Origin of the sequence: Serratia sp. KG1D (assembly GCF_037150675.1) — a bacterium.
GTDB classification, from domain to species: Bacteria; Pseudomonadota; Gammaproteobacteria; order Enterobacterales; family Enterobacteriaceae; genus Serratia; species Serratia nematodiphila.
Map to the genome: position 1 here is coordinate 1 of NZ_JBAGIH010000001.1, position 109,694 is coordinate 109,694.

Below are 109,694 nucleotides of genomic sequence, written 5' to 3' on the forward strand. Positions count from 1 at the left end.
ATTGATAAGCCCTGAGTTTCGACTCAGGGCTTTTTCATATCTGCATTTTGCGCTTTTCAGACTGGAATTGTTCCTCTTTACCGCCTCGCCTTTCTCCATATTATTGCCTTTAGATCAAAAGTCTTATGCCGAACCAGGCGTTTTTGATCAATAAAAAAGTTGCCATAATCTTCCTCATACCACATCTACCTGTTAATGAGAGAAAACATTATGAGCATCCCTGCATTTGGTTTAGGTACTTTCCGCCTTCAGGATCAGGTTGTTATCGATTCTGTCAGCACTGCACTTGAGCTGGGCTATCGCACTATCGACACCGCGCAGATCTATGAAAATGAAGCGGCTGTTGGCCAGGCTATCGCTGCCAGCGGCGTGAAACGTGAAGACCTGTTCATCACCACCAAGATTTGGATCGCGAATCTGGCGAAAGGCACACTGATCCCAAGCCTGCAAGAAAGCTTGAAAAAACTGCAAACCTCCTACGTTGATCTGACGCTGATCCACTGGCCGTCACCCAACGACGAAGTGCCAGTTGCCGAATTTATGGCTGAGTTGCTGGAAGCGAAAAAGCTGGGGCTGACTCGCCAAATTGGCGTATCTAACTTCACTATCGACTTGATGCAGCAAGCGATTGACGCGATTGGCGCCGATGAAATCGCCACCAACCAAATCGAGCTGTCACCGTTCTTGCAGAACCGCAAGGTGGTAGAATTCGCGCAGCAGCACGGCATCGCCATCACCTCTTACATGACGTTGGCCTATGGCAAAGCACTGCAGGATGAAACGATTAAAAGCATCGCCGCTCGTCACAATGCAACTCCTGCACAGGTTGTCCTGGCTTGGGCATTGAAGCTGGGTTATGCAGTTATTCCTTCCTCGACCAAACGTGAAAACCTGGCGAGCAACCTGTTGGCACAGCAACTGACGCTGACCGACGAAGATATGGCGCAGATCGCCGCACTGGAGTGCAACGGCCGTCTGGTTAGCCCGGAAGGCCTGGCGCCAAACTGGGATTAATCTTTCCTCGCAGTGGTTAGCATAAGGCGTCCATCAGGGCGCCTTTTTTATCGTTTCAGGTATTCACTCACAAAATCAATAAAGCTGCGCAGACGGTTGCTAACGGCGCTGTCGCTGTAATAAACCGCGTTGATCGGCATGGCGACCGGCAGTGTCGCTTCCACCAGAATCGGAACCAAATCTCCACGTTTGATATCTTCGTCGCTCATAAAGTCCGACAGGCAGGCGATACCGTTGCCATGCAGACAGAGATGGCGCTGGGTTTCTCCACTATTAGTGGTCAAGCCGGGAGCGATTTCCAACTGGCTGCCATCTGAACAAGCCAGTGGCCAGCGGTTCAAACTGGGCAGGTCGTTGAAGCCGATGCAGCAGTGATGTGCAAGATCTTCTACCGTTAGCGGCGTGCCGTGCTGCGCCAGATAGGCGGGGGAGGCGAGCACATGCCGGTAGCTGGTCATCAGTTTGCGCGCTTTCAGCGTGGAATCGGTCAGTTCGCCTACGCGGATCGCAATATCCACTTTTCGCTCGATCAAATTGATAAAGTTTTCCGAAGACACCAGCGATAACGACATTTCAGGATAACGTTCGCGGAACTCCGCCACTAAAGGCGTCAGCATGTGCAGCACCACCGGCGTTGCCGCGTCGACGCGCAGCAGGCCTTGCGGGCGTTGACGGCTTTCCATCAGCGCATTTTCTGCCGCGGCCATATCGTTCAGTACCTTCTGCACCTGGCGAAAGTAATTCTCTCCTTCCTGAGTCAGGCTGATTTGGCGCGTGGTGCGGTTGAGCAGCGTAACGCCCAGTTTGCTTTCCAGTTTTTTCACCGTTCGGCTAACCACGGAATTCGCTTGTTCCAGGCGTTCAGCCGCCCGACTGAAACTGCCGCTTTCCACGACGGTGACAAAGGTGATCAGCTCGTCTGAGTTTGCTTTCATTTTTGCTCCAATGGCAAAGTTAATTTGAAATTTTGAGCATTTTTATCATTTAAGCATAGGCCGATAATAGCCGTCATCAACTTGAATGCTATTTCGGAGTAAAAAATGCCACTCGCATTACTTGCCTTAACCATCAGCGCTTTTGCTATCGGCACGACCGAGTTCGTGATTGTCGGGTTGATTCCGACTATCGCGGAGCAGTTGGGAGTGACTGTACCGTCCGCTGGGTTGCTGGTGACTATCTATGCCCTCGGCGTAGCCATTGGCGCGCCGGTGCTGACGGCCCTGACCAGCCGTATACCGCGCAAACTGCTGCTGGTTGGCCTGATGGTGCTGTTCACTCTCGGCAACCTGCTAGCCTGGCAGTCACCCAGTTATGAATCGCTGGTAGTGGCTCGGTTGTTGACCGGCCTGGCGCACGGCGTGTTCTTCTCTATCGGTTCCACTATCGCCACTAGCCTGGTGGCGAAAGAGAAGGCGGCCTCCGCCATCGCCATCATGTTTGGTGGCCTGACGGTGGCGCTGGTGACCGGCGTACCGCTGGGGACGTTCATCGGCCAGCAGTTTGGCTGGCGTGAGACCTTCCTGGCCGTTTCTCTGATTGGCGCTGTCGCCACGCTGGCCAGCATTATTCTGGTGCCGAGCAATATCAAGAACCAGGGCAGCGCCGGCGTGCGGGAACAGCTGAAAGTGCTGACTCATCCTCGTCTGCTGCTGATTTACGCGATTACCGCATTGGGATACGGCGGGGTCTTCACGACCTTTACCTTCCTTGCGCCGATGATGCAGGAACTGGCCGGCTTCTCTGCTCCGACCGTGAGCTGGATACTGTTGGCTTATGGCGTCGCGGTGGCGGTGGGTAACATCTGGGGAGGCAAGCTGGCCGATCGTCATGGGGCCGTGCGTGCGTTGAGCTTTATCTTTGCCGCGCTGGCCGTTTTGTTGCTGGTGTTCCAGTTTACCGCCAGCCACAGTATTGCCGCTTTGCTGACGGTGATTGTGATGGGCGTGTTCGCTTTCGGCAACGTGCCGGGGCTGCAGGTGTATGTGGTGCAGAAAGCCGCGCAATACACGCCAAATGCGGTGGATGTGGCGTCCGGTCTCAACATCGCGGCGTTCAACATCGGCATTGCGCTCGGCTCGGTGATTGGCGGCCAGACTGTTGCCTCACTGGGGCTGGCGCAGACCCCCTGGATTGGCGCGCTGATCGTGGTGGTTGCATTGTTGCTGGTTAGCCTCAGTGGCCGCCTGGATAAAAAGTCTCAGCTGCAAACGGCTTAATTCGTAAAACCCTTGCTGCCTGGCCCGCATTTTGCGGGCCTTTTCGCATTTTTCACCTATTACCCCTCACCTTTACACAGCTATACCGTCAGAAGATTGAAATCGCTGCAGGCGGCCCCTATAACTGAAAAGGTGATGCCCGCAAAAGCCATGCCCTCTATGCAGGGTAGGCGTATAATCAATTCATCGTTGGCGAGTGTTCATCGCCAGTTTTCATGTTAATGGGTAATAGGCGAATCGCGTGCCGAAACGAACTTATGCAATGAGGTATGTTGCAGGTCAGCCAGTTGAGCGAATCTTTCCTGGCGCCGTTAACCAGCCGTTGCCGCCAGGGGCGGCGCTGCCGACGACCGGCGCCTTGCGCGTTATGGTGTGGAATATTTTCAAACAGCAGCGAGCCGACTGGCTTTCGGTGCTGAAGAACCATGGCAAAGACGCGCAGCTGGTATTGTTGCAAGAGGCGCAAACCACGCCAGAGTTGGTGAGCTATGCTACCGCCAACTATCTGGCGGCCGATCAGGTGCCGGCCTTTGTGCTACCGCAGCACCCTTCCGGCGTGATGACGCTGGCGGCCGCTCATCCTGTTTACTGTTGCCCGCTGCGCGAGCGAGAGCCGCTGCTGCGGCTGTCCAAGTCGGCCCTGATCACCGTTTATCCGCTGTACAACGGCGAGCTGTTGATGGTGGTGAACATCCATGCGGTGAACTTTAGCCTGGGCGTCGACGTCTACAGCAAGCAGTTGGGGCCGATAGGCGAACAGATCGCCAGTCACCGGGGGCCGGTGATCATGGCCGGGGACTTCAACGCCTGGAGCCGCAAGCGCATCAATGCGCTGTATGACTTCGCCGGAGAGATGGCGCTGCGCGAGGTGAGTTTCACCGACGACCATCGCCGCAAGGCCTTCGGTCGTCCACTGGATTTCGTATTTTACCGCAATCTGGGGGTGGTGGAGGCGTCGGTGCTGGTGACCAGCGCGTCGGATCACAACCCGCTGTTGGTGGAGTTTCATCCGGAGAAAGACTCGCCGGTATGGTGAATCGCAGCTAATAAAAAAGCACCCCGAAGGGTGCTTTTTTTGTGCCGAACATTTAAGTATCCGGCGTTAGCTTGTTGCCGACAAACAGGGTCAGCTTCAGACCTGGCTGCAGGTTGCCTTTGGCGAGCGTTGAATTCCAACGCATCACGTCGTTAATATCGACGCCGTGACGACGTGCGATACTGGCGAGCGAATCACCTTTACGAACCTGGTAGGTGATACTGCTGTTACTGCCAGTATTGCTGGCCACTTGCAGGGTTTGCCCAACTTTTATGGCGCTCTTGGCGCGTAAGTTGTTCCAACTCTGCAAATCGCTGGTCTTAACGTTCAGCCGTTTGGCAATGCCCGATAAGGTGTCGCCGGAGCGCACTTTATACGAACTGCCACCGGTCAAACCGCTGTTCTTCGCCAACTGCGTCGTTGGCTGAGTCACGGCGATCTGGCCATCGGCCAGCGAGTCTTTCAGTTGCTCGGCATGTCCTTTGGGAACCATGATGTAATGGGGCCCGTTGGGTGCCGTAACGCCTTTTTTGTAGCCTGGGTTATACGCTTTCATCTTGGTGACTGAAAGCCCAGCCATCTCAGCCGCCTGAGTCAGCTGGATCTGCTGTCCGACATCGATACGCGCCAGCGCACGGGTTTCATCCGTTTTCGGGAGTTTCACGCCGTACTTCTTGCTGTTCTTGATGATGTCGCTCAGCGCCAGCATTTTCGGGACATAGATTGACGTTTCACGCGGAAGCGACAATGCCCAGAAATTGGTTGGCTTACCCTGGCGTTTGTTTGCCTTCACCGCTTGCATCACGCGGCCTTCACCACTGTTATAGGCGGCTACGGTCAGTAACCAGTCGCCGTTAAACATGCGGTTCAAGCGCTGCATCATGTTAAGCGCAGCGGTTGTCGAGGCGACGACATCGCGTCGGCCGTCATACCACTGATTGTTTTTCAAACCATAATTGCGACCCGTTTGCGGCACGATTTGCCATAGCCCTGCGGCGTTGGCACTTGACGTGGCGTGTGGGTCAAAAGCGCTCTCCACTATGGGTAGCAGTACCAGTTCCATCGGCATATTACGTTTCTTAATCTGCCCGACTATCCAGTACATGTACGGCTCTGCCCGTAATGTTACATCGTGGAGATAGCTCTTACTTTTTAAGTACTTTCTTTTCTGATCACGGATCCGGGAATTTTCCGGAACCTCCATCTTCAGCTCGTCGCTAATGAAGTTCCACAGGTCCTGTTGCGCGGCGGGACTGTTGTTATCCAACCACCGCGCCGAGCTCGCTCGGCCATTTGCTGTGTACTCTCCTGCTTCACCATCTTGACCAGCCGAAGACAAACTCTGTGCATGCTGTTCTGGCGCCGGTGCGTCCTGCCTGGACGACTGGCAACCCACTAGCAAGACCGAGGCGAGAAATATCGCTTTAGCCTTCATGTGTGTGTCAATGTAGTTGCTTAAAAGACGAGCAATAATACTTTGCTTCGCCAAATAACACAACTAAAAGCTTAGAAGTTATCTTTCCGCAGGCGTAATTCGGAAAAAACTGAATGAAGGCTTTTTGGTGGTGAATTAAAGCCTAATTTCTTTTGTAAATCAGTGTCATGGCAACGTAAAAATAGGTTAATTTTGCGCTCTAATTGCAATGTGGTCGGCACGCTGGCTTGGCCTTTTGCCCTTAACGCTTCAACATGTTGTTGATATGTTTCAATCTCTCGATCTTCCGGCAAAATAGCCCGCGCAAACTTAAGATTTGAAAGAGTATATTCATGCGCGCAGCAAATTAAGGTGTTATCGGGAAGTTGCGCGAGTTGTTGAAATGAGTCGTACATTTGTTTGGCGGTGCCTTCAAACAGCCTGCCGCAGCCGGCGGAGAAAATGGTGTCGCCGCAGAACAGATAAGGGGCACTATAGAATGCCACATGGCCCAGCGTATGGCCGGGAACGGCGATAGTCCTGTATTGGCGGCCATCGATATCAAAGGTGTCGCCGTCATGGACGATGTGGTTGGCGCCTTTGTCCGCGGTTTCCTGCGGCCCATAGACGGCCAGGCCAGGGTACTGTGCGACAATCTGCGCCACGCCACCGACGTGATCGTGGTGGTGGTGGGTCAGCAGGATCGCCGACGGCGCCAGTTGCAGGCGCTGCAGCGCCTCGAGCACCGGCCGCGCTTCACCCGGATCGACGATAATGCAGCGCCCCTGCCGGTCATCCAATAACCAAATGTAATTGTCCTGGAAGGCGGGAATGCTGATAAGATTCATGGTGTACCTCTCGTTGGCAACGGCTTGAAAGAAGATAATAAATCATGAAACCAGCCCATACTCTACAAAAGCTCACCGGCCCGCAGTCCTGGGCTGAGCTGCCGTGGGGGGAGTATTATCGTGAAGCGCTCGAGCGGCAGTTGCAACCCTGGTGGCCCAAGCTGTTCGGTTTCCATCTGTTGAAGATGGGCATGCTCAGCGCCGAGCTAGCCACGGATAAATGCGCAATCTCCCATCAGGTTAACGTAGGGCTGGAGGGGGAGGGGCTGCAGGTGGTCGCCGACGCTTATCAACTGCCGTTTGCCGCCAAGTCGGTAGATGCCTGCCTGTTGGCGCATACGCTGTCCTATGCGGACGATCCGCACCGCATGCTGCGTGAGGTGGACAGGGTGTTGATCGACGACGGCTGGTTGGTCATCAGCAGTTTCAATCCGTTCAGCCTGCTGGGGTTGGGCAAGCTGGCGCCCGGGTTGCGTCGTCGCCAGCCCTATGTCAGCCGCATGTTTACCCAGATGCGGCTGCTGGATTGGCTCAGCCTGCTGAATTACGAGGTGTTGCACCAGGCGCGTTTTCACGTACTGCCGTGGCACCGCAAGGGCGGCAAATTTTTATGCACCCATTTGCCGGCGCTGGGCTGCATGAGCGTGATTGTGGCGCGTAAGCGCACCTTGCCGCTGACGCCTACGCCGATGAAACTGGGGGCGAGAAAGCCGTCTCTCAGCCGCGCGGTGGGCGCGACCAAGAGCTATCGCAAGCTGCCTTAGGCTTCCGGTTGGTAACCGACGTCTTCCTGCGTCGGTTTACCGGCCGCTTCGCGCGCCAGCACGTCACAACGTTCGTTCTCCGGATGGCCGGCGTGGCCCTTGACCCATTCCCATTTCACCTCGTGGCGCTGAATGGCCTGATCCAGCCGCTGCCACAGATCGACATTTTTGACCGGTTTTTTGTCGGCGGTTTTCCAACCGCGTTTCTTCCAGTTATGGATCCAACTGGTGATGCCCTGGCGCACGTACTGGCTGTCGGTGCTGAGCGTCACGGCGCAGGGCAAGGTCAGCGCTTCCAGCGCCACGATCGCCGCCATCATTTCCATGCGGTTATTGGTGGTCAGACGGAATCCTTCGCTGAAGGTTTTTTCCGTCTGCTTATAGCGCAGTATCGCGCCGTAGCCACCGGGGCCGGGGTTGCCAAGGCAGGAGCCGTCGGTGAAAATTTCTACCTGTTTGAGCATCTCTGGTAGACTCTTCCTATCAGTTTTATAAAAGCCAAGTCTGACATAAACGAGCGCTGTGAGCACTGCAATATGATCTCTACAACCACCAGACAGATTGTCCTCGATACCGAAACTACCGGTATGAACAAGCTTGGGGTGCACTACGAAGGGCACCGCATCATCGAAATCGGTGCGGTGGAGGTGATTAACCGCCGCCTGACCGGGCGCAACTTCCACGTATACATCAAGCCGGATCGGCTGGTGGATCCGGAAGCCTACGGCGTACACGGCATCAGCGACGACTTCCTGGCCGACAAGCCGACCTTCGATCAGGTTGCCGAGGAATTCCTCGACTTTATCCGCGGCGGCGAGCTGGTGATCCATAACGCGGCGTTCGATATCGGCTTTATGGATCACGAATTCCGCATGTTGCAGCAGGGCATCCCGAAGACCGAGACCTTCTGCACCATCACCGACAGCCTGTTGATGGCGCGTCGCCTGTTCCCGGGCAAGCGCAACAACCTCGATGCCTTGTGCAGCCGTTATGAGATAGACAACAGCAAGCGTACGCTGCACGGCGCATTGCTCGATGCCGAGATCCTGGCGGAAGTTTATCTGGCGATGACCGGCGGTCAGACCTCGATAGCGTTCCAGATGGAGGGGGATACCCAGCAAAATGACGCCGCGCAAGAAATACAGCGCATTGTCCGCCCGGCGACGGCGATGAAAGTGGTCTACGCCAGCGACGAAGAAGTGAAGGCGCATGAGGCGCGTCTGGATCTGGTGGCGAAGAAGGGCGGTAGCTGCCTGTGGCGCGGAGCGCCGGCGGAATAACGGCGTTTTTGCGTGAAAAAACCTCACCGGATGAATCTTCGTTGAAAAACTGTGCAAACGGTTCATTTGCGGAGAAAAAGGCGTTGACGGAACCGAGAGGCGTCCGTAATATGCGCCTCGTTCCCCCGCAAGAGGGAATGGCGCGGAGCGGTAGTTCAGTTGGTTAGAATACCTGCCTGTCACGCAGGGGGTCGCGGGTTCGAGCCCCGTCCGTTCCGCCACTATTCAGAAGCCCTGAGTTAGCGATAACTCAGGGCTTCGTCGTTTCCGTTCTCTGAAAAACGGCGCGGCCCAATGAACGGGGCCGGCAGACCGGCCCCTTATTCTCAGAATAACACCGAATAGTTCAAGCCGAAGGTGCGTCCGCGGCCTTTATAGCTGTACAGCTCAGGCGATCCGTAGGTCGGGCTGTACAGGATCGGCGCGCGTTGGCCCCAAACGGTGGTGTATTCCTTGTCCAGCAAGTTTTCCACGCTGAAGCTGATTTTCCCTACCGGCAGGGTATAGCTGCCGAGGAAATCGAGGGTGTTGTAGCCATCGATTTTGCGGCCCTGGGTGGAATTGGCCTTGGTGTAATCGCCATCGTCCGACACGTCGAAGGTTTGCTGCGACTGTAAACGCAGATTCCAGTCGCCCGGCGCCCAGCCGACATAAGCGGTGACTTTCGATGGGCTGGCGGTATCGACCACCAGCTTCTTCCATTCGCCGTTGACCTTGGTTTCGGAGCGGATAACGTTGAAGTTGGTGCCGGCGCTCCAGTCGCTGTCTTCAAAGAAGTAGTCCACCGCCCCTTCCAGTCCATAGATGCGCCGCTTATCCGCATTGACGTTAATGGTCATGTCGGTTTTGTTGATGGCGATGCTCTTGTCGGACAGCGAGTAGTAGGCGGCGATTTGCGTGCGCAGGTTATCGCCGGTATAGCGCCAGCCCAGCTCGTAGGCATTGACCTTGATGCCTTCCAGCTTGGAGTCGCCGACGTTGACACTCTTCAGCAACTGGTAATGTCCGCCGTTCAACGCGTAGGTGCCGTTACCGTAATATTTGCCCGGATCCGGGATCTCAAAGCCCTGAGAGAAGTTGAACCAGGTTTGCTGGCGCTCGGTCAGGTGCGCCAGCAGGCCGGCATTGAACAGCGCGTTGTTGTAGTCGGTTTTCCCGCCCGGTATAGCGTCGGCGGACGTCGCGGCGCCGGTGGCGATTGCCTGCTGCTGGTTATAACCGACGAAGTCATCAATCTTGTTTTCGGTGTACTGATAACGCACGCCGCCGCTCAGGGTGAAGATCGGGTTGATGTCGTAGCTGGCCTGCAGGAACGACGCCAGGTTGCTGGTGGTATAGCTCGGGTAGCGGCCGGTGCTGTAAGCGTTCTCCAGCGTCATGCCGCCCGACTGCTGAGCCTTCGCCAGGTTGAAGAACTGCTGGTTGGCGTTGAAGCTTTCATGCTCGGCGTCAATGCCGTAAGTCAGCGTCAGTGCGTCGACAGGTTTGCTGTTTAACGTCAGCTTGCCACCGTAGAAATCGGTTTTTTGCTGCGAAGCGCCAATGCTGCTGACGTAATAGTTCGGCGCTTTGCCCGCCAGCGTCGGGAACGGGTAGAAGGTCAACGTTTCGTCGCGGTAGTAGACCTGCGCCACCAAATCCTGGCCGAGGAAATCAGTGTTGGAATACTGCAGGTTGATGAGATGTCGTTCGGTGCCGGGGACGCGATCGGAGTTTAAGTTACCGCTGTTATATGCCTTGGCATTGCCGGTCACCGCCGCAAAGTTCTCTCCCAGGAACAGGCCGTGATCGCCGTCGGATTGGCTTTTGTAGTATTGGGTGGTCAGCTGCAGCTGTTGATGATCGTCGATGTTGAGGGTGCCGGTGCCCATCACGTCGAGGCGATCGGAATACTGCAGGCCGGTTTGGGTATTGTCGATCAATACCTCATTGCCTTTGCCGTCATACCAGCCGCCATAGCGCTGGTAAGAAACGGACAGGCGCCCAGAGGCATTGTCGTTGCCGCCGCTGACCGCCGCCGCCACGTTCTCGTCGTGATCGTTATGGCCGCCAAAGCCGGTTTTACCGCCGACCTGCAACTCGACCTGCTGTTCCTGTTGTCCTTTTTTGGTGACGATATTGATCAGGCCGCCGGTGCTGCCGCCGCCGTACAGCGAGGTCGCGCCGGAAATCACCTCGATATGATCGATATTGAACGGATCGATCGAATCCAACTGGCGGCTGTCGCTGCGCGATGAATTCAGGCGCACGCCGTCAATCATCACCATCATCGAGCGGCCGCGCATATTCATGCCATAGTTGGTGCGGCCCTGGCCGCTGACGTCCATGCCGGGGATCAGCTGCGCCAACATGTCCTTGATCTCTTTGCCGCCCTGAACCTGCTGTTCGATCTCCTGGCTTTCGATCACCCAGGTGGTCTGCGCCATTTCCGCCGTGCTGCGGTGTGAACGGCTGGCGGAGACCACCATCTGCTCTTCGGCGCCGGCTTTCTGATCTTCTGCCCAAGCCGTTGGCGCAAGCATCGCCAGCAGACAAGGATTCAAAACCCAAAGGTGTTTGCGTTTCATCGTTATTTATTTCCCAGGTGATATTGTTATTGCGTTATTTTTTGAGAATGATTCTTTTATCAATAACGTTTCTTGTTATCAATAAAATCATGATATGATTTTTTGCGATACATTAACGTAATTAATTAGTTTTATTAACATTTTACCCGCTGCGCGATCGAGCAACCCACGCCGTCAACACGGCAGCCGATCGGCCATACGTTCAAGCGACAGCCGTTGCCGGAGAATCGAGAACATGTCCGCCAGCTACAGAATTTTTGATATCACCTTGAAAAGCAAAACGCTGATTTCACCTTCGCTGGTGCGCTGCGTGTTTGAAGGTGCGGATATTCATCGGATGAAGTTGGAAGCGCCGGATCAGCGCATCAAACTGCTGTTCCCGGCGGCGGACGGCCAGATCCCGCAGTTGGCCAATAGCCCGGACTGGTATGGCGATTACATGGCGATCCCCAAAGAGCGACGCCCGGTGATGCGCACTTATACGCTGCGTGCGCTGCGCCGTGAGCAGAATCAGATGGACGTCGAGTTCGTGCTGCATGGCGTGAACGGCCCGGCCTCCGCCTGGGCGACTCACGCCGAGCCGGGTGATGCCATCCAGACCGTCGCCCCCAACGCTGACTTCGACGGCGACAGCGGCGGCTACGAATGGGCGCCGCCGGCGCAGTTGCAGCAGGCGCTGTTGATCGCCGATGAAACGGCCGTGCCGGCGGCGATGGGCATTCTGGAGCAATTGGCGCAGCAGACCAATCCGCCGCGCGTGCAGGCGTTCTTCGAAGTGCCGCAGGCGGGGGATTGCCTGGATTTGACCCGCTTCCCGTTCGCCGAGGTTTACTGGCTGCCGCGCGATGTGGGCCGCCAGTTGGCGCACGGCACGTTGCTGGTGGAAGCGGTGCGCCAGCGGGTGGATATTCCCGCTTCGGCGTGCGCGCAAGCGCAGTCTCTGGCGGAAAGCAGCCTGAGCGATGAGGTGTTGTGGGAGCGGGCGGCGGGCGGCAACGCTTTCTATGCCTGGGTGGCGGCCGAGTCTTCGGCGGTGAAAACCCTGCGCCGTTATCTGATCGGCGAACGCGATCTGGACCGCGCTACCGTTAACTTTATGGCCTACTGGTGCTGAGTCGGCCGCTGTCGCCGCGCGACTGCATCATGGGTTCTACCGCCTGGAGCCCTGTGAAGGCTAAGGCGCGTCGAGCAGGCTGACGTGCGCCGCTACGATGCGCCAGCCACAGGGCAGTTTGACCCAGGTTTGCATTTGCCGCCCCCTGCGATTGCTGCCCGGCCGATGAAATTCCGTGCTGGCCACCGCCATATCTTCACCAAAAGTCGTGATTTGGGTGTTTTCCAACAGCCGCTCCAGTCCGTTGGCCGGGCGCCGTTGACGAAAATCGCGGATCTCGTCGATACCGTAGAGGCTTTCGGTGGCGCCATAGCGCACCGTGCGCGCGTCGTGCCAGAACAACTCGTCCAGCACATCGATGTCATTGCTGATTAACGCCTGCTCATAGCGGTAAAAGGCGGCGTTGACCTCCGCCAGCACCGCCGGCCGATCGATATGTTCATTGTTCATTGATTACTCCTGTTTGCAGACGCAAGTGGCGATGCCGGCGCATTCCAGCGCATAGGCGGCGCGCAGCGCCAAATCTTCGCGCCACGGCGGGGCGATCAGTTGCAGGCCGATCGGCAGACCGGATGCGCTTTTCAAAGGAACCGTCACGACCGGCAGGCCAAGGAAGGAAATCGGCTGCGTCAGCAGGCCCATACTGGCGCGGATCGGCAGATCGACGCCGTTGATGCGCATCGTTTCCTGGCCGATCGGCGTGGCGCTGCATGGCGTCGCCGGGGCGATCAAAATGTCCCAGTGCTTGAACAGCGGCGCGGCTTGCCGGCGAAACGCGTGACGAAAGCGCTGTGCCTGCAAATACCAGGTGGCGGGGAGCATGGCGCCGGCCAGCAGTCGTTCTCGCGACAGTGGCTCGAAGCGTTCGGGTTGGCTGCGCAACTGCGGCAGATAGCGATGGCCGCCCTCTGAGGCGCTGAGGATAAAGGCCGCCGATCGAGCCAGCTCGGCCTGCGGCAGCTCGACTTCGGCGCTGGCTGCCAGCGCTTGCGCCACCTGGTTGACTGCGGCTTTGGCGTCATCATTGCACCATTGCAGGAAATAGCCGCCTAACACGGCGCAGCGCAGGTTCTGGCTGCCCTGCGTCAGCAACGTTTCGGTGCGGGTAATCGGCCGATCGCTCTGGAACGGATCTCCGGCGTCGATGCCCTGCATCGCGTCATACACCGTCGCGAGATCGTGCACCCGGCGGGCGAACGGGCCGATGTGATCCAGGCTGTCGACAAACGGCTGGCTGCCGCTGCGCGAAAGACGGCCGAAGGTCGGTTTCAGACCATAAATGCCGCACAGCGAGGCGGGCACGCGTATTGAGCCATTGGTGTCGCTGCCGAGCGAAAAGGTCACCAGGCCGGCAGCCACCGCTGCGGCCGAGCCGCCCGAAGAGCCGCCGGCGATGCGTCCGAGGTCATGCGGGTTTCGGGTGGCGCCGTAATGGCTGTTCTCGGTGGTGAAACCGTAGGCGTAAGCGTCCATGTTCAACATGCCGCAAAGCAACGCGCCTTGATCCGCCAGCCGGGAGACGCCCCAGGCGTCGCGGCCGGCCGGTGGCCGCTCGCTGAACAAGCGGGCGCCGGCCAGCGTGGTTTCACCGGCGACGTCGAACAGGTTTTTTACCGCATAGGGAATGCCGGCCAAAGCGGGCAGCGTTTGCCCAAGCGCGCGCGAACGGTCGAGGCGATCGGCTTCTTTTTGCATGCGTTCCCGGGTGATGTGCGTAAAGGCGTTCAGCGCGGGATTCTGACGGTCGATGTGATCGAGCGTATGCCGGACGATCTCGCGCGCCGAGAGCGCGCCGCGTTCAAGGGCCGTACGGATCTCGGCGAGCGACAGGGCGCTTAAGGGGTTCATGGGCGATATACCCCTGCGATTTCCTGGCGCGGATCCAGCGGTAAGGCCATCAGCGGTTCGGCCAGCGCGGCGATGCGTTCGATCTGTTTCAACAGTTCCCGGCGGCGGACATCGTCCAGTTCAACGGCCAGCACGGTTTCCATCTGGTGGATATAGGCCGCCCAATCGACGGCGTGTTGATTGTTCATAAGCGATCCCGATAAACAAGAGAGTCAGAAGCCGGCGGCGCTGCCGTTGCTTCGTGGATCGAAAGCGCCTTCGAACATGCCGTTGGTGTGGCGTACGATGGCGCCGGCATGGCCGACCGTTTCGCTGAACGCCGGCAGCAGTTCAACGGCGTGGCCGCGCTGTCGCAGATAGTCGAGGGTCGCCGCGTTAAAGCGCCCCTCAAGCTTCAACGAGTCCGAACTTTCTCCCCAGGTTCGCCCCAGCAGCCAGCGCGGCGCGCTGATCGCCTGCTGCAGCGGCAGCCCTTGCACCACATGCCGCACGAATAACGCCGCTTGAGTCTGTGGCTGGCCGTCACCGCCCATCGAGCCGTAGATCAGCGTGCGTCCGTCATACAGCCGGGCGGCGGCCGGGTTCAGCGTATGAAACGGCTGCTTGCCCGGCGCCAGCGCCAGCAGATGATCGGCGTCCAGGCTGAAAGAGGCGCCGCGGTTTTGCCACAGGACGCCGCTGTTCGGCAGAACCACGCCGCTGCCGAATTCGTGGTAGATGCTCTGAATGAAGGAGACCGCCAGCCCGCTGCTGTCCATCACCCCCATCCAGACCGTATCGCCGGGGCCTTTGCCCTGGCCCCAGTCGGCCGCTTTTTGGCCGTCGATGCGTCCGGCCAGCCTATCCAAATGGTCGGCCGCCAGCAGCGCCTGCGGATCCTGCGTCATGTGGCGCGGATCGGTGATGAAACGGTCGCGCAGATCGAACGCCAGCTTGGTGGCCTCGACCACGGCGTGCACCACGGCGCCTTCGCTCTGTCCGACCAGCGGCAGGCGGTCGGTCAGCCCGAGGATGGCAAGCGACACCAGCCCTTGGGTCGGGGGAGCCAGATTGAATATTTCACCTTTTTGGTGTTCCAGGCGCAGCGGAGGACGGCGGCATGGCCGATAACTCGCCAGATCCTGAGCGGTAAGCGGCATGCCCAACATCGCCATGTCCGCCGCCATGCTTTCAGCCAGCGGGCCGCGATAAAAACTGTCGAGCCCGTCCTCACTCAGTGCGATCAGCGTATCGGCCAGCTGCGGTTGGCAGAATCGTTGGCCGGCAAGCGGGATCTTTCCCTGCGGCAGGTAAATGCGGGCGAAGGGGGCGAACTCCTCCAGCTCGTGGCGTTTGCTGCGCGTCGCCGCCTCTTGGGAGGCGGTGACCGGAATGCCGTCGGCGGCGTAGCGTATGGCGTCGGCGAGCAGCCGCGACAGCGGCAGCGGCGTTTCGCCCAGTTCGGCCGAATAGGCCAACGCCTCCTGCCAGCCGCCGACGGTGCCGGCCACGGTCAACGCCGCTTTTGGGCCGCGCTGCGGGATGCGGCTTTCTCCGGCGTACAGCGCCGGCGTCGCCAGCGAGCCGGCGGCGCCGCTGGCGTCGATGGTCAGCGGCTCGCCCTGCGGCGGCACGATCAGCCAGAAACCGTCACCGCCGATGCCGTTCATGTGCGGATAGACCACGGCGATGGTCGCGGCGGCGGCCACCATCGCCTCAATGGCGTTGCCGCCTTCGCGCAGCACCGCCAGCGCGCTTTCGCTGGCGAGATGGTGTGGCGTGACCGCCATGCCCTGTGGCGCGGTATTGCTGTTAATCATGTTTCTGCCCTTGTCTGAGGTGAGCGTTTGGATAACAGAAGCAAGAGGCGTTCCACTTTTAATCAGGACGATTAATTGCTTGTCAGTGAGGGGCCGGGGCGTGCTATGTTCCGGTGAAACAAAAGTTACAGCGAGAGTGATGATGCAGCCCTTCGATGAACGCCTGCGCAACGAATATCCGCAATTGGCGCCGCAGGAACAGCGCGTCGCCGACTTTATCCTCGATCATTTCGATGACCTGATCAGTTACAACAGCGCCGAGCTGGCGCGCTTGAGCGGGGTTTCTAAAGCCACGGTCAGCAGGCTGTTCAAGCGGTTGGGGTATCGCAGCTACAAGGACATGCGCGCTGAGCTGCGCACCCTGCGCCAGAGCGGCATGCCGGTGACCGACGAGAGGCATGCGGTGCAGGGCAATACGCTGCTGGCGCGGCATTACAAGCAGGAAATGGCTAACCTCTCGCACTGGGTGAGCCATCTCGATGTGGAGCAATTCGGCGCGGTGATCGCCGCGCTGGCGCGGGCGCGGCGGGTCGCGCTGCTGGGATTTCGCAACAGCTATCCGATAGCCATGCATCTGCGTCAGCAGCTGATGCAGGTGCGGGAGCGGGTGCTGCTGATGCCGCAGCCCGGCCAGACGCTGGCGGAGGAGCTGGTCGATCTCGCGCCGCAGGATATGGCGGTGGTGGTGGCGTTTCGGCGCCGGCCGCGTCAGCTCAAGGCGATACTGACGCAGCTGCAAACTCGCCGGGTGCCGACGCTGTTGATCTGCGAACCGCAGGCGCAGGCGCTGATCCCGCTGGCGGACTGGCATTTGGCCGCCTCGCTGGACAGCGTCTCCGCCTTCGACAGCTATTCAGCCGCCATGAGCTTATGTAACCTGCTCAGCAACGCCCTGCTGCATGAGATGTTGGAGCAGGGGCGATCGCGTATTCATCATATTGCCGGTCTGTATCAGGATTTGGACGAACTGGAACCGCGCTAACCGGCGCTTTTTTGGTGCTGATGCACATTTTTGGTGCAGCTCTGGCCTGCCTGCCTTCCCTTTCTCCGTCGCCGGCCCGCTGAGGCCGGCAGGTTTTTTCTCGTTAATCAGCGCCAGTTAAGGCATGGGTTCGACGTATTTTCGATTGGCACATTAGTTGCAGAGGTTGTGGTGTAAGAATCTTTTGTTTCATCTTTTCACCATCGGGGATACGCTATGAACATCAAAAAAACGCTGTGGACGGTTTTCACCGGGATCGCCTTGCTGGCGCAGGCCGCGCCGACCAAGGCGGATCAATTGCAGGAGATCCGGCAGCGCGGCGTCCTGCGCGTGGCGGTGCCGCAGGATTTCCCGCCATTCGGCTCGGTGGGCACCGATCTGCAGCCCCAGGGTTATGACATCGATATGGCGCGTTATCTGGCCGATAAGATGAAACTTAAGTTGCAGTTGGTGCCGGTCACCAGCGCCAACCGGGTGCCTTATCTGCAGACCAATAAAGTGGATCTGGTGATCTCCAGCCTGGGCAAAAATCCGGAGCGTGAAAAGACCATCGCCTTCAGCCGCGCCTATGCGCCGTTCTTCCTGGGGGTCTTTGGTCCGAAAGACGGCGCGTTGGCGAACATGGCGCAGCTCGATGGCAAGACCGTCGGCGTCACGCGCGGCGCGGTGGAGGATATGGTGCTGAGCGACGGCGCGCCTAAAGGGGCGCAGATCAAGCGTTATGAGGATAACAACACGACGCTGTCGGCCTATCTCTCCGGGCAGGTGCAGTACATCGCCACCGGTAACATGGTGGTGAGCGCCCTTGCGCGCCAGAATCCGGGCAAGGCGCCGGCCGCCCAGTTCATGTTGAAAGATTCGCCGTGCTTCGTGGGGTTGCGCCAGGGAGAACCGGCCTTGAAAGCCACAGTGGATGCGCTGATTGGACAGGCGCTGGCGGACAAGACGCTGAATGGCCTGTCGGAGAAATGGTTGAAGGCGCCGCTGCCCGATGGTTTTGGCGCATAACGGGAGCGGCGGATGACCTATCAGCTGAATTTCTCCGCGCTCTGGCCCTACATGCCTGAGCTGTTGGCGGGGTTACTGACGACGATGGCGCTGACGGCGCTGGCGACGTTGATGGGGGTTGCGTTGGGCATTTGCGGCGCGGCGATCCGCAGCGGCCGGGCCGGCGCGCTGAGCCGCCTCTGGGGCGTTTACGTCGAAGTGGTGCGCAACACGCCGTTCGTCGTGCAGTTGTTCTTCATCGTGTTCGGCCTGCCGAGCCTGGGCTGGAAACTGACGGCCGGGCAGGCGGCGCTGCTGGCGATGGTGATCAACCTTGGCGCCTACAGCACCGAAATTATTCGCGCCGGCATTCAGGTCACGCCGAAGGGGCAGTGGGAAGCGGGACGCGTGTTGGGGCTCAGCCGCAGCCAGACCTTTTTACGCATCGTACTGCCGCCGTCGCTGCAGCGTATTTATCCGGCGTTGGTGAGCCAGTGCATCATCGTGATGCTGGGATCCTCGGTGGTGTCGCAGGTCTCGTTCGAAGAGCTGACCTTCGCCGCCAACCTGATCCAGTCGCGCACCTTCCTCAGCTTTGAAGTCTATCTGGTGACGGCGCTGCTTTATCTGTTGTTGTCGCTGTTGATGCGTCAACTGTTGCTGGCCGCCGGGCGGCGTTTTTTAGGGAGCCGAAACTGATGCTGACGTTTACCGATTGGGACATCGTGCGCAATCTGCTGTTGGCGGCTCGCTGGACGCTGCTGCTGTCGTTGACGGCGTTCTTCGGCGGCACGCTGGTGGCGCTGCCGCTGGTGTTGATGCGCCTGAGCAAGCGCCGCTGGGCAATGCGTTTTGTCCGCGTTTACGCGGAACTGTTTCAGGGCACGCCGCTGCTGATGCAGCTGTTTTTAGCGTTTTTCGGTCTGGCGCTGTTCGGCGTCGACGTCAGCCCATGGACCGCGGCCGCGCTGGCGCTGACGCTATTCACCAGCGCTTTTCTGGTGGATATCTGGTCCGGCAGCATCGCCGCCTTGCCGAAAGGTCAGTGGGAGGCAGCCCGTTGTCTCGGGCTGAGTTTCGCGCAGACGCTGATGCGCGTCATCACGCCGCAGGCGGTGCGTATCGCCATTGCGCCGACCGTCGGTTTCTCGGTTCAGGTGATCAAGGGCACCGCCTTGGCGTCGATCATTGGCTTCGTCGAGCTGACCAAGGCCGGCACCATGCTGAACAATGTGACTTATCAGCCCTTCAAGGTGTTTGGTCTGGTCGCGTTGGGCTATTTCCTGATGTGCTATCCCTTGTCGCGTTACAGCCATTATCTGGAGAAGAAATGCCATGCCGATCATCACCATTAATCAGGTTCAAAAATATTACGGTCAGAATCATGTGTTGAAGGGCGTGGATCTGGATATCGACATGGGACAGGTGGTCTCGATCATCGGCCGCAGCGGGTCTGGTAAAAGCACGCTATTGCGCTGTATCAACGGGCTGGAAGGGTATCAGGAAGGGAGCATCAAACTGGGCGGCATGACCATCACCGAACGCGATTCGCAGGCGCGTGAAATCAGCCGCTCGATTGGCATGGTGTTTCAGAACTTTAACCTGTTCCCGCATATGACGGCGCTGGAAAACGTGATGCTGGCGCCGCGCCGGGTGCTGAAAAAAAGCGCTGCCGAGTGCCGCGAGTTGGCCGAACAGATGCTGAACAAGGTGGGATTGGGTGAGCGCATGCATTACGCGCCGGCCAACCTTTCCGGCGGGCAACAGCAGCGGGTGGCGATCGCTCGGGCGCTGGCGATGAAACCGAAGGTGTTGCTGTGCGATGAGATCACCTCGGCGCTGGATCCCGAGCTGGTGGGTGAAGTCCTGAAGGTGCTGGAACAGTTGGCGCGAGAGGGCATGACGCTGATTCTGGTCACTCATGAAATGAGCTTCGCCCGCGAGGTGGGCGACCGGGTGGTATTCATGCACCAGGGCAAGGTGTGGGAGCAGGGAAATAGCCGCACGCTGTTCGCCAATCCGCAAACGCAGGAATTGAAACAGTTTATCGCTTCTGTGCGCGGGTTGTCAGAAGCCTGATCTCGGCAAATAAAATGACAAGTTATTAAGCTGGTAAGGAAATAACATGCTAACTACTCCGCAGTTCGAACAGATTAACCCGCCGGCGCGCCTGTTGATGGGGCCGGGGCCGATCAACGCCGATCCGCGCGTGCTGCGCGCCATGTCGAGCCAACTGATCGGCCAGTACGATCCGGCAATGACCGGTTACATGAATCAGGTCATGGCGCTGTATCGCGCGCTGTTCCGCACCGAAAACCGCTGGACGATGCTGGTGGACGGCACCTCGCGCGCCGGCATCGAGGCGCTGCTGGTTTCTGCCATTCGTCCGGGCGATAAGGTGCTGGTGCCGGTATTCGGCCGCTTCGGACATCTGCTGTGCGAAATTGCCCGCCGTTGTCGCGCCGAGGTACACACGATCGACGCGCCGTGGGGCGAGGTGTTCAGCGCCGATCGCATCGAAGACGCGATTAAGCGGGTGCGCCCGCGTCTGCTGCTGACGGTGCAGGGCGACACGTCCACCACCATGCTGCAGCCGCTGCATGAGCTGGGCGATATCTGTCGCCGCCACGGCGTGCTGTTCTATACCGATGCGACGGCGTCCTTTGGCGGCAACCCGCTGGAGACCGACGCCTGGGGGCTGGATGCGGTCTCCGCCGGGCTGCAGAAGTGCCTGGGCGGCCCTTCCGGCAGTTCGCCGGTCACCCTCAGCCCGCAGTTTGAAGAGATCGTGCGTCGTCGCAAATGCGTGGAGGAGGGGATCCGCACCGCCGAACATGCCGACGGCGACGACGAGATGATCTACTCCAACTATTTCGACCTCGGCATGATCATGGATTATTGGGGGCCGGAACGCCTGAATCACCATACCGAAGCCACCAGCATGTTGTTCGCGGCGCGAGAATGCGCGCGGGTGATCCTCGAGGAAGGGCTGGATCAGGCCATTGCCCGCCACCGGCTGCATGGCGCGGCGATGCTGGCGGGCATCCAAGGCATGGGGCTGGCGGTGTTCGGCGATCTCGAGCACCGCATGAATAACGTGCTCGGCGTGATGATCCCGCCGCAGGTGCACGGCGAGCAGGTGCGGCAGATGATGCTGAACGATTTCGCCATCGAAATCGGCACCTCGTTCGGCCCGCTGCAGGGCAAGATCTGGCGCATCGGCACCATGGGCTACAACGCGCGCAAAGATTGCGTGCTGCAAACGCTGGCGGCGCTGGAGGCGGTGTTGAACCGGTTGGGCTTCGCCACGCAACAGGGGGAGGCCCTCCAGGCGGCCTGGAAGCTGTACGATGCAGGACGGCCAGAATGACGCCGCAGGAGGCGCAGCAGGCCGCCGCGCGGGTGATGGCGCGCTGTGACGAGCTGGCGGCGATCAGCGCGGAGCCCGGTAAACTGACGCGTCTTTATTTGTCTGCGGAACATCGGCGCGCCAACGTTCTGGTGGGCGAATGGATGCGCGAGAGCGGCATGCGGGTGTGGCAAGACAGCGTCGGCAATATCTGTGGCCGTTATGAAGGGCTAACGCCCGGCGCCCCCGCGCTGCTGCTCGGTTCGCATCTGGACACGGTGCGCAACGCCGGGCGTTATGACGGCATGCTCGGCGTGCTCACGGCGCTGGAAACGGTGGCGCAATACCACCGCCAGGGGCGCCGTTTGCCGCTGGCGCTGGAGGTGATCGGCTTTGCCGACGAAGAGGGCGCTCGCTTTGGCGTGACGTTGCTGGGCAGCCGCGGCTTGACCGGCCAATGGCCGCAGGAATGGCTGGCGCAGACTGACGCGGATGGGGTGAGCATCGCGCAGGCCATGCGCGACTTTGGGCTGGAGCCGACGGCGATCGCGCAGGCGCGCCGCGCGCCGCAGGAAATCCGCGCTTATCTGGAATTGCATATCGAACAAGGCCCATGTCTGGAGGCGGCCGACCTGGCGCTGGGCGTGGTGACGGCGATCAACGGCGCACGTCGGCTTAACTGTGTCTTTAGCGGGGATGCGGGGCATGCCGGTACGGTGCCGATGGGGCAGCGCAAAGACGCGCTGGCGGCCGCGGCGGAATGGATAACGGCGGTTGAAACGTTGACCCGCGACGCCGATCCGCATCTGGTGGCCACCGTCGGCTGCATCGAGAGCCTGCCGGGCGCGGCCAATGTGATCCCGGGCGAAGTGCGATTGACGCTCGACGTGCGCGGCCCGCAGGATGCGCCGCTGGCGGCGCTGTTGGAGATGTTGCTGGCGCAGGCGCAGACGATCTGCGCACGCCGCGGAGCGCGCTTCGCCAGCGAGGAGTTTTACCGCATTGACGCCACCGCCTGCGATAGCGATCTGCAGCGCCGCTGGCAGGCGGCCGTCGAGCAGGTACAGGGGCAGAGTCTGGCGCTGCCGAGCGGCGCCGGTCATGACGCCATCGCCGTGGCGGCGCAATGGCCGGTCGGCATGCTGTTCGTGCGTTGCGCCGGCGGCGTCAGCCATCATCCGGCTGAAGCGGTGCGGCAGGCGGACGTAGCGCTGGCGATCCAGGCCTATTGCCTGACGATCGCCGGCTGGGACCGCGTTTAATCAGTCAAGACGCAGAAAACTGTCGGCATCGCGCCAGGCCGGGAAGGCGCTGCGGTAACTTTGCAGGTTTTCCAGCGAGAGTTCGGCGTCCAGCCGCGCGGCCGCGCCGGGCTCGGCATCCGCCAGGATCTCGCCCTGCGGGCTGATGATCAGGCTGTCTCCGCTGTAGTTCAGGCCGTTAGGGTCTTCGCCCACCCGGTTGCAGCCCGCCACATACACCTGATTTTCAATCGCCCGCGCCGCCAGCAGCGTTTGCCAATGGCGGCTGCGCGGCGCCGGCCAGTTGGCGACGTACAGCGCCAGATCGTAATCCTGCTGATAGCGCGCCCAGACCGGGAAGCGCAGGTCGTAGCAGATCTGCGGCAGGATGCGCCAGCCGCGCCACTCGAAGATTTCACGCCGGTTGCCGGCCTGGTAGTGCAGGTGTTCGCCGGCCATGCGGAACAGATGGCGTTTGTCATAGGCATGCACCTGGCCGCCCGGCTCCACCAGCAGGAAGCGATTGACCGCGCCTTCGGCGGTTTTCAGCGCCACGCTGCCGCCGATCAACGCGTGGCTTTTCACCGCCCAGCCGTGCAGCCAGTCGATCACCTGCTGTTCGGGCAGGGCGCTCTCGCCGGCATCCATGGCAAAACCGGTGGTGAACATTTCCGGCAAGACGATGAGATCGCGCCCGACGATCGGCGCCAGCAACGCGTCGAAGGCGGCCAGGTTAGCGAGGCCGTCGCGCCAGACCAGCGGTTGCTGCAACAGGGTAATTTTTAAAGTCGACATAACCGCTCCGCAGCTGCATCCAGCGTGGCGTCCTGTTTAGCGAAGCACAGCCGGATCAATTTATGAGGGAAAGGATCGGCACAGAAGACCGACAGCGGAATGGCCGCCACGCCCACGTGCTCAGTTAACCAATGGCAGAACGCCACATCGTCCAGATCGGAGATGGCGCTGTAGTCCGCCAGCAAGAAGTATGTACCGGCGCAGGGTAAAATTTCCAGTCGGCTGCTCGCCAGCGCCTGCACAAAGCGATCGCGCTTGGCGCGATAGAACGCCGGCAGCTGTCGCCAGTGCTCCGGTTCGGTGCGCAGGCTATCCGCCAGCGCCAACTGCGCCGGAGTATTGACCGAAAAGGTCAGGTATTGATGCACCTTGCGCACCTCGGCGCTCAGCGCGGCGGGCGCCACGCAGTAACCCACTTTCCAGCCGGTCATGTGGAAGGTTTTGCCGAAAGAGGAGACCGCGATCGCGCGTTGGCGCAGCTGCGGGTGGGCCAACACGCTGGCGTGGCCGCCTTTGGCGAAGCAGATATGTTCGTAAACCTCGTCGCTGAGTACGTAGATTTCGCGTTCGGCGATGGCGTGCCACAGCTGCTGCATGTCTTCCGCCTGCCAGGCGGTGGCGGACGGGTTGTGCGGCGTGTTGACGATCACCAGGCGGGTGCGCGGCGACAGCGCGGCGGCGAACCGTTGCCAATCCACGGCAAACGCGGGCGGCTGCAGGGCGAGGCGTTTGAGTACGCCGCCGGCCAGCGTCACCGCCGGCGCGTAGCTGTCGTAGCTCGGATCGAAACAGACCACCTCATCGCCGGGGCGCACCAGTGCCGTGATGGCGGCGAACAGCGCTTCGGTAGCGCCGGCGGTGACGGTCACTTCGGCGGTGGCGTCCGGCTGCCAGCCATACAGCTCGGCAGTTTTGTCGGCGATGGCTTCGCGCAGCGCCGCCACGCCGGTCATCGGTGCATACTGGTTGGCGCCCTGGGCGACATGCCAGGCCAGGCGTGCTTTCAGGTAGTCCGGCCCGTCGAAATCGGGGAAGCCCTGCGACAGGTTGATCGCCTGATGCTGCTGCGCCAGCGCGCTCATCTGGGTGAAGATGGTGGTGCCCAGGGCAGGCAGTTTACTTTCGGGAATCAATGCGGAAGTGCTCATAGCAGGTGAATACTCCAGGCGCTTATATTGCCGTCAATATAACACGATGCTAGTATTTGGCAATCAAGACGCTTAGATGGCTAAATGAGAAAAAGTGCTTAGCCTGTCGCGCAGCCGGCTAAGCCTCACCTGCTGACCGCTATACCGAACGGGAAACGATAACAATGACGGAGAATCCGCAACTTACCGCATTACTGGCGGTCTGCCACTGGATTGGCGACAAAGGCTGGTGTCCGGCGACCGGCGGCAACATGTCGTTGCGCCTCGACGAACGCCAGTGCCTGGTCACCGAATCCGGCAAAGACAAAGGCAGCCTGAGCGCCGCCGATTTTCTGCGGGTGGATATTGCTGACAATCACGTGCCGAGCGGCCGTACGCCATCGGCGGAAACCGGGCTGCATACGCTGCTCTATCGCTTGTACCCGCACCTTGGCGCGGTGCTGCATACCCATTCCGTCAACGCCACCGTGTTGTCGCGGGTGGAACGCGGCGATGCGTTGGTGCTGCAGGGGTACGAAATGCAAAAGTCGCTCGCTGGCCAGCGCAGCCACCTGGACAGCGTGGCGATTCCCATTTTCGATAACGATCAGGACATCCCCCGGCTGGCGGCGCGCGTGGCGGCCTATGCCGAGGTCACGCCGCTGCAGTACGGTTTTCTGGTGCGCGGCCACGGTCTCTATTGCTGGGGAAGCCAGGTGGCGGAAGCCCGCCGCCATCTCGAAGGGCTGGAATTCCTGTTCCAGTGTGAACTGCAACGTCGTTTGCTGGAGGCGAAATGATCCGCGCTATCGTGACCGATATTGAAGGCACCACCAGCGATATTCGCTTCGTGCATCAGGTGCTGTTTCCCTATGCCCGTGAACGGCTGGCGGATTTTGTTCGCCGTCACGCCACGGAGAGCGAAGTCGCCGCGCCGCTGGCGGCGCTGCGCGCTGAAATTGACCAGCCACAGGCGGATCTCGACGCGCTGATCGCCGCGCTGTACCGCTTTATGGATGAAGACCGCAAATCCACCGCGCTCAAGGCGTTGCAGGGCATCATCTGGCGTAGCGGCTATCGCGAAGGGGATTTCCGCGGGCATCTGTACCCGGAGGTCGCGGGGCAGCTGGCCGCCTGGCAGCGTCAGGGGCTGCAGCTTTACGTCTATTCCTCCGGTTCGGTGGAGGCGCAGAAGCTGCTGTTCGGCCACAGCGACGCCGGCGATCTGCAGCCGCTGTTTAGCGGCTATTTCGACACGCACGTCGGCGCCAAGCGTGAAACCGCGTCGTACCGCAACATTGCGCAGGCTATCGGCATCGCGCCCGACGAACTGCTGTTCCTGTCCGATATCCACCAGGAGCTGGACGCGGCGCAGGCCGCCGGCTGGCATACCTGCCAGCTGATCCGCGATGAGGCGGACGCACAAAGCCGGCATCCACAGGTCAGCCGTTTTGATCACATCGATTTAGGGGAGTTTGTCTCATGAGTGGATTGACCATTTTCAGTGATACAGCGCCGCCGCAGCCGCTGTGGCAGAGCCGCGACGCGCAGGAAATCCAGCGCCAGCTGGCGCAGATCGGCGTGCGCTTTGAGCGTTGGCAGGCGGATCGCGAGCTGGGCGACAATCCGCAGCCGGAGGCGGTGATCGCCGCCTACCAGCATGAGATCGACCGGCTGGTGGCGGAAAAGGGCTACCAGAGCTGGGACGTGATCAGCATGCGACCGGACCACGAACAGCGCCAGGCGCTGCGTGAAAAATTCCTGTCCGAACATACGCACGGCGAAGATGAAGTGCGCTTTTTCGTTGAAGGGGCGGGGCTGTTTTGCCTGCATCTGGACGGCAAGATCTTCCAGATCCTGTGCGAAAAGAACGATCTGATCTCAGTGCCGGCCAACACCCGCCACTGGTTCGATATGGGCTCGGCGCCGCACTTTACCGCGATCCGGGTGTTCGACAACCCGGAAGGCTGGGTGGCGCATTTCACCGGCGACAAGATCGCCGATGCCTATCCGCGTCTGGACTGATCGTTAACCGGCGGGCGTTAACCCAGCGTCCGCCGGAAAATCCCCGCTTCAACCTGTTGCGGCGTGATCACGCCGCTGTCGAACACCCACCCGCTGATGAGTTTTGCCGGCGTGACGTCGAACGCCGGATTGTAGACCGGCGCCTCGGCCGGCGCCCACTGGCAGGCGCCGAAGCTGCCTGAAACGCCGGTGACTTCGGCTGCTGCTCGCTGCTCGATCGGGATGGCGGCGCCGTCCGGACAGTGCGGATCGTGGGTGGTGTGCGGGGCGGCCACGTAGAATGGAATGCCATGGTAGTGCGCCAGCACCGCCAGGCTGTAAGTGCCAATCTTGTTGGCGACGTCGCCGTTGGCGGCGATGCGATCCGCGCCGACCCACACCGCATCGACCTGGCCCTGCGCCATCAGGCTGGCGGCCATCGAATCGCAGATCAGGCGATAGGGAATGCCCAGCTCGCCCAGTTCCCAGGCGGTCAGACGGCCGCCCTGCAGCAGCGGCCGGGTTTCATCGACCCATACCTGTTGCACCTTGCCCTGCTGGTGGGCGCGCAGCAGCACGCCGATGGCGGTGCCGACGCCGGCGGTGGCCAACCCGCCGGTATTGCAGTGGGTCAGCAGGCGGCTGCCGGGCTTGACCAGACCAGCGCCGCGATCGGCGATGCGATCGCACAGCAGGCGATCTTCCTCCACCAACCGCAGCGCTTCGTTCACCATCGCCGGCGCCCAGTCAGGCTCCGCCAGCGCCAGCTTCATGCGATCCAGATTGTTCATCAGGTTAACCGCCGTCGGGCGGGCGGCGCGCAGCGTGTGCAGCGCCTGCTCCAGCTCGGCGCGCGTCAGACCGCGTTCCGCCAGCAGCGCCAACAACAGGCTGGCGGACAGCCCGAGCAGCGGTGCGCCGCGCACCCGCAGGCTGTGAATGTGCCCGACCAACTCCTCCACGCTGTCGCAAGCGCGCCACCGCTTTTCCTGCGGCAGGGCTTGCTGATCGAGGATCCAAAGGCGGTTGTCCTGCAGGGTCAAACTGGTGGTGTTAAGCGCTTGCATCGGCGGTTAATTCCTTGTTGCGAGGTTATTGCATCTGAAACGCTATTCTGCCAACATGACTTCCAGATGTATAGACGTCCAAATGCTTTTACGTCTAAATAAACAGAATCGCTGGGGGCAGCGAGAGAGAACAGAGGGGTTGGGGAATGTCGCTTTATCGTACGTTTACGGCTGCCGATGCCGTTGAATACGCCCGCCAATACGGGCAGGTGGCCGATCCGCAGGCGCTGGTCAGCGCCGACGAGATCGGCGACGGCAACCTGAACCTGGTGTTCAAGATCCGCGATCGCGAAGGCGTGAGCCGGGTGATCGTCAAACAGGCGCTGCCCTACGTGCGCTGCGTGGGCGAATCCTGGCCGCTGACGTTGGATCGGGCGCGCATCGAAGCGGAAACGCTGTTGATCCACGGCGGTTTCTGCCCGCGGCATACGGTAAAAGTCTTGCATCACGATCCCGAGTTGGCGGTGATGGTGCAGGAAGATCTCTCCGATCATCGCATCTGGCGCAGTGAACTGGTGCAGGGGAACTATCATCCGCTGGCGGCCGGGCAGTTGGCGGAATACCTGGCGCAGACGTTGTTTCACACCTCCGATTTTTATCAGCCGGCGCAGCAGAAAAAGGCGGAAGTCAGCCGCTTCACCAACCCCGAGCTGTGCCAGATCACCGAAGATCTGTTCTTTACCGATCCCTATATCGACCATGAGCGCAATCAGTTCGAGGCGGCGCTGTTGCCGCAGGTGCAGGCGCTGCGTGAGGATGCGCCGCTGAAGCTGGCGGTCGCCGGCCTGAAACACCGCTTCCTCAGCAAGGCGGAGGCGTTGTTGCATGGGGATATCCACAGCGGTTCGATCTTCGTGGCGGAAGGGCGATTGAAAGCGATCGACGCTGAATTCGGTTTCTACGGCCCGATCGGTTTTGATGTCGGCACTGCGTTAGGCAACCTGCTGCTCAACTATTGCGGCCAGCCTGGGCTGTTCGGGCCGCGCGACGCCGCCGCCGGGCGCGAGCAGCGTCTGCAGGATGTGCGCGAGCTGTGGCTGATCTTTGCCGATCGTTTCCTGGCGCTGTGCCATCAGCAAAGCCGCGATGCGGCGCTGGCGACGCCGGGTTACGCCGAGCAGTTCCTGCTGCAGGTCTGGACTGATGCGATAGGGTACTGCGGTACCGAGCTGATTCGGCGTACTATCGGCCTGGCGCACGTCGCCGATCTGGACAGCATCGCCGACGCCGACATGCGCCTCGGCTGTCAGCGTCATGCGCTGGGCTTGGGGCGCACGCTGATCGTCAATGCGCCGCAGATCGAGCATATCGATGCGCTGTTGGCGCGTATTCGTCAGCAAGGCTGAAAAGGCGGGTGCTCGTGGATCCTGCCTGACATCATCAGCCAACGGGCGGGGCGAACCCCGCCGTTGGGTTGCCTTACCGTTCGGATTCGTAAGCCAAAGTGGCCGCAACCTCCGAGTCTCCCAACCTGATGCGCAGTTCGCACAGCGAACCGCGGGTGAGCCAGATGAACGCGATCAGCGTCATACAGACGATCACCAGTTTAAGCACGACCCGTTTTTGCTGCATTTTTGACCTCCCTATCCTTGCCTTGCGGCGGGTAAGAGGCTAACCTGATGTTGCTAGGCATCAGAGTGGCCTCGGGTTGATAATATCGACTCGGGGCCTTTCTCTTTCTCTCCTTTGCCAAGGCGCCGGACAGAAAGATCCAGAGCACCCGCGGCGCAGTCTACCCGAACTTCCTTCCCGTTAAATCCGCCGTTGCGCCAACCTGCGGCGCGGTGCGCAGTTTGTCATGAAAGCAAAAGAAAAAGGGGCGATGATGATCGCCCCTTGGATACGTGAAGTGAACCTTAAGCCGCTTCGGTCTGCTGCTGGCGCTTAGACTGCGCCGCCGGCTTTTCCGGCTTGGCGGCCGCCAGCGCATCCGGCGCAAAGTCGTCCACGTTGATGGAGCGCAGGCGGCTCTCTTCGGCTTTCACCAGGATCTTCGCCTCGTCGGCGCTGATCTTGCCTTCTTCCAGCGCGCGTTCCGCCAAACGATCCAGACGGGTGAACGGCAGGTTTTTGCCGACCGCCTTGCACAGGCGTTCGTGAATCGGCTCGGCGGCCATCACGTCGGCCAGCGCCGCTTCCAGCAGGCCGATTGGGTTATGCTCGCTCGGCGTCAGGTACTGGCCGCGCCCCAGACGGCTGCGGGTGGCGGAAGGCACCTGCAGGATCTTGGCCAACTGATGATCCAGGCGATCGGACGGTGCGGTATGCACGCGGCCGAACGGGAAGACCACGAAGCGCAGCGCGCCGGCGATAAAGCGGTTCGGGAAGTTGCGCAGCAGATCATCCAGCGCCTGTTCGGCTTTATGCAGGCTGTCTTGCACGCCCCAATGCACCAGCGGCAGATCTTCTTTCTGACGGCCTTCGTCGTCAAAGCGTTTCAGCACGGCGGAAGCCAGGTACATCTGGCTGAGGATATCCCCCAGGCGAGCGGAGATGCGCTCGCGGCGCTTCAGGCTGCCGCCCAGCACGCCCATGGAAACGTCCGACAGCAACGCCAGGTTGGCGCTCAGGCGGTTCAACTGCTGATAGTAACGACGGGTCGCGTCCTTGGTCGGCGTGGCGCTGGTGCGGCCGTTGGTCAGGCCCAGCCAGAAGCTGCGTACCTTGTTGCTGCCGACGTGGCCCAGGTGGCCGAACAGCGATTTATCGAAGGCGTTCAGATCGTTGTTCTGCGCCGCCGCCATTTCATCCAGCACATAAGGATGGCAGCGGATCGCGCCCTGGCCGAAGATCATCATGGTGCGGGTCAGGATGTTCGCGCCTTCCACCGTGATGGCGATCGGTGCGCCCTGATAAGCACGAGCCAGGAAGTTGGATTCGCCCAGCATGATGCCTTTACCGCCGGCGATGTCCATGGCGTCAACGATCGACTGCTGGCCGCGGTGCGTACAGTGGTATTTGACGATGGCCGACAGCACGGCCGGTTTCTCGCCCTGCACCAGTGCATAGGTGATCAGCGAAGCGGCGGCGTCCATCACATAGGTGTTGCCGGCGATGCGCGCCAACGGCTCTTCGATCCCCTCCATCTTGCCGATGGAGATTTTGAACTGACGGCGAATGTGCGCGTAGGCGCCGGTCGCCAGGGCGATGGATTTCAGGCTGCCGGTGGAGTTGGACGGCAGGGTGATGCCGCGACCGACCGACAGGCATTCAACCAGCATGCGCCAGCCCTGGCCGGCCATTTTCGGGCCGCCGATGATGTAATCGATCGGCACGAACACGTCGGTGCCGCGGGTCGGGCCGTTCTGGAACGGCACGTTCAGCGGGAAGTGGCGGTTGCCGATTTCCACGCCCGGCGTGCTGGTTGGGATCAGCGCACAGGTGATGCCCGGGGATTCGTTGTCGCTCAGCAGGCGGTTCGGGTCATGCAGTTTGAATGCCAAACCCAGCACGGTGGCGACCGGCGCCAGCGTGATGTAGCGCTTGTTCCAGGTCAGGCGCATGCCCAGCACCTGCTTGCCTTGCCATTCGCCCATGCACACGGTGCCCACGTCCGGGATCGCGCCGGCATCGGAACCCGCTTCCGGGCTGGTCAGCGCGAAGCAAGGGATTTCGTCGCCGCGCGCCAGGCCCGGCAGGTAGTGGTTTTTCTGTTCTTCGGTACCGTAGTGCTGCAGCAGTTCGCCCGGGCCGAGGGAGTTTGGCACGCCGACGGTGATCGCCAGGATGCCGGAAACGCCGGCCAGTTTTTGCAGCACCATCGCCTGAGCGTAAGGGGAGAATTCCAGGCCGCCGTACTCTTTCTTGATGATCATCGCGAAGAAACGGTGTTCTTTCAGGTACGCCCAGAGTTCAGGCGGCAGATCGGCCAGTTCATGGGTGATCTGGAAGTCGTTGGCCATGCGGCAGGCTTCTTCCACCGGGCCGTCGATAAACGCCTGCTCTTCTTCCGTCAGGCGCGGTTTCGGGTAGCTGTGCAGCTTGTTCCAGTCCGGCGCACCGCGGAACAGATCGCCTTCCCACCAGGTGGTGCCCGCGTCGATCGCTTCCTTCTCGGTGGTGGACATCGGCGGCATCACCTTGCGGAAGGCGCGCAGCGCCGGCGCGGAGAGCAGAGAGCGACGCACAGAGGAAAGGTTCAGCGGCAGCAGCACGATCGCCAGCGGCAGCAACAGCCAGAAGCTCCACAGGCCGATCGCGCCCATGGCGGCGGTGTACGCCACCAGGATCAGGCTGCTGAGGGTAAGGTTCACTCGGTGGTAGAACACCACGCCGAGGAGCGCCAGTAAAACGACAATACTAAGAACCATCATAAGAAGCTCCGAAGTAGTAAGAGGTCTGACCTGTTGTGTGTATGTAATAGGTTTTAGTACAAGGCAGAATTTTTATCAATGCGTTTACAGTTTAATTACAACTCAGGTCACAAACTGACAGCACCAATCATCAAAAACCTCTCCGCTTCCTTAACCGGCGCGCTGTTTGGCTGAGAATGCTTCTCGCTGTTTCCGCGATCCGGTACACTGCGGAGCGGAAGATTTGACGATAACAAGAGGTTCCTCATGTACCACGACCTTATTCGCAGTGAACTGAACGAAGCGGCTGATACCCTGGCGAAATTTATCAATGACGACGCCAACATCGACGCCATCCAACGCGCGGCGGTGCTGCTGGCGGATTCCTTCAAAGCCGGCGGTAAAGTGATTTCCTGCGGCAACGGCGGTTCCCATTGCGACGCGATGCATTTCGCCGAAGAGCTGACCGGCCGCTACCGCGAAAACCGCCCGGGCTACCCGGCGATTGCCATCTCGGACGTGAGCCACCTGTCCTGCGTCAGCAACGACTTCGGCTATGAGTATGTGTTCTCGCGCTATGTGGAAGCGGTGGGCCGCGAAGGCGACGTGCTGCTGGGCATTTCCACCTCCGGCAACTCCGGCAACATCATCAAGGCTATCGACGCGGCGCGTGCCAAGGGGATGAAAGTGATCACCCTGACCGGCAAGGACGGCGGCAAGATGGCGGGTTCCGCCGATGTGGAAATTCGCGTGCCGCACTTCGGTTACGCCGATCGCATTCAGGAAATCCATATTAAAGCGATTCACATCTTGATTCAGCTGATCGAAAAAGAGATGGTTAAGGCGTAATAGCCTTCGGGGGGCTGCGGCTCCCCATGAATAAGACTGCGGGCGCCGCATGTATGCCGTGCCCGCACAGCCTGTGTCAGTGTGGTTAAGGAGTGCTGGCGATGTGTGAACTGCTCGGGATGAGCGCAAACGTACCGACCGATATCTGCTTCAGCTTTACCGGCCTGGTACAGCGCGGCGGCCGCACCGGGCCGCATAAGGATGGCTGGGGCATTACCTTCTATGAAGGGAACGGCTGCCGTACATTCAAGGATCCGCAGCCGAGCTTCAACTCGCCGATCGCCCGCCTGGTGCAGGACTACCCGATCAAGTCTTGCGCGGTGGTGTCCCATATTCGCCAGGCCAACCGCGGCGAAGTGGCGTTGGAAAACACCCATCCGTTCACCCGTGAACTGTGGGGCCGCAACTGGACCTATGCGCACAACGGCCAATTGAAAGGCTATCGCCAGCTGGATACCGGCACGTTCCGCCCGGTCGGCCAGACCGACAGCGAATACGCGTTCTGCTGGCTGCTGCACCAGCTGGCGCTGAAATATCCGCGCACCCCGAGCCAGTGGCCGGCGGTATTCCGCTACATTGGCCTGTTGGCGAGCCAGCTGCGCAAGAAAGGGGTATTCAATATGCTGTTGTCGGACGGGCGCTTCGTGATGGCGTATTGTTCCACCAACCTGTATTGGATCACGCGCCGCGCGCCGTTCGGCAAGGCGACGTTGCTTGATCAGGACGTGGAGATTGATTTTCAGCAACAGACCACACCGAACGATGTGGTCACGGTGATTGCCACCCAACCGCTGACCGCCAACGAAACCTGGCACAAGATTGAGCCAGGCGAGTTCGCGTTATTTCACTTCGGTGAGCGGCTTGTTCTGAGCGAAGGGGTTGGTGTTGGGCGTCGGGCTGGCTGACGCGTACTGCGTCATCATGCCGCCGCTGCTCATCAGCGGTTGGCCCAAGACGTACTGGCCATTGACCACGCCCATTGTCGGCGGTTGGCGGTTCTTCGCGAAGTAATCGTAGCCCGGCTTCAGCTGGCGCCAGAAGGCGATATAGCTGGATGACGCATGGCGTTTCAGGTTCTGTTCGGTCATGCGGAACGGGTAGATGCTGATGTCGACGCGGCTTTGGCCATAGGCGAAGGCGGCTTCGACGTAGCGATAGATCTCATCCATATAGGTGTTGGTCATCGCGTAACAGCCGATCGATTTACATTCGCCGTGGATCATCAGATAAGCGCCGGAATAGCCCTGCGACTTATCGTAATCGTTAGGGAAACCGATATTGATCGCCCGATAATACTTGCTGTCGGGTTTCAGATGGCGCGCGTCAACGCTATAAAAGCCTTCAGGACTTTTAAAGTCGCCTTCACGACGTTTAGGACCCAGCCCGCCGGAGAAATTACAGATCGGGAACGTGTTGACCAGGCGGAATTCATTGCCCATTCTGGCATACAATTCCAGCTTGCGTTCCTCTTTGAAGATCTGAATATAGACCGGCGAACCCAATAATTGCTGTTTAACTACCGGCGCTTCGGGTACCTGCTCGCTGGCGCTGCAGGCCGTGATCATCGGCATAGAAACAAGCATCGCAAACAACAGCGCGATTTTGCTCATTATAATTCCTGCTTATATTTATCTGCCGGCGCAATCAACCTGGCCAGCATGCCACTGATTATTGTTTTTACTGCTGCAAAACACCGCCAGATTACCAGCGCGTTTATTTTTAGCAATACGTGATATGTATAAAAAAACGACAAAGCTCGATAAAAGTGAAATGACCGGCAGATTTTAACGATAAGTAGTGAAAAACAGGCGAAATTTAATTGCGTTTGCTTGACCCAAGTCACGACGGAACGCAGAACAATGTTGCGAACAATGTTAATATTCTCTCTTCAATTTAACGCGCGGTAGCGATTGAAGCGGCGGGGGTTATGGCATATAACCCGGCCGTTTCGGTGGTTATTTGGCTACAGGCCGTTAACACATCGATTGTCACGCAAATAACGGAGAGGGGGGAATCAAGGGAATGCGCGTTACCCCATATATTCACTGCGAGAAAGTTCATGTTGGGCGTGCCGTCGTGCGCACTGCCCGGCAATCCTGGCATCGTCCGCACCCGCCTCTGGGGCCGGGCAGACGTGTAAACCAAACTACATCGTATAAATCCTATGATTAAGATCAGAAAAGGGTTAGATCTGCCGATAGCCGGGGTTCCGGTTCAGGCGATCCAAGATGGCCCGAACATTCAGCATGTCGCCCTGCTTGGGGAAGAGTATGTCGGAATGCGCCCCTCCATGCTGGTGCAGGAAGGCGATACCGTTAAGAAAGGCCAGGCGTTGTTCGAAGACAAGAAAAACCCCGGGGTTTTCTTCACGGCACCCGCCAGCGGCCGCATCGCCGCGATTAACCGCGGCGAGCGGCGCGTATTGCAATCGGTGGTGATTGCGCTGGAAAACGGCGGTGACGATCAGCTCGAGTTCGCGCACTACCCGCTGGGTGAACTGAGCCAGCTGCCGCGCGAACAGGTCGAAAGCGAACTGATCGCCAGCGGCCTGTGGACCGCGCTGCGCACCCGCCCGTTCAGCAAAACGCCGAGCCCCGGCAGCGAGCCGCGCGCCATTTTCGTCACCGCGATGGATACCCAACCGTTGGCCGCCGATCCGCAGGTGATCATCGCCGAACAGCAGGCGGCGTTCAACGCCGGGCTGGTGGTGCTGGCGCGCCTGACGGCGGGCAAGGTGCACGTGTGCCATGCCGCCGGCGCCTCGGTTGGCCAGCAGAGCGGCCCGCAGATCGCCTACAGCGAATTTGCCGGCCCGCATCCCGCCGGGCTGGCGGGCACCCACATTCACTTCCTTGAACCGGTCAGCCTGAAGAAAACCGTTTGGCACATCGGTTACCAGGACGTGATCGCCATCGGCACGCTGTTCACCACCGGCAAGCTCGATACCCGCCGTGTGGTGGCGCTGGCCGGGCCGCAGGTGGCGCAGCCGGCGCTGCTGCGCACCCGCCTGGGGGCCAGCCTCGATGAGCTGACCGCCGGCCGCCTGAAAGGCGGCGAGAATCGGGTGATCTCCGGTTCGGTGCTGAACGGCATGCACGCCGCCGGGCCGAACGCCTGGCTCGGCCGCTTCCACTCGCAGGTGTCGGTGCTGGAAGAAGGGCGCGACAAAGAGCTGTTCGGTTGGATCGTGCCCTCGCCGAACAAGTTTTCCATTACCCGCACCACGCTGGGCCACTTCCTGAAGAACAAACTGTTCGCCTTCTCAACCACCACCAACGGCGGCGAGCGCGCCATGGTGCCGATCGGCAACTACGAGCGGGTGATGCCGCTGGATATTTTGCCGACGCTGCTGCTGCGCGATCTGCTGGCGGGCGACAGCGACAGCGCGCAGGCGCTGGGTTGTCTGGAGCTGGACGAGGAAGATCTGGCGCTGTGCACCTTCGTTTGCCCCGGCAAGTATGAGTACGCGCCGGTGCTGCGCGAGGTGCTGACCAAGATTGAGCAGGAAGGATAACCGATGGGCCTGAAGAATTATTTCGAGAAGATAGAGCATCACTTCACGCCGGGCGGCAAACTGGAAAAGTGGTACCCGCTGTATGAAGCGACCACCACGGTGTTTTACACCCCCGGCACGGTGACGCGCGGCGCTTCGCACGTGCGCGACGCCATCGATTTGAAACGCATGATGATCCTGGTGTGGCTGGCGGTGTTCCCGGCGATGTTCTGGGGCATGTACAACGTCGGCCAGCAGGCGATCCCGGCGCTGCACCATCTGTACAGCGGCGACGCGCTGCAACAGGTGTTGGCGGGCGACTGGCATTATCGCCTGGCGCAGTGGCTCGGCGCCTCGCTGGCGGCCGACGCCGGCTGGGTCAGCAAAATGGTGCTGGGCGCCTGTTACTTCCTGCCGATCTACGCCGTGGTGTTCGTCGTCGGCGGCTTCTGGGAAGTGCTGTTCGCCATTATCCGCAAGCATGAGGTCAACGAAGGTTTCTTTGTCACCTCTATCCTGTTCGCGCTGATCGTGCCGCCGACCCTGCCGCTGTGGCAGGCCGCGCTGGGCATCACCTTCGGCGTGGTGGTGGCCAAAGAGATCTTCGGCGGCACCGGGCGCAACTTCCTCAACCCGGCGCTGGCCGGCCGCGCCTTCCTGTTCTTCGCCTATCCGGCGCAGATCTCCGGCGATCTGGTGTGGACTTCCGCGGACGGTTTCTCCGGCGCGACGCCGCTGGCGCAGTGGAGCGCGGGCGGGGCGCACAGTCTGAGCAACGTAGCCACCGGCCAGTCCATCAGCTGGATGGACGCTTTCCTCGGCAACATTCCCGGCTCGATCGGTGAGGTGTCCACGCTGATGATCCTGATCGGCGGGGCGATTATCCTGTTCGGCCGCGTGGCCTCCTGGCGCATCGTCGCCGGGGTAATGCTCGGCATGGTGGCTTCCGCCATGCTGTTCAACGCCATCGGTTCCGATACCAACCCGATGTTCGCCATGCCGTGGTACTGGCATCTGGTGCTGGGCGGCTTCGCCTTCGGCATGATCTTTATGGCGACCGACCCGGTTTCCGCCTCCTTCACCAATAAGGGGAAATGGTGGTACGGCATTCTGATTGGCGTGATGTGCGTGCTGATTAGGGTGGTCAACCCCGCCTATCCGGAAGGCATGATGCTGGCGATCCTGTTCGCCAACCTGTTCGCGCCGCTGTTCGATTACCTGGTGGTGCAGGCCAACATCAAGCGGAGAAAAGCCCGTGGCGAATGAAGCGAAAAATGACGGCATCGGTAAAACGCTGCTGGTAGTGCTGCTGCTGTGTCTGGTGTGTTCAGTGGTGGTGGCGGGCTCCGCCGTCGGCCTGAAGTCCAAACAGCAGGAGCAAAAGCTGCTCGACAAGCAGCGTAATATTCTCGACGTAGCCGGCCTGTTGCAGCCGAAAATGGAGAGCGAGCAGGTCAAGCGCCTGTACAGCGAGCGCATCGAACCGCGCCTGGTGGATCTGAACAGCGGCGAGTTTGTCGCCGGCAAAGCGGCGGCGTTCGATCTGGGCGCCGCGCTGCGCGACGACGCCAAAAGCGTGGCGCTGGCGGCGGGCGACGATCCGGCCGGCATCAAGCGCCGCAGCAACCAGGCGGAAATCTATCTGGTGCGCGATGAAAGCGGCCAGGTGAACAAGATTGTACTGCCGGTATACGGCACCGGCCTGTGGTCGATGATGTACGCCTTCGTGGCGCTGGATAACGATGGCAATACGGTCAAGGGCATCACCTACTACGACCAGGGGGAAACCCCGGGGCTGGGCGGTGAGGTCGAGAACCCGTCCTGGCGCCAGCAGTGGGTCGGCAAGCAGCTGTTCGACGACAACGGCCAGCCGGCGCTCCGCGTGGTGAAAGGCGGTGCGCGTCAGGGGGACGTACACGGGGTGGATGGCCTGTCCGGCGCCACGCTGACCTCCAACGGCGTGCAGCATACGTTTGATTTCTGGTTGGGCGAGCACGGCTTCGGCCCGTTCCTGAAAAAAGTTCGTGAAGGAGCGCTGAAAAATGGCTGATTCCAAAGAAATAAAGCGGGTCCTGCTGGGGCCGCTGTTCGACAATAACCCGATCGCCCTGCAGGTGCTGGGCGTCTGTTCGGCGCTGGCGGTGACCACCAAGCTGGAGACGGCGGTGGTGATGACCATTGCGGTGACGCTGGTGACCGCGTTCTCCAGCTTCTTCATCTCGCTGATCCGTCACCATATTCCCAACAGCGTGCGCATCATCGTGCAGATGGCGATCATCGCCTCGCTGGTGATCGTGGTCGATCAGTTGCTGCGCGCCTATGCGTTCGAGATCTCCAAGCAGCTGTCGGTGTTCGTCGGCCTTATCATCACCAACTGCATCGTGATGGGGCGCGCCGAGGCCTACGCCATGAAGTCGCCGCCGATCGAGAGCTTTATGGATGGTATCGGCAACGGGCTGGGCTACGGGGTGATCCTGGTGCTGGTCGGTTTCCTGCGCGAGCTGATCGGCTCCGGTAAGCTGTTTGGCGTACCGGTGTTGGAAACGGTGCAGAACGGCGGCTGGTATCAGCCGAACGGCCTGTTCCTGCTGGCGCCGAGCGCGTTCTTCATCATCGGCCTGCTGATCTGGGTGCTGCGCACTCTGAAGCCGGCGCAGATCGAAAAGGAGTAAAGGCCGATGGAACACTATATCAGCCTGTTTGTGCGCGCGGTGTTCGTCGAGAACATGGCGCTGGCGTTCTTCCTCGGGATGTGTACCTTCCTGGCGGTGTCGAAGAAGGTCTCGACCGCCTTTGGCTTGGGCATCGCGGTGACCATCGTGCTCGGCATTTCGGTGCCGGTGAACAACCTGGTCTACAACCTGATCCTGCGCGACGGTGCGCTGGTGGAAGGCGTCGATCTGAGCTTCCTCAACTTCATCACCTTCATCGGCGTGATCGCGGCGCTGGTGCAGATTCTGGAGATGATCCTCGATCGCTTCTTCCCGTCGCTGTATAACGCGCTCGGCATCTTCCTGCCGCTCATCACCGTGAACTGCGCCATCTTCGGCGGCGTGTCCTTCATGGTGCAGCGCGACTACAACTTCGCCGAATCGGTGGTGTACGGCATCGGTTCCGGCACCGGCTGGATGCTGGCGATCGTCGCCATGGCGGGGATCCGCGAAAAACTCAAGTATGCCAACGTGCCGGCAGGGCTGCGCGGCCTGGGCATTACCTTTATCACCACCGGACTGATGGCGCTGGGCTTCATGTCCTTCTCCGGTGTTCAGTTGTAAAGGCGGGAAGAATTTATGGAAATTATTTTAGGCGTAGCGATGTTCACCGCCATCGTGATGGTGCTGGTGTTGCTGATCCTGTTCGCTAAATCGAAGCTGGTGAACACCGGCGACATCGCGGTGGAAATCAACGGCGATCTGGATAAGAGCTTCCATGCGCCGGCGGGCGACAAGCTGCTCAACGTGCTCTCCAGCCAAGGGATCTTCGTCTCCTCGGCCTGTGGCGGCGGCGGCTCCTGCGGCCAGTGCCGGGTGGTGATCAAAGAGGGCGGCGGCGATATCCTGCCGACCGAGCTCTCGCACATCAACAAGCGCGAAGCGAAAGAGGGTTGCCGCCTGGCGTGCCAGGTGAACGTGAAGCAGAACCTGAAGATCGAGCTGCCGGAAGAGATCTTCGGCGTGAAGAAATGGGAATGCGAAGTTATCTCCAACGATAACAAAGCCACCTTTATCAAAGAGCTGAAGCTGAAGATCCCCGATGGCGAAGACGTGCCGTTCCGCGCGGGCGGTTTCATCCAGATCGAAGCGCCGGCGCACGACATCAGCTACGCCGACTTCGACGTGCCGCAGGAGTATCGCGGCGACTGGGACAAGTTCAACCTGTTCCGCTACCGTTCGACGGTGAACGACACCACGGTGCGCGCCTACTCGATGGCCAACTACCCGGAAGAGAAGGGCATCATCATGCTCAACGTGCGTATCGCCACGCCGCCGCCGAACAATCCGGACGTGCCGCCGGGCATCATGTCTTCCTATATCTGGTCGCTGAAGCCGGGCGATAAGGTAACCATCTCCGGGCCGTTCGGCGAGTTCTTCGCCAAGGACACCGACGCCGAAATGATCTTTATCGGCGGCGGCGCGGGCATGGCGCCGATGCGCTCACACATTTTCGATCAGCTCAAGCGTCTGAACTCGAAGCGCAAGATCACTTTCTGGTACGGCGCGCGTTCGCTGCGTGAGATGTTCTATGAAGACGACTTCAACCAGCTGCAGGCGGAGAACGAAAACTTCACCTGGCACGTGGCGCTGTCGGATCCGCAACCGGAAGATAACTGGACCGGCTACACCGGCTTTATCCATAATGTTCTGCTGGAGAACTACCTGAAGAACCACCCGGCGCCGGAAGACTGCGAGTTTTACATGTGCGGGCCGCCGATGATGAACGCCGCGGTGATCAAGATGCTCAAAGATCTGGGCGTCGAAGACGAAAATATCATGCTGGATGACTTTGGTGGCTAAATTGCGCGCATTGGCGATGAAGAACTGGCTGACGGGCGTGGCGCTGAGCGCCACCCTGCTGCTGACCGGTTGCGGGCCGGAACAGGTGGATCTGACGGGTAAAACCATGGGCACCTCGTATTCGATCCGTTACGTGACCGGCGACGATACGCCGTCGGCGCGCGAGATGCAGGCGGAGATCGACAAACGGCTGGAACAGGTGAACGATCAGATGTCCACCTACCGGCCGGATTCCGAGCTAAGCCGCTTCAACGCCAGCCGCGACATTGACCGGCCGTTCCCGGTTTCGCCGGCCACCGCCGAAGTGGTGCGCGAAGCGCTGCGCATCAACCGCGTCACCGATGGCGCGCTGGACGTGACCGTCGGGCCGCTGGTCAACCTATGGGGTTTCGGCCCGGAAGGGCGGCCGGACAAAGTGCCGAGCGAGGCGGAACTGGAGCACCGCCGCGCCTGGACCGGCGCCGATAAACTGGCGGTGCAGGGCAGCGCGCTGGTGAAAAGCATCCCCGAGCTGTATGTCGACCTGTCTTCGATTGCCAAAGGATACGGCGTGGACGTGGTGGCGGAGTATCTGCAATCGCAACACGTGAAAGACTACATGGTGGATATCGGCGGTGAAGTTCGTACCCGCGGGCGCAACGGCGAGCAAAAGCCGTGGCGCATCGCCATCGAGCGCCCGACCGCCGGCGCGCAGCAGCAGGCGCAGCTGGTGATCCAGCCGGGGGAGATGTCGATCGCCACCTCGGGTGACTATCGCAACTACTTCGAGCAGGACGGGGTGCGCTATTCGCACACCATCGATCCGGTCACCGGGCGGCCGATCCATCATCGGCTGGTGTCGATCACCGTGCTGAGCCCGACCTGCATGACCGCCGACGGCCTGTCCACCGGCCTGAACGTGATGGGGCCGGAGCGCGGCATGGCGCTGGCCAACCTGCTCGGTATCCCGGTGTTCATGATCGTGAAAACCGCCGACGGGTTTGAGGAGCGTTATTCGGACGCGTTCAAACCCTATCTGAAAAAGCGTTCGTGAGGTTGCTATGTTGACGGTATTCGCCGCTACCTTCGTGTTGTTCCTGCTGATCGTCGGCGGGATGTCGCTGGGTTACGTGTTCAAACGCAAAAGCCTGCAGGGCAGCTGCGGCGGCATCACCGCGCTGGGCATGGAGAAAGTCTGCGACTGCCCGGAGCCGTGCGATGCGCGCAAAAAGCGCGAAGCCAAAGCGGCGCAGCGGCGCGAGCAGTTGGACAAGCACCGCATTCTGTAGCGAAGCGAAAACCCGGCCTTGGCCGGGTTTTTTTATTTGGGGCCTTGCCGAAAGACGCATGAACGTTTGGCTGGGCGCGATTAACAATGGTGTGAATTTTCAGGGCGTAACGGATAAAACGATCGCCAGAAAATACGAATATACGCTTTCTCAGTTTCTTAAGCAGAGGTAACAGGATGAACCGCATTATTTTGGTTGGAACTCTGGCTTTGCTGCTCGCCGGCTGTATGCACATGAACGATCCGAGGCCAAAAAACTACTTGGCCAACGCCACTGTCGTTGATAACCACGTTTGTGTGCGGGTTCAACCTGAAGGGGACGAGCGGTTGGCCGGCGTTATTATCGAAGAAATCGGCAACGCCAACGCTATCTTCGGCAAGCACTTCACGGATAACGAGATGCCTGCGGTCACCGCAGCTACGTGTATTCCCGACGATAATTATAAATTCGAAGACGGAAAGTCTTATGGGGTATCGGTGACGCTGTTGTCGCCGGATAAACGAAATAAAGGTCTTGAGCCTGCCGCCCGGCTATTCGGCGCTGGGTTTAGTGTTCGCAATGAAAATGGCATCATCCAGGTAGTTTCTGCTCACTAACGGATGTTGAAAGCCATAAGGGCATAAGGTGGGATGTCGAACCGCCTTATGCCGTAGCCGGTTATTTATTTCGCCTTGCGGAAGCTTTTCGCCTCGGCCGGCGAGTTGACCATCACGCCGTCGGCGCCCAGCGCCAGCGCCTGCTGATACTCCTGCGGCGTGTTGACGCCGAACAGAATGATGTGCGCCGGGCCCTGCGAGCGGAAACAATCCATCGACTCTTTATCCCAGGTCAGAAACGCCTTCGAGCGCCCTTCGCCGAGGGTGTACTTCTCTACCACTTCCACCTCGCGCTTCAGCTCCAGCCCATACCAGCGCGGCTGTCGGTTGTCCGGTTTGACATCGCACTGGTGCGCCATGGTGACGTTGGCCAGCAGCGTGCGGGTCTCGTCGCGGCTTTCGAAGCGCGGGATGGCCGGCGGCAGCGCCTGCAGGTATTTGGCATCGGTAGAGTAAACGCGGGTGCGGTTCAGGCTGTCGGTGCTTTCCAGCGTCGCCAGCAGCGCCTGGCCAAATTGCGCCGGATCGGCGTCCGGGGATTTGATGTCCAGATAGAAGGTGACGTGCGGAAACGCCTTTAGCACCTCGTCCAGCCGCGGAATGCCGATGCCCTGGCCGCGGAACGGATGCGTATCGCCTTTGGCGAACGCCCAGCCGGCATCGGTCTCGGCCAATTGCGCGGCGGTATACGCAGAGACCGGGCCCTGCCGGTTGGTCAGCGCCTTCAGATCCGAGGGGCGATACAGCACGATGACGCCGTCTTTGGATGCTTGCAGGGTGATCCAAATGGCGTCGGCACCGTTTTTCAGCGCGGTTTCGATGGCGATGCGGGTGTTTTCCGGCGCATCGGCGGTGCCGCCGCGATGGGCGACGATCGCCGGCGCGTGACCGGTGGCGGCGCTGGCCGCCAACGCGCTCAGCGACAGCGCGGAAGCCAGCAGCAAATAAGAAAATCTGATCATGTAGGGTACCTTGTCGTTATCGTTGTGGTGAGCTGCACGGGATGGCGGAAATCATACTATTGAAAAATTAAGCTTTTTTAACAACGCGGAAATATCTGGCGGAAACGGCGCTTTCATCGAAGCCTGCGGCCTTGAGCTTTCGGTATCTGACTGTATACTTATACAGTGTTACTGGAGGGTGCGATGCGTAAAATCATTCATGTCGATATGGACTGCTTCTTCGCGGCGGTGGAAATGCGCGACGATCCCAGCCTGCGCGATATCCCGCTGGCGATTGGCGGCAGCGCCGATCGGCGCGGGGTGATCAGCACCGCCAACTACCCGGCGCGGCGCTACGGCGTACACAGCGCCATGTCCACGGCGATGGCGCTCAAGCTGTGTCCGCATCTCACCCTGCTGCCGGGGCGCATGGCGGCCTATAAAGAGGCTTCGCTGCACATCCGTGAAATATTCGCCCGCTATACTCCGTTGATCGAGCCGCTGTCGCTCGATGAAGCCTATCTCGACGTGACCGACAGCCCGCAATGCAACGGCTCGGCGACGCTGATCGCTCAGGAGATCCGTCAGGCGATCGCCGATGAGCTGAATCTCACCGCGTCGGCCGGCGTGGCGCCGATCAAGTTTCTCGCCAAAATCGCTTCCGAGATGAACAAGCCGAATGGGCAATACGTGATCACCCCGGCGCAGGTGCCGGCGTTTTTGCAGCAGCTGCCGCTCAGCAAAATCCCCGGCGTCGGCAAGGTGACCGCCAAACGGCTGGAGGAAGTGGGGCTTATCACCTGCGCCGACGTGCAGCAATACGATTTGGCGCAGCTGCTCAAGCGCTTCGGCAAGTTCGGCCGGGTGCTGTGGGAGCGGTGTCAGGGCATCGATCGGCGCGAAATCTCGGCGGAGCGGCTGCGTAAATCGGTGGGCGTGGAGCGCACGCTGGCGGAGGACATTCACGACTGGGAAGACTGCGAAACGCTGATTATCGACAAACTCTACCCCGAGCTGGAGATGCGGCTGCGTAAGGTGAAGCCGGATCTGCATATCGCCCGACAGGGCGTGAAGCTGAAGTTTCAGGATTTTCAGCAAACCACCCAGGAGCACGTGTTCCCGGTGCTGAATCAGCAGGATTTGCTGGCGGTGGCGCGGCAGGCGTGGCGCGAACGGCGTGAAGGGCGCGGCGTGCGGCTGGTGGGGCTACATGTGACGCTGCTCGATCCGCAGCTGGAGCGGCAGCTGGCGCTGCCTTGGGAATAAAAAAGCCGGCGATTAGCCGGCTTTTTGCGTTAAGCGCGCAGATTACGCGCGCTCAGGGATCGCTTTCAGCAGCGAGGTCAGCAGCTTCCAGTACAGACCGACGCTTTCGATATGCACCTGCTCATCCGGCGAGTGCGGGCCGGTGATGGTTGGCCCGATCGATACCATATCCATGTTTGGATACGGCTTTTTGAACAGACCGCATTCCAGGCCGGCGTGGATCACCATGATGTTTGGCGTCTTGTTGAACAGCTCCTGATACAGCTCGCGCACCAGGTGCATCACCGGCGAGTCGGCGTCCGGCTGCCAGCCCGGGTAGCCACCCTTCGGCGCCACGTTGGCGCCGGCCAGCTGGCCCAGCGCGGTCAGCATCTCGACCACGTAATCTTTGCCGCTGTCGATCAGGGAGCGGATCAGGCAGATGATTTCCGCTTCGTTTTCGCTGGTGGTGACTACGCCGACGTTCAGCGAGGTTTCCACTACGCCTTTGACCGCGTCGCTCATGCGGATCACGCCGTTCGGCGTGCCGTTCAGCAGCGCCAGGAAGCGTTGCTGGCTGTCGGCGCTCAGCGCCTGCGAAGCGCTGGTGACCGGCTCCAGCAGCACGGTGATGTTCTTCTCTTTAGCGGAGAGTTCGTTCTGCAGCACCGCCAGGAACTCCTGGCTCAGCGCTTTCAGCGCGTCGGCTTTTTCCGCCGGCACCGCAACCACCGCGGAGGCTTCACGCGGGATGGCGTTGCGCAGGGTGCCCCCATTCAGATCCAGCACGCGCAGGTTCAGCGCCGCCGCATGGGCGAACAGGAAGCGCGCCAGCAGTTTGTTGGCGTTGCCCAGCCCGACGTGGATCTCGGCGCCGGAGTGGCCGCCTTTCAGGCCCTTGAGGGTCAGCTTCAGGGTTTGGTAGCCGGCCGGCACCGCTTCGCGCTGCAGCGGCAGGGTGGTGATGAAGTCGATACCGCCGGCGCAACCCATGTAGATTTCGCCTTCTTCTTCGGAGTCGGTATTGATCAGGATGTCTGCCTGCAGCCAGTTTGGCTGCAGCCCGAAGGCGCCGTCCATGCCGGCTTCTTCGGTCATGGTCAGCAGCACTTCCAGCGGGCCGTGCTCAACGCTGTCGTCGGCCAGCACCGCCAGGGCGGAGGCCATGCCGATGCCGTTGTCGGCGCCCAGCGTGGTGCCGCGCGCTTTCACCCACTCGCCGGCGATATAAGGCTGGATCGGATCCTTGGCGAAGTCGTGCACGGTGTCGTTATTCTTTTGCGGCACCATGTCCAGGTGCGCCTGCAGCGCCACCGGCTTGCGGTTTTCCATGCCTTTGGTGGCCGGTTTGCGCAGCAGGATATTGCCGACCTGATCGCGCTCGGCGTGCAGGTTCTTCTCTTTGGCCCAGGTGAGGATGTGCTGCGCCAGCGCTTCTTCATGATAAGAAGGGTGCGGGATAGAACAGATCTTGGCGAAAATATCCCACAGCGGCTGTGGCGAAAGCTGAGACAATTCAGACACTATAAGTCTCCTGTGACGGCAGGCTCCGACAGGACGGGCGTGCCGCGCGGTTGAGGTGAGCGGGTATCTGTGCGTCGTGGCACGATCGTTAGAGAATATCACTTTATTTCCGGCGGCGCGCGCCCCGTATTGTGCGGTTTAAGCGCTTGATCACACGGCTTCGCGGCGGGAACGTTCGCTTTTTCAGCATCAATCACCGAAAAGCCGCGCGGCGGAAATCGCGAGGTTTTCCTCGGTACAGCTGGAATTCAACGCGGCCAGTCTCTATAATCTCGCGCAACCTTTTTTCCCCTGAACTATAAAGTAAGCCGCTTCACCAGCCGGCTGGGACACGATTCTATGAGCGAAAAATACGTTGTTACCTGGGATATGCTGCAAATACATGCACGCAAGCTGGCGCACCGCCTGCTGCCTGCCGACAAATGGACCGGCATCATTGCCGTCAGCCGCGGCGGCCTGGTGCCGGCGGGCCTGCTGGCGCGTGAACTGGGCATTCGCTATGTGGATACCGTCTGCATTTCCAGCTACGACCATGACAACCAGCGCGAAATGAAAGTGCTCAAGCGCGCCGAAGGCGACGGTGAAGGCTTCATCGTGGTGGACGATCTGGTGGATACCGGCGGCACCGCAAAAGCGATCCGCGACATGTACCCGAAAGCGCATTTCGTCACCATCTTCGCCAAGCCGGCGGGCCGTCCGCTGGTGGACGACTATGTGATCGACATCCCGCAGGACACCTGGATCGAACAGCCGTGGGACATGGGCGTCAGCTTCGTTCCCCCTATCGGCGGTCGCTAAGCCCAGCCAGTTCCAAGTCAACGCCCGGTTATGCCGGGCGTTTGTTTAAGGATAAACGTGATGGCGTTGTCAGGCTTACCGAAGGCAAGATATAAAAAATAAGGAAAATCAATTTATTGATTTTCGGCCGTTGACCACAAAGGAGGAAAAACCACGCTTTTTCCTCCTTTGTCAGCCGCCCGACGCCCGGTTATGCCGGGCGTTTGCGTTATCTTGGTTTATCCCGCCAGAGTTAGGTACACTACCTCCAGTTAAGTAGGCCTGTTGCGGCCTATCGCCAGATTTACGGAGGCTGTTGTTACCATGGCACAGGCCAACCTTTCTGAAATTCTTTTCAAGCCCAAATTCAAACACCCTGAAACCTCGACGCTGGTGCTGCGCGCGCGCAACAAAGTCAGCGCCGCCATGCATTCCGCATTGGAAGGCGACACCACCGGCAGCTGGTACCGCATGCTGAACCCGCTGCTGTGGGCCTGGCGCGGCGTCAGCCCGATCGAAATCCACGAAGTGTTGGCGCGCATCGCCGCCTCCGACGCCGAGCGCAGCAATCCGCAGCGGCTGGATACCGTGGTGGGCTACCGCAACGGCAACTGGATCTACGAGTGGATCCATCAGGGCATGCAGTGGCAACAGCGGGCGACGGAGCAGCAAGATCCGCTGCTCGGCGGCGAATACTGGCTGAAGGCCGCGAGCCTGTACAGCATCGCCGGCTACCCGCACCTGAAGGGCGACGAACTGGCCGAACAGGCGGAGATGCTCGCCAACCGCGCGTACGAAGAGGCGGCGCTGCTGCTGCCGTATCAGCTGAAAGAGCTGGAGTTTCGCATCGAAGGCGGCGGCAGCGTCACCGGGTTCCTGCACATGCCGGAGAAGGGCGAAGCGCCGTTCCCGACGGTGCTGATGTGCGGCAGCCTCGATACGCTGCAGACCGACTATCATCGCCTGTTCCGCGACTACCTGGCGCCGCACGGCATCGCCATGCTGACGCTCGACATGCCGTCGATCGGTTCTTCCTGCAAATGGAAGCTGACGCAGGACTCCAGCTACCTGCACCAGCAGGTGCTGATCCAGCTGGCCTCGGTGCCGTGGGTGGATCATCAGCGGGTGAGCGCCTTCGGCTTCCGCTTCGGCGCCAACGTGGCGGTGCGATTGGCCTACCTGGAGCCGCAGCGGCTGCGCGGCGTAGCCTGCCTGGGGCCGGTGGTGCATCGCCTGCTGTGCGACAGCAGCACCCAGCTGAACGTGCCGGACATGTATATGGACGTGCTGGCCAGCCGCATGGGCATGGCTAACGCCTCGGACAACGTGCTGAAGGTGGAGCTGAACAGCTACTCGCTGAAAATGCAGGGGCTGCTGGGGCGCCGCTGCCCGACGCCGATGATCTCCGGCTATTGGGAGCGCGATACGCTCAGCCCGAAAGAGGAGTCGCAGCTGATCGTCACCTCCTCGGTGAGCGGCAAGCTGGTCGCCATCCCGCGCACCCCGGTTTACGACAGCTTCCACCGGGCGTTGCTGCAGATGTCCGGTTGGCTGAGGGACAAAATGCGTTAATTAGTTGCTAAATTTTAACAGTTTGTTAAAAAGAGTGGTCTACATTGAGGAGGTGAGAGAATGACGTTACCGAGTGGTCACCCTAAAAGCCGACTAATGAAACGTTTTGCCAGCTTGGGGCCGTACCTGCGTGAAGGGCAATGTGAAAACGACCGTTTTTTCTTTGATTGTTTGGCCGTCTGCGTCAATGTAAAGCCCGCTCCGGAGAAGCGCGAGTTCTGGGGCTGGTGGATGGAGCTGCAGGCGGAAGAGGCGCGCTTCACCTATTCGTACCAATTCGGCCTGTTCGACAAGGAAGGCGACTGGACGGCGCAAAACATTAAGGATGATGAAGTGAACGCCAAGCTGGAAGACACCCTGCGCGACTTCCATCGCCGCCTGGGCGAGCTGCTGGCGACCATGGAGCTGGGGCTGGAACCCGCCGACGATTTCAAAGAAAAACTGATCAAACTCTCCGCCTGACCCCGTTTGACCACGTATTGTGCTGATTTCGCGTTGTGCCTGTTGGCATAACGCGTCTCTCCTGTTACAAAGACCTTTGCACTCTTCTTCTCATCATTACACACGGCAGAAATACTATGAACGGCAGCCAGACATTGGTTGTGAAATTGGGCACCAGCGTGTTGACCGGCGGATCGCTGCGTCTGAACCGCGCCCACATCGTCGAATTGGTGCGCCAGTGCGCGCAGCAACACGCCGCGGGCCACCGCATCGTCATCGTCACCTCCGGCGCCATCGCCGCCGGGCGCGAACACCTGGGCTACCCCGAGCTGCCCGCCACCATCGCCTCCAAGCAGCTGCTGGCGGCGGTGGGGCAGAGCCGGCTGATCCAGCTGTGGGAACAGCTGTTCTCCATTTACGGCATCCACGTCGGGCAGATGCTGCTGACGCGCGCCGATCTGGAAGACCGCGAGCGCTTCCTTAACGCGCGCGACACCATGACGGCGCTGCTGGACAACCGCATCGTGCCGGTAATCAATGAGAACGACGCCGTCGCCACCGCCGAAATCAAAGTGGGCGACAACGATAACCTGTCGGCGCTGGCGGCCATTCTGGCCGGGGCCGACAAACTGCTGCTGCTGACCGATCAGCAGGGCCTCTACACCGCCGATCCGCGCAACAACCCGCAGGCCGAACTGATCCGTGAAGTGCACGGCATCGACGACGCGCTGCGCGCCATCGCCGGCGACAGCGTCTCCGGTCTGGGCACCGGCGGCATGGGCACCAAGCTGCAGGCGGCCGACGTGGCCTGCCGCGCCGGCATCGATGTGGTGATCGCCGCGGGCAGCAAGCCGGGCGTGGTGGCGGACGTGATCGAAGGCAAACCGGTGGGCACCCGTTTCCACGCGCTGGAAACCCCGCTGGAAAACCGCAAGCGCTGGATCTTCGGCGCGCCGCCGGCCGGTGAGATCACCGTCGACGACGGCGCGGTGGAAGCGATGATGGCGCGCGGCAGCTCGCTGCTGCCGAAGGGCATCCGCGAAGTGAAGGGCGACTTCTCGCGCGGTGAAGTGATCCGCATCCGCAACCTGGCGGGGCGCGATCTGGCGCACGGCGTCAGCCGCTACAACAGCGATGCGATGCGCATGATCGCCGGGCACCACTCGCAGGAAATCACCGAAATCCTCGGTTATGAATACGGTCCGGTGGCAGTGCACCGCGACGATATGATTGTCAGTTAAGGAGTGAGCATGCTGGAGCAGATGGGGAAGGCCGCCAAGCAGGCCTCCTGGCAGCTGGCGGTGCTGAGCACGGCGAAGAAGAATCAGGTGCTGTCGGTGATGGCCGACAGGCTGGAAGCCAACAGCGAAGCGATCCTGCTGGCGAACGAACAAGACATGGCGCAGGCGCGCGCCACCGGCATGAGCGAAGCGCTGCTCGATCGCCTGTTGCTGACCCCGGCGCGGCTGGCGGCGATCGCCAACGACGTGCGCCAGGTGTGCCGCCTGAACGATCCGGTCGGCCATGTGCTGGACGGCAACCTGCTGGACAGCGGGCTGAAGCTGGAGCGCCGCCGGGTGCCGCTCGGCGTGATCGGCGTGATTTACGAGGCGCGGCCGAACGTCACCATCGACGTCGCCAGCCTGTGCCTGAAAACCGGTAATGCGGTGATCCTGCGCGGCGGTAAAGAGACGCACAACACCAACCAGGCGACGGTGAAAGTGATCCAGCAGGCGCTGGAACAGTGCGGCCTGCCGGCGGCGGCGGTGCAGGCTATCGACAGCCCGGATCGCGCGCTGGTGAACGAACTGCTGCGCCTGGATCGCTATGTCGACATGCTGATCCCGCGCGGCGGCGCCGGCCTGCACAAGCTGTGCCGCGAGCAATCGACCATCCCGGTGATCACCGGCGGCATCGGCGTGTGCCACACCTACGTGGATGCCGACGTCGATTTCGACAAGGCGCTGACGGTGATTGAAAACGCCAAGATCCAGCGCCCGAGCGCCTGTAACTCGCTGGAGACGCTGCTGGTGAACCGCAGCATCGCCGCCGAGTTCCTGCCGGCGCTGAGCGCCAAAATGGCGGCGGTGGGCGTGACGCTGCACGCGGCGGAAAATGCGCTGCCGCTGCTGCAGGGCGGCCCGGCGACGGTGGTGCCGGTGAACGCAGAAGATTACGACGACGAATGGCTGTCGCTGGATCTGAACGTGCTGCTGGTGGACGATATCGATCAGGCCATCGACCACATCCGCACCCACGGCACCAACCACTCCGACGCGATCCTCACCCGTTCACTGAGCAGCGCCGAGCACTTCGTGCGCGCGGTGGACTCCTCGGCGGTGTACGTCAACGCCAGCACCCGCTTCACCGACGGCGGCCAGTTCGGCCTGGGCGCAGAAGTGGCGGTGAGCACCCAGAAACTGCACGCCCGCGGGCCGATGGGCCTGGACGCGCTGACCACCTACAAGTGGATCGGCTACGGCGACGATCTGGTGCGCAGCTAAGGCCGGATTGCGGTCATAAAGAGGTCAGGGCGCAGCGTGCTGCGCCCTGATTGTTTTTGGGGAAGGTTGAGTGTGCCGCAGTGTGGTTGCTTGCAAAACGACCAAACGCCCCGGCGGCTATTGACTCATTTCGCGCGCAGGTCTACCTTGTTCAACGCACATCCGGCTTGCCCCGCAGGCTTGGCTCGATGCCGATATAGCTCAGTTGGTAGAGCAGCGCATTCGTAATGCGAAGGTCGTAGGTTCGACTCCTATTATCGGCACCACCTCATTTTTTAACTTTCCCTTTCGTACGCTCCGTCACCGACTCTGCCGCAACGCTAAAGCCTATTAATCCGGTGCATGATGCAATACCTGGGCTTGTGTGCCATAAACCGCACAACACACAAACGTCGTAAACGGGAATATGCGTTGCTACGTTGGGACCTCACCGTCTTTTTCTTATCTGAGAATAAGGCATTGACGCGATTAATTCATTTAAACAAGTGAGGTTGTTATGTGTGAAGATTTAATATCAAGAACGAAGTGTTTTGTCTTTAATGGTCAAAGATACAGAGTCTTTATCTCTCACCGCAGGGGGATTGGCGGTAATTTGAACCCGCTGTATCTTTTGGATGCTAACTCCCAGTTTTCGGTCGTGACGGAACGTAACAACAGAAAACGCGATGGGGATATTCTTTATATCGGCATTGGCTATCAAGACGGGGTGGATATCTTGAAGGCAAGAACCCGTGATTATACGGTTCCCTCAGGAGAGAAAGAGTTTGCGGAGGGGGGCGGAGCGGCAGCATTTTATCAATTTATTGCCGCATGCGTTAAACCATGGATCGAAGCGCATTATCCTGTCAACGTAGACCAGCAAACGCTGGCAGGCCACTCGCACGGTGGTCATTTTGTGTTGTATACCCTGTTTAATCATCCTGATGCATTTCAAAATTATTTAGCGGCCAGCCCATCCATTTGGTGGGGCAATGGGGCGTTGATTCCTGACGGCAAGTTAACCATTGATGAGCATGTCAATCAGGTCACGCTGATGGTGGGAGAGTATGAAGAAAAACTTCATCCCCAAAGTAATGAAACAGAGAAAATGCAGATCCTTAGAATGAACGCCACGCCTAATCTGCGAGCCAGAAATCTGGCGGAGAAGTTGATCGGTAATGAACAGCGCTGTAGCTTTGTTTTTTGCACCGGGCGGCGCCATCCCGGCGTTATTAAGGATTATGCACAGGTGGCAAACCTGATCGCTGGGCATCGTCCCCAGAATGACGGGCTTTAGAATAGACATCGCGTTATTCAAGATCGATTTTATTGCTGTTAGTCCGGGCTGACGCTGCGAATCCTATCAATGCGAGTCACCTAGATTGCCAGTGGGAAGTCACCAGGGAAAATAAAATAGTCGACAGGATCTGGCCCCCGAAGAGGCAACACGCTTAGCGCGGCGTCAACGGCTGGCGTGATAGTCATGAATGTATGCGAATTATTTAATTTAAAAACAAAAAGATATTAAAGCATTGAGCCTTCGCCGCAGGAATATTCCTCCTCTTGCCGTACGTCTTTTTCCTGCCTTTCCCCGGTTAAACAACCGTTTAATTAATCACTGTTATAATTACCCCTGTTGAGCCTTGATGGGTGAATTTTTTCCTCCTCAAGCATTGCGATGCGGCGCTCTGTGGCGCGGCATCCGTTTTTGGACATGCCGGTGGTTCGGTGAGAAGTAAGGAGAAGTGCACTATGAGCAGAAAAGACAAGCTCGCGGCGGCCCTGCTGGCCATCTTCCTGGGTGGGCTGGGCATTCACAAGTTTTACCTGGGCATGAAGTGGTGGGGGTTGTTCTACCTGCTGTTCTGCTGGACGGGGATCCCGGCGATTGTCGGCTTTATCGAAGGCATTATTTATCTGTTCCAATCGGAAGATAAATTCAACCAGAAATACAATTCTGGCCTGATTTAATGCTTTTATGACGGTGCTTCCTGTTAAGGGACGCGCCGTCTTTCATTCCATTACTGTTTTTTATCAATATCTTACCGTGGATCTCTTTGCTCATCATTTTATTCGAACTGGAGAGCACGCGGGTTGACCATCATAATCCGCCAGGCCCAGCGCGGTGAGATCGGTCGCCAGTTCCATCGGCTGTTTGTTGTTTGGCGCTGGGAACATCGATTTGGCCGACATCATCATGGTGCAGCTGTTGATGGTGTAATCGGTTTTGACCTTCATGCCGATATATTTCGACTCCGGCATTTGCCGGCGACGTCGTGCTGCGGCGCCGGGCTGCCATTTTCCATCACGGCGTGCGCGTGTTCCGGCATTACTTCCGCGCTGCCGGTAGTGGGTTCTGCATCGGCCACGTAGGACGCGCCGCTAAAGGCGGCCACAGAGATAAGGATAATGCCTGTAACGATTTTAATCGTCGCTCCCCAGAATATTGTTGATGAAATATTTTATCGCCCGATAAAAACGGACTTTTTAAATTTCTGCAAGTGTGCTTGCGTGTGTTTGGATACATGTAAATAGTATATCTAAACATAGTCAATGATTGGAGTGTGTACAAATTATTGCGGTTTTTTTTCGCTTTCATTTTCCAGTTTTTTACAAGGAGTAAATGTTATATTGAAATGCGGGGAGTTATCTTTTTACGTTAAAAGCACTCTGTGAAGCGTTATTTATGTGATCTTCATAGTCACAGAAATAATGCTGAAATTACTACCTTTCTATCTAACGGCTAATTATTCATGGCATAGGCTTCAACCCCTTGCGTTTCCTGCGCTAGAATCAGGCGGTTTTCTCTTAGAAAAGGATATCGCCATGGCCGCCTGGGCCCTTTTGATCGTCGGTTGGGTGTTGATTTGGCAGGATCACCCGATTGTCGGCGTGCTGTGCATCGCGCTGTTTGCCGTGCTGCAATGGGTGAAGTACGCCGCTAAAGGCGCGCAAGACCCCGAAGAGGCCGCAGAGTGGCGCAAGACCGACTGGCATTCGCAGCCGATTGAAATGGCGCATGCCGGTGACTGTGACCGGCAGATAGGCGGCGTGGGGGAGTTGGGCATGGGCGGCCCCAGTTTTTGGACGCTGCTGCTGCGCGACGGGGCGATGGTGCATGGCGCCAGTGCCGAGCCGCAGGACGTGGACGGCGGCAGGTTGCGCCTGATCCCGACCCGCAGCCGCGAGGGAGAGGGGCTGACGGTGTACGAGCCTGCCGCCCAGGTGATGTACGCGCTGCCGGCGCTGACCGATCGTGAGCAGGGAGCCTTGGCCGCCGGTTCCGCCGAGGCGCTGGCGCGGCTGCGGGCGAAGTGTCGGCAGGTTGAGGCCACGGCGTTGCGGCAGGTGCGCGGTCTGTGGGTGCCGCAGTGGATAGAGGAACCGGCGGATCGTCTGGAGATCACCTTGCCCAGCGGCCGCGCGCTGACGGCGCGTTTGATGTTGCCGCCCGATCTGCGCTATGCAGACGATCCCGCCGCGCTGCTGCACGCACCGCCTTATGCGTTGTGGCTGGATAACCGGCCGACCGATCGCTTCGTGTGCGATCTCGAACGCGTGGCGGAATCCCCGGCGGGTGATGCCTTCAGCGTCGGCGGTTGCCAGTTCCGCGGCGAGCATATCGTGGATGGCCTGTACCACCTCTATTTCGCCGGCGAGTGGTTCTGCCTGCTTTCTTATGCGCACAAACCTGCAGGTGGGCGTGGTTCAGACACCACCTTTTTCGTTGAACGGGTCGAGCCGCAAGACGGCGGCGTGTTCGTGATTGAATGGGATGCCTACAGCGTGGGGCCCGACGGGCGTGAGCCGCGCGTGCCGGCCCCGCCGGTCTTGGTTATCGCGGTGAGCTGGCAGGAAGCGCCGCTGCAGCTGACCACGGCCAATAACCGCGTGACCGTGCGCCTGCCCAACGCTACGGCGTAATGTAACATGGTGAGCTCGCCGGCCTGCAAGGCGCGCGTTAATGCTCACATTTTGATTCGCTTAAGGGCGTTTCTTCCTGATCTTGCCGGGAGACTCGCCAAAATAGGTTTTACACACGCGATTGAAGTGTGAAACATCGACAAAGCCTGCCCGTTTGGCGATATCTGCGATGGAGAGTTCGTCAAATTCTTCGGTATTGAGCATACGTAATGCGGAGTTGGCGCGGTAGTTGATTAACGCCTGGCCGAAACTGGTGCCTTGATTGGCCATCACGCGGTGTAATGTTCTGGTTGAAATGCCGACCTCTCGCGCGATATCCGTTGCGGTCAGAACTAAATTCATGTGTCTTTGATGCAGACTTTCCACGATTTTCTGATAATTTCTATCGCGGCTAAATTTGCGGGACAAGGCATCTTCGCTAACCAAATCGTGATAGAGCAGCGAGAGCAGCATGCCGATTTGATCCAATATCATTGGCGGTTGAAAGTCGATTGTGCTCAGATAAGGCGGAGAAATCTGTTCCAGATAGGTGGCTAATACTTTCCCCCAGCCTGAAAGCTCGCTCAGGTTTTGTTCGATCATTTTTTCGGGATTGGCGACCCAGGTGTTGAGCCATTCAGCAGGCAATGCCAGCGTGCGATTAAGGAAACCCTCCGGCAAAAGTGAAATATATTCCTTGCGCGTATCGAGCAAGATTGCGCTTCCCGCAGGCACGGTGATCTCTTGGCCGTATCGATTAATAAATCGCCATGTGGTGCCGGCATACACGAGGTGGTATTCGTCGCTGGCGCTACGTAGAATATTCTTTCTGTCACGCTGTGAGCGTTTGGCTGAACCATTAATGTCAGTAATGGAGAATTGCCCGGCCTTGAGCGTTGACAGATGGCACCAGAAGCGGGAGTGATCGTCGATGGTGGTTGTAACGCTGATCAGGCTTTGTTTCAGCAGGCGATCAAATTCACTCAGCCGCTCTTCTGCAAGCATGCCGGCAGTTGACCAGTTAAATAAGGAGGACTTGTCCTTTCGCATTGCACCGCTCTCCATTTTACGTTGTCCGTTAACGTTTATTTTTCTCACATTGCCTAAAAAATGACTGTCTGACTGGGAATGTTCCTATTGTCTTCTATTAAAGCTGCACTCCTTTTCCTCTGCGCCGTAAGCCATCATCCTATAATGATAAGAGATAGGTTCCTTCTTAAGATGTAAATATCATAAATTATAGTTGATTGCATCGCTTGAACGGGGATTTATCAGATGATGTTTCTGATGTCATTAAGTTCTCTTATGTAATACAAGGGGGGATTGTTTTAAGGGGCTTAAGTAAACCGCCGTGATGATAATTATTTAAACCGGAATTTGCTTTGGGCGTCACTCAATTGGCTGTGAGTGACAGGTTGCGGGATAATTTGACAGCACATTCTTTTTCTGCCATTGGTTATTTGTGCAATGAAGTTAATTAAATGAGGAGGGAGAAGATGTCTGACGAATTTAACGGAAAGATCAGCGAGCGCGTCGTTCGAGAAATTATTATTTGGATTGATAATAACTTAGGTGGGGATTTGAGTATTGATGCCATATCCAGAAAGTCAGGTTATTCTAAATGGCATCTGCAGCGAGTGTTTAAAATGCGGGCCGGTATCAACCTGGGCGGTTATGTCAGAGAGAGAAGGGCGCTCTTTGCGTACTATGCTTTGACGGAAACGGATATACCAATAATTGATATTGCTTTTATGTTAGGCTTCAATAGTCAACAGGCATTTAGCCGAGTGATTGATAAAACATTCACGCTTTCACCCGGTGTTATTCGTCGGTTAAGCAGAAACGGCACGGTTTCTTTTCCGGCATTGATTAATAACAGCCATTGTTCAACGACCTCCATGAATCCCGCCATGCGGGTCTCTGCCATGGAGGGAATGCGTAAATTATTAATATAGTTAAATTCTAATTTTAATTGACGTCTGGTGATTGCCCCTTTTGCTTTTGATGCCTTGTCACTTTGAGCAAAAAAAATGGCACGTTTAACCCTATTAAAAAGGACGCTCTCCATTAGACTGAAAACAGTGAAATGCACATGGCGATCATGGAAAGGTAATAATTTGATTTTTAAATATTTTTTTCAGTTTTTACCGGGTTTAAGAGCTGATACCCCCCTTGGTTATATAAGAAAATGTTGATTTCTTTTAAGGTTTTTTCACGAGACAAGCCAATTTTGTTTCAGGGGGGAGGTAAATGATTGATGGAGTGGCTTATTTAATCAGCCTTTTGTTAATATTCCGATTTTGTGTCTTCAATTTGCTTCTCTGCTGAAAGAGACTAAAATTTATTCTATGCTTTGTCATCTTTCAGCTGGTCTTGGCGCTGTAGTTCTATACCCGGTCCGTTCGGTCCATTTAAAGGAGTGAGATATGTCAAAGAAATATGTTCGCCTTGATAAAAATGATGCCGCTGTGCTATTGGTCGACCATCAAACGGGGTTGCTTTCTCTCGTTCGTGATATCGATCCCGATAAATTTAAAAATAATGTCCTGGCTGTGGCTAATTTAGCAAAGTATTTCAAGCTGCCTACGGTGTTAACAACCAGTTTTGAAGTTGGCCCGAACGGCCCGTTAGTGCCGGAGCTAAAAGAGATCCATCCTGATGCTCCGTTTATTCCTCGCCCTGGGAATATCAACGCTTGGGATAATGAAGATTTTGTTAAAGCCGTCAAAGCTACCGGTAAAAAGCAATTGATTATCGCCGGGGTCGTTACGGAGGTTTGCGTCGCATTTCCTGCGTTGTCAGCGCTGGAAGAAGGCTTTGATGTATTCGTCGTGACTGATGCATCAGGCACCTTCAATGAACTTACGCGTGACTCCGCATGGGATAGAATGTCTCAGGCTGGCGCGCAGTTAATGACCTGGTTTGGCGTTGCCTGTGAATTGCACCGTGATTGGCGTAATGATATTGAAGGATTGGGCGCGCTGTTCTCAGCACATATCCCAGATTACAGAAATCTGATTACCAGCTTTAATAAAATGAGCGAGAAGTAATCTTCTAACGCTCTTTTTTGCATATATTTGGCATGATGCATGTGTTGCGTTGTATCATGCTAGTGTTTTTTCCCTTATCGCAGAGCTCTGTGATTGAGCTTAAATCGACAGGCCTTTTTTCTTTATATTCATCCATAAAAGTTTCTGGGCATAGGATGGGAAATTATGAATAACAAATTCAGTGTGATGTTCAACGCGATTGCCATATCTCTGATGACCTGCGGTATGGCCTATGCGGCGGATGCTTCTCACTCGCCGAAAGGGGAACAAGCGGTTGTTCAAACGGCAGAACCTTTCAAGGCCCATGTTTTGATTAATGGGCTTGATGCGCCCTGGGACATGATTTGGGGGCCAGATGGCGACCTCTGGGTAACGGAGCGCAAGGCTGCGTCAATCGTTCGTATCAACCCGCAAACGGGTGAAAAGCAGGTGGCGATCAAGATTGACGGCGTGCATGTCGGGCCGCAGCATGAAGGGGTATTGGGGCTGGCGCTGTCCCCGAACTTCATGAAGCCGGGAGGGGATAACTATGTCTACGCCTCCTATACCTATATGAATGGCAATGACGAGCACGCAAAAATCGTCCGTTTCGAGTATGACGAGAAAACCAAAAAACTGGGGAATGAGAAAGAAATTCTGGCGGGTTTCCCGGCAGGCAACGATCATAACGGCGGGCGCCTGCGTTTTGGGCCTGATGGCAAGTTGTATTACACGATCGGCGAGCAGGGCCACAACCAGGGTGCCAATTTCTGCAAGAAAATTGATGCTCAGCGAATCCCGACCGAAGCCGAGCTGGCTAAAAAAGATTATTCCTCTTACGCCGGTAAAGTCATTCGCTTAAATGTCGACGGCACTGTTCCAAGTGATAATCCGGTGATTCACGGGATAAAAAGCCATCTTTTCACCTACGGTCACCGTAATCCGCAAGGTCTCGTTTTCGTCGGCAATACGCTGTACGCCACAGAACAAGGGCCTTCATCCGACGATGAGTTGAATATCCTCGAAGCCGGCGGCAACTATGGCTGGCCTCATGTCGCAGGCTATCGCGACGATCAAGCATATGTTTACGCGAACTACTCCGAGGCTAAAAATTGCCCGTCTCTGCAATGGGATCCGAACCATATCCCGGCGGGCGTACCGATCCAGAAAGAGACCGAATGGAGCGCACCTGATTTCAAAGCGCCGTTGAAAACCTTCTTTACCGTAAGAGAAGGGTTTACTTATAACAACGCCAGTTGTCAGGGCGATTCATCCTATATGTGTTGGCCGACAATCGCGCCTTCCAGCATTGCGTATTATCCTGAGAATGGCGTGATAAAAGCTTGGCGCAACTCGGTTATTATCACTTCCATGAAAATGGGGGCATTGTACCGAGTGCCGTTAAATGCGGATAAGAAGGATGTGCAGGGGGATGTGATTAAATATTTCCACACCGCGAATCGTTACCGTACGGTGTTGGTGAGCCCTGATACGCGGAAAATCTATGTAGCGACAGATAATTTTGGCAACGTTATGGATGAAACCAACCATCCTACGCACGATCACAGCAACCCCGGTTCGATTCTGGTCTTTGAATATACCGGGCAGTAGTCGTGAATAAGGGAGATATCTGATGATATCTCCCTGAATTGAGCCGGAATAGAACGGATTTTTTGGCTTAGCTGCCGTTACTTTACATAAAGAGGGTAAACATCATGCTGTTATGGCAAAAACCTGAGTTTGTTGACCTGCGTCTGGGGCTGGAAGTGACGCTGTACATTTCCAACCGTTAATCGCCCGTCTGCCCGCCTTTCGCGCGGGCATTTCTTTCCCTTTTCTTCTGGTTTAGACATGCAGATAAAAGTTCTCGGCTCGGCAGCGGGCGGCGGCTTTCCCCAGTGGAATTGCAACTGCGACAACTGCCGGGGCGTTCGCAGCCACAGCATCAACGCCACGCGCCGCACGCAGTCTTCCATCGCCGTTAGCGATGACGGTAAAAACTGGGTACTGTGCAACGTTTCACCGGACATTTGCCATCAGCTGCTGGCCTCGCCCGAATTGAACAATCCCGACGTGCTGCGTGGCACCGGTATCGGCGCGATCGTGCTGACCGACAGCCAGATCGATCACTGCGCGGGCTTGCTCAATCTGCGTGAGGGGTGCCCGCATCAGGTCTGGTGCACGCCTGAAGTGCATGACGATCTCAGCACCGGCTTCCCGGTGTTTCCCATGCTCTCCCACTGGAACGGCGGGTTGAACCATCACCCGGTGACGCCCGGCGAACCGTTCCGCACGGCGGTCTGCCCAAGCGTGCGCTTCACCGCCATTCCGCTGCTCAGCAACGCGCCGCCCTATTCGCCGTACCGCGATCGCCCGCTGCCGGGCCACAACGTGGCGCTGTTTATCGAAGATACCGCGCGCGGGGTCGGGCTGCTGTACGCACCGGGCCTCGGCGAGCCGGACGAGACCTTGATGCCCTGGCTGCGCCGGGCGGATTGCCTGCTGATCGACGGCACGCTGTGGCGCGACAATGAGCTGGCCAACGCCGGCGTGGGGCGCAACACCGGCAAGGACATAGGGCACCTGGCGCTGGCGGAAGAGCACGGGCTGGCGGCCCTGCTCAGCGCCTTGCCCGCCAAACGCAAGATCCTGATCCACATTAACAATACCAACCCGATCCTCAATGAAGACTCGGCAGAGCGGCAAAGTCTGACCGCCGCCGGCATCGAAGTGAGCTGGGACGGCATGAACATCGAACTGTAGGGAATCGCCATGACGCAACCACGCCCCCTGACGCCGCAGGCATTTGAAGCGGCGCTGCGCGCCAAAGGCGCTTATTACCACATTCACCACCCGTACCACATCGCAATGCACAACGGCGAAGCGACGCGTGAGCAGATCCAGGGCTGGGTGGCCAACCGCTTCTACTACCAGACCAGCATTCCGATCAAGGATGCGGCGATCATGGCCTACACCCTGAACCGCCCGCCTTATCACAGCGTGACCGCCGCGCGGGTCTGGCACAACCAGAGGCTGGTGTAATGACGCCGAACCCTGAACATACCCCGATATTCCGCCGTGGCTACCGCCTGCAATGGGAGCCGGTGCAAAACAGCCACGTGATCCTCTACCCGGAGGGCATGGCCAAACTGAACGACAGCGCCGCCGCCATCTTGCAGCTGGTCGACGGCCACACCACGCTGAACGGCATCATTGCCCAGCTGAACGCCCGCTTCCCCGGCGCCGAAGGCTTGGCGGACGACGTGCTGGAGTTTTTCCAGCGCGCCTACGAACAAAAATGGGTGACCTTCCGTGACTGAACCACGTGCGCCGGCGGTGAATCCGCCGCTCTGGCTGCTGGCGGAGCTGACCTACCGCTGCCCGCTGCAGTGTCCGTACTGCTCCAACCCGCTCGATTTTGCCGCGCAGGAAAAAGAGCTGACCACCGCGCAGTGGATAGAGGTGTTTCGCCAGGCGCGGGCGATGGGCAGCGTGCAGCTCGGCTTCTCCGGAGGCGAGCCGCTGGTGCGTAAAGACCTGCCCGAGCTGATCGCCGCCGCGCGCGATCTCGGGTTTTACACCAACCTGATCACCTCCGGCATCGGCCTGACCGAGAAAAAGCTGCAAACCTTCGCCGACGCCGGGCTGGATCATATTCAGATCAGTTTTCAGGCCAGCGACGAAACGCTGAACGCCGCCCTGGCGGGCTCCGCCAGGGCGTTTCAGCAGAAGCTGGCGATGGCCAGGGCGGTCAAGGCGCTCGGTTATCCGATGGTGCTCAACTTCGTGTTGCATCGCCATAATATCGGCCAGATCGACCGCATCATCGAACTGGCGATCCAGCTGGATGCCGACGACGTCGAGCTGGCGACCTGCCAGTTCTACGGCTGGGCGCACCTGAACCGTGAAGGCCTGCTGCCGACCCGCGAACAGATCGCCGAGGCAGAAGCGGTGGTGAAACGCTATCGCGAGCGCATGGCCGCCGACGGCAAGCTGGCCAACCTGCTGTTCGTCACACCGGATTACTACGAGGAGCGGCCTAAAGGCTGCATGGGCGGTTGGGGGGCCATCTTCATGAGCGTGACGCCGGAAGGCATGGCGTTACCCTGCCACAGCGCCCGTCAGTTACCGATTACGTTTCCGTCGGTGCTGGAGCACGATCTGCAGCATATCTGGTACCACTCCTTCAGCTTTAACCGCTATCGCGGCTATGACTGGATGCCGGAGCCCTGCCGGTCCTGCTCGGAGAAAGAGCAAGACTACGGCGGCTGCCGCTGCCAGGCGTTCATGCTGACCGGCAACGCCGACAACGCCGACCCGGTGTGCGGCAAATCGCCGCACCACGGCACCATTCTGGCGGCGCGTGAAGCGGCGAATCGCTCGCAGATCGGTATCGATCAGCTGCGTTTTCGCAACCAGACCAACTCCCGACTGATCTTCAAGGGATAGCGTTGGTGCTGTCTTCACTGAGATCTGCCGGAACGGCCTTTTGAAAATTACGCCACGGTCTAACGCTTAAGGCAGCACCCTGACTTCGCCGTTGTGCAAGGTCAGCACCGCGATCGGGCTGCCGGAGAAGCACTCCTTAAAGAGCCAGCCGCTGGGACGAAACGCCGCTGCGGGCAGCCCGGCCTGCCACTCCTCCCACTGCGGGGTCGGCTGATCCGACGGCAAAGAGAAAGAGACCAGCCAACCGGCTTCGCAGTGCGCCCTTTGGCCGGTTGGACGGGTGAAGGTATGCGCATCCGCCAGCTCCATCACCGGCGGTAAAACCTCAAAAGCGATGATCGGCACGCCGGCCACGCTTTGCGGCTGAGGGAAGCGCACGGCGGTTACACCGTCCATCGTGATGGGGCTGTCTTCGGTGCCGGGCTGGCGCGGCTCCTGCCGGTTTATCCAGCTTCCCTTTGGCAGGGTGATTTCGCCGAACGGCCTGGCCGCCTCGAGCGTCAGGTAGCTGCGCCGATTCCAGCGTTCTTCCGCCCGCTGGCTCTTGAGATCCTGGATGGCAATGTCGATCAGCATCAGCGCGAACGCTACCGGGTAGATCGCCAGCGCCGAGGCCAATAGATAGCCGCCCCAGGAAAGCGGCGGGCGCGGGCGGCCGCAGCGGGCGGCGGCATATCGCCAGCCCCACCAGGCGAGCAGGATGCCGGCGAGCAGCAGGGCCAATAACAGCGCCAGCAGGCCGGCGACGCCGGCGCCATAACCTAACAGCATGGCAAGTTCCTTATGTTCACGGCGTGGTGGAGCGATAGCGAATGAAGTAGGGCAGCGCCGGGGTCTCCCCGTCATCGCCATAGTGGCTTTCCGGTTCGATCACGGTTTGGCGTGCGTCGTCGCGCCCGTTGTAGCGGTACTCCAACGGCTGTCGGTAGCGCACTTCGGATGAACGCAGATCGAAAATCAGCGAAAGACGGGCATCGCCGTTATCCGTTTGGGCGACCAGCTTATCGTTGCCCGCCCAGAGCTGATACAGCGATTTATCGCCGGTCTCCAGCAGCACCTTCAACTGCCCGTCGGATTGATAACGCAGAAGCTGATACAGTCCTCTGTCCAGCGTTTGGGCGATCAGGTAGATGCCGCCGTCCGAGGCCTGCGCGCTTTCCTCCACGCGCACCAGCAGCCAATGCAGTTCAATCACCTCGCCGGTTTTACCGTTAACGGCGATGTGTAACGCGCCGGATCCGAGCACCGGGTTCATCCAGAAATGCACGCGATCGCCATCAACGGCGGTGAAGATCTCGGGTACGGATTTGCGCTTACCGGAGGCGTAAGCCGTCGGTGAGTCCTCCTCGCCGCGCTCAAAGCCCAGCAGTTGCCGCGCGTCCAGCAGCGCCGGCAGATCCAGCGTCTGCCGCCAATGGGCGCCGAAGTCCGGGCTGTAAAATACGCCTTCGGTGCTGATGAGATACAGCGCGCGTTTTCCCGGTTGCGCCACCAGTTTGCCGCCGACAAAGGAAGGCCGGTTGTCGTCGCCCTCCGGCCAGGGGATCAGCGCCCCGATGGTGCCCCGTTGCACATCAACCAGCCTGCGGCCCTTAGAGAGAAAAAGCACGCACTCCTGCTCGCCGCAAACCGCATCGTGGATCAAGTCGTCGAGTTCCCCCAGCATCTGTAACCCTTTTGGGCCGGCAAACAACACCTGGCTGAGATAGTTGGCCGCCCAGCCGTAAAAGCTATTGTACGCGCGGTCTTCACTTCTTTTGCTGGTGAGCAGCAGGGCGCCGTCCTGCGCCGGGTAGCTGTGGATGAGATCGTAACGGGCTATTGTCGGCAACGCCTGGTCGCCCTGAGTCCATTGCCACTGCGCATAGCGTTGCTCAGGGGCGAGCAAATAGACGCCCAGCGCGCTGGCCAAAAACAGCGTCAGGATAATAAGGGGTCTTTTATAAAGCGCTAACGTCATCATTTCAGCTCCGTCACCTGAGCCTGCCGCCATAAACTGCGGCGCAGATTTCGCAGGTATTTAAACGTTTTAAACGTGCGGTGCTGGTCAAAAGAGTACAGGCGGCAGATCTGGGCGAACCCCTCGATCAACAGCGCCAGGCCGCTGACCATCAGCATCAGCAGCAGAATAATCGGCGGCAATTCGCTGCCGAGACGCTTCAGGGTCCAGGCATCCAGGTGAAAGCCGGCCGGGGTATCGGCGTTATCCACCACCATCATGCCGAGTACAAAACACGCCACGATTGCCCCAAAAATGAAGACAACGCGCGCGCACAGGTTAAGGCCGGCTTCGGTGAAGTAGCGGTTGCCGCCGATGAGATAGGTTTGGCGATCGCGATGATTGATGATCCCACGCACTTTGGGCAACTCGGGAATGACGTCGTTCTCGCAATACAGCACCTGCAGCGGATCGCCTTTAGCGATGAAAAGCGGATGTTGCCGACGAAATACCGGGTGCAGTTTGGTATTGGGGACATTGAGCGCGCGGGTCGTCAACGCGAAGTGCGTCTCCTTCTGACGCCACGCATACGTATCCAAATACTGCACCTGCCGCGGGATCTCATAGTGGCAGAGTTCGTAGTTCAGGGCGTTGACCGTCTCGATGCCAGAGGTCTCGACGCCGTCCGGGAGGGGGGGCGCGGTCTGCAGCGGTGCGGTCGCCGGCACAGCGTCTGCGCGGACGGCCCGGTATTTGATGCCGGGGATTTTCAGGCTGAGCGAGCCGGGCGGTGTGACGTCTTGCCCCTGCAGCACGCGATCCAGCGCCCGGAGCAGACGCCTGCGGCCGCGGTGCCCGATCAGCAGGAGCTCCGAACCGACGAACAGCACTATGCCGATGCCGATAAGGCCGGCGATGATGGCGATAAAGAACAGGACGATGGTCAGCCAGGAATCTTCCCCGTCCATGATGAAAAAGGCCGCCGGGAAACCGCCGGCCAGCACCGCGCCCAGCAGCAGCAGGGCGAAGTATTTCAGCTTGTATTTCAGCGTCCTGTCAGGCTCCAGCCGGCCTTTCGTGCCGTGCAGCAGCCAGTGCAGCCAGTAGCTGCCGTCTTGCAGGCGGTGGGCACCGATCTTCACCCGATCGCCGGCGGCGAGCCTGGCCAGCAGATTTTCGCTGTCGCTGAAGTCGTCGCGGTAAAAAAAGAACGTCTGGCCGGAGGCGATGATCCTCACCAGGTTGTCGGGCGCCGTCTGCTGGCAGGCGCATTGTTCGACGGTCACATTAAAAAATTGGGTTTGCATGTCATTCCCTGTCAGTGGGCGTGGCCCGAAAATTCATCCCTGGCGCCGGGTATTCAGCGTTTTTTCATCAGCGGCAGCATGCGCACCAGCGCATTGTCCTTGACGATATAGTGGTGGAACAGCGCGGCGGCGGTATGCAGGCCGATCAGCCAGTAGCCGAATGACGCCAGCGTTTTGTGCCAGCCGATAATCATTCGTGCCTGCGGCCGATCGGCTACGTCGGCGAACGGCATCGACAGGCCGAACAGATACCACTCCTTGCCGCCCAGATAGCGCGAATACACCCCCAGCACCGGCAGCGTCAGCAGCAGCAGGTAAATCAGGGCGTGCGTCAGGTGCGCCAGGCCGGTTTGCCACTTCGGCGGTTTGGGCGCGATGGCGGGCGAGGGGTGGCGCCAGCGCAGGAGCAGACGGGCGATCATCAGCGCAAACACCGTTACGCCGCAGCTGAAGTGGGTGACAACCAGCGCGTACCAGGGGGCGCTGCCCGGTTTGGCATAGCCGCGCAGCTCGATGGTGACACAGGTGATGACCAGCAGGATCGCCACCAGCCAGTGCAGGCGAATTTGCAACGGCATGTAGGTGTTCTGCACCGGGTTACCTTTTGATGTTAAAGGGTCTGTGTGCCGATGGTAACGAAATGTTACAGGCGAGGAAAGCGCCTGCATGCAGTTTAAGCAAAATGCCAGGGATTACGCCGCTTATTAAGCTATGAATTTAGTGGGTTAAGTGCCTGGCGACAGGGGAGGCAGTTAGCATCGTAAGTTGTGAAGTTAATGCGCGGTAGGTTCAGAGGCTGGCAGCTTATTAAGCGATGAGGCGGGTAGCGCCGCAGCTCTCGCCGCGGCGCCTGGGATCAGTTTAATTTGGCCTTGGCGAAGTCGCTGCCGTTCACGTCCACCACGTAGCCGCTCAGGTTGTTGCGGGTGGCGTAGAACACTTTGCCGGTGGCCAGCGGCAGCCACGGCGCCTGTTTGGCGAAGATCACCTGCGCCTGTTGATACAGCCTGGCGCGCGCCTGCGGCTGGTTCTCCTGGATCGCCTGCTGGATCAGGCTGTCGTAATCCTTATCGCACCAGCGCGCCACGTTGGCGCCGCTTTGCACGCCGGCGCAGCCGAGCAGGGTGGCGAAGTTATCCGGATCGCCATTGTCGGACACCCAGCCGTACAGTGCGCTCTGTTGCTCTCCTTTGCGCAGCCCGGCCAGATACTGGCCCCACTCCCAGGTAACGATCTTGGCCTTCACGCCCACCTTCGCCCAGTCGCTCTGAATCATCTCGGCGATGCGCTTCGAGTTCGGGTTGTAAGGGCGCTGTACCGGCATCGACCAGATGTCGGTCTCAAAGCCCTGCTCCAGCCCGGCTTGCTTCAGCAGTTCGCGCGCCTTCTGCGGATCGTAGGCGTACTCCGGCAGTTTATCGTTGTAGCCCAGCATGCCCGGCGGCAGCAGCGAGTTGGCCGGGGTGCCGCTGTCTTTGAACACGGCGGCGACGATCGCTTTCTTGTCTACCGCGTAGCTCAGCGCCTGGCGCACCAGCAGGTTGTCGAACGGTTTTTTCTGGGTGTTGAACGCCAGATAGCCGACGTTCAGCCCGGTAATGTCGTGCAGTTGCAGGTTGCCGTCGGCCTTGATGGCGGCGAATTGCTCCGGCAGCGGTGCCGGGATGATCTGGCATTCGTTGGTTTTCAGCTTGGCCAACCGGGTTTGCGGATCCGGCGTAATCGAGAAGATCAGGTGCTTGCTGGCCACGTCGCCCTGCCAGTAGTGCGGGTTGGCGATGTAGCGGATCAGCGAATCCTGCTTGTACTGCTGCAGCGCGAACGGCCCGGTGCCGATCGGCCAGTTGTCGACGTATTCCGGCGTGCCCTTTTTCAGCATCGCGTCGGCGTACTCGGCGGACAGGATCGAGGCGAAATCCATCGCCCAGTCGGCGACGAAGGCGGCGTTGGGCTGGCTCAGCGTGAAGCGCACGTGGTGTTCGTCCACCGCTTCCACCTTGGTGATCAGCTTATCCAGACCCATGTCGGTGAAGTATTCATAGTTGCCGCCGGAGACCTTGTGATACGGGTTGGCGGGATCCTTCTGCCGCATCACGGTGAACACCACGTCTTCGGCGTTGAAGTCGCGCGTTGGGGTGAAGTATTTGTTGCTGTTGAATTTCACGCCCTGGCGCAGGGTGAAGGTGTAGGTCTTGCCGTCCGGGCTGACGCTCCACTCGGTGGCCAGCGAAGGGGCGGGCGTTTTATCGCTTTCACGCAGCGTTACCAGGCGGTTGTACAGCACCTGAGAGGTGGCGATAAAGGTCGGCCCGGAGCTGGAAAGCTGCGGGTTGAACGATTCCGGCGAGGCGACGGTGCAGTACACCAGCGCATCGGAAGCGGCCAGCGCGCCGCCCGCCGACAACAGGCCGCAGCCGGCCAGCGCCAATCCGGCGATAGGGTGTTTTAAAAACGTCAAGGCAAGATCCTCAGGTGGAATGAGCCGTTACCGGCGAATTGATTTAACTATAGATAACGGATGGCGAGATCGGGAACAAGCCTCTCATCTGCGCATTCTGTGCGCCCCGCGTTGCCTGCCATTGCGGCGCAGATCTACACTGCTGGGCAAACAGTCACTCGCAAGGATTTCCCGATGAGCCACTTTCGCCCTGTCGCCCTCGAACACGCCAGCCGCCTGCTGAATCACGGTCCGACGGTATTGATCACCAGCCGCAGCCATGACGGCGCCAAACGCAACGTGATGGCCGCCGCCTGGTCGATGCCGGTGGAGTTCAGCCCGCCGCGCATCGCCATCGTGGTGGACAAAGGGGCGCACAGCCGGCAAATGATCGAAGAGAGCGGCGCATTCGGCATTTGCGTGCCGGCGGCGATGTTCATCGACGCCACCTACGCGGTGGGCAGCGTGTCCGGGCTGGATGAAGACAAATTTTCCCGTTTCCATATCGCAGCGATGCCGAGTGCAGCGCTGCAGGTACCGCTGATCGAACAGGGCTGCGTGGCGTGGCTGGAGTGTCGCTTGCTGCCGGAAAGCGGCGCGCAGGAAAAATACGACACCTGTTTCGGCGAGGTGCTGAGCGCGGCGGCGGACGAGCGGGTGTTCCAACAGGGGCGCTGGCACTTCACCGCCGCCAATGCGGATCTGCACACCATTCATCATCTGGGGGCGGGCAACTTCGTGCGCAGCGGCGAGACGCTGCGGGCCAAACCGCTTTAATCGGCCTTGCGTTTGCGGTCTGCATCATAGCGCTCGCGGGCGGCGTCCAGCTCGGGGAAGTGGTATTCCGCCCACTTATCCAGCGCCGTCAGCGTCTCGACCAGCGAGCAGGCGACGGCGCTGAGGCGGTATTCCACATGGGCCTGATTCTTTTCACTTAAATCCAGCCGCTCGAGCAGCCCGTTGCGTTCCAGCTGGCGCAGCGTTTGCGTCAGCACCTTCTGCGAAATGCCGTCGATGCGGCGCAGCAGCTCGCCGTTGCGCATCGGCCGCTGCGCCAGCGCGGGCAGGATCAACATTACCCACTTGCCGGAAATCAGCGCCAGCGCATCGCGCGCGGAGCACTTGCTCGAATAGACGTCGCCGGGATAAGCCATTGGGGGTTACCTTCAGGTGCGTAATTGCCAAGAGGGCGATAAAGCCACAGCATAACAGCACCACCTTACAACGGGAGAAACAGGATGAACGTGCTGATTGTGCTGGCTCACCCCGAGCCGCATTCTTTCAATGCCCATTTGGCCGAACAGGCGCGGCAGGCCTGGCTGGCGCAGGGGCATCAGGTGAAAACGGTCGATCTGTATCAGGAGGGATTTGATCCGCGCGAGGGCGCCGGCCACTACCCCAGCAGAAAGCAGGCGGACCGGTTCGATGCGATGCAGGAGCAGCGCCATCACTGGACGATCCAGGCGCTGCCGGCGGAGATCCGGCGGCATATCGAGCTGCTGAGCTGGGCGGATACGCTGGTGCTGCAGTTCCCTTTCTGGTGGTTCGGCGCGCCGGCCATCATCAAGGGCTGGATGGATCGGGTGTTCGTTTACGGCGGGATCTACGACAGCCGCCACCGCCATGAGAACGGCGTGATGCGCGGCAAGCGGGCGCTGCTGACCGTCACCGCCGGCGCTTCCGCACAGGCCTGCGCGCCGGACGGGCGCGACGGTGACATGCGGCTGATGCTGTGGCCGATCATGCATGCGCTGCACTATATCGGCTTTAGCGTGCTGGAGCCGTTCCTGGTCTATGGCGTGCGCGGCGGGCTGGCGGGCGAGGAGCGGCAGGCGCAAAACGCCGCGTTGGCGCAGGTGACGCAGGCGTATCGGGCTGGCTTAAGCGACCTTGCCGCCTGGCCGGCGGTGCCGTTCAACCGTAATGAAGATTTTGACGCCGATCTGGCGCTGAAGCCCGGCGCGCCGGTCTACAGTCCGTTCGTGCGGCACCGAGATCCGGCTTAGAACCCGGCCTTCAGCAGTTCCTCGCGCAAATCGTCGATAATCGCCGGTTCGATGTCGGGGAACTGCTGCTGAATATCGGCGATGGCTTCGGCCACGCTCGGGCCGGCGAAGGTGCCGGAGAAGGGCAGCAGCGGCAGATTCGCGTCGCTGTCCGGCAGTTCACCGCGGATGGTGCCGGTGATCATGCCCGCTTTTTTTTCCGCCGTGAGGTCGTACTCCCCCACGCTTTTGTCGATCGGTTTCATTGGCCGCCTCGCTGTCGGTGAGTGTTTACCCTGTTCTGTTAAAGCATAGTGTTTCAGGCAATGAATACCAATCAATGTATATAATATTAATATAAAACAAAGTGATGCGTATTTTTGTCGTTTGACGTTCACCGGGGGCTGGCGCTATGCTCTTGGCGCTAAAGGAACCTTCCTCACTGACAGGGACAGACGACATGAAAAGACTGAAAAGCGCGGCGCTGCTGTTGCCGCTGTTGGCGCTCAGCGCCTGCACTCACTCCCTCAGCAGCGCAGAGCAGCATGCCAAACACTACGTTTATCAAACCCGCGACGACTTCGATCCGCAATTCCGCACCGATGTGAACGGCAGCATTAAAAACGCCGTGCCGATGTTCGAACAGTTCTATCAGCAGGGGAAAAAGGATCGCGCGGCGGGCGTGGCGCGCAGCGAAGCGCAGAAAAAGGCCGACTACCTGGCCAGCGCGGAATTCCAGCAGAACATGCAACACAAAACCATTTTCATCAATCGCGCCTACAGCAGCACCGACAATCCTAAACGCCGCCAGGTGCTGTCGCAGGAAGCGGTAGGCGCCTATTGGGACGGCTACGAAGGGCGCTGACTTAATCCCACATAAACAGAAGGTAATAAAAACTGGCCTTCTGGCGGTTATTTGATTATAAAAACCGCCGCTAAGGACGATGTTCATAGAAGAAACCAGGAGTGTTTATGTTGGCAAAAGTTAAGCGTTCGTTCGCCGCCGCCGTCGTATTGATGTTGGCGCTGCCCGCGGTGCAGGCCGCGGATTACCGTGCGGGCGAGCAATATACCCGGCTGGATAAGCCGGTGGCCGCCGCACCGGCGGTGGTGGAGTTTTTCTCCTTCTACTGCGGGCCTTGCTATCAGTTCGCCGAAACCTACCGCGTAGGCAGCACCGTGGCGCAGGCGCTGCCCGCCGGTGAGAAAGTCACCAAATATCACGTCAGCCTGATGGGCAAACTGGGCAATGAGCTGACCGAAGCCTGGGCGGTGGCGACGGTGCTGGGCGTGGAAGACAAGATTGAAGGCGCGATGTTTGACGCGGTGCAGAAACAGCGCGCCGTCAACGGCGCCGACGATATTCAGCGGGTGTTCACGGCGGCCGGCATCGATGCCGCCACCTACGAAAACGCGCGCCACAGCCTGCTGGTCAAAGGATTGATCGCCAAGCAGAACGAAGCGGTGAAAGCGTTCGAGGTGCGCGGCACCCCGTCGTTCTACGTGGCAGGCAAATACAAGATAGATAATGCCGGCATGGCCAGCACCAGCGTCGAAGGTTACGCCAAAGAGTACGCGGCGGTGGTGCGCCATCTGTTGGATACGCAGCCTTAAGGCGATGCCTCCCCGGCGCCCGGTGATCTGTGATCGCGGCGCCAAATCCCCCGCTCGCCATTGATTGTGTGTTAACGGATTGTTATGGTGTTTTTCTGTTCAACGGCGCAGCACCGCTGCTGTTTGAAGGGAGAGATCATGACGGCATTGGCAACGCTCCGGGACGTCGGCTTCGAAGAGTGGCTGGGGAAAATCAACACCGCCTGCGGCCGATTCTGCGCGAAAACGTTGGGGCCCGGCTTTCGCGGGGCGATGCAGGAGTTTCGCGCCCATGCCCTGCGCCTGAGTGTGGTCGACGTGTCTCAGGCCCGGTTGTACCGCACGCCGCGTGAGATCGCCCGCAGCGACGGCGCGCACTTTTTCACCGTCATCCAGCTGCGCGGCAGCGCGTTGATGGAGCAGGGCGATCGCCAAACGCTGCTCTCCCCCGGCGACATGACGCTGATCGATGCCTCACGGCCCAGCAGCTTCACCTTCCAGCGCGATTCGCGCCAAATCTCCCTGTTGTTGCCGCGCGGCTGCCTGCCGCTGCCGCCGCCTGGTGCGCAGCGTCTCGGGGCCGAGCTCAGCGCGGTGCGCCTCAGCCGCCAGCTGGTGCTGAGCAGCATGCAGGATCCTCAGCTCGCCGCGGCGGAAAGCGAGGCGGTGCTGAATGCGCTGGCGGCGCTGCTGCGCCCGGCGTTGGCGCTCGAACAGGCGCGTCCGGAGGGGCAACAACCGGTCTTCGACAAGGCGCTGGCGTTGATCGACAGGCATATTCAGTCGGCGCAGCTGCGCCCTGAGTGGGTGGCGGCCGAGTTGGGGGTGTCGCTGCGCAGTCTGTATCGGCTGTTCGCCCGCCAGGGGCTGGTGGTGGCCCAGTACATCAGGAACCGCAGGCTGGATCTGTGCGCGCAGGCGCTGCGCAGCGCCGCCGGGCAAGAAAAGCTGGCCGGAGTCGGCCTCGACTGGGGCTTCGCCGATCACAGCCATTTCTCGACCGCTTTCAAGCAGCGTTTCGGCATGTCGCCGAGCGAGTACCGTCGGCAGTATCAGTAAGTCAGGGCGCGGGCCAGGCCCGCGCCGCTTCACTCAATAGCGGATGCAGACCGATTTCGACTCGGTGTAAGCGTCCAGCCAATCCGGGCCGAAATCACGGCCGCTGCCCGACTGTTTGAACCCGCCGAACGGCATGTTCGGGTCGATCAGCGTATGGGTGTTGACCCACACGGTGCCGGCCTGAATGCGCGGCGTCAGCGCCATCGCCTGCTGCAGGCTGGTGGTCCACAGGCTGGCGGTCAGCCCGAAGTCGGTGTCGTTAGCCTTGCTCAGCGCTTCTTCGGCGCTCGCCACCCGGATCAGGTTGACCACCGGGCCGAACACTTCCTCGCGCGTCAGGTTCAGCCTATCGTCCGGGTTGATCACCAGGGTCGGCGGAATGTAGAAGCCGTTGGCGTCCGGCCCGGCCGCGCCGCCGATAAGCTCGGCGTTTTTCGCCCGGGCGTCGTCCAGGTAGGCCGCCACCTTGTTGCGGTGCGCGAGCGATACCAGCGGGTTGATTTGCGCGCCGGTATCCATCCCCGGCCCGACCGACAGCGATTTCACCGCCTGTTCGAATCCGGCCACCAACCGATCATAAATCGGCGCTTCGATATAGATTCGCGAGCTGGCGGCGCACACCTGCCCCTGGTTGAGGAAGCTGCCGAGCATCAGGCCTTCGATCACCTGCTGTGGATCGGCATCTTTCAGCACGATGGCCGGGTTTTTGCCGCCCAGCTCCAGCGTCACGCGGGTCAGGCGATCCGCCGCGGCGCGCGCAATGCTTTTGCCGACCGGCGTGGAACCGGTAAAGCTGACTTTGGCGATCAGCGGATGTTCGGTCAGCGCCTTGCCGCACACGGTGCCGCGGCCGGTGACCACGTTGAACACGCCCGGCGGCACGCCGGCTTCGCTCGCCAGCTCGGCCATGCGCAGCAGGGTGAGCGGGGTGGTTTCCGACGGTTTGATGACGATGGAGCAGCCCGCCGCCAGCGCCGGCATCACTTTCCACATGCCGATCATCAGCGGGAAGTTCCAGGGCACGATGCCGGCGACCACGCCAATCGGCTCTTTGCGGGTATAAACCTGATATTTGGCGCCCGGCGGAATCGGAATGGACACGTCCAGCGTCTGGCCGGTGATTTTGGTCGCCAGCCCGGCGGTGTAACGCATCCAATTCAGGGTGTTGCCGACTTCTAAGCCGCGGGCGATGTTGATCGATTTGCCCTGTTCCAGGGTTTCGAGCTGCGCCAGCTCTTCGGCATGCTGCTCCACCAGATCGGCGAAGCGCAGCAGGATGCGCTCGCGCTCTACCGGCAGGCGCTGCGCCCAGACGCCTTCGCTGAAGGCTTTATGGGCGGACTGCACCGCCAGTGCGACGTCGTGTTCATTGGCGTCGGCGGTCGTGGCGATCTGCTGGCCATTGGCGGGGTTATACACCGCCAGGCGGCCTTCCGCGGCGGACGCGCGCCACTGGCCGTCGATATACAGCCCATGCTGACGATCGAGAAAACGCGATACGCTATCCAGCACGGCTACGGTATTGTCAGACATACATCCTCCGATCAGGCTCATCAGGTTATCGTTAACCCTGAGAGTCTAGATCAGCGGGAAAGCGGCGGCTTTGGTCTGCCTGACATTCGGTTTGCCCTGCGTGTCATTTTGCCGTGACGGACGAGTAAACTGCGGCCGGCGGGCGCCGGCCGAGAGGGATTACGAACTCAGCGTCGCCAGACGGGTGGCGAAACCGAGGAACAGCAGGCCGATCAGGCCATTGCCGAGCTTCGCCAGGCCTTTCTTGTGATTGAAGAAATGCGCCAGCATCGCGCCGGAGAAGATCAGCGTGCTCATGTAGATAAAGCTGACGGCTTCGAGGATCAGCGCCAGAATGGTGAACGACAGCCCGGTGTGTGCGTAGTTGAAGTCGATGAACTGCACGAAGAACGACACGTAAAACAGGATCGCTTTCGGGTTGGTCAGGCTCAGCGTCAGCGACTTGCGCAGAATGCTGTGGCCGCCTTCAATTTGCTGCTGTTGCGCCTGCGCCTTCTGCACGAAGGTGGCGTAGAGGATTTTTGCGCCGAGGAACAGCAGATAAATCGCGCCGAGAAAACGCACCAGGGTAAACAGGAACGGCGTGGTGCGGATCAGCGACGCCACGCCGATATAGGCGCAGAAGATCAGGATCGCATCGCCGATAAACACGCCCAGCGCCGCGGTGTAGCCGGCGCGCACGCCGCGCGATATGCCGGTTTTCAGCACGTACAGCGTATTCGGCCCCGGCAGAATGATGATGAAGACCACCCCGGCCAAATAGGTCCATAGATTCAGGACGCCAAAACTCTCTAACACAATAACCTCTCCATGCGCGCAACTAACAGGCAAAAACACTGGCCACGCCCGTGACCGGCCGCGATCCTAACGCCGTGCAAGCGGGTTGGCAACGTAATAAACTTCATGTTGTTGGTTAAAAATTGTCGAAACATTGTTGAAAACGTCGGCATCGAATTAAAAAGCAAGAGTCGGCGTGTTTCGCCAACGGCCCGTCACTATGCTGGTTAACATCGAAACCGCAGTGAGGAACGGATGATGAAAAACGTAATCGACAGCGCCGATCCGCGCTGGCTGGCGATCGTCAGCCGCGACAAGCACGCCGACGGCCGCTTTATCTACGCGGTGAAAACCACCGGCGTGTATTGCTCGCCTTCCTGCCCGTCACGCCAGCCGAATCGGCAAAACGTGGAGCTGTTCGACGATGCGGAACAGGCGGAGGCGGCGGGTTATCGGCCCTGCAAACGCTGCCGCCAGGGGCTGACGCCGTTGACGGAGCAGCATGCGCGGCAGATAGCCGAGGCCTGCCGCTATATCGAACGGGCGGAGAAAGCGCCGTCGCTGCAGACGCTGGCGCGCCACGTCGGGTTGAGCCAATACCATTTCCACCGGCTGTTCAAAGCGATCACCGGCCTGACGCCGAAAGGCTACGCCGACGCGCAGCGCAGCCAGCGGTTGCGCTGCGGTCTTAAGCAGCAGGAGACGGTGACCGACGCGATCTTCGACGCCGGCTATGGCGCCAACGGCCGCTTTTACCAGCAAGCCAACGCCGCGCTGGGCATGACGCCGAAAGCCTACCGGGCGGGCGGCAAAGGCATGCGCATCCATTTTGCTGTTGGGCGCTGTTCGCTGGGTGAGATCCTGGCGGCGCAGAGCGAGGTGGGTATTTGCGCCATTCTGCTGGGGGACGATGCGCAGCAGCTGGTGCAGGATCTGCAGGATAAATTCCCCAACGCCGAGCTGATCGGCGGTGACGCGCAGTATGAAGCGCTGATGGCGCAGGTGGTGGGCCTGATCGAAGCGCCGGAGAGCGGGCTGGCGCTGCCGCTGGATATTCGCGGCACTGCGTTTCAACAGCGGGTCTGGCGGGCGCTGCAGGCGATACCGGTCGGCGAAACCGTCAGCTATGCCGATATCGCCCGGCGCATCGGCGCGCCGAAGGCGGTGCGCGCGGTGGCCGGCGCCTGCGCCGCCAACGTGCTGGCGGTGGCAATCCCCTGTCACCGGGTGGTGCGCAACGACGGCGCCTTGTCCGGTTATCGCTGGGGCGTCGAGCGCAAGAAAGCCTTGCTGGAAAAGGAGGCGCAGCGATGAGCGGCGCGCTGGCGGCGCGGTTGGCCGAATTGGACTGGGCGGCGATCGAACGCGAACTTGATGCGCAAGGGGGGGCGCGCCTGCCGGGCGTGCTCAGCGCCGAGCTGTGCCGGCAATTGGCGGCGCTTTATCCGCATGGCGAACATTTTCGCAGCCGCATCGTCATGGCGCGGCACGGTTTTGGCCGCGGCGAGTACCAGTATTTTGCGTATCCGTTACCGCCCCCGGTGGCCGAAGTGCGCGGCCTGCTGTACGCGCGGTTGGCGCCGTTGGCCAATCGCTGGAACGCCATGCTGGGTCTGGCGGCGCGCTATCCCGCCGAACACGAGGCCTACCTGACTGAATGCCATCAGGCCGGCCAGCGGCGGCCAACGCCGCTGCTGTTGCGTTACACGGAGGGGGATTACAACTGCCTGCATCAGGATCTGTACGGCGAACGGGTGTTTCCGCTGCAGGTGGCGTTCCTGCTTTCCGCCCCCGGGCAGGACTTCACCGGCGGCGAGTTTGTGCTGACCGAGCAGCGGCCGCGGATGCAGAGCCGGCCGGAGGTGGTGCCCTTGCAGCAGGGTGACGCGGTGGTGTTCGCGGTGCACCATCGGCCGGTGGCCGGGGCGAGAGGCTACTATCGGGTCAATCTGCGCCACGGCGTCAGCCGGATACGCACCGGCCAACGCCACACGCTAGGGGTGATCTTTCATGACGCGTTATAGCTTGCGCGCCAGCAGGGTGGCGAAGCGCAGCGAGATGCGGTTGCCGGCGGCGTCGGTCTTGTGCAGTTGGCCGATGTCCTCGTTGTATTTGAGGATCTGCCAGTCGCGGTAATAGTGCTTCAGCTCGCCCGGCTTGAAGGTGAACGGGAAAGGCAGCGGGCAGGGATAATCTTCGGTATCCATCGCCGCCACGATCAGATTATGGCCGCCGGGCACGGTGCTGTCCTGCATGTTTTGCACGATATGCGGGAGCTGCTGGCGCTCGAGAAACATCAACACCACGGTGGACAGGATGAAGTCGTACTCGCCGCTGAAGCGGTGAGTATTGAGATCCTGCACCCCGGCGCTCAGGCGGGTCAGCTGCTCGGCGTCGATGATCTGATTGAGGCGAGCTATCGACGGCGCGTGCTTGTCCCAGGCGGTGACGTCGAAACCTTTCAGATTGAGATAGAGCGAATTGCGGCCGCCGCCGCAGCCCAGATCCAGCGCCTTGCCCGGTGCGATGCGCGCCGCCGCCTCGATCACTTCGGAGTGGGTGCGCGTCAGTTCGTATTTCTTGTGGTAGTAATCTTCCGGCGTGCAGTAGAACGCCAGCCGGCAGGTCATGTCGTCCGAGAAGGAAACGATGCGATGCCACTGCTGCGGCGTGATAAACGGCGGCTGGCTTTCGGGGCTAAACTGCCAGGTCTCGGTGGTGGCGTCGTCTTCGGTCATCATGGCGAACGTCAGGTTGCCGCTCAGCACGGTGAGCTTCGCCCAGGTGCCGTTCTGGGTGTTGTGGCGCTGGCGAAAGGCTTCCGGCAGTGTGTCGCTGTTCCATTCCGGCAGGGTTTTATAGCAAAGCAGCTGCTGCTCCATAGGGGGCTCCTCTGGCTGGGCAAACAAAGTGATTTATATGATGCATATAAAATACATCTTTATCGATCGTTTGAACATAGCGGCCTGACGGAAAGGCGCGGCGATATCTTTATACTGGATTGTGTGCGGCGGCTGGGCTAATTTCAGTGCTGTTCATGTCATCACGTTCAGGGAAAAGATGCCGATATCTCGTTTATTCCACCCGATGCCCTTCCGTTGGCTGAGCCTGGCCGCGCTGCTGGCGCTGGCGGGCTGTACCAGCAAAACCACCACCACGGCGCCGGCGGCGCGCCCCGCCGACGTCAAAGCCCGACTGATGACGCTGATCCCGGCCAACGCCGGCGATCGTCAGGGCTGGGCCACCGATATTACCGCCGCCTTCGCCGCGCAGGGCATTGAACCGAGCGATGAGAACCTGTGTTCGGTGCTGGCGGTGACCGAACAAGAGTCGACGTTCCAGGCTAACCCGCAGGTGCCGGGGCTGCCGAAGATCGCCTGGAAAGAGATCGACCGCCGTGCCGATCAGATGCACATCCCGAACTTTTTGGTGCATACCGCGTTGAAGATCTCGTCGTCGAACGGCCAGAGCTACAGTGAGCGTCTGGATAAGGTGCGCACGGAGAAGGATCTGAGCGATATCTTCGATGACATGATCGACCGCGTGCCGATGGGACAGAAGCTGTTCGGCCATTTGAACCCGGTACATACCGGCGGCCCGATGCAGGTGAGCATCGCCTTCGCCGAGGCGCACGCCAAAGGGTATCCTTATCCGGTCGACGGCTCGATTCGCCGCGAAGTTTTCAGCCGGCGCGGCGGCATGTACTTCGGCATTATGCATTTGCTGGGGTACCCGGCCGATTACAGCCGGCCGATTTACCGCTTTGCCGACTTCAACGCCGGCTGGTACGCCAGCCGCAACGCGGCGTTCCAAAACGCGGTCAGCCGGGCGAGCGCCATTCCGCTGGCGCTGGACGGCGATCTGATCGACTTCAGCAGCGACAAGCCCGGCTCGACCGAGCTGGCGGTGCGCACGCTCGGCAAGCGCCTGAACATGAGCGACAGCGCCATTCGCCGGGCGCTTGAGAAAGGCGATACGGCTGACTTTGCCGATACCGACCTGTATAAGAAGGTCTTTGCGTTGGCGGGCGGCAAGCTGCCGCGTGAGATGCTGCCGGGTATTCAGCTGGAAAGCCCGAAAATCACCCGCAAGCTGACCACCGCCTGGTTCGCCAAGCGGGTGGATGAACGCCGGCAGCGCTGCATGGCGCGCGCCGGCGGGTAACGGCATGAAAAACGCCGCCGGAGGCCTGAACCACCGGCGGCGCGATCATCGCGCCTCAGGCGCTGCGGCGCGGGTTGGTCAGGCCGAAGTTAAAGCTGTTGCAGCGGTTACAGAACTCTTTCATCACCGGCGGCGTGTCCATCATCGGCACTTTCACCTCGATAAACGCCAGCCGATCCTGCCGTGAGGCGTGTTCCAGGGCCATTTCCAGCTGTTGTGTGGTTTCCACCGCCACGCTGAACGGCTGCGCCTGGGTATTCAATACCGCCGGCAGTTTGGCGTAGTCCCACGGGCTGATGTCGTTGTAGGACGAGTTTTCGCCGAGGATATAGCGTTCGATAGTGTAACCGTCGTTGTTGATCAGGAAGATGATCGGCTTTTGTTCGCAGCGCAGCAGAGTGGACACTTCCTGCGCGGTAAGCTGGAAGGAGCCGTCGCCGATGAACAGCAGGTGACGGCGCTCAGGGGCCGCCATCAGGGTTCCGAGCAGCGCCGGCAGGGTATAACCGATCGAGCCCCAAATCGGTTGGTTGACCACCTTGACGCCGCCCGGCATGCGCATGCCGCCGATGGCCGCGCCCGAGGTGCCGTTTTCCACCACCACCACATCCTCCGCCTGGATGAAGCGTTGGATCCGCTGCCACAGATAGGCCTGGTCGATAGGCGCGTCGCTCGGCGTCGCCAGCTTGTCACGCGGATCGGCCAGCGGTGATAAAAGCTGCGCCGGCGCGTCTTCGCTCAGATCCAGCAGCGCCTGCAGCAGATCCGCCGTCGCTACCGCCGGGTAGGAGGTGTTGTCCAACGTCATCGAGAACGGCTGAATATCCACCTGAGCGGCGGCGGGAATTTGCTGCGAGAAATAGCCGGTGGTGGAGTCCACCAGACGCACGCCGAAACTCAGCACGCAGTCTGAGTGGGCCATGCGTTCATACAATTCGGGGCGCGACAGGTTGCCGCTGTAGCCGCCCATCCAGCCGGCGGTATTTTCCGGGATAATGCATTTGGCGGTTGGCATGTTGGTCAGCGGTATGGCGAAGCGGTGAGCGACATCGATAACCAACTGCTGCAACCGGTAGCGATCCACCATTTGGTCGACCAATATGATCGGGCGCTGCGCGCGCTTTATTTTGGTTAACAGCGCCATTGCCGCCAATTGCACATTGTATTTATCGCTCGCCGGCAATTGCGGCGCTGCTGCGGCTTCGGCGACTTCAATTTCGATATCGCAAATATCAGACGGCAGCTGTAAATACACCGGTTTCTTCTCTATCCAGGCGCGAGAAATAACGCGTGGAATTTCCTGCGCGGCATTTTCCGGCGTGATAAGAGCCTGAGCGACGGTGAATTGTTTAAAGCAGTTCATGACGTTGTCGAAATTGCCGTCGCCCAGGGTATGGTGCAATAGCTGATGATTCTTCATCGCGTGCAGCGGCGGCGTGCCGGCGATGCAGACCACCGGCGAAGATTCGGCATAGGCGCCGGCGATGCCGGACAGCGCGGCCAGATCGCCGACGCCGTAGGTGACGATCAGCGCGCCGGCGCCTTTCATCCGTGCGTAGCCGTCGGCGGCGTAGGAGGCGTTCAATTCATTGCAGTTGCCGACGAACGCCAGCCGTTCGTCGCTTTCCAACAGCTCCAGCAGGCTGAGGTTATAGTCGCCGGGCACGCCGTAAATACGATCGACGTTCAGGGCGTGAAGCTGTTGCAGAATGAATGACCCGATAGTTATTTTCATTGATTGCTCCGGATTATTTATCTTTATTTTGTCAGGCGAAAATCAGCAAAAATAAATTGCTGGCGATGTTGTGTCGTTAGCATTAACAGTTATTTAAAGTGCCGGCTTGTTCAAGATAGGGGGAGCGGCCGAGGAAGAGGTGGTTTGTATTCGGCGCTTTACGCGATGGGTTTTTCCATAAATAGTGTGGCTATTGTGCATTAGGGCGGGGCGGTATTTTTCGTTGACGGCATATCGGCAGAAAAACGGCGGCGCATTGGTATTTATCATGATGCAGGGTGAATCATCCGGTACTTTTGAAGCCGTGTTAAATCCCATTGAGCGGTGCAACGCTTTTTGCCTGAGAAAGAAAAGCACAACTTCATGTAAAGGTGCATTTTGGTGATCCGCCGCACGCTTATTTAAAGAAACCTTCAAGTAACCAATTAAAAACAAAAAATTAACAATGAGGTTTTTTTATTCGGTCATGGTTGTCAGTTTTGCTTTACAGATGCCGCAATGCGCGCCGCGTCGGGCCGGTGTAAAAATGGGCCGTCACGGGCGCTAATATAACGTGGCGGTCATCACATTCTGTGGGAAGTGATACGTAAACTTTTCTCTACGTGTGCACGGATGGCGTATACCTACCAGAGGGACTCATGTCCCAGCGGTGCTGGCCTGAGAGGGGGGCGTGTGATGAAAGGCTATCGACATATTCTGGTGCTGATTCATAACGAGCGTGATGGGTTGCCGTTGCTGCGTCAAACGGCGGCGATGGTGCGCGGTAAGCCAATCGCCCTCACTGTCGGCCATCTTAACGCCGACTACGCCGAGCTGGAGTACGGCAGCGATGCGTTAATCAAGGATCGCCAGGCGCAGGAAGTGATCGCCGCCAAAGCGATGCTGAGCCGGTTGGTGAGCGCCGTCGATGTGCCGGTCGCGGTCAAGGAGATTGTCACCATTCGGCGCTTTAAGGACGTGAGCGATTTTATTCACCAGGCCGGCATCGATCTGGTGGTGGTCGGGCACCAAAACCGCCTGTTCGGCCTCTATTCCTCGTATTCCCTGGAGTTTGTGAACCGTCTCGATGTCGATGTGTTGGTCAAGCATCTTGCTCGCGAGTAGCGTGCGACAAAGCGGATTTTTCCCACGGTTTTGCCGCCCGAAAGGCAATAGCATGCGGATACCGGTACGGTTTGTCCTGAATTATTGGGCATTTTCCGGTGCTAAACTTAACCAAAGCACAACGGGCGTTGGATAAATTAGATACGGCTTGATCTTGCCTGGGCTATCGGTAAAAATCTGCGGCCGTATTTTTACAGGAGCTTTACGATGTTTCTAAAACGGACCCTTTTGGCGTGTTCTCTGGCGTTGATATTTCCTGCACTGCCTTCTTATGCTGAGGTTGGTACAGAAAGTGGCAATGCCGCACAGGCTGAAAAACCGGGTTTATGGCAGCGTTTTACCGATAACGTGGCGGAGACCTGGAACAACTCGCCTAACCACGATCTCTATATCCCGGCCATCACCTGGCACAACCGTTGGACTTATGATGATGAGCATATCGATAAGTACAACGAACGTCCGTGGGGCGCCGGTTACGGCATCTCCCGCTACGACAGCGACGGTGACTGGCACGGCATCTACATCATGGCGTTCAAGGATTCCTTCAACAAATGGGAGCCGATCGGCGGCTACGCCTACGAGAAGATCTGGCGCCCGCTGGATGACAAGGATTTCCGCCTGGGGCTGGGCTTCACCGCCAGCGTCACCGCGCGCGATAACTGGAATTACATCCCTATCCCGGCGCCGCTGCCGCTGGCCTCTATCGGCTATCAGCGGCTGACGTTCCAGGCGACCTACATTCCCGGCACCTATAACAACGGCAACGTGTTCTTCGCCTGGCTGCGCTGGCAGTTCTAAACTTCCTGAATTCCGAAAAACGGTGCGGCGGCGAGATAAAAGGAACTTGTCGCCGCAGGCGGCGTCGGAGAGGTATCCCGGCGCGCTGCGCCGATTGCATGCCGTTATGACAGGAGTTTCACCACTATGATCACCAAACATCGTTTATTGCTGGCTTTGGCGCTGTCCGCGACCCTGGCCAGCGGCGCCACCCAGGCCGCCGGGCTGATGGATTCCCTCAGCAGCGCGGCGGGCGAACTGAGCAAGTCGGGCGGCGACAGCAGCGGCGGCATGTCGCTCTCCTCGTTGACCGGCCTGCTGAACGGCGGCGACAAGGCGTTGAGCTCCAGCAGCATGACCAATGCCGCCGGTATCCTGCAGTACTGCGTGAAAAACAACGTGCTGTCGGCTAACGGTGCCGAAGGGGTGAAAGATCAGCTGCTCAGCAAGCTGGGCATCACCAGCACCGAAAACGCCAAGAGCCAGGATTATCAGCAGGGCCTGGGCGGCTTGCTGCAGACCGGCGAAGGCAAGAGCCTGGATCTCAACAGCCTGGGCACCTCGCAGATCACCGAGAAGGTGAAGCAAAAAGCCTGCGATCTGGTGCTGAAACAGGGCAAATCCTTTATTTCATGATCTAAGAACGGCGGAGCGCTCCGCCGTTCGTTTTTGTATAAGCTGGAAAAATGAAAAAAACGTTGATGCTTTCCCTGCTGGCAGGGATGACGATGTTGCAGGGGTGTTCCGTGAAATCTAACGAGGCGCCGCCACCGCCGCAGGTGAAACCGATCGGCATGGCGAACCCGGCCGACGTGTACTGCACCCAAATCGGCGGCAAGCTGAACGCCAAAGAGAATGCGGCAGGCCAGTATTCCACCTGTACCTTGCCGAGTGGGCAGGAAATTGAAAGCTGGGAACTGTTCCGCCGCGATCATCCGGTGAAAAAGTAACCCTATGCGGCGCCGGCTCTGCTGCCCGGCGCCCGCTCAGAATTGGCGATCGCCTATCGGCTGCAGCTGCAGGCTGCCGTCCTTCCGCAGCGTCAGCGGCATGCGCCAATCACGCTGTTTATCCAGGTTGAACGGCCGGGAGCGGAACATGCAGCCGGTCTTGATATTCTTGATTTTCATCACGTGTTCCGCGTTCGCATTGATTTTCACCTCGAAGCTGCCGGCGGGCGGAATAAAGACTTCCGCCAGCTGTTGCGGCGCCGCTGGCGTTTCCAGCTTGACCAGCACCGCGAAATCGTTGCCCTGATTATCCAACGTCAGCCGATGCAGGCCGGATGCGGGCAGCCGCGTTGGCTGATGCAGATAACCCGCTGAGGCGGGCCACGGCTGCCCGGCATTGTCATGCAGCGGCCCGCCGCACTGTTCGCGCGCCTCCCGCAGCGGCATTTCGCGCTTGATGGCGCGATTGTAATCGGCGGGGGCGGCGAGACTGAACTCGTCGTCATATTGGTGGGCGCGCAGATAGCGCTTGGCGCCGAGCACCCCAACGGCGACCAGCATGAAGAACAAAAATATCCTCAGGCGATTTTTGAAAATCAGCCCGAACAGCTTCCCGGGGAGTTGAAACAGCCACCTTGCGATCGTCAATAACATCGTTTTCCCTTAGCGTCCAAGCCGTTACGTCTGCGGTAACTTCGCTTGCCTCAGTATAGCCAACATCCCGCAGGCGAAAATCCTGCCCGGCGATTTTTCTTCCGCTCTGCATTGTACGTTTATGTTTGTTTGTGTACATTTATGATCACTTTAGCGTCACCGGATTGACATGATGTCCAAACTGTTACCGAATGAGCGTCACCAGGCCATTCTTGACACGCTCCGCCAACAGGGGCGGGTGCTGGCCCTGGAGATGGCGCAGCGGCTGAACACCACCGAAGCGACCATCCGCCGCGATCTGCGCCAGCTGGCGGCGCAGAACCTGTGCAAACGCATCTATGGCGGCGCGTTGGCGCCGACGCCGGCCGAGGGGCCCGTTGCGGCGCGCATTGCGCTCAGCGGTGACGAGAAGCTGGCGCTGGCACAGACCGCGCTGGGGGTGATCGGTGAAGAACAGCTGATCTTCCTCGACGCCGGCAGCACCCACCTGTATCTGGCGGATCTGTTGCCGCGCGACCGGCGTTTGACGGTGGTGACCAATGCATTGAGCATCGCCGGCAAAATGCTGGAGCGGCCGGGGATCCGCACCATCCTGATCGGCGGCGAGTTGGATGCGCAGGTCGGCGGCTGCGTGGACGCCAAGGCCGCGGAAGAGATCGACGGTTTCCATTTCGATTTGGTGTTTACCGGCATCTGCGCCTACGACCCGGCCGGCGGCTTCTCCGCGCTGAGCTACCAGGACGCCACCTTTAAAAAGCGGCTGTTGAGGCGCGCCGGCAGCGTGGCGGTGCTGTGCACCCGCGACAAGCTCAATACCTACGCCCCTTACCCCTTCCTGCCCGCCGGGCAGGTGGATCATCTGGTGACGGCGCGCGGCGCGCACCCGCAGCTTGAGCTGCAGGTGGCGCAGGGCGGCGGCCAGGTTTGGCACAGCGATTTACCGACCGGAGAATGATGATGAAAATAGCCCATGTTGCCCTGTGGACCCGTGACATCGACGCGCAGCTGGCATTTTGGCAGCGTTATTTCAATGGTGCCGCGGGGGAGGAGTATGTCAGCCGCAACCGGCCGGGGTTCGTTTCCCGCTTCGTCAGCCTGGCGGCCGGGCCGTCGCTGGAGATCATGCGCGTGCCGACGTTGCTGCCGGCGCAGGAGCAGGAGGAGCGGGTCGGTTGGGCGCACATCGCGCTGTCGCTGGGGGATGAGCGGCAGGTCGAGCGGTTGGCGCAGCGCGCGCAGCAGGAGGGCATTTTGCTGTCCGCGCCGCGCTGGACCGGCGACGGCTTCTACGAGGCCGTCATTCGCGATCCAGACGGCAACGCGATCGAAATCACCGCCTGATCACTCTTCTTCAATGCTGGCGAATTGCTCGCCCAGATAGTCGAGCAGCAGCCGCACCGCCGGCAGCAGGCCGCGGCGCGACGGGTAAACCGCATGCACCACGCCGCCCTGCGGCTGCCAGCCCGGCAACAGTTGCACCAGCTCGCCGCGCAGCATGTCGTCGCGCATCATCATCGCCGGCAGTTGTACGATGCCGGCGCCGGCGATGGCGGCGGTGCGCAGCATCAGCATGTCGTCGGTGACCAGCCGCGGCGTGTGCTCCCACTCCACCCGTTCACCCTGCGGGCCGGTCAGCCGCCATTGGTGCTGACCGCGCGCCGGGCCGAGATCGAGCGTCGGGTATTTACGCAAGTCTTCCGGCGTGTGCGCCGGCCCGAGGGTGCGCACCAGCGCCGGGCTGGCGGCGACGCACCAGGTGCGCTGCGCCAGGATCTTCAGCACCAGATCGCTGTCCTCCAGCGGCGGCGGCCGCACCCGGATCGCCAGATCCAAGCCTTCCCCCACCACGTCCACCCGGCGATTGGTGGCCTCCAGATGCACCGTCACCTTGGGATAATCGGCCATAAAGGCCGCCACCATGCTGCCGACGCGGGTGTGCAGGATCGCCACCGGGCAGGACATGCGCACCGTGCCGCAGGGCTCGGCGCGCGTCTGCTCGATCGCCTGCTGCGCCGCTTCCGCTTCCACCAGCATCGCCTTGCAGTGCGCGTAATAGGTTTGGCCGACCTCGGTCACCGAGAAGCGCCGCGTCGAGCGCTGGATCAGGCGCACGCCCAACCGCTCCTCCAGCAGCGCCACGCGGCGGCTGAGTTTGGATTTGGGAATGCCCAGCGCCCGGCCGGCGGGGGCGAATCCCTGGTGATCGACCACGCTGGCGAAGAAAAACAGATCGTTCAGATCGGTCAGCATCGTATCCCTTATCGTTCTATCAGTAGAACGCTGAGTGTACATCTTGCCTACTACTGCAGCAAACCCCGGCGGATTAAACTTCTGACATCAACTTAAGGCCGTGAGGTCTGAAACGGGAGTTCAAGATGAAAAAAATCCTCGGTATTCACAACAGCCCGGAAGCACACTGGGTCGGTAACGGTTTCCTGGTGAATTCGCTGTTCTCTTATAACGATTTGGGGGCGGAAATGAGCCCGTTCCTGCTGCTGGATCACGCGGCGCCGACCAAATTCCGTTCCGCCTCCGGCACCCGTGGCGTGGGTCAGCACCCGCATCGCGGGTTTGAAACGGTGACCATCGTCTATCAGGGCGAAGTGGAACACCGCGACTCGACCGGCAGCGGCGGGGTGATTGGCCCCGGCGACGTCCAGTGGATGACCGCCGCCTCCGGCATCCTGCACGAAGAGTTCCATTCGCGGGACTTCTCGCGCAACGGCGGCACCATGGAAATGGTGCAGTTGTGGGTCAACCTGCCGGCCAAGGACAAAATGGCCGAGCCGGGTTACCAGACGCTGCTGAACGCCGATATTCCGGTGGTCCCGCTGGCGGACGGCGCAGGGCAGGTGCGGGTGATCGCCGGTGACTTCGGCGGCCATGCCGGCCCGGCGCGCACTTTCAGCCCGCTCAACGTGTGGGATATGAAGCTGAATGCCGGCCATACCACCACGCTGACGGTGAAAGAAGGCCATACGCTGGCGCTGGTGATGCTGCACGGCGCGATCCTGGTTAACGGCGAAGATGTGGTGCGTGAAACCCAAATGGTGCGTTTCGACCGGGCGGGGGATTCGATCACTATCGAAGCCAACAACGATGTCGCGCTGTTGGTGCTGAGCGGCGAACCGATCGATGAGCCTATCGTCGGCTACGGCCCGTTCGTCATGAACAGCGAAGCGGAAATCCAGCAGGCGTTCCGCGATTTCAACAGCGGCAAGTTCGGCAGCATGAACGCCGAAGCGAGCGCCGGTTGAACCTTGGCATCTGGGGCGGGAAGTGTTCTCGGTTCCAGACGCCACACTTAAACCTCAACGCCCCGCCACACCGGCGGGGCATTTCATCCGCAACATCAAACCCCACAGGAGTAAAACCATGACTGCAAATTACAAACGCCTCGACAAAGATCAGGCCGCCGTATTGCTGGTGGATCATCAGGCAGGGCTGCTTTCGCTGGTGCGCGACATCGATCCCGATCGGTTTAAAAACAACGTGCTGGCGCTGGGTGATTTAGCGAAGTATTTCAACCTGCCGACCATTCTGACCACCAGTTTTGAAAACGGCCCCAACGGCCCGCTGGTGCCGGAACTGAAAGCCCAATTCCCCGATGCTCCCTTCATTCCGCGCCCTGGCCAGATCAACGCCTGGGACAACGACGACTTCGTCAACGCGGTAAAAGCCACCGGCCGCAAGCAGCTGATCATTGCCGGCGTGGTGACCGAAGTGTGCGTGGCATTCCCGGCGCTGTCTGCGCTCAATGAAGGGTTCGAAGTGTTTGTGGTGACCGACGCCTCCGGCACCTTCAATGAACTGACCCGTCAGTCGGCCTGGAGCCGCATGGAAGCCGCCGGCGCGCAGTTGATGACCTGGTTCGGCGTCGCCTGCGAGCTGCACCGCGACTGGCGCAACGATATCGAAGGCCTGGGCACGCTGTTCTCCAACCATATCCCGGACTACCGCAATCTGATGACCAGCTACAACACGCTGACCAACGGTAAGTAACGCGACGGCCCTTTACTCAACCTTTCGCCTTTCATCACGTTAGACGCGGGATGTAAGCAAAGCGCAGCGGGGCGAAAAGGTAGCGAAAAGCGGCTTTCTCATTGGCCGGGGGCGGGGTAGCGTAATCCCGAACCCGGCAAATGAGGTTAATTCAATGAAACAAGCAATCAAGATCCTGGCGCTGCCCTGCATGGGCATGGCGCTATTGTTCAGCGCGAGCGCGATGTCGGCGCCTGAGAAGCCTGCGGCCAACGCGTTGCCGCCTTTGATGGATGCGCCGATGCGCATGCCGCCTTTCCCGGGCGGGCACCCGCCCAAGCCGGGGTTCTGCCACGGCGGCGAGCTGTTCTGCGCCACCTCGGCCAGCGACAATCCGGTGGAAACCATCAACAAACTGACGGCGGTGATCCCGGCCGGCACCGCCAAACACTATGAAGTGCGCATCGCGGTGGTGGCCGTGCCTGACGCACCGCCTGCACCTTAACGGGCCCTGTCATCCCGCTCTGGCCTGGGCGCGCCAGGCGCGTTAGGCTAAGGAGAGCATTTTTCGGGAGGCGGGATGACCCCTTTATCACAGCTGCCTTATCTCCAGCCCGGCGATCGCGTGCTGTTGTTCGACGGCGAATGCAATCTGTGTCACGGGCTGGTGAGAGACCTTATTCGCGCCGATCGGCAGCGGCGCATTCTGTTGGCAACGGTGCAATCCGTCGAAGGACAGGCAATCCTGCTGGCGTTGGGGTTGCCGACCGATCGTTTCGATTCCGTGGTCTATGTTGAGCAGGGGCGCTATTGGCTGCGCTCGGCGGCGTTGTTTCAGGCGCTGCGCCAAATGACCTGGCCGTACCGTGCGCTGGCGCTGGGGCGTTGCCTGCCACCGCGGCTGGCGGACAAGGTGTACGACGCGGTTGCCGGCAATCGCTACCGGCTGTTTGGCCGCAACGACGGCAGCGGCCTGCCGGGTGCCGATCAGCCCGGGCGCTATCTGTCTCGGCGGCGGGAGCCGCCGGCCTGAGCTTTACGCTTCTTTACCATCCAACCGCTTGAAATATCAGCACTCCAGCTCCATATAATGGAACATTCAACCAACAAGGAGCGCGTATGGGAATCAGTGAAGAAGAGCGCATTCGCCGTTTGACCCAGGAGAAAAACGACATGGGCAATACGGCGAAATGGGTGGCGATCGTTTCCGCCGTGTACTTTGCCTTGATGGTGTTTTACGGCCACCCGACCGGCGTGTTGGCGATGTCGGGCGCGGTGTTCATCGTGTCGACCACCACCTGGCTGAAAAAGCGTAAGAAGGTCAAATCTTATCGCATGGCATTGGCCAGAATCAGCGACGATCAGCCCTGATAGTCGCCGCGCTTTAGTGTATACACCAGGCTCGGCGCCGCGCCGGGCACGTCATCCAGCGTATCCACCCGCCGCATGCCGATCTTTTCCAGCACTCGCCACGACGCCTGATTCTCCGCGCGCACAATGGCGGAAATTTCCTCCATCGCCAATCCGACAAAACCATATTGCAGCGAAGCCCGCGCCATCTCGGTGGCCAACCCCATGCCCCAGACGCGAGTATCGAATCGATAGCCGAGGTTCACGGTGCGCTGCGCGCCGAGCGGTTTCCAGGACAATCCGCCAAAGCCGATGATCCAATCCGGCCGTTCGCGCAGGGCGATCGCCCAGGAACCGTAACCGTGTTGTTGCCACCCGGAAATTCTCTCTTGCAGCGCCGAGATAGCCTGCGCTTCGCTGGTGAGCGGGCCGGCGGGATTGAAACGCTGGGTTTGCGGATCGCCGAAGATGGCGTAGAAGCGTTCGAGATCCGCCATCACCGGCGGGCGCATCTGCAGGCGTTCGCTGAAAAAAGGGTCTGAAGGAGTCAGGCTCATCATCGTTTCTCCCGGCTGGATAAATGAACAGTGTTCACTGTAGACCAGATTGGTGAAACGGGGAATCCCCCTCTGCGGGTGAGAGGGGGCGAAGGGAATTACAGGAAGGAGTCGTCGTCGTCGTCGCTGTAATCGTCGTCGGCGTAATCCGTGTCGTCCTGATAGCTGGCGTTCTGGAAGCCGTTGTCCTGGTTCAGGAAGCTGCCACCATCGCCGTTGTTGAAGGTATCCAGGTTGTTGGAGGCGTCGAAATTGCGCATTGCGCTGTCGTCCAGCGGCGCCGGGGTTTCCTCGATAATATTTACGATTTCCTGTGGTTGCGAATGGCGGAACATGCCGGTCAGCATGTCGGCCAACACCACGCCGCCGGCGACGCCCGCCGCCGTTTGCAAGGCGCCTCCCAGGAAGCCGCCGGCGCGTGAGGGCGCCGCCTGCTGCGGTTGGGCATAGGCAGGCTGTTGCTGTGCGTAGCCCCCCTGCTGCGCGTTGTTCCAGGCCGCCGTATTTTGCTGCTGCGCCTGATACTGTTCGCGCGGGCTTGGCGTGCGGCTGCCGCCGCCGAACAGACCGGCCAGGAAGCCGCCGCTGCTCTGCTGGCCGTTGGCGGTTTGCTGCAGCTGCGCCACCTGGGCCTCCAGCTCTTTGACCCGCTGATCCATCTGCTTGAGCGCCGCTTCCTGAATGATCATCGCCTGCGCCATGTAATAAGGGGCGGAAGGCTGCTCGCGAATATGCTGGTTGATTTGCTGCTCTGCCTGGAGATCCCGTGGGCCCGTCTTGGTCTCGGCTTCTTTCAGGCGGCCAAACAGACCATCGATAAGGCGTTGTTCTTCGGATTGCATAGGAGTACCTCAGGAGATAAATAACGGTGCTGGATGATCATTATCATCGGTATCAATTACCCTAGCGCGTTTACATGAACCAATAAATAAATGGCGGGTAAACTTGCCTATGAATTTGTTACCAATTGCGGCAGCGGGATCAGCATCACCAGCTTCAGACCGGCGTGCTCTGCCGGGTGGAAGGTCAGTTGGCGATAGCGCAGTGCGCCTTGCCGAGAATGCTCGAACGCGCGTTCGCCGCCTTCGCGCGCCATGACGTCATGTTGCTTCCACCAGTGATTAAAGTCTGCGCTGTTGTGCGTCATGTTGCGCACGAAGGCGCGCATCTCTTCGGTATTTTGATGATGGCTGGTCTCGGCGCGAAACTCGGCCACCACGCGGCGCGCGCGCTCTTCCCAATCGCTGACCAGCGTTTTCGCCAACGGGTGGAAGAACATGAAGTGCAGCAGGTTGGGGCTGTTGGCCACATCCAGCCAGCCGCTGAACAGCGCCGCCGCCTGCGGGTTCCAGGCGACGACATTCCAGGTCACGTCCAGCAGGTAGCAGGGCACCGTCATCTGGTGCACGCTTTGCAGCACCGCGTCGTTGGCGGTTTCGCGGTGTGTTTCCTGCTCGGGGTCGGCGATGCGCGCCAGGGTAAACAGGTAATGGCGTTCGGCCGGGCCGAGCCGCAGCGCCTTGGCGATGCGTGCCAGCGTATAGGGGGAAATGGATACCTCGCGGCCCTGTTCGATCCAGGTATACCAGGTGGCGCTGATGCCGCTGATTTGCGCCAGCTCTTCGCGCCGCAGGCCGCTGGTGCGACGGCGCGAGGAGCTGGGCAGGCCGAGCATTTCCGGCGTGATGCGTTCGCGGTGCGCCCGCAGGAACGCGCCGAGGGCCTTTGGCCCGGATAAGGCTTCTGATGACATAGCGTGGTACCTATTTATACCAGGATAACTGCTCATATTGTACCCGTATAGTAGCCTGATTATAGTAGCCGAAAGCCTTCAGGCACAGGCGCAAGCCGGATAATAACGGGAGCAAACATGAGCATCAGCAACAGCCATAAAAACGCGGTAGACCGGCAGTTCGGCGAGCAGGCCAACGCCTACTTAACCAGCGCGGTACACGCGCAGGGCAAGGATTTGCAACGCCTTGCACAGTTACTGGAACCGCACGCCGGCGCGCGCCTGCTCGATCTGGGCTGCGGCGCCGGGCATGCCAGCTTCACGGCGGCTGCCAGGGTAGCGCAGGTGGTGGCCTACGATCTGTCGGCGCAAATGTTGGCGGTGGTGAAGCAGGCGGCGGCGGAAAAAGGCCTGAATAACATTCAGCAGCAGCAGGGCGTGGCGGAGTCTTTACCGTTTGAAGATGCCAGCTTCGATCTGGTCATCAGCCGCTATTCGGCGCACCACTGGCACGACGTCGGCCAGGCGCTGCGCGAGGTCAGGCGGGTACTCAAACCGGGCGGCAGCGCGATCTTTATGGACGTGGTCTCGCCGGGGCATCCGCTGCTGGATATCTACCTGCAAACCGTGGAAGTGCTGCGCGACACCTCGCACGTGCGCAACTATGCGCCGGGCGAGTGGCTGACGTTACTGACCGAGGCCGGGCTGATGGTACGCGAAGTGACGGCGGATCGATTGATGCTGGAGTTCGGCAGTTGGGTGGCGCGTATGCGCACGCCGGCGCATTTCGTCACCGCAATCCGCGCGCTGCAGCAAAGCGTGTCGGAAGAGGTGGCGGCGCATTTCGCCATTCAGCCGGACGGCTCCTTTACCAGCGACATCATGATGTTTGAAGTGACGAAGGGCTGAAAGCAACGGGGCAGCCGATGAAGGCTGCCCCGTGAAACGCGATTGACTGCGATACGCTTATTTTTTGTCTTCCAGCAGGCAGCGGTAGATCAGGCCGCCGATAATGCCGCCGACCAGTGGCACCAGCCAGAAGACCCACAGCTGCTGCAGCGCCCAGGTGCCCTGGAAGATCGCTACGCCGGTGCTGCGCGCCGGGTTGACGGAGGTGTTGGTCACCGGGATGCTGATCAGGTGGATCAGCGTCAGCGTCAGGCCGATCGCCAGCGGGGCAAAGCCTGCCGGCGCGCGCTTGTCGGTCACGCCGTGAATAACGATCAGGAAGAAGGCGGTCAGTACCAGCTCAATCACGATCGCGGCTTGCAGAGAATAACCGCCCGGTGAGTGTTCGCCGTAACCGTTGGAGGCGAAGCCGCCTGCGGTGGCGTCGAAACCGGCTTTGCCGCTGGCGATCAAATACAGCACCGCCGCTGCGGCGATACCGCCGATGACCTGAGCGATAACGTAAGGAATAACGTCTTTCGCCGCGAAACGGCCGCCGGCGAATAAGCCGACGGTGACGGCCGGGTTAAAATGCCCGCCGGAAATATGGCCGACGGCATAGGCCATCGTCACCACGGTCAGACCGAAAGCGAGCGCGACGCCGAGGAAACCAATACCCAGCTGTGGGAATGCCGCTGCCAATACTGCGCTACCACAACCACCAAACACCAACCAAAATGTGCCAAAAAATTCAGCAAAAAGTCGCTTTGACATAGATTCCATCCTGCGGAATAGACTAACGGGCGTTAGCACTAAAAACTATAGAACAGCTTTTTGAGTTCATGCAGATATTCTATAGAATTTTCTTAATGCACCTTGAATAACGGCGGTATTAAATCCCCGGTATTTTATTTTGTCTATGAGAAAAACACCGTTTTTCCCCGTGCCGACGCGCGTTTGCCGATTTTTTTATCTTTGCTATAAGAATTTACCCTAAGCAAAATGGCGGGCTATTTTCGGGCGATTTTTTCCAGCGGTTTTATCCATTCAATACGCTCAGGTTAATTGCTAATTTCTATTTGCCAGCCAACCTTATTGCTTGTTTTACATTTGACGAAGCGCCTGTTGTCATCTAAGTGTCATGCAAAATTAATATCTTCTTCTGCCTGATAACGCTTCATTCAACCTCGGGTAAAAAACATGAGAATAAAATCGCTCTCCCTGCTGTTGGCTTCGCTGTTTCCGGTATTCACCTACGCTGCAGATATTGAGGTGGCGCGTTATGTGGTCGGCTTCCCCGGCGGGGAACGCGTCGCCTATCAGGGGGCGTTTGCCAAGCATTTCCCGCAGGGGTTGCCGGTGGGGATCGGCTCAGGGCTGTCGTTCAATCGCAAGCAGGGCGACGATCTGGTACTGACGACGCTGACCGATCGCGGCCCGAATGCTGATGCCCCTGCGGTGGGCAAGCAAGAAGCCAAGATTTTCGCCAATCCGCAATTCACGCCTCTGTTGATGGACATTCGTATCGGCGGCGGCAAGGCCGTGGCAGAGAATGCGCGGCCCTTGCATGACGAAAAAGGGCCGATTAGCGGGCTGCCGCTGCCGAGCGAACTGATTGGTTCCACGAACGAAGTGGCGTTGAACGACGCGCTGCAACCGCTGTCCGGCGATCGCCGTGGGTTGGATACCGAAGGCGTCATCGGTGACGGCAACGGCGGCTATTGGCTGTGTGACGAGTATGGCCCGTTTCTGATCCATGTCGACGACAAAGGCAAAATTCTCGCCAAATATGGCCCAACGCCGCAGGCCGGCGAGCAGGCGGTGGCGAGCGGTTTGCCGAACATCCTGAAGTGGCGCCAGCCTAACCGCGGTTTTGAGGGGCTGACCCGGATGCCGGATGGGCGCATTCTGGCGGCGGTGCAGAGCACGCTGGATGTCGATGGTAAAAGCAAAAACAAGGCGCAGTTTACCCGGCTGGTGAGCTTCGATCCGCGCAGTGGCAAAACTGCGATGTATGGCTATCCCATCGATATCGACCGCTATAAAAAAGCCAAAGACGCCAAGATTGGCGATATCGTGGCGTTGGACAACCAGCGCATCCTGTTGATTGAACAGGGAACCGATAAAGATAAGACGATGATCAACAAGATCTATCTGGTGGATCTCGCGCAGGCCAGCGATCTGAGTACGTTTGACGGCCAGGGCAAAGCGCTGGAGTTCGACGATGCGCAAGAGCTGGCTAAACGCGGCGTGAAGCTGGCGCAGAAACGGGAAGTGGCGGATCTGCGCCAGTTGGGCTGGCGCCAGGAGAAAGCGGAAGGGCTGGCGCTGATCGACGATCGCACGCTGGCGGTGATCAATGACAACGATTTCGGCTTGCAGGCGAAGCTGGTGGATGCGTCGCCAAAGAGCAAAAAAATCGGTGACTACCAGCTGGAGAAAGGAGGGCGGTTGAGCCTCGACGGCGACAAGACCGATGCCCGTATCGAATTGCGCCCGCTGGAGCAGCCGGAGTCGCTGAGTGAGCTCTGGGTGCTCACCTTGCCGCAACCTTTGAAGTGATCGAGAGGGGGCGACAGCGCCCCCGTCAGACCGTTGAAAAAGGAGGAAAAAACGTGGTTTTCCTCCTTTGTGGCCATCAGCCGAAAATCAATAAATTGATTTTCCTTGTTTTTTTATCCGCTGCTCTCTGCAAACCCGGCAATGGCATGAGGTTTGTCATCAATCTCACAGCGGGGGCGGTGACGCCCCCGTTGGCTTCAGGTCTCCGCGTGCCGCTGCGGCGCTCTGCCGCGCGAGATGCTCTCCCACACCGCCACCACCACCATGATCAGCGTCGTCAGGCCATTGACCATCAGCAGATCGGTTAAATAGGCGGCGGGGGCCAATACCGCCAGCGCCAGCAGCCCAACCAGGTGCGACAGCGGGAAGCGGCGATACACCAACCGTTTATACAGCGCGTTGGCGAACAGGTAAATCGCCGGGCCGAGCAGCAGCACCGCCGCTGTGGCGTGTTGGATGCGGCCGTCAGGATGGGCGATCACCAGTTCGTTGGCCACGGCGCAGACGATGATGGCTCCCACCAGCGCGACGTGCACGTAGTGGAAATAAGCGCCCAGCTGGCCGGGGTTTTCCGCCTGGCTGATGGCGTGGCTGCCGGCTTTGCTGCTGGTGTCGAAGTAAACCCACCACATCGCCAGGCTGCCGAGAAAGGCCACCAGCGAAGCGATGAGCACCGGCAGGCTCCAGCTTTCCATTTCGCTCAGGGTGGCGCCGGTGATCAGAATGGTTTCCCCCAGCGCCACGATCACGAACAGCTGGCAGCGCTCCGCCAGATGGTGGCCTTCGATGGTCCATTCGCTGCTGCTGTCCGAGCGCCCCAGCACCGGCAGACGGAAGCCGAACATCGGCGAGACGTATTCGCACAAGACGGCGATCGCCCACAGCGCCAGGCGAGTATGGCCTTCCGCCAGCCCGCCGGCGATCCAGAAGACGGCGGAGATGCACAGCCAGCCGAGGATGCGGCGAAAGTTTTGTTTCAACGGGTGGCCAGGCGCCAGCAGGCGCAATACCGTGGCGGAGCGGCCGACCTGAATAGCGACATAAAACAGCGCGAAGATCAGGCCGCGCTCGCCAAACGCCTGCGGCAGCGCGGCGGCGGCGAACAGCCCCAGCAGCATGATCGCGAACAGCAGCAGGCGGATCTGGCGGGTATCCGGATTGAACCAGTTGGTGACCCAGGCGGTGTATTGCCAGGCCAGCCAGACGGCGAACCACAGCAGCAGGGTTTCCAGCGCGCCGGTCAGCGTCAGGTGATGCAACAGATAGTGGGAAAGTTGGGTCACGGCGAAAACGTAGATCAGATCGAACAGCAGCTCGGAAAATGAGACCGACGCGCCCTGACCGTCACGCACGCGCAGCAGGTTTTGCGACATAAGCGTTCTTCCTTAAAAGGGTAAGCCACAAAATCAGCGTAGCTCAGCGCGCTCCGGCGGGTAAAAAATCTTAAATAGACGCGGCGCGCATGCTTTATCTCGCACCGTCTTTAATTGTTCATCAAATAGGGGTAAGGTGAGGCCTATAAAGTCATTCCCGCCTGAAAATACACACCCGCTCTCACTTCCTCCTTATTCTCATCACAATGATTGATGTTCTTTACGTTGCATGACGTCCGTTTTCATTGGCTAGCGGATAATTAACATCACTGACCACGAGCTAATAAACAAGAACACCTGGAGTCAATCATGAAACTCATCCCAAGCATCGCAGCCGTATTGATCGCCGCCGCTTCATTTTCCACTTTCGCCGCGCCGCTGTCGTCGGTAAAACAGGTCAACAGCGAGCAGGCCGCCAATCTGCAAAGCCTCGGCGTTGTGTCGGTTTCCGGCGTTAGCGGCTCACCGCATGACGCCATCACCGCCCTGAAAGAAAAAGCTGCGGCGGACGGCGCCAGTCATTATCGCATTATCGGTCTGGACACCCCCGGGGACTCCAGCAACTGGCGCGGCAATGCGGAAATTTATCGCTAAGCGTTAGCTTTTTACCCTCTGGCCGCGGCAACGCGGCCAATAAAATAAACGGTCGCAATAATTATCTGAATAGTCGGTGTATAAACGACTTATTCTCAGGTCATTATTACGGCCGTTTTTCTTTGCGTGCCGTTGATGAGGTTGCATTTTATTACAACTGTGTCTGCCGCTTTCGGAATCATGTTAATGATTACTTAAGAAATTCGGCTCACATTGAGGGCTTAACCCAAGGAGGCCTCAATGTTAAATGCGACCCGGCTGCAACTGATGAATCACTTCGCTTACCTGCAGCAGTTTATGGCTTCACCGCGCACCGTCGGTACGCTGGCACCTTCTTCCCCGTGGCTGTGTCAGGCGATGCTGAACCAGATTGAATGGACCCGGGCGCTGTCGATCGCGGAACTGGGCGCGGCCGACGGGGTGTTGACCAAACGCATTCTGGGGCGGATGCGCGCCGATGCGGCGCTGGAGGCTTTCGAAATCCAACCCCATTTCGTGCATCGGCTGCGCGGGATAGACGATCGGCGGCTGCAGGTGATGGGCCACTCTGCGACCCGGATGGCCACGGATTACGACGTGGTGTTTTCATGCCTGCCGCTGTTGTCGATCCCGGTCAGGATCAGCGTGCGCATTCTTCAGCAGGCCCGGCAGCGGCTGCTGGCGCGCAACGGCACGCTGGTGTTGTTTCAATACAGCCACCTGTCGGAAAAATTGCTGTCGCGCTATTTTCACTGGAAGCGCCTGCGGGTAGTGCGCAACTTCCCGCCGGCGCTGGTGTATGTCTGTACGCCGCGTTAGCTACAGCGTTTTCGCCATCACCACCACCTCTTCGTCATGCTGCCGCCGGCGTTCCACAGGATGCCAGCCCCAGCCGGCGTACAGCGCTTCCGATTTGTCGGTAATGAGATGCAGAACCGAGTGATGGCGTTGCCGCGCCGCCTCGACGATGGCCATTTCAAGACGGTGGGCGATGCCCTTGCGGCGGTGATCGGGATGCACGAAGACGCCGGCCAGCCACGGAGTGAGATCCTGACGCTGGCGATCGTCGCTGGGCCACAGGCTGGCCATGCCGACCGGACGATCGCCGTCGATCATCATCAGCGTCAGGTGATCGTCGCTTGGCCGGCTGCATTGGGCGAAACGCAGCTGGGTGCGCGCCAGCGAACCGCCGCGCTGTGAACCCCATTGTCCGAAAGCCCAGGCGGCGCACACATCGGCAAACTGCGGGCACTCCGACAGCGGAATGATGCGTTGAGTCATGGAGGTCTCCCGGTTTTTTTGCTGTTTCCCCCTCCTATTTAACCGATTTTTCCGCCATTTTTTTAACTTTTTAAAGCCGCTATTTTAGCGGTTTTACGGTGTTTTACCGCGTGCCCGGCACCGTTTCCCGGATTTCTTTTGGCAATCGCGGCGTGGGATTGCAAGTGCTAATGAGAGTGATTATCATGCGCACACTATTTCCCCCGTTTCGGCTCAATCATGCGCAATTCCCTCATTTTACTGCTGCTTTCCCTGTGGTTCGGCATGTTCTCCGCCCAGGCGAAGACGGTGATCGATATCACCGGCCGCCAGGTCGCGGTGCCGGACAACCCGCAGCGCATCGTGGTGGGGGAGAGCCGCATGTTGTATACGCTGGCGCTGCTGGAGCCGGGCAACCCGGCGCAGCGCATCGTCGGCTGGCCGGCGGATCTGGCGCGCTTTGATGCGCAAAGCTGGCAGCTGTATACGCAGAAGTTTCCACAGATAGCCCAGATCCCCGTCATCAGCGGTAATAACTTTCGCCAGGTCAACATCGAAAGCCTGCTGCAGCTGAAGCCGGATCTGGTGATCCTGGCGCGCTACGCGCGTGAAGACGGCGACAACGATCTGCTGGTTTCCGCACTGAGCAAGGCCGGCGTGGCGGTGATCTACGTCGATCTGCGCATCGATCTGCTGAACAACACCGTGCCGAGCGTGCGGCTGCTGGGCGAAGTGCTCAATCGCCAGCAACGCGCCGAGCAGTTCATCGCGTTTTATCAGCAGCATATGACGGTGATCCGGCAACGGCTGGCGGGCTATCAGGGGCCGAAGCCCAAGGTGATGCTGCACCTGCATCTGGGGCGGCGCGACACCTGTTGCACCACCGCCGCGCACGGCAACCTCGGCGATCTGCTGACCTTCGCCGGCGGCGACAACATCGCCAACGCCAGCGTCAAAGGGGTGTATGGCGAGCTGAACCCGGAAACCATTCTGAGCGCCAATCCTGACGTGTACCTCGCCACCGGCATGGCCGGCCCGCAGGGCAAACGGCTGTCCGATCTGCGTCTCGGGCCGCAGGTCAGCCCACAGGAGGCCGCCGACAGCTTCCGCCAACTGATCGCCAAACAGCCGATGCTGGCCAGCCTGCAGGCGGTGAAAAACCACCGCGCCTGGAGCGTCTGGCACAACTTTTACCTCAGCCCGTACCATGTTGTGCTGGTCGAGATGTTCGCCAAAGCGTTTTACCCGGATCTGTTCGCCGACATCAACCCGCAGCAGACCTTCCAACAGTTGTATCAGCAGTTTTTGCCGTTACCTTTTTCAGGGACCTATTGGAGTCAGTTAGATAATGAATAACAACAAGCGCGGCTGGTGGTGCGCATTGCCTTTGGCAGCCTGCGCGACATCGCCGGCGTGGGCGGCGGAAAAAGCCGCGCCGCAAGAAGAGAGCCTGGTGGTGGTCGGCCGCAAAGACGCCGACGGCGTGCAGAGCTATCAGCCGTTGACCAGCGTCACCGGCACCCGCAGCGAAACCAACCTGCTGAACGTGCCGCAGGCGATCGACGTGGTGCCGCAACAGGTGATTACCGATCAGGCGGTCAGCAGCCTGGATGAAGCGCTGTACAACGTCAGCGGCATAACCCAGGCCAACACGCTGGGGGGCACCCAGGACGCGGTAATGAAACGCGGCTTCGGCGACAACCGCGACGGCTCCATTCTGCGCGATGGCGTGCGCTCGGTGCAGGCGCGCAACTTTACGCCGACCACCGAGCGGGTGGAGGTGCTCAAGGGGCCGGCCTCGATGCTGTACGGCATGGGCGAGCCGGGCGGGATGATCAACATGATCACCAAAAAACCCCAGCTGCAGCAGCATACCCACGTGGAAGGCTGGGGCAGCAGTTTCAACGGCGGCGGCGGCCAGCTCGACGTCACCGGGCCGCTCGGCACGTCGGGATTCGCCTATCGGATGATCGTCGATCACGATGAAACCGACTACTGGCGCAACTTTGGCCGCAATCGTCAGACGGTGATCGCGCCCTCGCTGATGTGGTACGGCGAGAACACCACCGTGCGGCTGGCCTACGAGCATATGGAATATCTGGTGCCGTTCGATCGCGGCACCATTATCGATTCGCGCACCGGCAAACCGGTGAATACGCCGCGCGATCGCCGTTTCGACGAGGCTTATAACGCCACCCGCGGCGATCAGGACAGCGTCACTCTGCAGATCGATCAAACGCTCAATGAGCGCTGGAAAAGCTCGCTGACCTACGCCTACAGCCGCAACAGCTACAGCGACAACCAGGCGCGCGCCACGGCGTTGGACCCGGAGAGCGGCGCATTGAGCCGCCAGGCCGACTCGACCGCCCATGCCGTCAGCCACGCCAACGCGGTGCAGCTGACGTTCAATGGTGACGTGGACTGGGGCAGCATCAACCACCAGATGCTGTTCGGCTTTGATTTTGAAGATAACCGTACCTACCGCGGCGACATGATCCGCGGTAAAAAGAACAGCGATTTCAATATTTATCATCCGGTATACGGCCTGATGCCGCCGTCGACCGCGGTCAGCGCCAAAGACAGCGACCAGCGGGAAAATCTCACCAGCTACGGCTGGTTTATGCAGGATTCCATCCAACTGACCGATAAATGGCTGGTGATGGGCGGGCTGCGCTACGACGCTTTCGACGTCTATGCCGGCAAGGGGCGGCCGTTCCAGACCAATACCGACAGCTCGGACGGCAAGCTGGTGCCGCGCGCCGGGGTGGTCTACAAGCTGACGCCTTACGTGTCGCTGTACAGCAGCTATACCGAGTCGTTCAAGCCGAACTCTTCCATCGCCACCCAGATTGATTCGCTGCCGCCGGAGCAGGGCAAGTCGTGGGAAGTCGGCGGCAAGCTGGCGCTGCCGAACGGTGTTACCGGCACGTTGGCGCTGTTCGACATCACCAAGCGCAACGTGATGGTCAGTGAGCTGGTGGCGGGCGAAACCGTGACGCGCACCGCCGGACGCGTGCGTTCGCAGGGCGTGGAGCTGGACGTGGCCGGTAATCTCACCGACTCGCTGAGCCTGATCGGTTCCTATGCGTATACCGACGCACGGGTGGTGGACGATCCGGACAACAAGGGCAAAGAGATGACCAACGTGGCGCGCCACACCGCCTCGCTGTTCCTGACCCAGAACCTGGGCAGCCCGGGTCTCTACAGCTGCGATGAGGTGCGCATTGGCGCCGGTGCGCGCTACGTAGGGCGCCGCCCGGGTGACGCTGCCAACAGTTTCTACCTGGATAACTACACCGTTGCCGATGCGTTCGCCGCTTACACCATGCCGATCAACGGCTATCGGGTGAAATGGCAACTGAACGTGAAGAACCTGTTCGATAAAACCTACTACCCGTCCAGCGGCGGCAATTTGCGCGTGGCGGTGGGGGAACCGCGTGAGGTGGTGCTGCGCGGCAGTGTCGATTTCTAAGCCACGGGCGGTGAAATTTGCTTAAATAACCGCCCCAACGTTAAGGAGAACCCATGAGCCTGCAGATTCGTTTGGCGCAGCAGCGGGATATCGCGCATCTGATGGCGGTTGAACGCTCGGCGGCGCAGTTGTTTCGCCAACAGCCGGAATGGCGCTTTATTGCCGAAGGCGAGGTGATGGCCCCGCAGCAGCATGCCGCGTTTATCGCCGAGCGCCGTGAATGGCTGGCGGAAAGCGACAACGGCGAGTGCGCCGGTTTCATCGCCGTGCTGGCTCAGGGGGAAGATTGGCACATCGCCGAATTGTCGGTCGCCGGCACCTGGCAGCGGCAGGGCGTCGGCCGCCGCTTGATCGGCGCGGTGGCGGAAGAGGCCAAACGGCAGGGTGCCGGCCGCCTGACGCTCACCACCTTCATTGAGGTGCCGTGGAATGCGCCTTACTACCGGCGGCTGGGATTCCGGCCGCTTGAGGGCGCGCAGCTCACGGCCGCCTTGCGGCGGCATCTGGATGAGGATCTGGCGCACGGCTTTGCCGTCGGCAGTCGCTGTGCCATGGAATTTACACTATCGTAAATATTGAAATACAGAGCGGGCAGGGTATGATGCTGCCACCACGCCATCGCACCCGCTCGGCATTTTGGTATGCAATGCACTCAAGTCACCGCATAAGGGACAACCCGTAATGACACAAACCCTGTTCATGATAGGCGCTCGCGGAGCCGGCAAGACCACGGTAGGCCACGCATTGGCGCTGGCGTTGGGCTATCAATTCGTCGATACCGATCTGTTTATGCAGCAGGCGGCGCAGATGAGCGTGGCGGAAATGGTCGAGCGCGAGGGTTGGCTGGGGTTCCGCCGCCGTGAGACCGTCGCGTTGCAAACCGTGACTAAGCCGTCAACTATAGTTGCCACCGGCGGCGGGGCGATCCTGGCGGAAGAGAATCGTCAGTTTATGCGCCAGCATGGCACCGTTATCTACCTGCGCGCGCCGGCCAGCGTGTTGGCGCAGCGGTTGGAAGAGTACCCGGAAGATGCGCAGCGCCCGACGCTCACCGGCAGGCCGATCGCCGAAGAGATGCGCGAGGTGCTGGCCGCGCGGGAAGCGCTGTATCAGGATGCCGCACATTACGTGATGGACGGCGCCGCCGATCCGCAGCGGGTGGTGGAACAAATCCTCGCGGTGCTGCCGCGTGAGACGGTGAAATAACCTTTTCTTCTCTTCGGGCGCTGTGCGCCCGTTTTTCTATTCCGTTTGCCGAGCGGCCGCAAAGTAGGCCCCGGGCGTGACGCCGAAGCGGCGGCGAAAGGCGGCGATGTAGGCGCTGACGTTATCATAGCCGCAGGCGTCGGCCACCTCGCCAACCGCTTCGCCGCGTGATAACCCCTCCAGTGAACGCAATACCCGCGCCTGCTGGCGCCACAGCGCGAAGCTGATGCCGGTTTCCTGCAGAAAACGGCGGCTCAGGGTGCGCGGGCTGAGCCCGGCCCAGATGGCCCAGTCGCGCTGGCTGCGCGGGCTGGCGGGATCGTTCAGCAGCGCCCGGGCGATGTTCAGCAACCGGGCGTCCTGCGGCAGCGGCAATTGCAACGGCGCGCGGCTTGCCGCGTGCATTTCGTCCAGCAGCACCTGCAGCAGCCGCCGTTGCGGCGCACTCAGCGGGCCGGCGGGGAACTGCGCGATGCGCTCCACCAGGGCCTGCAACAACGCAGAGGCCGTGAACAGCTGCGGCAGCGGCGGCATCTCCGGCACGCTTTCCATCGGCAGATACAGGCTCCAGCCCGCCACGTCGCCACAGGCCAGCGCCTGATGGGCGCATCCCGGCGGCAGCCAGCCCAGCGTGCCGCCGGTGATCGCCCATTGCCGGCCCGGGAGTTCCATTGCCAGCATGCCGCGCGTCAAGAGATAGATCTGGCCGCCTTCGTGCCGGTGCCAGGGCGTCAGGTGCTTTTTTTCATGCTGAAGGCGTTGGCTGCGGATCTGCGTCATGTTGGCCGTTTAACGTTATTGAAAGTCTTTATGTGGTTATTATGCCATCGCCTGGCCGGGATAGGATCGCCGTTCACCCTATTTCGGAGAAATGTGATGACTCAACTCACCCCATTGAACCTGGTGCTCGATACGCTGCAGCAGGTGGTCGCCAGCCCGGAGCATCGGCCGACGCAGCTCGCCGCCCGTTTCAGCGCAGGCTACCGCCAGCAGGTGGATGGCAAGGTGCTGAACTTCGAGCAGTTTGAGCAGCATATGGCGCTGCTGAAGCGGCAAACTCGCCGCATGACGCTGAGCGTGATCGCGGCGGCGGAGCAGGGCGAGGCGGTGCTGACTCACCATCTGGTCGAGGTGGAAAAGCGTGACGGTTCCCGCTGCCGCGTGCGGGTGCTGGCGCACTTCACCGTGCGCGAAGGCCGCATTTGCGCCTGCGACGAATTGACCGAGCTGTTGGCGGGCCCCCCTGGCGATCGCGATCTCGGCTCGCGCGTGTCGGAATGAGGACGGCTGCTATACTTGCTACTGTGTGAAACACACGGGAGAACGGCATGCGCGAAAATGATCAACCTGCTTATCCACGGAGCGCCCGCGTCGTAGAGGTGTTTCGGGGGGACCCGAACCTGCATCTGCGCCGTTTTGAGGTGCGCACCGACGACATTGAGCCAAATACGCTGCTCAGTGAACATGAAACCGAGCAGGAAGCGCTCGACGCCAAGCACCGCTATGAAGACGAGGCGCTAGAGCACTGACCTGCAGCCCAGCGGAAACCGGCGCCAGGCCGGTTTCCTGTTTATCCCCCCGCGTTAGCACATATTTCCCAGAACAATATTGATAATGATAATCATTTATGTGATTTTTATCGCCCCTATTGGGTGTTTCACTTCTGGGAAAAGAGATGTCCAATTCCGAGTTGCAGGCGCTGTTTCTGCGCCATATGCGGCCGCTGCAAGCCTATTTGAACGCCAAACTGCGCGACCCTCAGCTGGCCGCGGACTTGGCGCAGGAAAGCTTTACCCGCCTTACCGAGCAATATCCGCAGGGTAACATTCTCGATATCGAAGCCTACCTGTATAAAACCGCCAAAAACCTGATGCTCGACCATCTGCGCCAGCAGCAGCGGCGGCAGACCGAAGCGGTCGAAGACGACATTCTGGCGCAGTATCCCTCCGGTGAACCGGCGCTTGAACAACTGGCGATCGATAGCCAATTGCTGCAGCTGTTGCAGCAGGCGCTGGCGGGCATGCCGCCGCGCACGCAGCAGATTTTCCGCCTTAACCGGCTCGATGGCCTGACCCAGGCGCAGGTGGCGGCGCAGCTGGGCGTGTCGCTCAGCACAGTGGAAAAACACCTGGCCAGCGCGCTCGAGCGGCTGATGGCGCGGATGGAAGAACAATAATGGCAATTTTTTTACGGGTTTATCCGCGCTCAGACGTCTTAACCTATAACCAGAAAAAACAGAGGTCTATGCCATTATGAAACCGCTAACCGCACAGGTGCGACAGCAGGCGGCCGCCTGGGCCGTGAGCCTGGCCGAAGGGGCGCTGCCGGCCGATCGGCGGCGAGCGCTGGACGCCTGGCTGGCCGCCGATCCGCAGCATCCGGCGGCGCTGCGTCAGGCTCGCCTGCTGTGGACGACGCTGGGACAGCTGCCGCCTGAGCAGCGGCAGGCGTTACAACCGCAGGTGGCGACGCTGAAAACGTCATCCCATCGCAGGTGGCCCCGCTGGGCGGTGGCGGCGGCGGTGGCGATCGCCGTTTCCTTCGGCGTTTATCACGGGCCGGATCTATGGATTGGCATGCAGGCGGATTATCAAACCGTTCGCGGCGAGGTGCGCGAAGTTGCGTTGCCGGACGGCAGCCGGGTGGCGCTGGACAGCGGCAGCGCGATCGCACTGGCGTATTCCGCAGGCGAACGCAAGGTGCGGCTGCTTAGCGGCGCCGCCTATTTTGTCGTCGCGCCGTTGGGCGGGCCGGAAAGCCGCCCGTTCAGGGTGGAGGCGGAAAACGGCGTCACCCAGGCACTGGGCACCGAGTTCAGCGTGGCGCGCACCGAGCAGGGCGTCGACGTCAGCGTGCATCAGCACAGCGTGCGGGTAACGCTTGAGCGCGGTGAGCGTTCGCTGGTGGTCGCGCAACGCCAGGCGGCGCATTACCGCAACGGGCAGCTGCAGCTGACGCGGCAAACGGCCGGTGATGACGCCTGGCGGCGCGGCTGGCTGGTGATCGACCGCCAACCGCTGACGCAGGCGCTCGCGCAGCTCAACCGCTATCGCGAAACCCGCATCGTAGCGATCAATCCCGAACTCAGATCGCGTACGGTCAGCGGCGTGTTCGCGCTCAATAAACTCGACGACGGCGTCGGCGCCATTCGTCAGGAACTCTCCGCCCGCCAGCTGAATCTCCCCGGCATCACGCTGCTTTACTGAGCGGTGCAGGCGGGCCGGGATGCCCGTCTCGCCGCTATTTTCACTTTCTGTAAAAAATCTTTACGGGTTTTTGCCTCCCGGAACGTCCTTATGTTTAAACGAGATTGATTTCCATTATCACTTGGTTTGACATTCTTTCGGGTGGAACACACACGCATGCTTATTCACAAGGGAACCACGCCGGCCGGCCGCTTGGCCACGGCGGTACGCGCCGCGCTGGCGGCGATGATGTTGACTCAGCCGGCTGTGGCGCTCGCCGTCCAGGCTGAGGCGAACGGTGCGCAGGCTGCACAGCAAAAGCATTTCAACATTGCGGCGCAGCCGCTGCAGAGCGCCATGTTGCGCTTCGCCGAGCAGGCCGGCATGCAGGTGTTTTTCGACGAGGTGAAGCTCGATGGCATGCAGGCGGCGGCGCTGAACGGCAGCATGAGCGTTGAACAGGGTCTGAGGCGCTTGATCGGCGGCAATCCGGTGGCTTTCCGCCTGCAGCCGCAGGGGCAGATCGTATTGAGCCGGCTGCCGACGGCGAACGGCGATGGCGGCGCGCTGGCGCTGGACAGCCTGACGGTGCTGGGCGCCGGCGGCATCAACGCCAACGATTGGGTTTACGACGAACCGCGCTCGGTCAGCGTCATCAGCCGCGAACAGATGGACAACCGCCCGGCGCGGCACGCGGCCGATATTCTGGAACAGACCACGGGGGCCTATTCCAGCGTCAGTCAGCAAGATCCGGCGCTGTCGGTCAACATCCGCGGCATACAAGACTATGGCCGGGTGAACATGAACATCGACGGCATGCGGCAGAATTTTCAAAAGAGCGGCCATGGCCAGCGTAACGGCACCATGTACATCGATTCTGAACTGCTGTCCGGCGTGACCATCGACAAGGGCACCAGCGGCGGTATGGGCAGCGCCGGCACGCTCGGCGGCATCGCCACCTTCAATACCGTCAGCGCGAGCGATTTCCTGGCGCCGGGCAAAGAGCTGGGCGGCAAGCTGCACGCCAGCACCGGCGATAACGGCACCCACTTCATCGGCAGCGGCATACTGGCATTGGGCAACGAAACCGGCGATATCCTGCTGGCCGCCAGCGAACGCCACCTCGGCGACTATTGGCCCGGCAACAAGGGCGACATCGGCAACATTCGCATCAATAACGACACCGGCAATTACGATCGCTACGCCGAGAGCATCAAGAACAACAAAATCCCCGACACCCATTACCGCATGCACTCGCGGCTGGCCAAGGTGGGCTGGAATCTGCCCGCCAACCAGCGCCTGCAGCTGAGTTATCTGCAGACCCAGACCGCATCGCCGATCGCCGGCACCTTGACTAACCTGGGCACTCGCCCGCCCTACGAACTGGGCTGGAAGCGCACCGGCTACACCGACGTGATGGCGCGCAACGCGGCGTTCGACTACAGCCTGGCGCCGGAAGACGTCGACTGGCTCGATTTTCAGGCCAAGCTGTATTACGTCGATACTCAGGATGACAGCGACACCTACAGCACCAGTTCGCTGCTGGACAACGGCTACGCGACGCGCACCCGCCTGCGTACCTATGGCGCACAGGCGCAAAACACCTCGCGCTTCAGCCTGGCGCCGGGGCATGACTTCCGCGCTAATTACGGGCTGGAGTTCTATTACGACAAAGCGACCAGCGACTCTTCCCGCCAAGGCATGGAAGGGGTGACGCCGGCCGGCAACCGTTCGGTAGCCAGCCTGTTCGCCAACCTGACCTATGACTACGACGGCTGGCTGACGTTGGAAGGTGGGCTGCGTTACGACCGCTATCGCCTGCGTGGCCAGACCGGCCTGAGCTACGCCGACTTCCCGTATACGGCGGAGAATCCCTGCAAACAGCTGCGGCTGCGCAACTGCCTGGCGACGACCACGCAGCAGGAGTGGAACGTCGATCGCGATCAGGGCAAGCTGTCGCCGACGCTGGCGCTGGCTGTGCGTCCCGGCGTGGAGTGGCTGGAGCTGTATACCACCTACGGCAAATCCTGGCGGCCGCCGGCGATCACCGAAACGCTGACCAACGGCAGCGCGCACAGCACCTCTACGCAATATCCCAACCCGTTCCTGCAGGCCGAGCGCTCGCGCGCCTGGGAAGTGGGGTTCAACGTGCAGCAGCCTGACCTGTGGTTTGAGGGCGATCGGTTGGCAGCCAAGGTGGCCTATTTCGACACCAAAGTGGATAACTACATCAACCTGGCGATTAACCGCGACAAGCCGGGGCTGGTGCAGCCGAGCATCGGCAACGCCGCCTACGTCAACAATCTGTCGAAAACCCGTTTCCGCGGGCTGGAGTACCAGCTCAACTATGACGCAGGGGTGTTCTACGCCGACCTGACCTACACCCACATGATCGGTAAAAACGAGTTTTGCTCCAGGAACGCCTGGCTGGGCAATCGCCTGCGTTACGGCGCCAACTCCCGGCCGGGCAATTTCTACGCGGAGCAGGATCCGACGGCGAATGACGCCGTGTCCTGCGACGGCGGCTCGCAGTTCGGCACCGCCGCTTACCTGCCGGGCGATCGCGGCTCGGTGACGCTGGGCGGCCGCGCTTTCGATCGCAAGCTGGACGCCGGGGTGACCGTGCGCTTCGCGCCGGGCTATCAGGACAGCTCGGTGCCGTCCAACTACCCGTATCTGGCCGACTGGCCGAAGTACACCCTGTTCGATCTGT

General features: G+C 59.9%; 116 protein-coding genes, 2 tRNA genes and 1 pseudogene (1 of these 119 running past the window's edge). 79 read left to right on the forward strand and 40 right to left on the reverse strand.

The features are described 5' to 3' along the window. Positions 1-210 precede the first annotated feature (210 nt). Entirely contained in the window at positions 211-1,014 is an 804-nt protein-coding gene (dkgB, locus tag WFM45_RS00005) for a 2,5-didehydrogluconate reductase DkgB (RefSeq protein WP_015376713.1), read from the forward strand. A 47-nt stretch (positions 1,015-1,061) separates the two neighbouring features. Here dkgB and yafC read toward each other — a convergent pair whose 3' ends face one another. Continuing rightward, positions 1,062-1,949, reverse strand: a complete 888-nt coding sequence (gene yafC / locus WFM45_RS00010; protein ID WP_048326822.1) for a DNA-binding transcriptional regulator YafC — start codon at positions 1,947-1,949, stop codon at positions 1,062-1,064. A gap of 105 nt (positions 1,950-2,054) precedes the next feature. Between yafC and WFM45_RS00015 the strand changes: the two genes are divergently transcribed. Further along, positions 2,055-3,230: an MFS transporter gene (locus WFM45_RS00015; RefSeq protein WP_004930185.1), complete on the forward strand. Its 1,176-nt coding sequence runs from the start codon at positions 2,055-2,057 to the stop codon at positions 3,228-3,230. Positions 3,231-3,471: 241 nt separating this feature from the next. Beyond that, on the forward strand, positions 3,472-4,266 hold the full coding sequence (locus WFM45_RS00020; protein WP_025160092.1) for an endonuclease/exonuclease/phosphatase family protein: 795 nt from the start codon (positions 3,472-3,474) through the stop codon (positions 4,264-4,266). A 52-nt stretch (positions 4,267-4,318) separates the two neighbouring features. Here WFM45_RS00020 and mltD read toward each other — a convergent pair whose 3' ends face one another. Beyond that, complete coding sequence (gene mltD, locus WFM45_RS00025; protein ID WP_004930188.1) at positions 4,319-5,701, reverse strand: murein transglycosylase D; 1,383 nt, start codon at positions 5,699-5,701, stop codon at positions 4,319-4,321. Between the two features lie 71 nt (positions 5,702-5,772). Further along, on the reverse strand, positions 5,773-6,528 hold the full coding sequence (gloB, locus tag WFM45_RS00030; protein WP_082997618.1) for a hydroxyacylglutathione hydrolase: 756 nt from the start codon (positions 6,526-6,528) through the stop codon (positions 5,773-5,775). Positions 6,529-6,572: 44 nt separating this feature from the next. Between gloB and WFM45_RS00035 the strand changes: the two genes are divergently transcribed. Further along, complete coding sequence (locus WFM45_RS00035) at positions 6,573-7,292, forward strand: class I SAM-dependent methyltransferase (RefSeq protein ID WP_004930191.1); 720 nt, start codon at positions 6,573-6,575, stop codon at positions 7,290-7,292. On the opposite strand, the gene rnhA is transcribed toward WFM45_RS00035, so the two are convergent. Beyond that, positions 7,289-7,756, reverse strand: coding sequence for a ribonuclease HI (rnhA, locus tag WFM45_RS00040; RefSeq protein WP_336953967.1), 468 nt, complete (start codon positions 7,754-7,756; stop codon positions 7,289-7,291). The genes WFM45_RS00035 and rnhA overlap by 4 nt on opposite strands. 72 nt (positions 7,757-7,828) lie before the next feature. On the opposite strand from rnhA, the gene dnaQ reads away from it, so the two are divergent. Together dnaQ and WFM45_RS00050 are read left to right on the forward strand one after the other, a co-directional pair. Next, on the forward strand, positions 7,829-8,572 hold the full coding sequence (dnaQ, locus tag WFM45_RS00045; protein WP_004930195.1) for a DNA polymerase III subunit epsilon: 744 nt from the start codon (positions 7,829-7,831) through the stop codon (positions 8,570-8,572). Positions 8,573-8,716: 144 nt separating this feature from the next. Beyond that, positions 8,717-8,793, forward strand: a tRNA-Asp gene (locus WFM45_RS00050). Positions 8,794-8,898: 105 nt separating this feature from the next. On the opposite strand, the gene WFM45_RS00055 is transcribed toward WFM45_RS00050, so the two are convergent. Further along, positions 8,899-11,139, reverse strand: a complete 2,241-nt coding sequence (locus tag WFM45_RS00055; RefSeq protein ID WP_336953970.1) for a TonB-dependent siderophore receptor — start codon at positions 11,137-11,139, stop codon at positions 8,899-8,901. Positions 11,140-11,374: 235 nt separating this feature from the next. On the opposite strand from WFM45_RS00055, the gene WFM45_RS00060 reads away from it, so the two are divergent. After that, positions 11,375-12,253: a siderophore-interacting protein gene (locus WFM45_RS00060; RefSeq protein WP_004930199.1), complete on the forward strand. Its 879-nt coding sequence runs from the start codon at positions 11,375-11,377 to the stop codon at positions 12,251-12,253. 60 nt (positions 12,254-12,313) lie between these two features. On the opposite strand, the gene hpxZ is transcribed toward WFM45_RS00060, so the two are convergent. Genes hpxZ through WFM45_RS00080 form a run of 4 tightly spaced genes read right to left on the reverse strand, consistent with a single transcriptional unit; the run spans position 12,314 to position 15,900 of the window. Further along, positions 12,314-12,703 (reverse strand): oxalurate catabolism protein HpxZ, encoded by a 390-nt coding sequence (gene hpxZ, locus WFM45_RS00065; protein ID WP_033634117.1) that lies wholly within the window; start codon positions 12,701-12,703, stop codon positions 12,314-12,316. Positions 12,704-12,706: 3 nt separating this feature from the next. Further along, entirely contained in the window at positions 12,707-14,101 is a 1,395-nt protein-coding gene (locus tag WFM45_RS00070) for an AtzE family amidohydrolase (protein ID WP_049277497.1), read from the reverse strand. Continuing rightward, positions 14,098-14,289 carry an oxalurate catabolism protein HpxX gene (hpxX, locus tag WFM45_RS00075; RefSeq protein WP_311265708.1) on the reverse strand — a complete coding sequence of 64 codons (192 nt, stop codon included), beginning with the start codon at positions 14,287-14,289 and terminating at the stop codon, positions 14,098-14,100. The genes WFM45_RS00070 and hpxX overlap by 4 nt, the downstream gene beginning before the upstream one ends. Before the next feature lie 24 nt (positions 14,290-14,313). Beyond that, positions 14,314-15,900, reverse strand: a complete 1,587-nt coding sequence (locus tag WFM45_RS00080) for a gamma-glutamyltransferase family protein (RefSeq protein WP_033634114.1) — start codon at positions 15,898-15,900, stop codon at positions 14,314-14,316. Positions 15,901-16,042: 142 nt separating this feature from the next. Here WFM45_RS00080 and WFM45_RS00085 point away from each other — a divergent pair, with 142 nt between their 5' ends. The 7 genes from WFM45_RS00085 (at position 16,043) to hpxK (ending at position 22,480) form a co-directional block, all read left to right on the forward strand. After that, positions 16,043-16,882 (forward strand): MurR/RpiR family transcriptional regulator, encoded by an 840-nt coding sequence (locus WFM45_RS00085; RefSeq protein ID WP_033634154.1) that lies wholly within the window; start codon positions 16,043-16,045, stop codon positions 16,880-16,882. 216 nt (positions 16,883-17,098) lie between these two features. Further along, on the forward strand, positions 17,099-17,890 hold the full coding sequence (locus tag WFM45_RS00090; RefSeq protein WP_164123926.1) for a transporter substrate-binding domain-containing protein: 792 nt from the start codon (positions 17,099-17,101) through the stop codon (positions 17,888-17,890). 12 nt (positions 17,891-17,902) lie between these two features. Then, positions 17,903-18,568, forward strand: coding sequence for an amino acid ABC transporter permease (locus WFM45_RS00095; RefSeq protein ID WP_033634112.1), 666 nt, complete (start codon positions 17,903-17,905; stop codon positions 18,566-18,568). Continuing rightward, on the forward strand, positions 18,568-19,224 hold the full coding sequence (locus WFM45_RS00100) for an amino acid ABC transporter permease (protein ID WP_033634111.1): 657 nt from the start codon (positions 18,568-18,570) through the stop codon (positions 19,222-19,224). The genes WFM45_RS00095 and WFM45_RS00100 overlap by 1 nt, the downstream gene beginning before the upstream one ends. Beyond that, a complete protein-coding gene (locus tag WFM45_RS00105) occupies positions 19,205-19,948 on the forward strand; it encodes an amino acid ABC transporter ATP-binding protein (protein ID WP_033634110.1) in 744 nt (247 codons plus the stop codon). The genes WFM45_RS00100 and WFM45_RS00105 overlap by 20 nt, the downstream gene beginning before the upstream one ends. Positions 19,949-19,994: 46 nt before the next feature. After that, complete coding sequence (locus WFM45_RS00110) at positions 19,995-21,239, forward strand: pyridoxal-phosphate-dependent aminotransferase family protein (protein ID WP_033634109.1); 1,245 nt, start codon at positions 19,995-19,997, stop codon at positions 21,237-21,239. Continuing rightward, on the forward strand, positions 21,236-22,480 hold the full coding sequence (hpxK, locus tag WFM45_RS00115) for an allantoate amidohydrolase (protein ID WP_049277495.1): 1,245 nt from the start codon (positions 21,236-21,238) through the stop codon (positions 22,478-22,480). Before WFM45_RS00110 ends, hpxK begins: the two co-directional genes overlap by 4 nt. Here hpxK and WFM45_RS00120 read toward each other — a convergent pair whose 3' ends face one another. After that, positions 22,481-23,254 carry an amidohydrolase gene (locus tag WFM45_RS00120; RefSeq protein WP_033634107.1) on the reverse strand — a complete coding sequence of 258 codons (774 nt, stop codon included), beginning with the start codon at positions 23,252-23,254 and terminating at the stop codon, positions 22,481-22,483. Next, the gene (locus WFM45_RS00125; RefSeq protein ID WP_048326838.1) at positions 23,242-24,402 is read right to left on the reverse strand and encodes a pyridoxal phosphate-dependent aminotransferase; all 1,161 of its coding nucleotides are present in this window, start codon (positions 24,400-24,402) and stop codon (positions 23,242-23,244) included. Before WFM45_RS00125 ends, WFM45_RS00120 begins: the two co-directional genes overlap by 13 nt. A gap of 164 nt (positions 24,403-24,566) precedes the next feature. Between WFM45_RS00125 and WFM45_RS00130 the strand changes: the two genes are divergently transcribed. From WFM45_RS00130 to WFM45_RS00140, 3 genes are read left to right on the forward strand one after another with little or no spacing between them, the layout of a single operon-like run. Beyond that, complete coding sequence (locus tag WFM45_RS00130; RefSeq protein ID WP_033634104.1) at positions 24,567-25,181, forward strand: methylthioribulose 1-phosphate dehydratase; 615 nt, start codon at positions 24,567-24,569, stop codon at positions 25,179-25,181. Then, positions 25,178-25,867 carry an acireductone synthase gene (gene mtnC / locus WFM45_RS00135; protein WP_021505012.1) on the forward strand — a complete coding sequence of 230 codons (690 nt, stop codon included), beginning with the start codon at positions 25,178-25,180 and terminating at the stop codon, positions 25,865-25,867. The genes WFM45_RS00130 and mtnC overlap by 4 nt, the downstream gene beginning before the upstream one ends. Further along, positions 25,864-26,406 carry a 1,2-dihydroxy-3-keto-5-methylthiopentene dioxygenase gene (locus tag WFM45_RS00140; protein ID WP_318160720.1) on the forward strand — a complete coding sequence of 181 codons (543 nt, stop codon included), beginning with the start codon at positions 25,864-25,866 and terminating at the stop codon, positions 26,404-26,406. The genes mtnC and WFM45_RS00140 overlap by 4 nt, the downstream gene beginning before the upstream one ends. A 17-nt stretch (positions 26,407-26,423) precedes the next feature. Here WFM45_RS00140 and mtnA read toward each other — a convergent pair whose 3' ends face one another. Then, positions 26,424-27,452 carry an S-methyl-5-thioribose-1-phosphate isomerase gene (gene mtnA, locus WFM45_RS00145; protein ID WP_336953988.1) on the reverse strand — a complete coding sequence of 343 codons (1,029 nt, stop codon included), beginning with the start codon at positions 27,450-27,452 and terminating at the stop codon, positions 26,424-26,426. Positions 27,453-27,598: 146 nt separating this feature from the next. Here mtnA and mtnK point away from each other — a divergent pair, with 146 nt between their 5' ends. Next, a complete protein-coding gene (mtnK, locus tag WFM45_RS00150; protein WP_033634102.1) occupies positions 27,599-28,798 on the forward strand; it encodes an S-methyl-5-thioribose kinase in 1,200 nt (399 codons plus the stop codon). A gap of 73 nt (positions 28,799-28,871) precedes the next feature. On the opposite strand, the gene WFM45_RS00155 is transcribed toward mtnK, so the two are convergent. Continuing rightward, positions 28,872-29,024, reverse strand: a complete 153-nt coding sequence (locus tag WFM45_RS00155) for a Hok/Gef family protein (RefSeq protein WP_004930217.1) — start codon at positions 29,022-29,024, stop codon at positions 28,872-28,874. A 284-nt stretch (positions 29,025-29,308) separates the two neighbouring features. After that, the gene (gene fadE / locus WFM45_RS00160) at positions 29,309-31,765 is read right to left on the reverse strand and encodes an acyl-CoA dehydrogenase FadE (RefSeq protein WP_044031891.1); all 2,457 of its coding nucleotides are present in this window, start codon (positions 31,763-31,765) and stop codon (positions 29,309-29,311) included. Between the two features lie 246 nt (positions 31,766-32,011). On the opposite strand from fadE, the gene lpcA reads away from it, so the two are divergent. Together lpcA and WFM45_RS00170 are read left to right on the forward strand one after the other, a co-directional pair. After that, complete coding sequence (gene lpcA, locus WFM45_RS00165) at positions 32,012-32,593, forward strand: D-sedoheptulose 7-phosphate isomerase (RefSeq protein WP_004930220.1); 582 nt, start codon at positions 32,012-32,014, stop codon at positions 32,591-32,593. Positions 32,594-32,694: 101 nt separating this feature from the next. Next, the gene (locus tag WFM45_RS00170; RefSeq protein WP_004930222.1) at positions 32,695-33,498 is read left to right on the forward strand and encodes a class II glutamine amidotransferase; all 804 of its coding nucleotides are present in this window, start codon (positions 32,695-32,697) and stop codon (positions 33,496-33,498) included. Here WFM45_RS00170 and dpaA read toward each other — a convergent pair. Continuing rightward, complete coding sequence (dpaA, locus tag WFM45_RS00175) at positions 33,433-34,203, reverse strand: peptidoglycan meso-diaminopimelic acid protein amidase (RefSeq protein WP_004930225.1); 771 nt, start codon at positions 34,201-34,203, stop codon at positions 33,433-33,435. The two genes, WFM45_RS00170 and dpaA, sit on opposite strands and share 66 nt — an antisense overlap. A 554-nt stretch (positions 34,204-34,757) precedes the next feature. Here dpaA and WFM45_RS00180 point away from each other — a divergent pair. From WFM45_RS00180 to WFM45_RS00220, 9 genes are all read left to right on the forward strand, one after another. After that, positions 34,758-36,107 carry a Na(+)-translocating NADH-quinone reductase subunit A gene (locus WFM45_RS00180; protein WP_033634100.1) on the forward strand — a complete coding sequence of 450 codons (1,350 nt, stop codon included), beginning with the start codon at positions 34,758-34,760 and terminating at the stop codon, positions 36,105-36,107. Positions 36,108-36,110: 3 nt separating this feature from the next. Continuing rightward, a complete protein-coding gene (locus WFM45_RS00185) occupies positions 36,111-37,352 on the forward strand; it encodes an NADH:ubiquinone reductase (Na(+)-transporting) subunit B (protein ID WP_015376730.1) in 1,242 nt (413 codons plus the stop codon). After that, positions 37,342-38,136 (forward strand): Na(+)-translocating NADH-quinone reductase subunit C, encoded by a 795-nt coding sequence (locus WFM45_RS00190; RefSeq protein WP_085058525.1) that lies wholly within the window; start codon positions 37,342-37,344, stop codon positions 38,134-38,136. The genes WFM45_RS00185 and WFM45_RS00190 overlap by 11 nt, the downstream gene beginning before the upstream one ends. After that, positions 38,129-38,758, forward strand: a complete 630-nt coding sequence (locus WFM45_RS00195; protein WP_004930232.1) for an NADH:ubiquinone reductase (Na(+)-transporting) subunit D — start codon at positions 38,129-38,131, stop codon at positions 38,756-38,758. Before WFM45_RS00190 ends, WFM45_RS00195 begins: the two co-directional genes overlap by 8 nt. A 6-nt stretch (positions 38,759-38,764) precedes the next feature. Beyond that, entirely contained in the window at positions 38,765-39,361 is a 597-nt protein-coding gene (gene nqrE / locus WFM45_RS00200; protein WP_015376732.1) for an NADH:ubiquinone reductase (Na(+)-transporting) subunit E, read from the forward strand. Positions 39,362-39,376: 15 nt separating this feature from the next. Continuing rightward, entirely contained in the window at positions 39,377-40,600 is a 1,224-nt protein-coding gene (nqrF, locus tag WFM45_RS00205) for an NADH:ubiquinone reductase (Na(+)-transporting) subunit F (RefSeq protein ID WP_033634097.1), read from the forward strand. Beyond that, the gene (locus WFM45_RS00210) at positions 40,584-41,633 is read left to right on the forward strand and encodes an FAD:protein FMN transferase (RefSeq protein ID WP_033634096.1); all 1,050 of its coding nucleotides are present in this window, start codon (positions 40,584-40,586) and stop codon (positions 41,631-41,633) included. Before nqrF ends, WFM45_RS00210 begins: the two co-directional genes overlap by 17 nt. Before the next feature lie 7 nt (positions 41,634-41,640). Next, the gene (gene nqrM, locus WFM45_RS00215; protein WP_004930244.1) at positions 41,641-41,868 is read left to right on the forward strand and encodes a (Na+)-NQR maturation NqrM; all 228 of its coding nucleotides are present in this window, start codon (positions 41,641-41,643) and stop codon (positions 41,866-41,868) included. Positions 41,869-42,044: 176 nt separating this feature from the next. Beyond that, positions 42,045-42,464: a putative T6SS immunity periplasmic lipoprotein gene (locus WFM45_RS00220; protein WP_033634095.1), complete on the forward strand. Its 420-nt coding sequence runs from the start codon at positions 42,045-42,047 to the stop codon at positions 42,462-42,464. A gap of 65 nt (positions 42,465-42,529) precedes the next feature. Here WFM45_RS00220 and WFM45_RS00225 read toward each other — a convergent pair whose 3' ends face one another. Beyond that, a complete protein-coding gene (locus tag WFM45_RS00225; RefSeq protein ID WP_336954002.1) occupies positions 42,530-43,426 on the reverse strand; it encodes a glycerophosphodiester phosphodiesterase family protein in 897 nt (298 codons plus the stop codon). Between the two features lie 183 nt (positions 43,427-43,609). On the opposite strand from WFM45_RS00225, the gene dinB reads away from it, so the two are divergent. Next, entirely contained in the window at positions 43,610-44,671 is a 1,062-nt protein-coding gene (gene dinB, locus WFM45_RS00230; RefSeq protein WP_021505001.1) for a DNA polymerase IV, read from the forward strand. 42 nt (positions 44,672-44,713) lie between these two features. Here the strand turns inward: dinB and pepD are convergent, their stop codons facing one another. Continuing rightward, complete coding sequence (gene pepD, locus WFM45_RS00235) at positions 44,714-46,174, reverse strand: beta-Ala-His dipeptidase (protein ID WP_021505000.1); 1,461 nt, start codon at positions 46,172-46,174, stop codon at positions 44,714-44,716. Positions 46,175-46,513: 339 nt separating this feature from the next. On the opposite strand from pepD, the gene gpt reads away from it, so the two are divergent. The 8 genes from gpt to WFM45_RS00275 all read left to right on the forward strand — a co-directional run bounded on the left by gpt (position 46,514) and on the right by WFM45_RS00275 (position 53,418). Beyond that, positions 46,514-46,972, forward strand: a complete 459-nt coding sequence (gpt, locus tag WFM45_RS00240; protein ID WP_004930253.1) for a xanthine phosphoribosyltransferase — start codon at positions 46,514-46,516, stop codon at positions 46,970-46,972. 303 nt (positions 46,973-47,275) lie between these two features. Further along, positions 47,276-48,523 carry an esterase FrsA gene (frsA, locus tag WFM45_RS00245; protein ID WP_021504999.1) on the forward strand — a complete coding sequence of 416 codons (1,248 nt, stop codon included), beginning with the start codon at positions 47,276-47,278 and terminating at the stop codon, positions 48,521-48,523. A 60-nt stretch (positions 48,524-48,583) separates the two neighbouring features. Then, positions 48,584-48,985 (forward strand): sigma factor-binding protein Crl, encoded by a 402-nt coding sequence (gene crl, locus WFM45_RS00250; protein WP_004930258.1) that lies wholly within the window; start codon positions 48,584-48,586, stop codon positions 48,983-48,985. A gap of 116 nt (positions 48,986-49,101) precedes the next feature. Next, positions 49,102-50,205: a glutamate 5-kinase gene (proB, locus tag WFM45_RS00255; protein ID WP_033634090.1), complete on the forward strand. Its 1,104-nt coding sequence runs from the start codon at positions 49,102-49,104 to the stop codon at positions 50,203-50,205. Between the two features lie 9 nt (positions 50,206-50,214). Then, complete coding sequence (gene proA, locus WFM45_RS00260) at positions 50,215-51,468, forward strand: glutamate-5-semialdehyde dehydrogenase (protein ID WP_019454296.1); 1,254 nt, start codon at positions 50,215-50,217, stop codon at positions 51,466-51,468. Positions 51,469-51,658: 190 nt separating this feature from the next. After that, a tRNA-Thr gene (locus tag WFM45_RS00265) sits at positions 51,659-51,734 on the forward strand. A 230-nt stretch (positions 51,735-51,964) separates the two neighbouring features. Beyond that, complete coding sequence (locus WFM45_RS00270; RefSeq protein WP_336954009.1) at positions 51,965-52,744, forward strand: alpha/beta hydrolase; 780 nt, start codon at positions 51,965-51,967, stop codon at positions 52,742-52,744. Between the two features lie 455 nt (positions 52,745-53,199). Then, positions 53,200-53,418, forward strand: a complete 219-nt coding sequence (locus tag WFM45_RS00275) for a TM2 domain-containing protein (protein ID WP_004930265.1) — start codon at positions 53,200-53,202, stop codon at positions 53,416-53,418. Between the two features lie 93 nt (positions 53,419-53,511). On the opposite strand, the gene WFM45_RS00280 is transcribed toward WFM45_RS00275, so the two are convergent. Next, positions 53,512-53,709, reverse strand: coding sequence for a hypothetical protein (locus WFM45_RS00280; RefSeq protein WP_243750852.1), 198 nt, complete (start codon positions 53,707-53,709; stop codon positions 53,512-53,514). Between the two features lie 564 nt (positions 53,710-54,273). Here WFM45_RS00280 and WFM45_RS00285 point away from each other — a divergent pair. Beyond that, positions 54,274-55,371 (forward strand): hypothetical protein, encoded by a 1,098-nt coding sequence (locus WFM45_RS00285; protein WP_085336591.1) that lies wholly within the window; start codon positions 54,274-54,276, stop codon positions 55,369-55,371. A gap of 60 nt (positions 55,372-55,431) precedes the next feature. Here WFM45_RS00285 and WFM45_RS00290 read toward each other — a convergent pair whose 3' ends face one another. Continuing rightward, positions 55,432-56,400 carry a helix-turn-helix domain-containing protein gene (locus tag WFM45_RS00290; RefSeq protein ID WP_336954015.1) on the reverse strand — a complete coding sequence of 323 codons (969 nt, stop codon included), beginning with the start codon at positions 56,398-56,400 and terminating at the stop codon, positions 55,432-55,434. Between the two features lie 446 nt (positions 56,401-56,846). Here WFM45_RS00290 and WFM45_RS00295 point away from each other — a divergent pair, with 446 nt between their 5' ends. From WFM45_RS00295 to pqqE, 8 genes and pseudogenes are all read left to right on the forward strand, one after another. Further along, the gene (locus WFM45_RS00295; RefSeq protein ID WP_033634152.1) at positions 56,847-57,305 is read left to right on the forward strand and encodes a helix-turn-helix domain-containing protein; all 459 of its coding nucleotides are present in this window, start codon (positions 56,847-56,849) and stop codon (positions 57,303-57,305) included. Positions 57,306-57,776: 471 nt separating this feature from the next. Next, positions 57,777-58,400, forward strand: a complete 624-nt coding sequence (gene ycaC, locus WFM45_RS00300; RefSeq protein ID WP_015376766.1) for an isochorismate family cysteine hydrolase YcaC — start codon at positions 57,777-57,779, stop codon at positions 58,398-58,400. Positions 58,401-58,565: 165 nt separating this feature from the next. Then, positions 58,566-59,990, forward strand: a complete 1,425-nt coding sequence (locus tag WFM45_RS00305) for a glucose/sorbosone family PQQ-dependent dehydrogenase (RefSeq protein WP_004930281.1) — start codon at positions 58,566-58,568, stop codon at positions 59,988-59,990. Positions 59,991-60,094: 104 nt separating this feature from the next. Beyond that, the gene (gene pqqA / locus WFM45_RS00310) at positions 60,095-60,172 is read left to right on the forward strand and encodes a pyrroloquinoline quinone precursor peptide PqqA (RefSeq protein WP_004930284.1); all 78 of its coding nucleotides are present in this window, start codon (positions 60,095-60,097) and stop codon (positions 60,170-60,172) included. Between the two features lie 58 nt (positions 60,173-60,230). Beyond that, positions 60,231-61,142, forward strand: a complete 912-nt coding sequence (pqqB, locus tag WFM45_RS00315; protein WP_336954018.1) for a pyrroloquinoline quinone biosynthesis protein PqqB — start codon at positions 60,231-60,233, stop codon at positions 61,140-61,142. Positions 61,143-61,151: 9 nt separating this feature from the next. Continuing rightward, positions 61,152-61,349, forward strand: a pseudogene (locus WFM45_RS00320) (pyrroloquinoline-quinone synthase PqqC); the annotation flags it as partial. 71 nt (positions 61,350-61,420) lie between these two features. After that, positions 61,421-61,699: a pyrroloquinoline quinone biosynthesis peptide chaperone PqqD gene (gene pqqD / locus WFM45_RS00325; protein WP_166729981.1), complete on the forward strand. Its 279-nt coding sequence runs from the start codon at positions 61,421-61,423 to the stop codon at positions 61,697-61,699. Beyond that, a complete protein-coding gene (pqqE, locus tag WFM45_RS00330) occupies positions 61,692-62,828 on the forward strand; it encodes a pyrroloquinoline quinone biosynthesis protein PqqE (RefSeq protein WP_336954021.1) in 1,137 nt (378 codons plus the stop codon). The genes pqqD and pqqE overlap by 8 nt, the downstream gene beginning before the upstream one ends. A gap of 66 nt (positions 62,829-62,894) precedes the next feature. On the opposite strand, the gene WFM45_RS00335 is transcribed toward pqqE, so the two are convergent. From WFM45_RS00335 to WFM45_RS00355, 5 genes are all read right to left on the reverse strand, one after another. Further along, positions 62,895-63,599, reverse strand: a complete 705-nt coding sequence (locus WFM45_RS00335; protein ID WP_060558664.1) for a hypothetical protein — start codon at positions 63,597-63,599, stop codon at positions 62,895-62,897. A gap of 16 nt (positions 63,600-63,615) precedes the next feature. Then, positions 63,616-64,791 (reverse strand): hypothetical protein, encoded by a 1,176-nt coding sequence (locus WFM45_RS00340; protein WP_336954025.1) that lies wholly within the window; start codon positions 64,789-64,791, stop codon positions 63,616-63,618. Next, complete coding sequence (locus tag WFM45_RS00345; RefSeq protein ID WP_048322289.1) at positions 64,788-66,074, reverse strand: hypothetical protein; 1,287 nt, start codon at positions 66,072-66,074, stop codon at positions 64,788-64,790. The genes WFM45_RS00340 and WFM45_RS00345 overlap by 4 nt, the downstream gene beginning before the upstream one ends. A gap of 53 nt (positions 66,075-66,127) precedes the next feature. Further along, positions 66,128-66,652, reverse strand: coding sequence for a cytochrome b561 (gene cybB / locus WFM45_RS00350; RefSeq protein WP_080352430.1), 525 nt, complete (start codon positions 66,650-66,652; stop codon positions 66,128-66,130). A gap of 278 nt (positions 66,653-66,930) precedes the next feature. Further along, on the reverse strand, positions 66,931-68,532 hold the full coding sequence (locus WFM45_RS00355; RefSeq protein WP_336954028.1) for an ABC transporter substrate-binding protein: 1,602 nt from the start codon (positions 68,530-68,532) through the stop codon (positions 66,931-66,933). A gap of 174 nt (positions 68,533-68,706) precedes the next feature. On the opposite strand from WFM45_RS00355, the gene WFM45_RS00360 reads away from it, so the two are divergent. Continuing rightward, positions 68,707-69,288, forward strand: a complete 582-nt coding sequence (locus tag WFM45_RS00360) for a flavin reductase family protein (protein ID WP_085336582.1) — start codon at positions 68,707-68,709, stop codon at positions 69,286-69,288. Here WFM45_RS00360 and WFM45_RS00365 read toward each other — a convergent pair. After that, a complete protein-coding gene (locus tag WFM45_RS00365; protein WP_033634059.1) occupies positions 69,285-69,665 on the reverse strand; it encodes a winged helix-turn-helix transcriptional regulator in 381 nt (126 codons plus the stop codon). The genes WFM45_RS00360 and WFM45_RS00365 overlap by 4 nt on opposite strands. An 84-nt stretch (positions 69,666-69,749) precedes the next feature. Between WFM45_RS00365 and WFM45_RS00370 the strand changes: the two genes are divergently transcribed. Further along, on the forward strand, positions 69,750-70,517 hold the full coding sequence (locus WFM45_RS00370) for an NAD(P)H-dependent oxidoreductase (protein ID WP_085336581.1): 768 nt from the start codon (positions 69,750-69,752) through the stop codon (positions 70,515-70,517). Here WFM45_RS00370 and WFM45_RS00375 read toward each other — a convergent pair. Next, positions 70,514-70,762, reverse strand: a complete 249-nt coding sequence (locus WFM45_RS00375; protein WP_004940639.1) for a hypothetical protein — start codon at positions 70,760-70,762, stop codon at positions 70,514-70,516. The genes WFM45_RS00370 and WFM45_RS00375 overlap by 4 nt on opposite strands. A gap of 194 nt (positions 70,763-70,956) precedes the next feature. Between WFM45_RS00375 and WFM45_RS00380 the strand changes: the two genes are divergently transcribed. The 3 genes from WFM45_RS00380 to feaR all read left to right on the forward strand — a co-directional run bounded on the left by WFM45_RS00380 (position 70,957) and on the right by feaR (position 73,148). Then, positions 70,957-71,361 (forward strand): Exc2 family lipoprotein, encoded by a 405-nt coding sequence (locus tag WFM45_RS00380; RefSeq protein WP_033634055.1) that lies wholly within the window; start codon positions 70,957-70,959, stop codon positions 71,359-71,361. 107 nt (positions 71,362-71,468) lie between these two features. Beyond that, positions 71,469-72,110: a protein disulfide oxidoreductase DsbA gene (locus WFM45_RS00385; RefSeq protein WP_015376779.1), complete on the forward strand. Its 642-nt coding sequence runs from the start codon at positions 71,469-71,471 to the stop codon at positions 72,108-72,110. 138 nt (positions 72,111-72,248) lie between these two features. Further along, complete coding sequence (gene feaR / locus WFM45_RS00390; RefSeq protein WP_015376780.1) at positions 72,249-73,148, forward strand: transcriptional regulator FeaR; 900 nt, start codon at positions 72,249-72,251, stop codon at positions 73,146-73,148. Between the two features lie 33 nt (positions 73,149-73,181). On the opposite strand, the gene WFM45_RS00395 is transcribed toward feaR, so the two are convergent. Together WFM45_RS00395 and leuE are read right to left on the reverse strand one after the other, a co-directional pair. Continuing rightward, positions 73,182-74,681 (reverse strand): aldehyde dehydrogenase family protein, encoded by a 1,500-nt coding sequence (locus tag WFM45_RS00395; protein WP_336954037.1) that lies wholly within the window; start codon positions 74,679-74,681, stop codon positions 73,182-73,184. Positions 74,682-74,840: 159 nt separating this feature from the next. After that, positions 74,841-75,479, reverse strand: coding sequence for a leucine efflux protein LeuE (leuE, locus tag WFM45_RS00400; protein WP_004940625.1), 639 nt, complete (start codon positions 75,477-75,479; stop codon positions 74,841-74,843). A gap of 237 nt (positions 75,480-75,716) precedes the next feature. On the opposite strand from leuE, the gene ada reads away from it, so the two are divergent. Beyond that, on the forward strand, positions 75,717-76,772 hold the full coding sequence (ada, locus tag WFM45_RS00405) for a bifunctional DNA-binding transcriptional regulator/O6-methylguanine-DNA methyltransferase Ada (RefSeq protein WP_060558674.1): 1,056 nt from the start codon (positions 75,717-75,719) through the stop codon (positions 76,770-76,772). Next, positions 76,769-77,482, forward strand: coding sequence for a 2OG-Fe(II) oxygenase (locus tag WFM45_RS00410; RefSeq protein ID WP_060558676.1), 714 nt, complete (start codon positions 76,769-76,771; stop codon positions 77,480-77,482). The genes ada and WFM45_RS00410 overlap by 4 nt, the downstream gene beginning before the upstream one ends. Here WFM45_RS00410 and tehB read toward each other — a convergent pair. Further along, a complete protein-coding gene (gene tehB, locus WFM45_RS00415) occupies positions 77,477-78,340 on the reverse strand; it encodes an SAM-dependent methyltransferase TehB (RefSeq protein WP_336954040.1) in 864 nt (287 codons plus the stop codon). The two genes, WFM45_RS00410 and tehB, sit on opposite strands and share 6 nt — an antisense overlap. 178 nt (positions 78,341-78,518) lie before the next feature. On the opposite strand from tehB, the gene WFM45_RS00420 reads away from it, so the two are divergent. Beyond that, positions 78,519-79,622: a DUF1615 domain-containing protein gene (locus tag WFM45_RS00420; protein WP_050501289.1), complete on the forward strand. Its 1,104-nt coding sequence runs from the start codon at positions 78,519-78,521 to the stop codon at positions 79,620-79,622. A 55-nt stretch (positions 79,623-79,677) separates the two neighbouring features. On the opposite strand, the gene WFM45_RS00425 is transcribed toward WFM45_RS00420, so the two are convergent. Continuing rightward, on the reverse strand, positions 79,678-81,357 hold the full coding sequence (locus tag WFM45_RS00425; RefSeq protein ID WP_082997078.1) for an alpha-keto acid decarboxylase family protein: 1,680 nt from the start codon (positions 81,355-81,357) through the stop codon (positions 79,678-79,680). A 675-nt stretch (positions 81,358-82,032) separates the two neighbouring features. Between WFM45_RS00425 and WFM45_RS00430 the strand changes: the two genes are divergently transcribed. From WFM45_RS00430 to WFM45_RS00445, 4 genes are all read left to right on the forward strand, one after another. Continuing rightward, positions 82,033-82,461, forward strand: a complete 429-nt coding sequence (locus WFM45_RS00430) for a universal stress protein (RefSeq protein WP_004940605.1) — start codon at positions 82,033-82,035, stop codon at positions 82,459-82,461. Between the two features lie 207 nt (positions 82,462-82,668). Next, positions 82,669-83,259 carry a lipid IV(A) palmitoyltransferase PagP gene (gene pagP, locus WFM45_RS00435; RefSeq protein WP_004940603.1) on the forward strand — a complete coding sequence of 197 codons (591 nt, stop codon included), beginning with the start codon at positions 82,669-82,671 and terminating at the stop codon, positions 83,257-83,259. Between the two features lie 126 nt (positions 83,260-83,385). Continuing rightward, entirely contained in the window at positions 83,386-83,874 is a 489-nt protein-coding gene (locus tag WFM45_RS00440; RefSeq protein ID WP_015376789.1) for a DUF2501 domain-containing protein, read from the forward strand. A 50-nt stretch (positions 83,875-83,924) separates the two neighbouring features. Further along, positions 83,925-84,188, forward strand: a complete 264-nt coding sequence (locus WFM45_RS00445) for a putative hemolysin (RefSeq protein ID WP_016928925.1) — start codon at positions 83,925-83,927, stop codon at positions 84,186-84,188. A gap of 36 nt (positions 84,189-84,224) precedes the next feature. On the opposite strand, the gene WFM45_RS00450 is transcribed toward WFM45_RS00445, so the two are convergent. Both WFM45_RS00450 and WFM45_RS00455 read right to left on the reverse strand, forming a co-directional pair. Next, entirely contained in the window at positions 84,225-84,749 is a 525-nt protein-coding gene (locus WFM45_RS00450; RefSeq protein ID WP_258057879.1) for a hypothetical protein, read from the reverse strand. Beyond that, positions 84,691-84,981 carry a hypothetical protein gene (locus WFM45_RS00455; RefSeq protein WP_250602426.1) on the reverse strand — a complete coding sequence of 97 codons (291 nt, stop codon included), beginning with the start codon at positions 84,979-84,981 and terminating at the stop codon, positions 84,691-84,693. Before WFM45_RS00455 ends, WFM45_RS00450 begins: the two co-directional genes overlap by 59 nt. Positions 84,982-85,014: 33 nt before the next feature. Between WFM45_RS00455 and WFM45_RS00460 the strand changes: the two genes are divergently transcribed. Both WFM45_RS00460 and WFM45_RS00465 read left to right on the forward strand, forming a co-directional pair. After that, a complete protein-coding gene (locus tag WFM45_RS00460; RefSeq protein WP_085336576.1) occupies positions 85,015-85,797 on the forward strand; it encodes a DeoR/GlpR family DNA-binding transcription regulator in 783 nt (260 codons plus the stop codon). Between the two features lie 2 nt (positions 85,798-85,799). Then, a complete protein-coding gene (locus WFM45_RS00465; RefSeq protein WP_085336575.1) occupies positions 85,800-86,183 on the forward strand; it encodes a VOC family protein in 384 nt (127 codons plus the stop codon). Here the strand turns inward: WFM45_RS00465 and WFM45_RS00470 are convergent, their stop codons facing one another. Continuing rightward, positions 86,184-87,092: a LysR family transcriptional regulator gene (locus tag WFM45_RS00470; RefSeq protein ID WP_033634044.1), complete on the reverse strand. Its 909-nt coding sequence runs from the start codon at positions 87,090-87,092 to the stop codon at positions 86,184-86,186. It lies immediately after the preceding gene. A gap of 125 nt (positions 87,093-87,217) precedes the next feature. Between WFM45_RS00470 and WFM45_RS00475 the strand changes: the two genes are divergently transcribed. The 5 genes from WFM45_RS00475 (at position 87,218) to WFM45_RS00495 (ending at position 90,194) form a co-directional block, all read left to right on the forward strand. Then, positions 87,218-88,099, forward strand: a complete 882-nt coding sequence (locus WFM45_RS00475) for a pirin family protein (RefSeq protein ID WP_015376795.1) — start codon at positions 87,218-87,220, stop codon at positions 88,097-88,099. A 118-nt stretch (positions 88,100-88,217) separates the two neighbouring features. Next, on the forward strand, positions 88,218-88,844 hold the full coding sequence (gene ycaC / locus WFM45_RS00480) for an isochorismate family cysteine hydrolase YcaC (RefSeq protein WP_033653308.1): 627 nt from the start codon (positions 88,218-88,220) through the stop codon (positions 88,842-88,844). A gap of 154 nt (positions 88,845-88,998) precedes the next feature. Next, entirely contained in the window at positions 88,999-89,328 is a 330-nt protein-coding gene (locus tag WFM45_RS00485) for a hypothetical protein (protein WP_044031863.1), read from the forward strand. 75 nt (positions 89,329-89,403) lie between these two features. Beyond that, a complete protein-coding gene (locus WFM45_RS00490; RefSeq protein WP_085336574.1) occupies positions 89,404-89,856 on the forward strand; it encodes a thiol-disulfide oxidoreductase DCC family protein in 453 nt (150 codons plus the stop codon). An 86-nt stretch (positions 89,857-89,942) separates the two neighbouring features. Continuing rightward, positions 89,943-90,194, forward strand: a complete 252-nt coding sequence (locus WFM45_RS00495; protein ID WP_004928468.1) for a hypothetical protein — start codon at positions 89,943-89,945, stop codon at positions 90,192-90,194. Here WFM45_RS00495 and WFM45_RS00500 read toward each other — a convergent pair. From WFM45_RS00500 to WFM45_RS00510, 3 genes are all read right to left on the reverse strand, one after another. Beyond that, positions 90,185-90,733: a GNAT family N-acetyltransferase gene (locus WFM45_RS00500; protein WP_015376798.1), complete on the reverse strand. Its 549-nt coding sequence runs from the start codon at positions 90,731-90,733 to the stop codon at positions 90,185-90,187. The genes WFM45_RS00495 and WFM45_RS00500 overlap by 10 nt on opposite strands. Positions 90,734-90,828: 95 nt before the next feature. Further along, positions 90,829-91,572: a DUF2076 domain-containing protein gene (locus WFM45_RS00505; RefSeq protein WP_336954067.1), complete on the reverse strand. Its 744-nt coding sequence runs from the start codon at positions 91,570-91,572 to the stop codon at positions 90,829-90,831. Positions 91,573-91,679: 107 nt separating this feature from the next. Continuing rightward, positions 91,680-92,483 carry a helix-turn-helix transcriptional regulator gene (locus WFM45_RS00510; RefSeq protein WP_085336573.1) on the reverse strand — a complete coding sequence of 268 codons (804 nt, stop codon included), beginning with the start codon at positions 92,481-92,483 and terminating at the stop codon, positions 91,680-91,682. A gap of 117 nt (positions 92,484-92,600) precedes the next feature. Between WFM45_RS00510 and WFM45_RS00515 the strand changes: the two genes are divergently transcribed. Continuing rightward, positions 92,601-93,371, forward strand: coding sequence for a class I SAM-dependent methyltransferase (locus tag WFM45_RS00515; protein ID WP_015376801.1), 771 nt, complete (start codon positions 92,601-92,603; stop codon positions 93,369-93,371). A 57-nt stretch (positions 93,372-93,428) separates the two neighbouring features. On the opposite strand, the gene aqpZ is transcribed toward WFM45_RS00515, so the two are convergent. Then, complete coding sequence (gene aqpZ, locus WFM45_RS00520) at positions 93,429-94,124, reverse strand: aquaporin Z (RefSeq protein WP_004940529.1); 696 nt, start codon at positions 94,122-94,124, stop codon at positions 93,429-93,431. A 426-nt stretch (positions 94,125-94,550) separates the two neighbouring features. On the opposite strand from aqpZ, the gene WFM45_RS00525 reads away from it, so the two are divergent. Beyond that, entirely contained in the window at positions 94,551-95,912 is a 1,362-nt protein-coding gene (locus WFM45_RS00525; protein WP_085336572.1) for an esterase-like activity of phytase family protein, read from the forward strand. 197 nt (positions 95,913-96,109) lie between these two features. Here the strand turns inward: WFM45_RS00525 and WFM45_RS00530 are convergent, their stop codons facing one another. Next, positions 96,110-97,285 carry a low temperature requirement protein A gene (locus tag WFM45_RS00530; protein ID WP_033634036.1) on the reverse strand — a complete coding sequence of 392 codons (1,176 nt, stop codon included), beginning with the start codon at positions 97,283-97,285 and terminating at the stop codon, positions 96,110-96,112. A gap of 309 nt (positions 97,286-97,594) precedes the next feature. On the opposite strand from WFM45_RS00530, the gene WFM45_RS00535 reads away from it, so the two are divergent. Together WFM45_RS00535 and WFM45_RS00540 are read left to right on the forward strand one after the other, a co-directional pair. Further along, complete coding sequence (locus tag WFM45_RS00535; RefSeq protein WP_033634035.1) at positions 97,595-97,879, forward strand: YdgH/BhsA/McbA-like domain containing protein; 285 nt, start codon at positions 97,595-97,597, stop codon at positions 97,877-97,879. A 240-nt stretch (positions 97,880-98,119) separates the two neighbouring features. Beyond that, positions 98,120-98,677, forward strand: coding sequence for a class I SAM-dependent methyltransferase (locus WFM45_RS00540; RefSeq protein WP_004940516.1), 558 nt, complete (start codon positions 98,120-98,122; stop codon positions 98,675-98,677). Here WFM45_RS00540 and WFM45_RS00545 read toward each other — a convergent pair whose 3' ends face one another. Next, complete coding sequence (locus WFM45_RS00545) at positions 98,678-99,139, reverse strand: GNAT family N-acetyltransferase (protein ID WP_033634034.1); 462 nt, start codon at positions 99,137-99,139, stop codon at positions 98,678-98,680. 219 nt (positions 99,140-99,358) lie between these two features. On the opposite strand from WFM45_RS00545, the gene WFM45_RS00550 reads away from it, so the two are divergent. From WFM45_RS00550 to aroL, 4 genes are all read left to right on the forward strand, one after another. Further along, positions 99,359-100,474, forward strand: coding sequence for an ABC transporter substrate-binding protein (locus WFM45_RS00550; RefSeq protein WP_250602424.1), 1,116 nt, complete (start codon positions 99,359-99,361; stop codon positions 100,472-100,474). Then, positions 100,467-102,590, forward strand: a complete 2,124-nt coding sequence (locus tag WFM45_RS00555) for a TonB-dependent siderophore receptor (RefSeq protein WP_085336571.1) — start codon at positions 100,467-100,469, stop codon at positions 102,588-102,590. Before WFM45_RS00550 ends, WFM45_RS00555 begins: the two co-directional genes overlap by 8 nt. 53 nt (positions 102,591-102,643) lie before the next feature. Next, positions 102,644-103,162, forward strand: a complete 519-nt coding sequence (locus WFM45_RS00560) for a GNAT family N-acetyltransferase (RefSeq protein WP_004940503.1) — start codon at positions 102,644-102,646, stop codon at positions 103,160-103,162. Positions 103,163-103,271: 109 nt separating this feature from the next. Further along, the gene (gene aroL, locus WFM45_RS00565; RefSeq protein WP_033634031.1) at positions 103,272-103,796 is read left to right on the forward strand and encodes a shikimate kinase AroL; all 525 of its coding nucleotides are present in this window, start codon (positions 103,272-103,274) and stop codon (positions 103,794-103,796) included. Between the two features lie 36 nt (positions 103,797-103,832). Here aroL and WFM45_RS00570 read toward each other — a convergent pair whose 3' ends face one another. Continuing rightward, positions 103,833-104,576, reverse strand: a complete 744-nt coding sequence (locus WFM45_RS00570; protein WP_021504702.1) for a helix-turn-helix domain-containing protein — start codon at positions 104,574-104,576, stop codon at positions 103,833-103,835. A gap of 96 nt (positions 104,577-104,672) precedes the next feature. On the opposite strand from WFM45_RS00570, the gene WFM45_RS00575 reads away from it, so the two are divergent. The 5 genes from WFM45_RS00575 to WFM45_RS00595 form a co-directional block, all read left to right on the forward strand. Then, positions 104,673-105,077, forward strand: a complete 405-nt coding sequence (locus tag WFM45_RS00575) for a nuclear transport factor 2 family protein (RefSeq protein ID WP_033634029.1) — start codon at positions 104,673-104,675, stop codon at positions 105,075-105,077. 47 nt (positions 105,078-105,124) lie between these two features. Beyond that, positions 105,125-105,325 (forward strand): YaiA family protein, encoded by a 201-nt coding sequence (locus tag WFM45_RS00580; protein ID WP_015376810.1) that lies wholly within the window; start codon positions 105,125-105,127, stop codon positions 105,323-105,325. A 146-nt stretch (positions 105,326-105,471) separates the two neighbouring features. Continuing rightward, a complete protein-coding gene (locus WFM45_RS00585; RefSeq protein ID WP_033637263.1) occupies positions 105,472-105,972 on the forward strand; it encodes an RNA polymerase sigma factor in 501 nt (166 codons plus the stop codon). Between the two features lie 76 nt (positions 105,973-106,048). Then, positions 106,049-107,002, forward strand: a complete 954-nt coding sequence (locus WFM45_RS00590) for a FecR family protein (protein WP_242141905.1) — start codon at positions 106,049-106,051, stop codon at positions 107,000-107,002. Positions 107,003-107,158: 156 nt separating this feature from the next. After that, positions 107,159-109,694: the 5' portion of a TonB-dependent receptor gene (locus WFM45_RS00595; protein ID WP_033634028.1), read on the forward strand. 152 nt of this gene lie beyond the right edge of the window; only the first 2,536 of its 2,688 coding nucleotides appear in the window; it begins with the start codon at positions 107,159-107,161; the stop codon falls past the right edge of the window.

Coding starts and splice junctions, on each gene's coding strand:
- proB (WP_033634090.1), top strand. CDS start 49,102: ATGAACGGCAGCCAGACATTGGTTGTGAAATTGGGCACCAGCGTGTTG.
- WFM45_RS00280 (WP_243750852.1), bottom strand. CDS start 53,709: ATGCCGGAGTCGAAATATATCGGCATGAAGGTCAAAACCGATTACACC.
- WFM45_RS00525 (WP_085336572.1), top strand. CDS start 94,551: ATGAGAATAAAATCGCTCTCCCTGCTGTTGGCTTCGCTGTTTCCGGTA.
- WFM45_RS00585 (WP_033637263.1), top strand. CDS start 105,472: ATGTCCAATTCCGAGTTGCAGGCGCTGTTTCTGCGCCATATGCGGCCG.
- mltD (WP_004930188.1), bottom strand. CDS start 5,701: ATGAAGGCTAAAGCGATATTTCTCGCCTCGGTCTTGCTAGTGGGTTGC.
- WFM45_RS00465 (WP_085336575.1), top strand. CDS start 85,800: ATGAAAATAGCCCATGTTGCCCTGTGGACCCGTGACATCGACGCGCAG.
- WFM45_RS00220 (WP_033634095.1), top strand. CDS start 42,045: ATGAACCGCATTATTTTGGTTGGAACTCTGGCTTTGCTGCTCGCCGGC.
- aroL (WP_033634031.1), top strand. CDS start 103,272: ATGACACAAACCCTGTTCATGATAGGCGCTCGCGGAGCCGGCAAGACC.
- WFM45_RS00530 (WP_033634036.1), bottom strand. CDS start 97,285: ATGTCGCAAAACCTGCTGCGCGTGCGTGACGGTCAGGGCGCGTCGGTC.
- WFM45_RS00100 (WP_033634111.1), top strand. CDS start 18,568: ATGCTGACGTTTACCGATTGGGACATCGTGCGCAATCTGCTGTTGGCG.
- WFM45_RS00370 (WP_085336581.1), top strand. CDS start 69,750: ATGAACGTGCTGATTGTGCTGGCTCACCCCGAGCCGCATTCTTTCAAT.
- WFM45_RS00125 (WP_048326838.1), bottom strand. CDS start 24,402: ATGAGCACTTCCGCATTGATTCCCGAAAGTAAACTGCCTGCCCTGGGC.
- WFM45_RS00485 (WP_044031863.1), top strand. CDS start 88,999: ATGAAACAAGCAATCAAGATCCTGGCGCTGCCCTGCATGGGCATGGCG.
- WFM45_RS00460 (WP_085336576.1), top strand. CDS start 85,015: ATGTCCAAACTGTTACCGAATGAGCGTCACCAGGCCATTCTTGACACG.
- WFM45_RS00540 (WP_004940516.1), top strand. CDS start 98,120: ATGTTAAATGCGACCCGGCTGCAACTGATGAATCACTTCGCTTACCTG.
- WFM45_RS00090 (WP_164123926.1), top strand. CDS start 17,099: ATGAACATCAAAAAAACGCTGTGGACGGTTTTCACCGGGATCGCCTTG.
- gloB (WP_082997618.1), bottom strand. CDS start 6,528: ATGAATCTTATCAGCATTCCCGCCTTCCAGGACAATTACATTTGGTTA.
- WFM45_RS00590 (WP_242141905.1), top strand. CDS start 106,049: ATGAAACCGCTAACCGCACAGGTGCGACAGCAGGCGGCCGCCTGGGCC.
- mtnK (WP_033634102.1), top strand. CDS start 27,599: ATGTCGCTTTATCGTACGTTTACGGCTGCCGATGCCGTTGAATACGCC.
- dkgB (WP_015376713.1), top strand. CDS start 211: ATGAGCATCCCTGCATTTGGTTTAGGTACTTTCCGCCTTCAGGATCAG.
- WFM45_RS00365 (WP_033634059.1), bottom strand. CDS start 69,665: ATGGCTTATCCCGGCGACGTCTATTCGAGCAAGTGCTCCGCGCGCGAT.
- WFM45_RS00425 (WP_082997078.1), bottom strand. CDS start 81,357: ATGAAAATAACTATCGGGTCATTCATTCTGCAACAGCTTCACGCCCTG.
- frsA (WP_021504999.1), top strand. CDS start 47,276: ATGGCACAGGCCAACCTTTCTGAAATTCTTTTCAAGCCCAAATTCAAA.
- pqqD (WP_166729981.1), top strand. CDS start 61,421: ATGACGCCGAACCCTGAACATACCCCGATATTCCGCCGTGGCTACCGC.
- WFM45_RS00445 (WP_016928925.1), top strand. CDS start 83,925: ATGAAAAAAACGTTGATGCTTTCCCTGCTGGCAGGGATGACGATGTTG.
- WFM45_RS00295 (WP_033634152.1), top strand. CDS start 56,847: ATGTCTGACGAATTTAACGGAAAGATCAGCGAGCGCGTCGTTCGAGAA.
- WFM45_RS00555 (WP_085336571.1), top strand. CDS start 100,467: ATGAATAACAACAAGCGCGGCTGGTGGTGCGCATTGCCTTTGGCAGCC.
- WFM45_RS00410 (WP_060558676.1), top strand. CDS start 76,769: ATGAGCGGCGCGCTGGCGGCGCGGTTGGCCGAATTGGACTGGGCGGCG.
- WFM45_RS00450 (WP_258057879.1), bottom strand. CDS start 84,749: ATGCTGGTCGCCGTTGGGGTGCTCGGCGCCAAGCGCTATCTGCGCGCC.
- mtnC (WP_021505012.1), top strand. CDS start 25,178: ATGATCCGCGCTATCGTGACCGATATTGAAGGCACCACCAGCGATATT.
- hpxX (WP_311265708.1), bottom strand. CDS start 14,289: ATGAACAATCAACACGCCGTCGATTGGGCGGCCTATATCCACCAGATG.
- pqqA (WP_004930284.1), top strand. CDS start 60,095: ATGCTGTTATGGCAAAAACCTGAGTTTGTTGACCTGCGTCTGGGGCTG.
- WFM45_RS00225 (WP_336954002.1), bottom strand. CDS start 43,426: ATGATCAGATTTTCTTATTTGCTGCTGGCTTCCGCGCTGTCGCTGAGC.
- WFM45_RS00510 (WP_085336573.1), bottom strand. CDS start 92,483: ATGTCATCAGAAGCCTTATCCGGGCCAAAGGCCCTCGGCGCGTTCCTG.
- WFM45_RS00095 (WP_033634112.1), top strand. CDS start 17,903: ATGACCTATCAGCTGAATTTCTCCGCGCTCTGGCCCTACATGCCTGAG.
- WFM45_RS00195 (WP_004930232.1), top strand. CDS start 38,129: ATGGCTGATTCCAAAGAAATAAAGCGGGTCCTGCTGGGGCCGCTGTTC.
- WFM45_RS00515 (WP_015376801.1), top strand. CDS start 92,601: ATGAGCATCAGCAACAGCCATAAAAACGCGGTAGACCGGCAGTTCGGC.
- WFM45_RS00305 (WP_004930281.1), top strand. CDS start 58,566: ATGAATAACAAATTCAGTGTGATGTTCAACGCGATTGCCATATCTCTG.
- WFM45_RS00120 (WP_033634107.1), bottom strand. CDS start 23,254: ATGTCGACTTTAAAAATTACCCTGTTGCAGCAACCGCTGGTCTGGCGC.
- WFM45_RS00340 (WP_336954025.1), bottom strand. CDS start 64,791: ATGATGACGTTAGCGCTTTATAAAAGACCCCTTATTATCCTGACGCTG.
- WFM45_RS00430 (WP_004940605.1), top strand. CDS start 82,033: ATGAAAGGCTATCGACATATTCTGGTGCTGATTCATAACGAGCGTGAT.
- WFM45_RS00060 (WP_004930199.1), top strand. CDS start 11,375: ATGTCCGCCAGCTACAGAATTTTTGATATCACCTTGAAAAGCAAAACG.
- dinB (WP_021505001.1), top strand. CDS start 43,610: ATGCGTAAAATCATTCATGTCGATATGGACTGCTTCTTCGCGGCGGTG.
- WFM45_RS00185 (WP_015376730.1), top strand. CDS start 36,111: ATGGGCCTGAAGAATTATTTCGAGAAGATAGAGCATCACTTCACGCCG.
- nqrF (WP_033634097.1), top strand. CDS start 39,377: ATGGAAATTATTTTAGGCGTAGCGATGTTCACCGCCATCGTGATGGTG.
- WFM45_RS00210 (WP_033634096.1), top strand. CDS start 40,584: ATGACTTTGGTGGCTAAATTGCGCGCATTGGCGATGAAGAACTGGCTG.
- WFM45_RS00455 (WP_250602426.1), bottom strand. CDS start 84,981: ATGTACACAAACAAACATAAACGTACAATGCAGAGCGGAAGAAAAATC.
- feaR (WP_015376780.1), top strand. CDS start 72,249: ATGACGGCATTGGCAACGCTCCGGGACGTCGGCTTCGAAGAGTGGCTG.
- WFM45_RS00360 (WP_085336582.1), top strand. CDS start 68,707: ATGAGCCACTTTCGCCCTGTCGCCCTCGAACACGCCAGCCGCCTGCTG.
- WFM45_RS00380 (WP_033634055.1), top strand. CDS start 70,957: ATGAAAAGACTGAAAAGCGCGGCGCTGCTGTTGCCGCTGTTGGCGCTC.
- WFM45_RS00270 (WP_336954009.1), top strand. CDS start 51,965: ATGTGTGAAGATTTAATATCAAGAACGAAGTGTTTTGTCTTTAATGGT.
- pqqB (WP_336954018.1), top strand. CDS start 60,231: ATGCAGATAAAAGTTCTCGGCTCGGCAGCGGGCGGCGGCTTTCCCCAG.
- WFM45_RS00385 (WP_015376779.1), top strand. CDS start 71,469: ATGTTGGCAAAAGTTAAGCGTTCGTTCGCCGCCGCCGTCGTATTGATG.
- dnaQ (WP_004930195.1), top strand. CDS start 7,829: ATGATCTCTACAACCACCAGACAGATTGTCCTCGATACCGAAACTACC.
- crl (WP_004930258.1), top strand. CDS start 48,584: ATGACGTTACCGAGTGGTCACCCTAAAAGCCGACTAATGAAACGTTTT.
- WFM45_RS00505 (WP_336954067.1), bottom strand. CDS start 91,572: ATGCAATCCGAAGAACAACGCCTTATCGATGGTCTGTTTGGCCGCCTG.
- WFM45_RS00275 (WP_004930265.1), top strand. CDS start 53,200: ATGAGCAGAAAAGACAAGCTCGCGGCGGCCCTGCTGGCCATCTTCCTG.
- WFM45_RS00475 (WP_015376795.1), top strand. CDS start 87,218: ATGAAAAAAATCCTCGGTATTCACAACAGCCCGGAAGCACACTGGGTC.
- hpxZ (WP_033634117.1), bottom strand. CDS start 12,703: ATGAACAATGAACATATCGATCGGCCGGCGGTGCTGGCGGAGGTCAAC.
- yafC (WP_048326822.1), bottom strand. CDS start 1,949: ATGAAAGCAAACTCAGACGAGCTGATCACCTTTGTCACCGTCGTGGAA.
- fadE (WP_044031891.1), bottom strand. CDS start 31,765: ATGATGGTTCTTAGTATTGTCGTTTTACTGGCGCTCCTCGGCGTGGTG.
- WFM45_RS00110 (WP_033634109.1), top strand. CDS start 19,995: ATGCTAACTACTCCGCAGTTCGAACAGATTAACCCGCCGGCGCGCCTG.
- WFM45_RS00035 (WP_004930191.1), top strand. CDS start 6,573: ATGAAACCAGCCCATACTCTACAAAAGCTCACCGGCCCGCAGTCCTGG.
- dpaA (WP_004930225.1), bottom strand. CDS start 34,203: ATGAGCAAAATCGCGCTGTTGTTTGCGATGCTTGTTTCTATGCCGATG.
- WFM45_RS00070 (WP_049277497.1), bottom strand. CDS start 14,101: ATGAACCCCTTAAGCGCCCTGTCGCTCGCCGAGATCCGTACGGCCCTT.
- ycaC (WP_033653308.1), top strand. CDS start 88,218: ATGACTGCAAATTACAAACGCCTCGACAAAGATCAGGCCGCCGTATTG.
- WFM45_RS00080 (WP_033634114.1), bottom strand. CDS start 15,900: ATGATTAACAGCAATACCGCGCCACAGGGCATGGCGGTCACGCCACAC.
- WFM45_RS00575 (WP_033634029.1), top strand. CDS start 104,673: ATGACTCAACTCACCCCATTGAACCTGGTGCTCGATACGCTGCAGCAG.
- gpt (WP_004930253.1), top strand. CDS start 46,514: ATGAGCGAAAAATACGTTGTTACCTGGGATATGCTGCAAATACATGCA.
- WFM45_RS00130 (WP_033634104.1), top strand. CDS start 24,567: ATGACGGAGAATCCGCAACTTACCGCATTACTGGCGGTCTGCCACTGG.
- WFM45_RS00105 (WP_033634110.1), top strand. CDS start 19,205: ATGCCGATCATCACCATTAATCAGGTTCAAAAATATTACGGTCAGAAT.
- WFM45_RS00180 (WP_033634100.1), top strand. CDS start 34,758: ATGATTAAGATCAGAAAAGGGTTAGATCTGCCGATAGCCGGGGTTCCG.
- pagP (WP_004940603.1), top strand. CDS start 82,669: ATGTTTCTAAAACGGACCCTTTTGGCGTGTTCTCTGGCGTTGATATTT.
- WFM45_RS00140 (WP_318160720.1), top strand. CDS start 25,864: ATGAGTGGATTGACCATTTTCAGTGATACAGCGCCGCCGCAGCCGCTG.
- WFM45_RS00155 (WP_004930217.1), bottom strand. CDS start 29,024: ATGCAGCAAAAACGGGTCGTGCTTAAACTGGTGATCGTCTGTATGACG.
- WFM45_RS00420 (WP_050501289.1), top strand. CDS start 78,519: ATGCCGATATCTCGTTTATTCCACCCGATGCCCTTCCGTTGGCTGAGC.
- WFM45_RS00570 (WP_021504702.1), bottom strand. CDS start 104,576: ATGACGCAGATCCGCAGCCAACGCCTTCAGCATGAAAAAAAGCACCTG.
- ada (WP_060558674.1), top strand. CDS start 75,717: ATGAAAAACGTAATCGACAGCGCCGATCCGCGCTGGCTGGCGATCGTC.
- WFM45_RS00290 (WP_336954015.1), bottom strand. CDS start 56,400: ATGCGAAAGGACAAGTCCTCCTTATTTAACTGGTCAACTGCCGGCATG.
- WFM45_RS00055 (WP_336953970.1), bottom strand. CDS start 11,139: ATGAAACGCAAACACCTTTGGGTTTTGAATCCTTGTCTGCTGGCGATG.
- aqpZ (WP_004940529.1), bottom strand. CDS start 94,124: ATGTCAAAGCGACTTTTTGCTGAATTTTTTGGCACATTTTGGTTGGTG.
- WFM45_RS00170 (WP_004930222.1), top strand. CDS start 32,695: ATGTGTGAACTGCTCGGGATGAGCGCAAACGTACCGACCGATATCTGC.
- WFM45_RS00335 (WP_060558664.1), bottom strand. CDS start 63,599: ATGCTGTTAGGTTATGGCGCCGGCGTCGCCGGCCTGCTGGCGCTGTTA.
- WFM45_RS00580 (WP_015376810.1), top strand. CDS start 105,125: ATGCGCGAAAATGATCAACCTGCTTATCCACGGAGCGCCCGCGTCGTA.
- WFM45_RS00440 (WP_015376789.1), top strand. CDS start 83,386: ATGATCACCAAACATCGTTTATTGCTGGCTTTGGCGCTGTCCGCGACC.
- WFM45_RS00545 (WP_033634034.1), bottom strand. CDS start 99,139: ATGACTCAACGCATCATTCCGCTGTCGGAGTGCCCGCAGTTTGCCGAT.
- hpxK (WP_049277495.1), top strand. CDS start 21,236: ATGACGCCGCAGGAGGCGCAGCAGGCCGCCGCGCGGGTGATGGCGCGC.
- WFM45_RS00395 (WP_336954037.1), bottom strand. CDS start 74,681: ATGTCTGACAATACCGTAGCCGTGCTGGATAGCGTATCGCGTTTTCTC.
- WFM45_RS00495 (WP_004928468.1), top strand. CDS start 89,943: ATGGGAATCAGTGAAGAAGAGCGCATTCGCCGTTTGACCCAGGAGAAA.
- lpcA (WP_004930220.1), top strand. CDS start 32,012: ATGTACCACGACCTTATTCGCAGTGAACTGAACGAAGCGGCTGATACC.
- WFM45_RS00285 (WP_085336591.1), top strand. CDS start 54,274: ATGGCCGCCTGGGCCCTTTTGATCGTCGGTTGGGTGTTGATTTGGCAG.
- WFM45_RS00345 (WP_048322289.1), bottom strand. CDS start 66,074: ATGCAAACCCAATTTTTTAATGTGACCGTCGAACAATGCGCCTGCCAG.
- cybB (WP_080352430.1), bottom strand. CDS start 66,652: ATGCCGTTGCAAATTCGCCTGCACTGGCTGGTGGCGATCCTGCTGGTC.
- WFM45_RS00560 (WP_004940503.1), top strand. CDS start 102,644: ATGAGCCTGCAGATTCGTTTGGCGCAGCAGCGGGATATCGCGCATCTG.
- rnhA (WP_336953967.1), bottom strand. CDS start 7,756: ATGCTCAAACAGGTAGAAATTTTCACCGACGGCTCCTGCCTTGGCAAC.
- WFM45_RS00085 (WP_033634154.1), top strand. CDS start 16,043: ATGCAGCCCTTCGATGAACGCCTGCGCAACGAATATCCGCAATTGGCG.
- tehB (WP_336954040.1), bottom strand. CDS start 78,340: ATGGAGCAGCAGCTGCTTTGCTATAAAACCCTGCCGGAATGGAACAGC.
- ycaC (WP_015376766.1), top strand. CDS start 57,777: ATGTCAAAGAAATATGTTCGCCTTGATAAAAATGATGCCGCTGTGCTA.
- WFM45_RS00375 (WP_004940639.1), bottom strand. CDS start 70,762: ATGAAACCGATCGACAAAAGCGTGGGGGAGTACGACCTCACGGCGGAA.
- WFM45_RS00015 (WP_004930185.1), top strand. CDS start 2,055: ATGCCACTCGCATTACTTGCCTTAACCATCAGCGCTTTTGCTATCGGC.
- nqrM (WP_004930244.1), top strand. CDS start 41,641: ATGTTGACGGTATTCGCCGCTACCTTCGTGTTGTTCCTGCTGATCGTC.
- WFM45_RS00490 (WP_085336574.1), top strand. CDS start 89,404: ATGACCCCTTTATCACAGCTGCCTTATCTCCAGCCCGGCGATCGCGTG.
- WFM45_RS00500 (WP_015376798.1), bottom strand. CDS start 90,733: ATGATGAGCCTGACTCCTTCAGACCCTTTTTTCAGCGAACGCCTGCAG.
- mtnA (WP_336953988.1), bottom strand. CDS start 27,452: ATGCAAGCGCTTAACACCACCAGTTTGACCCTGCAGGACAACCGCCTT.
- WFM45_RS00535 (WP_033634035.1), top strand. CDS start 97,595: ATGAAACTCATCCCAAGCATCGCAGCCGTATTGATCGCCGCCGCTTCA.
- proA (WP_019454296.1), top strand. CDS start 50,215: ATGCTGGAGCAGATGGGGAAGGCCGCCAAGCAGGCCTCCTGGCAGCTG.
- WFM45_RS00550 (WP_250602424.1), top strand. CDS start 99,359: ATGCGCAATTCCCTCATTTTACTGCTGCTTTCCCTGTGGTTCGGCATG.
- nqrE (WP_015376732.1), top strand. CDS start 38,765: ATGGAACACTATATCAGCCTGTTTGTGCGCGCGGTGTTCGTCGAGAAC.
- WFM45_RS00470 (WP_033634044.1), bottom strand. CDS start 87,092: ATGCTGACCGATCTGAACGATCTGTTTTTCTTCGCCAGCGTGGTCGAT.